Below are 115,343 nucleotides of genomic sequence, written 5' to 3'. Positions count from 1 at the left end.
GTCGGGACGGCTGCGTGATTTCGCGATCCACCGCATCACGTCGGTGGTGTCGACCGAGTCCGGATAATGAGCCTATGACCGACGGACCATTGATCGTGCAGTCCGACAAGACGGTGCTGCTGGAAGTGGACCACGAGCTGGCCGACGCGGCCCGCGCCGCCATTGCGCCGTTCGCCGAGCTCGAGCGCGCGCCCGAACACGTGCACGCCTACCGCGTCACGCCGCTGGCGCTGTGGAACGCCCGCGCTGCAGGCCACGACGCCGAGCATGTCGTCGACGCGCTGGTCAGTTTCTCGCGCTACGCGGTGCCGCAGCCGTTGCTGGTCGACATCGTCGACACCATGGCCCGCTACGGGCGGCTGCAACTGGTCAAGAACCCGGCACACGGCCTGACCCTGGTGAGCCTGGATCGCGCGGTGCTCGAAGAGGTGTTGCGCAACAAGAAGATCGCGCCGATGCTGGGCGCCCGCATCGACGAAGACACCGTCGTCGTGCACGGCAGCGAGCGCGGCCGGGTCAAGCAGATGCTGCTCAAGATCGGTTGGCCCGCAGAGGATCTCGCGGGCTACGTCGATGGCGAGGCGCACCCTATCAGCCTGGAGCCCGACGGCTGGGAGCTCCGCGATTATCAGCGGCTGGCCGCGGACTCGTTCTGGGCCGGCGGCTCCGGGGTAGTGGTGCTTCCATGCGGTGCCGGCAAGACGCTGGTCGGCGCGGCCGCGATGGCCAAAGCCAGTGCGACGACGCTGATCCTGGTCACCAACATCGTTGCCGCCCGGCAATGGAAACGCGAACTCGTCGCCCGCACCTCGCTGACCGAGGACGAAATCGGTGAATATTCGGGCGAGCGCAAGGAAATCCGGCCCGTCACGATCTCGACTTACCAGATGATCACCCGCCGCAGTAAGGGCGAATACCGCCATCTCGAACTCTTCGACAGCCGGGACTGGGGGCTGATCGTCTACGACGAGGTACACCTGCTGCCCGCGCCCGTGTTCCGGATGACCGCCGACCTGCAGTCCAAGCGACGGCTCGGCCTGACCGCCACGCTGATCCGCGAGGACGGCCGTGAGGGCGACGTGTTCTCGCTGATCGGCCCGAAGCGCTATGACGCCCCGTGGAAGGACATCGAGGCGCAGGGCTGGATCGCGCCGGCCGAGTGTGTCGAGGTCCGGGTCACGATGACCGACAACGAGCGAATGATGTACGCCACCGCCGAACCCGAAGAGCGTTACAAGCTGTGCTCGACCGTGCACACCAAAATCGCTGTGGTGAAGTCGATTCTGGCGAAGCACCCCGGCGAGCAGACCCTGGTGATCGGCGCCTATCTTGACCAGCTCGACGAGCTCGGCACCGAGCTGAACGCGCCGGTGATCCAGGGGTCGACGAAAACCAAGGAACGCGAGGCGTTGTTCGAGGCCTTCCGTACCGGCGAGATATCGACGCTGGTGGTGTCCAAGGTCGCCAACTTCTCCATCGATTTGCCCGAAGCCTCAGTGGCGGTGCAGGTTTCGGGTACCTTCGGCTCGCGGCAAGAAGAGGCCCAACGGCTGGGCAGGTTGCTGCGGCCCAAGGCCGACGGTGGTGGCGCCATCTTCTATTCGGTGGTGGCGCGGGACAGCCTGGACGCCGATTACGCCGCGCACCGGCAGCGCTTCCTGGCCGAGCAGGGCTACGGCTACATCATCCGCGACGCGGATGACCTTCTGGGGCCGGCGATTTGACGACCAGCCCGCCAAAGCTCACTGCGCCAGCACCGATTCCGCCGACGAAAGCCTTGGCGGTCTCCTCGGCGCGTTCCGGTAGCGACGTCAGCCACGCGGCGGCGTCGTCGTCGTACACCTGAGTCGGACACGGCATCCAGGTGCCGATGGCGTGGCTCGGTGCCCGAATCCACCGAATGTAACTGACGACAGCACAGCCGTCGAGCAATCGCACATACTTCAACCCGGGTCGCGTATCGGCCCACAGCGCTCCCGCCGTGATGCGCTCGAAGCCCGCCCCGAACTGGTAGAGCAGCCGCATCCGGCCTCCCGCCCGGCCGATACGATCAACCATCGGAGCAAAGACTCGCTCGTAATCTGCCGCCGTCACGGTCCCGACGGCCTCGAGCGCCGGAATGCCGGCGGGCATGCCCGCGAGTTCCTTCAGCACGGCACCCCCCTTCCGGGGGAACATCAATATATGCACTACTGCAACTATTTACTAGTGCTATAGTAGTCGCTAACTCCGTCCGTTGGCAGGGGTGGGCACATGCAGATCGCAATTGTCGGTGCCGGCATCGGCGGCCCTACGCTTGCGTATTGGCTGTCGCACTATGGACACCAGCCGACGCTGATCGAGAAGGCGCCGAGACTCCGCACCGACGGCTATGTCGTGGACTTTTGGGGCGACGGATACACCGTTGCCGAACGGATGGGACTCACCGCAGATTTGCACGCCGCCGGGTACGCGATACGGGAAGTCCGACTCGTGGACCGGAATTCGCGACGAGTGGGAGGGTTTTCGGCCGAGCTGTTCCGGCGCGGCCTCGATGGGCGATTCGTATCCATCCCCCGCGGTGACTTGGCGGCCATCATCTATGGCTCCATCGAGCAGCGCGCCGAAACCCTGTTCAGGGAAAGCGTTTCGGCCGTCGCACAGGACGACTCGGACGTGCGGGTCGCACTTGAGCGCGGTGGGTCACGACGATTCGACCTGCTCATCGGAGCCGGTGGCATCCATTCGCCGGTGCGGGACTTGGTGTTTGGCCCGGAATTCGAATTCGCGAGAGATCTCGGCTACCGGGTCGCGGCATTCGAAGCCGAGGGCTATCGGCCACGTGATGAACTCGTCTACCTTGCCTACACCATGCCGGGGCGCATGGTGTAGGCTTCGCGATGCGCGACGAAAAGACGCTATTCCTCTTCGTTTTCGACGGCGAATACACCGGCGGGCCCGATCTGCGGGATGTGTCGCAAGTCAAGGAGGCCCTGCATCACGTCTTCGGCCACGCCGGCTGGGAATGTCCGGAGATCCTGCGCCGACTCGACGGCGCCTCCGATGTCTAGTTCGACCGCGCCAGCCAAATCGTGATGGACCACTGGTCGAACGGGCGAGTCGCGCTCATCGGCGACGCCGCGGCCGCGGTCTCGCTGCTGGCGGGCGAGGGGGCGGGCCTAGCGATGGTGCAGGCCTACCTCCTGGCGGGCGAACTCCACCGCGCCGACGGCGATTACCGGGATGCGTTTCGGCGCTATGAACGGCAGCTGCGCCCGATCGTCGAGGCCAGACAGCGGTCGGCCCGCGAATTCGCCGCGATGTTCGCGCCTAAAACGGCGTTGGGCCTGTGGACCCGCAATCTGGTATCCAGACTGTTGAACGTTCCGGGGCTGGCTCAGTGGGTTGTCCGCAGCGAATTCCGGGACGACATCGCCTTACCCGAATACGTCGCGTAGCCGAGCGCCAGCAAGGTTGCGGGAGCGGCGATTTCAGAGCGACAGGATGGTTGCCGATGCGGTGCCCGGAGCGCCGTACACCTGCGCCAGACCGACCCGCGGGTTACCCGGCACCTGACGCTCGCCCGCCTCCCCGCGCAGCTGACGCACCAGCTCGTGCATCTGACGCAGTCCCGAGGCGCCGATCGGCTCGCCGTTGGCGATCAACCCGCCGTGGTGTTCACCGGCATCGATCCGTGTATCTCGGTGGCGCCGTCGGCCAGCAACTTCTCCTGCTCACCGTCGGCACACAGACCCGTCTCGGCAATGTGGATGACCTCGTTGCCGGCGTCGGTGGCCTGTAGCTGGGCGACGTCGACGTCCTCGGGCCCGATGCCGGTGGCCTCGTAGGCCGCCTTGGACGCATACACCGTGGGCGAGACGTCCTCGTCGAGCGGTGCGAACGTGGCATGCACTTCGTACGCGCCGAAGGTGCAGGTGCGGATTTCGCACGCGCGCACATATACCGGCTTGTCGGTGTATCTGTGCGCGATGTCGGCGCGGCACATGATGACCGCGGCGGCACCCTCATCGGGAGCGCAGAACATGTACTGCGTCAGCGGGTAGTTGAGCACATTCGAGTTGAGGATCTCTTCGACGGAGATCTCCTTGCGCCGGAAGGCATTCGGGTTCAGTGCGCCATTGCAGAAGTTCTTGTTGGCCACCCGCGCCAGCGTCTCCTGCGAGATGTTGTGGTCGTGCAGGTACGTGTTGGCCTTCATCCCGAAGAACTTGGTGGTGACGAACTGCCCGTTCTGCGCGTACCACTGCGGCAGCGCCAGCTTGGCCGGGTCGTCGGTGAACGCCCCGCGCGGGTGCTTGTCCAACCCGATGGCGATGCCGATGTCGTACTTGCCCAGCCGGATGGTGTCGGCGGTCTGCTGGATGGCGCTGGCCGCGGTGGCGCAGGCGTTGAAGACATTGGTGAACGTGATGCCGGTCAGCCCGACCAGGCGGGTGACCGCATCGGGGTTGGAAACCTCGTGGCTGCCGCCGAAGCCGAACTGGATGTCTTTCCACTCGACGCCGGCGTCGGTCAAAGCGGACTGGATCGCCTCGGCGCCCATCTGCATCGCGGTCTTGTCGAACCGGCCGAAGGGGTGCAGGCGCACCCCGATGATGGCTACGTCGTTCGTCATCTCAGGGCTCCTTGTCACACCGGCTGGAAGGCGAAGGTGATGATCTCGTTGCCGTCCGCGTCGGTGGTGAACGGCACCATGCTGAGCTCGCCCTTTTGGCCGAACTTCAGCTTGGCGGGTCGTTCTCGGTCAGCCGTCCCTCGACCCGGATCACGTCACCCAACTGGACCAGGCCCACGCCGAACGGCACGAAGTCCTTGCCGGTGGGTCCGGCGTACGGGGCCCCGGGCGGGAAGCCCTGGGTCGTCCAGGCCACCACGGTTCCGGTCCGCGGCAACAGCACGTCGCTCATCGCGCGTCGCTGCAGCGCGGGCAGTGCTGCTGCACCGGAAAGGTCGTGGCACCGCAATCCCCGCATCGACTACCAATCAGCTGCGGATTCTCGTCGGGCCAGGTCGAGATTTCGGGAGCGAGTGCCTTCTGCATCGAGGGGTCCTCCGTCATGCGCCAAAAGAACAATGCTGACTGAACCGTATAACGGCCTTCCGAAAAGTGGAAACCGCATTCTCATTTGTCGGAGTAGCCGACGAGACATTGGTCGATCCCGAGTGCTGGCATCACGATTTCGCCTTGCTGTCGCGCCCCGGCAACGACCTGGTGCAACTCAAGCTGTTTCGCGACTACGCCACCAACGCGCCGATGTACCCGCTGGTGCACAAGTACTTTCGCATGAGTCGGGTTCCGCTGCTGGCGGTGTGGGGCCGGGGCGACGAGATCTTCGGCCCCGCCGGTGTCGAAGCCTTCGCCGACGACCTGTCCGACGCGCAGATTCATTTGCTCGACGGCGGGCATTTCCTGTTGGAATCCGCACTCGACGAAGTCGCCGGCCTGATCCGCGACTTCCTCGGGGATCGGGTGCTCGCCTGACCGCGGCCCGCGAGCGGCACGGCCGGGCAATGGGCTGCATATCCCATAATCCGGGCCGTTGGCGGGCTAGCCTGACGCGATGGCCCATCCCGATGTTCTTGACGAACAACGGTTGACCGCCAAGGGGCGTGCCACCCGCGACAGAATTGTGCAGGCCGCCGCCCAGTTGATCGTGACCGGGGGGCTGTCGGCCTTCAACATGGAGAACGTGCGCAAGGCCGCGTCGGTCAGCGGCTCACAGCTGTCCTACTATTTCGCCGACAAGAGGGCCCTTATCCGCGCGGTGATCAGGCACCAGATCGGCGTGGTCCTGGACTTCCACCGTCAGCCGGTACTCGGCGACCTGGACTCGTTCGACGACTTCGAGCGTTGGATCAGTCTGAACATGCGCTACCTCCGCCGCATCGGAACCTCCGGTGGCACACCGACATATCACGCGCTGACCGCGCAGTTGGCCAAGTCCGACGACGCAACGCGCGCCACCTTGGCAGCCGGCTACTGGCAGTGGGTGGAGTTGCTGGAAGCGGCGATCCTGCGGATGAAGAACACCGGACTGCTGATCGCGAGCGCCGATCCGCGACTGTTGGCGCTCGCGATGATCAGCGCCCACCAGGGTGGCGCCACGTTGGCCTTCACCTATCGCGCGGAGTGGCCGCATGCCGATGCCACCCGGTTCGCGGTCAACTACCTGCGAATGTTTGCCGCCGATCCCGACGACCGTACGCCGCGGCCCCCGCGACGTCCCCGCCGGCGGCGCAAAAAGCCAAGGGCGGCAACGTGACTGACGATGCACCACGATTCACCCGCAAGGGACAGGCGACCCGGGCACGCATCATCGAGGCAGCCGCGCGGCTGATGTTCGAGCGAGGCGTGGGCAACACCAGCATCGACGAGGTGCGGAGCACCGCCGGGGTGGGAGGGTCGCAGATCTCGCACTACTTCCGCGGCAAACGCGACCTGACCCGCGAGGTCATCGCCGCGCGCCGCGACGACGTGGTGAAGTTTCACACCCAGCCGCGACTCGGCGCGCTCGACCGGATAGAGGACCTGCAAGCGTGGGCAGACGCCTGCGTCGCCGACATCGACACCGTCTACCGGCGGGGCGGGTGCATCTACGGTTCGCTGGCCGGCGAGTTGATCGACGCCGACGACGAAGTGCGTGACGACCTTGCCCATGGCTATGACCTATGGCTCGAGCTGTTTCACACCGGCCTTGCGGCGATGCGTCAGCGCGGCGACCTGCGCGCCGACGCCGACCCGCGACACCTGGCCGCTTCGCTGGTCATTGCGCATCAGGGTGGCGCGATGATCACACACGCGACCGGTGACGCGGCGCCGCTGCGCGTCGCCGTCAATGCCGCCGTGGACTACGTGCGCTCGTTCACCGCCGGGACCGACGAAAAGCGTGGCAGGCAGTCGCCGCAACGGCGCAAATCCTAACGGCTCAGCCGCCGGCTAGCGAACGTAGTCAGTCAGCGCGTTTCCTAATTGCGGCCTCGCCCGATGCGTTCGGGTGCAGTGGCAGTGCCGGATGCAGCACGGTGTAGCCCTCTATGTATCGGTCGGCCGGCGCCGAGCATACGTCGTGGCCGACGGTTAGGGGTCTGGTGTCGAAGTACTCGATTTTCTTGTCGGCCGCGAGTTGCCTTCGCCGGTCGTCGATCTCGTCAACCTTGGATTGCAGGTAGGCGCCGTCTTGCGGGAGAATTGGCTGCTCGGGAAAGCACCCACCCGGGCGCATATAGGTCCCGTAACCGACCAGGATGATGCGCGCGTTGGGCGCCTTGGCTTTTAAGGCATCGATCATCGCCGTCCACGCTGGCACCTGGGTGTCGATTCGTGCGGAAAGCTGATCGCCTCCGTCACGGTATTGATCGGTGCACGGCGCGGCATCAGGCGAAGATGCCTTGCAGTGCATCACAATCGGCCACATTCCGATATCGGCGCCGCCGATGCTGACTGTGATCAGTGCGGTGTCACTGCTCACCGCATCGATCTGCAATGGCACCGGACCTGCCGGTGTCTGTTCTGCTTGGTGCACGATGTCATTCGTGGTGGCGCCGCCACAGGTTACGTCGATGAAATCGCTGGGCGCCAGCCGGCGCGCCAGAACCGATGGATAGTCATTGGTCGATTTGCCGCAGCCTAGCGGCGGGGCGGGCTCTGGAACCGATGGCGCCGCCGCGTAGGAGTCACCCATGGCGACGTATTTGAGCTGCTTGGGCGCCGGTTGCGCGCTCGCCGATGGCACGGCGGTGCAGGCGATTGTGAGCGCCGCGACCAGTGCCGAGCCGGTCCGCATTAACAATGCTGATGTTAGTTTCATAGTTGGGATGCACCTCCGTCGACTGCGAATTCGGCTCCGGTGGTGTACGTGGCTTCGAAGGCGAGGAAGGCTACCGCCTTGGCGACCTCGTCGGGATGACCGAGATGTTTCATCGGATTATCCTGGGCCATCTGGTATTTCGTCTGCTCCGCGTCCTCGAGTGGCATCGCTTTGGCGAGAATCGTCGTGTCTATGGGACCGGGGCTTACCGCGTTGACGCGAATGCCCCGCGGCAGCAGTTCGACGGCCAGGGTGCGCGCCATCGAGCGCAACGCCGCCTTGCTGGCCGAGTAGGCGCTGACCAGTGGTAGCCCCATTACGTTCACGACCGAGGTGGTCAGCACTATCGCACTGCCCTCGGCCATGAGCGGGACCAATCTCTGCACGGTGAAATATGGCGCCTTCGTGTTGAGGGTCAACAAGTCGTCGTAGACCGCCTCAGTCATATCCTGGAACGGCACGAAGCGGGTCGAACCGGCGTTTACGAACAGTAGGTCGATGCCGCCGAATTCGGCTTTCGCCCGGTCGGCGAGGGCATCGATGTCGAGCGTTGAGGTGGCGTCGCTTTGGATTGCAATCGCATTCGGTCCGAGGGTGTCACGGGCGGAATGCACTGCGGCCTGGGACCGGCCGGTGACTAGGACGCGAGCTCCTTTGTCGAGCAACAGCTTTGCAGTGGCTAACCCCATTCCGCTTGTCCCACCGGTGATCACCACACGCCGCCCGTCATATTGCGTCATCTTCGGCCTTCCTTGAGATCGTTTCGCCGCTTGGAAATATGCGATGACCTGTGAATCCGAGCCGATGATTGGCGGCGGATCGAACTGCCTTAGCCCATCAGGCCTCGATGCTATGTCCGCATCTGACATGACTATATCAGTGATGCCATACACTGTCATCACCGACGTTGACGCTACACCGGTGGTGTTATCGCTAGCGCTGCGCGTCGACGGTGAGGCGACCTATTCAGGCCTGCGAACATCGCTGGGCGCCTGACACCGCAAGCCTGATGCGCGACATAGGAACTCGGCTCTTAGTCATGGAACGGATGCGAAACGGCGGTCAGCGCGATGGCTTCCACCACGCCGAGCTCACCCGCACGCCTTGAGGACCTGACATCATGATGGAGTGATATCAGCCGCTGTCATCAACTAGAGTCGGTAAATATGGGCCGGTGGGAACCCAACGCGCGTGGCCGCCTCGAGCAAGCGGCCTTAGACCTCTACAGCCACCGCGGATTCGACCAGACCACCGTCGCGGAGATTGCTCAGCGCGCAGGGTTGACGGAACGCACGTTTTATCGGCACTTCGCCGACAAGCGCGAGGTATTGTTTGGGGGTGAAGAGGCCCTACGTGACTTGTTCGTGCAAGCCGTTGCCAGCGCCCCAGACCACGCAGCGCCGCTCGACGCCGTCGCTGCCGGGCTGAAGGTTTTCGGCATTTTATCCGAGGGGCGCCCGCGCGAGCAGCCCAGGCAGCGCCAAGCAGTCATTGCCGCCAACACGGCGCTTCAGGAACGCGAATTGATCAAGCTCGCAAAGCTCGCCTCGAGTATGGCCGAGGCGCTCCGTCAGCGAGGCGTCGCAGAACCGGTCGCGAGCCTGGCCGCAGAAGCTGGGGTCGCGGTCTTCAAGATCGCGTTCGACCGCTGGGTCGACGACATCAACGAGCGCACGTTGGCACAGCTGATCGACGAATCGCTCGGCGAACTCAAAGCGCTGGCCGCAGGCCGGACGTCGGCGCCGAGCCGGCACTGACCGCAGCGCGCAAAGCTTTTCCACGTCGGCCTTAGTAATCAGTGATGACAGCCTACGTCGATTGTGTTATTCTGATGTCAGGTTCTGACATCGATGTATGCCCTGGGTGATGTTCTGAGTTGCCCAGACGGTCGATAACAAGCAAGGAGCACCCGAGATGACTCCCGAGAACATGGCGCTGTGGCTGCCCAAGGCCCGAGGCGGATTCGAGGTCGGACCCGCCCCCTACACCGGGCCCACGGCCAATGAGGTGGTCGTGCGCGCACATGCGATTGCAGTGAACCCGATCGACGCGATGCCCGGGTTCGCCTACCGGGTGATCCTGCCGTGGCTGACGTTTCCCGCCGTCGTCGGCTCCGACGTGGCCGGCGAAGTCGTCGAAGTTGGATCCGAAGTGACCCGGCTGCGGCCGGGCAATCGCGTGGTTGGCCACGCGGTAGGGATCGACCGCGACCGTAACCGGGCCGCGGAAGGCGCCTTCCAACTTTACGTCGTGCTCATGCAGCACATGGTTACGCCCATTCCTGACGATCTGCCCTTCGAGCGCGCTGCTGTGCTGCCGATGTCAGTTTCGACCGCGGCATCGGGCATGTTTCAGCGGGATCAGCTCGCGCTGCGGCTGCCCACCACCGATCCCACAGACCGCGGCGAGACAGTCCTGGTATGGGGCGGGTCTACCAGCGTGGGCAGTAACGCGATCCAGTTGGCGCGCCATGCCGGTTACCGCGTCGTTGCCACCTCCTCGCCGCACAACTTCGGCTACCTCCACTCGCTGGGTGCCGACGCGACGGTCGACTACCACAGCCGAACCGCCGCCCGGGAGCTCATCGACAAGATCGGTGACAGTCCGCTGGCCGGCACGCTGGCAATCGGCAACGGTTCTCTGGCACCGACGCTGTCAATTGCGGCGAGCAGGCCGTGAAAATCCTCGACCACGAAGGTTTTCGCAAGGAGCAGCGCGAGGCGCTGGCCCAGGGCCGCTACCTGGGTCTCGGATTCTCGGCGTACATCGAGCCCACGAGCGCGGGCACCGGTCACCTGGGCACCGAGGCCGCCACCATCACGATGGAGCCGACCGGCAAGATCAACGTCTACGTCAACGGTGGATCGAGCGGAAACAGCTTGGAAACCACGGTGATTCAGCTGACCGCCGACGCGCTGGGTGCCGACATCGACGACGTGGCCACCATTCAGGGAGACACCGCGATCACCCCTTACGGCGCCGGGACGCAGGGCGGCCGCAGCGGGCCGATGACCGCCGGGGCGGTCGCGGAAGCCGGCGCGATCCTGCGGCAGAAGATCCTCTCCCTGGCCGCACACCACCTCAAGGTCGCCGAACCCGAAGTGGAACTGGCACATTCAACCGCCACGGTGCGCGGCGACTCGTCGAAGAAAGTGACCTTCGGCGAACTGGCCTACACCGCGTACTACTCGCCACAGCAGCTGCCGGCGGGAACGTCACTGGAGGCCACCGCGCGCTACGTCACCACGGCACCGATCCTGTGGTCCAACGCAACTCATGCCTGCACCTGCGAGGTGGACGTCGAGACCGGCAGGGTCACGCTGCTGCGCTACATCGTCAGCAAGGACGTGGGCCCGATGATCAACCCCGCGGTCGTGGAGGGCCAGATCGCCGGCGGAACCGTGCAGGGCATCGGCGGCGCGCTGACGAAGGACATGGTCTACGACGACGACGGCAACCCGCTGTCAACGACTTTCGTCGACTATCTGCTGCCCACGGCCACCGAGGTCCCGCCGATCGAGTTCGGCCACGTCGAGATCCCCGGGCCGGGGCCGGGCGGATACAAGGGTGCCGGTGAGGGCGGGGCCATCGGCTCGGTGCCCGCGGTGATCAACGCGATCAACGACGCGCTGGCACCGCTGCGCGTGACGATCACCCGGCTGCCGGCCAGCCCGGCGTCGATCGCCGCATTGCTGGCCGAGGCGAACCGATGAAGCCCGCGACGTTCGACTACCACCGCCCCGACACCGTCGAAGACGCGGTGGGACTGCTGGCCGAGCACGGCGACGGGGCGAAGATCCTGGCCGGTGGTCAGAGCCTGATCCCGATGCTGTCGATGCGGCTGGCTTACTTCGACCACCTGATCGACATCGCCCGGCTGCGCGAATTGCAGGGCATCGAACACCGGGGCCAAGAGCTGTGGATCGGCGCCGGGACCACCGAGGCCAAGGTGGGCGCCGATGCCCAAGTCCGCCAAGCGGTTCCGCTGCTGACCCGGGTGACGCCGTTCATCGGCCACTTCCAGATCCGCAACCGCGGCACCCTCGGCGGATCGATCGCACATGCCGACGCGGCCGGCGAATACCCGGCCGTCGCACTGACGCTGGACGCGACGATGGAAGTGCTTTCCCCGCGCGGGCGGCGAGAGATCGCCGCCGCCGACTTCTTCACCGGCGTGTGGGAGACCACGATGGCACCCGACGAGGTCCTGACCGGAGTCCGGTTTCCCGTGTGGAACGACAGGTCCGGTTCTCGATGCACGAGTTTTCGCGCCGCCATGGCGATTTCGCGATCGCCGGCGCGCTGGTCGCGGTGGCGCTCGACGACGATGACCGGGTCTCGCGCTGCGCGATCGGCCTGCTCGGTCTGGGCCCCACACCGCTGCGCGCTGCCGCGGCGGAGGCGGCCGTGACCGGACGGCCGGTCGGCGACGTGACCGCCGACGAGGTAGGCCGGGCCGCGATGACGGGGCTCGACGCGATTCCCACCGATCTGCAGGGGTCGGAGTCGTATCGCCGCCAGGTGGGCGCCGCGATGACCGCGCGTGCCTGGGCCCAAGCCGTCGACCAAGCCTCGGGAGCACCTCATGCATGAGCAATCAGTCCGCTTGTCGGTCAACGGAACTCCGATCGTCGCAACCGTCGAGCCGCGGATGACGCTGGCCGACTTTCTGCGCGACAAGTGCGGGCTGACCGGCACGCATCTCGGTTGCGAACACGGGGTGTGCGGTGCGTGTTCGGTGCTGCTGGACGGCGACGCGGTGCGGTCGTGCTTGATGTTCGCGGTGCAGGCGGACGGAATGGAGGTGACGACCGTCGAGGGCATCGCGGCGCCAGACGGCACGTTGTCACCGGTGCAGTCGGCGCTGCGCGAATGCCATGGCCTGCAATGCGGCTTCTGCACCCCGAGATTCGTGGTGTCGCTGACCGCGTTGTTGCGCGACAACTGCCGGTGCACCGGATATCAGGGCATCGTCGCCGCCGCGCATCGCGCCGCCGAGCTGGCGAGCCACCCGCGGGACGCGCCGGAGCCTGCCACGCGGCGATAACACTTTGATATCGGCGACATTTCGAAAGCGCGTCGCCACGGCACGTTGCGCCCCTTCGTGCGTAATCTACGTCTGATATCTCCGAGCTTCGGGAGCGACGCGTGCGGTTTTCGCAGAATGCCCGGCGGGGCCTGGCGGGTGGTTCGCTGGTGCTCGCGGCCCTGCTGGCTAGTCCCATGCTGGTTTCGGGCTGCAGCACGGTCATCGACGGCAAGCCGGTCGCGGCACCGGGCACCGGCCCCACCGAGCCGAACTTTCCCACGCCGAGGCCAAGCATCACGGCGGCGCCGCCGTCGGGCCCCATCGGTGTGCCGCCGACGACCCCGGCCAATCCGACCGCGCCGGCCGGGGCCATTCCGCTGCCGCCCGACGAGAACGGCTACGTGTTCATCGAGACCAAGTCCGGCATCACGCGCTGCCAGATCAACAAGGACAGCGTCGGATGCGAGGCACCGTTCACCGACTCCCCCATGCAGGATGGTGAGCACGCCAACGGCGTCCACATCACCTCTGCCGGCTCCGTGCAGTGGATCCTGGGCAACCTGGGAGCCATCCCCGCGGTCACGATCGACTACAAGGTCTACGACGCGCAGGGCTGGACAATCGACGCCTCCGAGGCCGGCACCCGGTTCACCAACAGTCACACCGGGCACGGCATGTTCGTCAGTGTGGAGAAGGTCAACACCTTCTAGAGGGCGTCGGCGTCGATCGCAGACTCACGGTCTGATTCTTCGGGATTCCGACGATATCGGAATACCATCTAGCTGCACGGCGATCGTTGTTCAGCAAAGAGGAGCTCGAGCGGATGGATCGCCCGACCAAGGGGATCAGCCGGCGCGGTGTGCTTTTCGCGGTCGCGGGCGCCGTCGCACTCACGGCGGTGAACCAGCCGACGCAGGTTGCGGCGATCACGGTGATGCCGTCTCCCGGTCCGGTGAGCCTCGAGCAGCGGGCGGACCTGGCGGAGCGGGCGGTCATGGAGCGGCACGTGCACACCCTCTGGTGGTCGGGCACCCAACTGGGCACGCTGCACTGGCCGTCGTCCCTGTTCGACCAGTTGTTGCTGGCCCGCTGGTGTTACTGGTGGCAGGCCCACCTGCTGGACTGCGTGGTGGATACCGCCTACCGCGCACGCACCACCGAACGCATCGACCGCATCGGCGCCATCGCGCACGGCATTCACACCCGCAACCTCACCGGCTGGACCAACGCATACTGCGACGACATGTCGTGGCTGGTGCTCGCGCTCGAACGCGCCGACCGGCTGCTCGGCGTCCGGTTCGGCGATGCCGTTCCGAAGCTGCGCGCCGCCCTGCTCGACGGCTGGAACCCGGCCGTCGGCGCGGCGCCATGGAAGATCGGCCACGATTACTACAGCACCTCGGGGATCGGTCCGACCGGCATCGCGATGGCACGGCTGGGCAAACTGTCCCGCGCCAAGCAACTCGCCGATTTCCTGCACACCCGGCTGCGCGACAGCGAAAGCGGCCTCATCTTCGATGGCGTGCACGAACCCAGCGGGCGGATGGACCGCTCGCTGCTGACCTACTGCCAGGGCGTGACCGTCGGCCTGGAAACCGAATTGGCAATGCGCACAAACGATTCCAGTCACCGCGACCGCGCGGCGGCACTCGTCGCCGCGACCGCCGACAGGCTCGCCGACAAAGATGTGATCGTCGGGTGCGCCGGAAACGACTCCGGGCTGTTCATGGGCATCCTCGCCAGGTATCTCGCCCAGACCGCGCTGGCCCTGGGGGACACCACCGCCGCGCGACTCGTGCACGCCTCGGCGCGGGCGGCCTGGGACAACCGCGCCGAGGTGGACGGGCTGCCGCTGTTCGGAGCGCATTGGAACCGTCCGGTCACCCCGCCGCCAGGTCTGGAAACCTTTACCCAGCTCGCCGACACGTCGCACGCGTCGGCGCCGAACCAGAGCCGCGATCTCTCGATCCAGCTGAGTGCGTGGATGCTGCTCGAGGCAGATCACCAGCTCACCTCCGCCGGGCACTGATCCCGGCGACGAGGGCAACGCGTTCTTAGGCCGGTCAGTACGATCGGTGCCGTGGCAGGCCCACCGGACGACTTCAACAATGAGCCGACGCGATACAGAGACGTCGGCAGGGGCGACGGCCCGCCACGCCCGCCCGGCGATGAGCCGCCACGCCCGCCCGGCGATGGCCCGCCGCGGCCCGCGCCCGGCCTTCCGCAAGCGGATCCTTTCGACCAAGAGACCGAGCCCACCCCGTGGTACCGCAAACCGGTGGGGCTGATCGTCTGGGGCCTGTCGGTTCTGATCCTGATCGCCTTGATCGTCTACGGCATCGTCGAGCTCATCGGAGACCAGGGCACCACCGGCAACCCGAAGACCACCACGACGACGCCGCACACCACCACGACCACGACCACAACCACGACCACAACCACGACGACGACCACCGCGACGAGTACGCCGTCAACCACCACTACGACGACGACGGCGCCCCCCACCAGCAGCGCCGTCGAGGAGCCGCAGCCGCAGCCGACGCACCAGCCCACCCGCAGGCATCACTGGCCGTCGTGGCTACCTACGACCATCCCCCAGCTGCCCTAACGAGTTGATTGCGATTAGGTCAACGTTTGACGGCCGATCGGAAGCCGCCCGTGTGGGACCAACCCCGGCCCGACCCGCCCCGCTAGTCTCGGCGACCATGGGAAGGCACGCGCCGGCAGACCACTTCGTCGACGACGACCCGACCGTCTTTATCCACTACGGAGACGACGAGTACGGCGGCGCGCAGCCCGACCCCGACGACCCGATTCCGGGTTGGCGCAAACCAATTGCGTTGGTCGGCTGGGTCGGCCTGATCGCGGTGCTGATCGCGCTGATCGTCTGGGGCATCATCCAGCTCGCGCAGGGCGCCCCGCCGCAGCAACCGGTGACCGGCACCACGACGGCGCCCCGCCCGTCGGCCACCTCGAGTGTGGTCCCTGTGGCACCGCGCGAGCAGACGACCACCCCGACCACCGACGCCCCGACGGCGTCCACCGAGGACACTTTGCCGTCGACCGGCACGACCACACCGACCACGCCGTCGGGCGAGGCGTATCCGTTGCCGCAACTGCCCTCGGTGATCACGCTGCCCCCGCTGCCGGGGTTACCGACCGAGATCACGCTGCCGCCCGGCCTGTGAAAAGGGCTTCCACCTAGACTCCTAGACTCGCGGAAACCCACAGCCACATTTACGACAAAGCACAGGGGTATGCCAGATGTCCGAGTCGCTCGGGTTGTCCGTCGGGATGGCAAACCTCGTCGCGGCCCGCGCGGGTGGCGACGCGGTGACTCGCGAGTCCTTGCTCACCCTCTTCGACCAGCGGGCGTCCGAAGTCGGCCTACCGCAGGAAAGTCCCGACCCGGCCGCAGCCGGCCTGGTGATGCGGGGGTTCGTCGAACGGGTCGGAGACCGAACTCCGCTGGTGGCCGCCGACGGGACGAAGTACCTCGGTGACGCGCTGACGGTCGAAGCACTCGAGGCGATGGCCCGCACCGTCGACTACGGAACGCCGGTCACGATCGCCGTCCCCGCCTATTGGTCACCGGAGCAGTCGGCGGCGCTGCGTGAGGAATTCTTCGCCCAGCCCGACCTGGCGCCCGACGGCGTGCCTCCGGCGTTGATCTCCGATGCCACTGCCGCGCTGACCGCGCTGCGGGCCGACCCAGACTTCCCCACGCACGGCATCGTCGCGTTGTGCGACTTCGGCGCCGGTGGCACCACCGTGACACTGAGCGACGCCGGTTCGGATTTCGCGCAGATCGGCCCGTCGGTCCGCTACCGCGAGTTCTCCGGCGACGCGATCGACCAGCTCATCCTCGACCACATGCGCGACGGCGCTCCGAGCGACAGCTCCGGCGGCCTGGCCAGCACGACGCGAATGGGGTCGCTGATCCGCCTGCTGGACCAATACCGAGCCGCCAAGGAAACTTTGTCGACGGCGACGGTCACCACGGTACCGGCGGTCACCGGCGAGGATGTCGAGCTGTCCCGCACCGAATTCGAGGAGCTGATCTCCGGACCGCTGGACGAATTCGTCACCGGCGTCGAAAACATCTTGCAGCGCAACAACATTGCGGTGACAGATCTGTCCGCCGTGGCCGCCGTAGGCGGCGGTGCCGCCATCCCGCTGCTCGCCACCCGCCTCTCCGAACGCCTCGGGGTGCCGGTCCACAGCGCACCGCAGCCGGCGTTCACCGCGGCCCTGGGTGCGGCCAAATTCGGTCAACAGCACCCCGCGACGCGCGCGATTCCGAGCCCCGTCGTCGAGACCCCGACGCAACTGGCGGCCGCCGCGCCGCCCGACATGACCCAAGTCATGCCGGGCGCCCGCATCGAAGAAGAGCGGCCGCTGGCCTGGTCGGAGGACGACGACGAGGAGGACCCCGTCCCCTACACCGGCCCCGAACACAGCGGCCAATATGTCCGCGACGCAATGGGTTTCGAGGACGCAGACGACGACCCGTACGCGGGGGAACCGCCGCCGTGGTACCGGCGCACCGCCATCGTGCTGAGCCTGGCCGCCGCGGGTGTAGCCATACTGGTAGCCACCATCCTGGCGTTGACGCTCGGCGAGGAGCGCCCCAAGCCGGTGCAGACCCCGCCGAGTCAACCGACCGCCCCGCCGCCCGAGCAGACCGTAACCATCACGGAGTTTCCCCAGTCCCACCCCGACGACGACCGAGGCGCCGCCGCCCCCGACCACGACCACCACTACCGAAGCACCGGTGACGACGACCACGACCGAGGCGCCGCCGCCCACCACGACCTATCAGGCGCCGCCCACCACGACGGTCCCGCCGCCGCCCACCACCTTTACCCCGCCGGTGGAGCCGACGCGTGAGCGGCCGCACTGGCCCTGGCGGCGTTACTGAGCCCGGATGTTGGCGTCGTGCGCGGCGAATTCGGCCACCATCGCCTCGGCGCTGCGCAGCGCGGCACGGCAAGCCCTGGTGGTGAACGGGTCGTTGAGCGGATGCTCGGCCCGGCGCCACCAGCGTTGCGCCGCGGCGAATGCGGCCCGCGGACCCTCGTTGGGGTCGGTGTCCTCAGGGTCCAGACCCAGTCTGCTGGCCGGGCCAGTGCCCGATCCGCCGATCACTCGGCGCAACGATGCGAACTCTTCGGCATTCAAAGAGATTGAGCGAGAAGACAATTGGCTGAGCAACCGCAGCTCCTCGAAAGCGTGGGTGTCGGCCAGCAGCGGGTCGATGTCGGCGATGACATACGGCGTCGCCACGATCGGGAACGCCTCCACGAACCGGCGCAGTGACACCAGCGCGGTGTGCGCCTTGAGCATGTCGGACCGCTGCGCGAATTGCTGATCGATCACCTCGCCTAGCGCCACCAGACCGCTGTGCTCCAGCAGTTCGTCGGCCAGCCCTGCCGCGTCGGCGACACCGGCGGCCAGCACGGCGAGTGCAATCCGCAACCCGAACATGCCGAACCGGTCCAGCAGCTGCGCGCGCGTCGCCGCGTCGACGGGCAGCGAGCTCTCTACGCGCACAAAGCGATCCACGCTCAGCATGGCCTTGCTCAGCTCGGCCCTGTCGGCGGCAGCAAGCTTCTGCAACGCGATGAACTCGCTTTGCCGCAACGTGCGGGCGGTCAGCGCCAGCAGCCCCGACACCGGGACCACCGCTTGGCAGATGCCCGTGTCATTCATCTCCTTGGTGAAGCGCTGCGCCACGTCGGCCGCCGACTGCATCGCGTCGATCCGGCCCGCACCGATCTCGTCGGCGCGCGACGCCACGCCGATGATGCCCAGCGCGCCCGCCGACCCGCCGACGAGTTGCCCAATCTGCTTGAGCAGAGCGATATCTGCGGCGTTGAGGGTGCGCAGCAAGAAGACCACGGCGTCCACCCGCGGCACCCCGTCGGGGGGCACCAGCAGGTGCAGCGTGCGCTCGGAGGCCTCCCGCGTCAGCGACGACGTGCCCGGGGTGTCGGCGATGGTCATGTCGACCAGCTCCTCGGCGGGCCACTGCACATCCAGGTCGGCCACGTCGGCAGCGTCTAGCGCGCGAAAGTCGAACGTCAGCCCCGAGCTGTGGTTGATCGGTACATTGGAATGCCTTCCGCCCCAATGGTTTGCGGTGACCTTCGGGGTGGGCCCGTGCCGGAACCAGGTCACGATGCGGGTGGCCTCGGTCGCGTCGGTCGGGGCGACGTCTTGACCGACCAAAGCGTTGAGCAGAGTGGACTTTCCGGCCTTGAGCGTGCCGGCCAGGGCGATGCGGATGGGCTCGTTCAGCCGCGCGCCGATGCGGTCCAGTTCGTAGAAGACCTCGGGCCGGTTCCGGAACGCCGGCTCCCCACGGTAGGCCTGGATGGTCCCGCCCAAAATCGCACGGACTCGATCACTAGTGCTCACACCCGTCCTACGGTCACCGGCGGCGTCAGTTTGTCCACATTGTCGGTGACCTGGTTGAGGATATTCAACTGCCGCTCGAGTTCACGGATCTTGGTTTCGCGTTCGGCTTCTTCCACGTGCGCCGCGGCGATGGTCGACTGCAGAGACTCGTTGAGCGACCGGGAGATCTCGTTGGCGATGTCGCGGTAATGGTCGCGCAGCGTGCGGTGGATGACCTTGAGCCGGTCGCGAGATTCCTTGCCCACCACGAACGAGGCGTCGTCGACGAACCGTCGCACATTCGTCTTGGCCTCCGCGCGCGCCCGCAGCAGCCGGTTCTCCTTGTCCTCCTTGTAGGCCATCCGACCCAGGATCAACCCGGCGCCCACGGACAACGGGTTGAACAGGCCCAGGCCCGCCACCGAGGACAACATGCCGATCATCACCACGCCGCCGTAGGAGCCGCGCAATCCACTGACCATCTTCTGGCCCCTGCCGGCGGGCTTGGACTCCAGGTCGGACACCGATTTGAGCTGACCGAAGTCTGCACCCATCGCGCGCTGGCTCAGCTCGGGAGTCAGCACCGAGTCCAGCCCCGCCGCGGCGAACGAATTCGCGACGTCGTCGGCCAGTTCCTCGGCGCGTTGATAGGCCCACACGAAGTTGTCCCCGACCGCGGTGGCGACGGCTTCCTCGACGTCGCTGCCGATCTCGGCCCAATGCCGGGTCGGGTCGCACGAATCGATCTGGCGCTCGATGTCCTCGGTGAGCGCACGGAACCGGGCCCGCATGTCGTGGTCGACATCGGTGCTCAGGTCGGTGAATCCGTCGTTGAGCACCTGCTGCCACAGCGCGGTCTGCTCCAGTGCGTCCCAGCGCGTCGCACTTGCGCCGCTCCAGGTCTTCGGCGAGCCGTTCGCGCAACCCGGGATCGTTGACGACCGCGAGTTCGGAACCCGCAGCCATCGTCAATTGTTCTGCGGCAGAACGGATATTGCGAACGACCTCGTCGCGTACCCGGTCGGTCTCGCGGGTGAGCACCCGTTCGCCGAGGAACTTGACGATGGCCGGGAAATTGGACTCCTCGTTGAGTTCGGTGTCGTTGGCCGTCACGGCGTGGCTGCGCAGTAGCGACGAGACGGGCAGGATAGGTGTCGGCACGCCGGCGCGCTGCAGGTGTGCGGTGTTGGCGTCGACGATCTCGCGCCAGTGTGGGTAGAGGTCGGTCTTGGTGGCCGCCAACACCGCGACCGGGCAGATGCGGTGCGCCTGCCGGATGAACCACATCTCCGGTTCGGTCAGCTCTTGGCTGGTGTCGCTGACCATGATCAGCGCATCCGCGTTGGGCAGCAGTCCCAGCGTCGCCGACAGGTGCGGCTGCCCGTGGCCGCCCACGCCCGGGGTGTCGATGAATGTCAGCCCACCTTGCAGCAGCGGGCTGGGCGCGGCGATCTCGACACGCAGCACTTCGCGGTTGCCGGCTTGCGGCGCCCGGCGCAGGTCGGTGTTGATGTCGTCGATCGGGATGTCGACGGGAGTGGATTCGCCGTTAGGTCCGGCGGCCACGATCAGCCGGGCCGACGGTGGGTCGCCGTGGCTGACGACGGTGATGACCACGGTCGCCTCGTCGTCGCCCACCCGCGCGACCGGCAGGTTGAGCAACGAGTTGAGTAGTTGGCTCTTGCCCTGTTTGAGCTGGCCGGCGATTACCACCCGGATCCGCGGATCGGTGATGCGCTCGCGGGCGCGCGCCAGTCGCTGCACGAGGTTATTGCGGTCGTTGAGTTCGGCGATGGCGAGGGTGTGGTCGATCAGCTCGACGATCACGCTGACGCGCGTCGGATCACTGGCCTGAGTCACCGCGGTTCCCACTTTCTCGCATCTGTGATTACGGTATGCGCGCGAATCGGCGGGGATCACCAGATCCCCGCCGTTCAGCTATATCCGCGCGTTACCCGGGCGGGCCCCCGACGTGAGAGGGCGACGGGTGAGGCGCCGGAGCCGGTGCGTGCACCGGGGCCGGAGCGTGCGGAGTGCCTTCGAATACCGACGGGCTGTGCGGCGCCGGAGCATGCTCGACCGGAGCCGGTGAATGCTGAACCGGCGCAGGCGAATGCTGAACCGGTGCCGGCGAGTGTATCGGTGCGGGCGAGTGCTCAATCGGCGAATGTTGTACCTGCGCCGGCGAATGCTGAACCGGAGTCTGCTGCGCCGGCTCGTGGATCACCGGTCCGCCCACGCCGCCGTGGCCGCCGCCCTGGAAGACGGAGCCGGGGTGCGACGGCGGGGTGGCGTGAGCACCGACGCCGTCTGCGGCGCCACCGCCGCCGTGAACCGCCGGGCCTTGTCCAGCGGGCCCGGCTTGGCCGTGAGCGCCGGCGCCACCGCTGCCGGCGAGCGTCGCACCCTCCTGGCCGAGAATTCCGCCGTGAGCGCCGCCACCGGCGCCCGCGTTGAGGCCGCCGTTGAGGCCGCCGCCGGAACCCGCGTTAAAGCCACCATTGAGGCCGCCGCCGGCCGCTCCGCCCGGGAAACCACCGCCCGCGCCGGCGGCACCGCCGGCTCCGGCGTGACCGCCGATCCCTGCGCCGTCGGCTCCGACTTCGGCGTGGCTGCCAAGGCCCGCGCCGCCGGCAACGGCGGCGGATTGCGGCGTCGCGTGGCCCCCCAGCCCGCTCTCACCGCTCAACGTGGCGCTGCCGCGTGCCCCGCCGATACCGAGTCCCGCGCCGCCGGCCGCGGCGGCACCGCCCTGCCCGCCGACGCCGATGTCACCCAGCGGGCCGGCCACGTGAGGAGTAGCGGCGCCGTTCAGCGCGGCGCCCTCGCTAGCGATCAACCCCGCCTGACCGCTGGTGCCCAGCGCCGCATTACCGCCCACGCCGGCGAGTGCACCGGCATTGCCGGCCCCCGCGAGCTGGCTGCCGGCTCCGAAACTTGTCGGGCTCGCCAGTGCCGCCTGTCAGCCGAAGCCGGCTTGGTTGCCGAGATTGGTGCCGCCGGCCAGTCCACCGCCGGCGCCGAATCCCGCCTGGCTCGCCAGAGCCGCTTGACCACCCAGACCGGCCTGACCACCGGCACCGAGCTGGCTACCTCCGCCAACTCCGTTGCCGAGGCCGCCACCGGCCTGGCCACCAAAGCCCGCGCCGGCTTCGCCCCTCAGGTCGACGCCCGCGTGGCTACCCGGGCCGACACCTCCGCCAATGCCGGCGTTGCCGTTGAATCCAGCGCCGACGGCGGCGCGACCGCCCGAACCAGCCTCGCCCCTAAGACCCGCATGGCCACCGAGCGCAACGCCGCCCTCGAGCCCACCGCCCGCCCGCAGCCCAACACTTTCGCCGAACCCGGCACGACCACCGAGACCAGCCTCGCCACCGAGTCCGAGACCCGCGCGACCGCCCAGGGCGACCTCACTGGCCAACCCGAAACCGGTGTGTCCACCCAGGCCCAGACCGGTGTCGCCGCCGAAACCAAGACCGGCGCGGCCGCCGAAACCGGTCGGGGCACCCAAACCGATGCCGGTCAGGCCGCCAAGACCAAAGCCGGTGTGACCGCCGAAACCACCACCAAGGCCCAGCCCGGCGTTGAACCCGACGCCCAGTCCAAACTCGCCACCGAAGCCGGTGCCGTGGCCGAATTCACCAAGGCCGGGCCGGAATCCGCCCCAGCCTGTACCGCCCCAATCGGGACCCCAGCCATGCCCCCAGCCGGGACGTCCGTCGCCCCAACCGTGCCGATCACCCCAACCGTATCCCCAACCAGGCCGATCACTCCAACCGTGCCCCCAGCCCGGGTGCAAACCGCCCCAACCAGGGCCGAAACCGGGACCATATCCGCCCCAGCCGTCCGTCTGGAATCCGAGCCCGCCGTACAGTCCGGCGTCGACAGCACCGAGCAGTCCGCCACCCACGTCGGCGACGATCGCGCTGCCCAGTCCCAGCACCGCGCCGGCGCCGTCGAACCGGGGCAACCGCGTCACCGACCAGGACGCCCGCATCCTGGGCAACCGCACCGACAAGGCCGAGACCGTACCCGTAGCCCGGGTCGTATCCCCCATAGCCGGGGTCATAGCCATAGCCTGAGTCGTAGCCATAGCCCTGGTCGTATCCGCCATATCCCGGGGCAAAGCCGTACTGGTCGGTGAGCACCTGCTGCAACCCGCCGATCGGGTCGCCCGCGCCCAGGGGCAGACCCGGCAACGCGCTGGCCACCGCAGAGGAGAACTCCTCCGGCGCCACGTTGATCAGGCCTGCATCGGTCATGGCCTGCCCAGGGCCCGCGACGAAAGCGCGGGCCGCGTCCGGGTTGGCAAACAAATCCAGGATGTATTGGATCAGCCGGTCCATCATGATTCCCCTTCAATCCCCTGCGCCGGATCGACCGGCGTCCTGCAATCCACGCTATGGATCCCGCCACTGCTCGGAATCGGGGACGGATCCCCCGCCTGCTCGGGACCTCATCGGGATCCGCAGGGCAACTCCGTTAGGGGATTAGGGGATTTCTCGGGACCCTAGGAACAACGCCAGGAATGCCCCTATCGGACGGCACTCGCGCTGTTCAGAACGATAAATGTCAGCCGTGCAGGCCGAAGTCGTGGTGCTGCGGCTCACCGGGGTGAGGGTGGACGACCTGGTGGTCCCACAGACCCGGGTCGTGCGCGGGGAGATCACCGTGATCGGCCGGGGTGTCCGGCGTTTCAGCCGCGGTGAGCTGCACCGATGGGCGGGGAACGTCCAGGCCCAGTGGTCGCACCCCGACCGGTGGTTGATCGGGTGCCGGGGTGGCCGGCGGATGGATTACCCCGGCCGCCGGCCCGTGCGAATCGACCACCCCAGCGGGGATGTGCGGAGTGAACGCGTCGAGCGCCGCCGCGGCCGCGCCGCTTGCCCAGACATTTGCGTGATCGGGGGTCGACACGCCAGAGGCGGGGGAGGCCGGAGCGCCCATCGACAGCGAATCCTTCACCACAGGAATTAGATTGTTCACATCGGCGCTGGTCACATCGGTAAGGTGGGCGTCTGCGATGGACTGCGCGGGGTTGGCCGCGTAGCGCGCCGCGGCATCTGGGTCGCGCACCAGCGAGATCACGAAGTCGAGCAGTGAGTTTGCCATCGGGCGCACCTCCTTGCCGCTCTCCCCCTTGGCGTCGGCATGCGCAGAAGCCGCCCAGCCAATACCACGATGCTATCGGCTCACCCAAGCGGTGTGATCGGTGCACAACCCACTAGCCGCCCCGCCGTATTAGGGGGTGTTACTTTAGGGGAATCGCGGCCCTACAGGGATGGCTACCCGGGTGTGGGGGTTGCTGCAGCTATGGTGGGAAAACCGCTCCTGACCACGAGCGCAGCACCATAGGGGGTACGTCACTTGAGCGACTCCCCCATGGCCGGGCTCGTCCTCCAGGCCCTGGCCGACGCGTCGGCAGTACCGGTGAAGCTCCTGATCAGCGGCGGCATCGGGACCGCCAAGACCACCGCCATCACCGCCGCCCGCGACGCGCTGCAGGGCGCCGGAATAGCGGTGCTCGCCCGCGCACCCCGGGCCGGGGACCCACCTGAGGCCGCCGTGGTGATCGACGACGCCCACCTGCTGAGCAATCCCGACCTATTCAGCCTCATGGAGTGGGTCGACGATCCGCGCACCACGGCAGTGGTGGCCGGCGAGCCGCAGGAGCGCCTGCGGGAGCTGACCGTGGCGATGGAACGAGATCAACCGCGCATATCGCTGGGTCCCCTGCCGGTCGCCGAAGACCTTTTGCCGTACACCGCGGGAATCCCGTTTCTGGTGGACGCAACATCCGAGGACAAGGGCACCCACTCACCAGCCCGGACGGCCACCTTCGCGCTGATCGCACGGTTGCGCCGACTCGACCAACCCGACCTGGACACGCTACTCATCACGTCGCTCAGCCAGGAACTGGGCGCAGCCGATGTGGCTGCAGCACTGGGCATTTCGACCACAGATGCACGCCGTCTGGTTGACCGGGCGCACGCCAGCGGGTTGATCGAGCCGTCGCACGGGCCCGAGTTCCTACAGCTGGTGCACGGCGCGATTGCCCAGGTTGTCGGCAATGCACACCATCGCGATATCGAAACCGCGTTGCTGCGTTCACAACTCGACATGTCGACAGTTTCGCCGGAGTTCGCGTTGTGCCTGGCCGAGCACGGACTCAAAGACGACCGTCTGGCGGCCATCCTTGCCGGGCAAGCCACGGCGGAGCGTTGCGAAAAGACCGGGGCTGCAAGGCTTTACCAGGTAGCGGTCGATGCCGGCGCCAAGGGCCTGACATCTCGGCTCGCCGACGCGCTGGCCCTCAGCGGAGACTGCGCCGCTGCGGCAGCATTGGCCGACACGCTACTCGGCTCATCCGATTCCGCCGAACGTGCTGCGGCGGTTCGGATTTCGGCCAGTGTTGCAACCCACGAGAGCAACGCGCATCAGGCTGCGGAATTGTTCAGTTGGCTGGGCCCACACTCGGACGCGGTGGTCGGAGCGGCCGCCGCGATCGCACTCGTCGCGACCGGAGACCTGCCGATGGCGCGGGCGGCGTTGCGCCTCAAGGATTCCGGTCCACCGACGATGGCGGCGCGTACCGCGCGCAGTCTGGCCGAAGGGCTGCTGCTGACGATCGACCAGCCGTATCCGGTTGCGATGACTAAACTCGGCCAGGCCATCACGGCCGAATACACTGTGCGAGAAGTCGTTCCGGACAGCCCGGCCTCATTGGTGACCTTGGCCGCGATGCACGGCGGCGATCCGGTCCGCGCCCGCAGCGTGATCGGTCGCGCCATACGCCCCGACGCCGACCCGCTGTTTGCGGCTCGACACACGTTGCTGTCCGGCTGGATCAAGATGCAGGACGGGCAGCTGCCATCGGCCAGCGCGGACGTCGCCGCGGTCGGCCCCGCCGGGTTGCGCCGGCGCGACGCGTTGTGGGCGGCGGCGCTGCAGACGGCGATCGCGCGTCGCAGCGGTGACAGCGGAGCGCTGCAAAAGCATTGGTACACAGGTATGGAGGTACTCGCCGAGTACTCCATCGACTTGTTCGCGCTGTTGCCGCTGGGCGAATTGTGGGTGAGCGCCGCCCGGATACGCCAGGTCGAACAGCTGCGCCATGTCCTGGATCAAGCGTTCGCCGTGCTGGAGGCGCTCGGCAACCCGGTGTTGTGGTCGATCCCGCTGCATTGGGCCGGGGTGCACGCGGGAATCCTCGCCAGCGCCCCGGATCTGGTGGCCCCTCATGCGCAGGCCCTCGGTGCGGCGGCCGCAACCAGCATCCTCGCGCACGCCCTGTCGGGCGCCGGGCGCACCTGGCTTCGGGTGCTGGTAAACCAGGTCGACGCCGACGAGGTGACCGCGTCGACCCGGGCGCTGTCGCATGTCGGGCTGACCTCGGACGCGACCCGGCTGGCCGGGCAGGCCGCGCTCCAAACCCCCGACGGCAGGGTGTCCGGAGCGATGCTGCAGCTGGCCCGGGATCTCAAACTGGGCGCGGCCCCGGACGACATTCCCATCGGTACGACCGGCGACGAACCCGAAGATGCGACCCCGGCGCCCACGCATCGGCCGGCGTCGGGATCGCCGCTGTCGCATCGCGAACGCGAAGTCGCCGAGCTCTTGTTGCTGGGGTTGCCGTACCGCGACATCGGCGCGCGACCGTTCATCTCGGCGAAGACGGTTGAGCATCACGTCGCGCGTATTCGCCGCCGGCTCGGCGCCGGCTCACGCTCGGAGATGTTGTCTATGTTACGTGCCATGCTGACTCCCGGGAGCTAAGCCGCAGGTCAAAGGCTTTCGCGGACCTCGGTTAGGGCAACCTTTCTCGCGTCGAAGGCGGCCCGGATGTCAGTATGAGCTAGCAAAGATCGAACGAATTTTCGTTGAGTGACGATGCATTGGGGAGAGACCTGCTGTGACCACGCAGACGCTCATCAGGTTGGTGCTGGGGCTGGGCCTTACCGCGATTGTGGCCGTGTTCGCGCTGAAGCGCGTCTGGTGGCTGTACCGCCTGGTCATGTCCGGCCAGCCGGTGAGCGGCCGGACCGACCACGTCGGCACCCGAATCTGGACTCAAATCGCCGAGGTGTTCGGTCAGCGCAAGCTGCTGAATTGGTCCATTCCCGGCCTCGCCCACTTCTTCACCATGTGGGGATTCTTCATCCTCATCACGGTGTACATCGAGGCCTACGGCACCCTGTTCCAACCGAACTTCCACATCCCGATCATCGGCCGCTGGGATGCGCTGGGCTTCCTGCAGGACTTCATCGCGCTCGCCGTGCTGGCTGGCATCATCACCTTTTCGATCATCCGATTGCGTAGCGAGCCAAAGGAATACGGCCGTCAGTCGCGGTTCTACGGTTCGCACACCGGTGGCGCGTGGCTGATTCTGTTCATGATCTCGCTGGTCATCATCAGCTTCGCGATCTTCCGCGGCGCCTCCGTCGTCACCGGGAACTTCCCGTACGGCCAGGGCGCGTTCTTCTCGCACGCCATGGGCAAGCTGATGCAGCCGCTGGGTGTGACCGCTAACGAATGGATCGAGACGTTCGCGCTGCTGGCGCACATCGCCGTGGCGTTGTTCTTCCTGATCATCGTGCTGCACTCCAAGCACCTGCACATTTTCCTGGCGCCCATCAACGTCACCTTCAAGCGCCTGCCCGACGGCCTGGGCCCGCTGCTGCCGATGGAGTCCGGCGGCAAACCGATCAACTTCGAAGATCCCGGCGAGGACGACGTCTTCGGTCGCGGCAAGATCGAGGACTTCACCTGGAAGGCGAACCTCGACTTCGCCACCTGTACCGAGTGCGGACGCTGCCAATCGCAGTGCCCGGCCTGGAATACCGGAAAACCGTTGTCGCCCAAGCTCGTAATCATGGACCTGCGCGACCATTGGATGGCCAAGGCACCCTACATCCTGGGTGAAAAGACGGCCGAGCCGCTCGAGGGTCTGGATCTCGAGACGGTCAAAGAAGAAGGCCACCATGTGCCGGAGTCCGGCTTCGGCCGCATACCCGGCCACGGACCCGAGCAGGCGGCCCGGCCCCTGGTCGGCACCGCCGAACAGGGCGGCGTGATCGACCCCGACGTGCTGTGGTCGTGCGTGTCCTGCGGCGCCTGCGTCGAGCAGTGCCCCGTGGACATCGAGCACGTCGACCACATCATCGACATGCGCCGCTACCAGGTGATGATGGAATCGGAGTTCCCGTCGGAGCTGTCGGTGCTGTTCAAGAACCTGGAGACCAAGGGCAACCCGTGGGGCCAGAACGCCGGGGACCGGACCAACTGGATCGACGAGGTCGACTTCGACGTCCCGGTCTACGGTGAGGACGTCGAGAGCTTCGACGGCTATGAGTACCTGTTCTGGGTGGGCTGCGCCGGCGCCTATGACGACAAGGCCAAAAAGACCACCAAGGCCGTCGCCGAGCTGCTGGCCATCGCCGGGGTGAAGTTCATGGTGCTGGGCACCGGCGAGACCTGCAACGGCGACTCCGCACGCCGGTCGGGCAACGAGTTCCTGTTCCAGCAGCTGGCGGCCCAGGCCGTCGAAACGCTGGACGGGGTCTTCGAGGGTGTGGAGACCGTCGACCGCAAGATCGTCGTCACCTGCCCGCACTGCTTCAACACGATCGGTAGGGAATACCGTCAGCTGGGCGCCAACTACAGCGTGCTGCACCACTCCCAGCTGCTCAACCGGCTGGTGCGCGACAAGAAGCTGGTTCCGGTAACGCCTGTCTCGCAAGACATTACGTACCACGACCCCTGCTACCTGGGCCGCCACAACAAGGTGTACGAGGCGCCCCGCGAGCTGATCGGCTTCGCCGGCGCCAACCTCACCGAGATGCCGCGCAACTCCGACCGCAGCTTCTGCTGCGGCGCCGGCGGTGCGCGCATGTGGATGGAAGAGCACATCGGCAAGCGCATCAACCACGAGCGTGTCGACGAGGCGCTGGCCACCAACGCCGCGACGATCGCGACCGGCTGCCCGTTCTGCCGGGTGATGGTCACCGACGGTGTCAACGACCGGCAGGAGGAGGCCGGCCGCAGCGGGGTCGAGGTGCTCGACGTCGCCCAGATCCTGCTCGGCTCGCTCGAGTACGACAAGGCGACGCTGCCGGAGAAGGGCACAGCCGCAAAGGAAGCAGAGGAGCGGGCCGCGAAAGCCGAGCCCAAGGCCGCTGCTGCCACCGCGACGGCACCGGCGGAGGAAGCGCCCGCAAAGGCCGAGGAACCCGCAGCCGCCGAGCCCGAGCAGCCCGCCAAGGCCGCAGCGCCGGCGAAGGGGCTGGGTATCGCCGGCGGCGCCAAACGGCCAGGCGCCAAGAAGGCTTCGGCAGCGCAAGCCCCGGCCGCAGAAGCGCCCGCGGAGGCCAAAACCGAAGCCGCGCCCGCCAAGGGGCTGGGCCTGGCCGCCGGCGCCCGCAAGCCCGGCGCCAAGAAAGCTGCCCCGGCCGCCAAGCCGGAGACCGAAGCCAAGCCGCAGCCCGAAGCCAAAGCCGAGGCAGCGCAGCCGACCGCCGAGGCCGCCGAACCCAAGGCCCCGGCCGCGCCGGTCAAGGGCCTGGGCATCGCGGCAGGGGCCAAGCGTCCCGGTGCCAAGAAAGCGGCACCCGCGGCGCCGGCAGCCGAGACGAAAGCAGCGGCCCCGGCAGCCGAGCCGGCGCCCGCCGAGCAAAAGGCTGAGGCCCAACCGGAGCCGACGCCCCAGCCCGCCGAGGAATCTAACGGCGCCGCGGCGCCCCCGGCAACCCCTGTTAAGGGGCTTGGCATCGCCCGCGGCGCCCGTCCACCGGGGAAGCGCTGATCACAGATTGGCCTCTGTCAGCAAAAATCGGTGGACGGCGATGGCACCATTGGTGACGTGACCACTCACCAGGTGCCCGTGCACAGCCCCGGCCACCACCGGCAACGGACCTTCGCACAGTCGTCCAAGCTTCAGGACGTTCTGTACGAAATCCGCGGCCCGGTGCACCAGCATGCTGCGCGGCTGGAGGCCGAGGGCCACCGCATTCTCAAGCTCAATATCGGCAACCCGGCGCCATTCGGCTTCGATGCGCCCGACGTGATCATGCGTGACATGATCCAGGCGCTGCCCTATGCGCAGGGCTACTCGGATTCGCAGGGCATCCTGCCGGCCCGACGCGCGGTGGTTACCCGTTACGAACTGGTCGAGGGCTTCCCGCGGTTCGACGTCGACGACGTCTTCCTCGGCAACGGGGTCTCCGAGCTGATCACGATGACGCTGCAGGCCCTGCTCGACAACGGCGATCAGGTGCTGATTCCCTCCCCCGACTACCCGTTGTGGACGGCGTCGACGTCCCTGGCCGGTGGCACGCCGGTGCACTACCTGTGCGACGAGACGCAGGCATGGCAGCCTGACATCGCCGACCTGGAGTCCAAGATCACCGAGCGCACCAAGGCGCTGGTCGTGATCAACCCGAACAACCCCACCGGCGCCGTCTACAGCCGCGAAATCCTCAGCCCGATAGTCGATCTGGCGCGCAAGCACCAGCTGATGCTGCTCGCCGACGAGATCTACGACAAGATCCTCTACGGCGACGCCAAACACATCAGCCTGGCCACCCTCGCGCCGGACCTGCTGTGCCTGACCTTCAACGGCCTATCCAAGGCCTACCGGGTGGCCGGATACCGGGCCGGCTGGCTCGCGATCACCGGACCCAAGGACCACGCCAGCAGCTTCATCGAGGGCATCAGCCTGCTGGCCAACATGCGGCTGTGCCCGAACGTCCCGGCCCAGCACGCGATCCAGGTCGCCCTCGGCGGTTACCAGAGCATCGACGACCTGGTGCTGCCCGGAGGCCGGCTACTCGAGCAGCGCGACGTCGCCTGGACCAAGCTCAACCAGATACCCGGGGTGTCCTGCGTCAAGCCGGACGGCGCGCTGTACGCGTTCCCGCGACTGGACCCCGAGATGTACGACATCGAAGACGACGAGCAGCTGGTTCTCGACCTGCTGTTGCAGGAGAAGATCCTGGTGGGCCAGGGCACCGGCTTCAACTGGCCGGCCCCCGATCACCTGCGCATCGTGACCCTGCCGTGGGCGCGTGATCTGTCCGCCGCGATCGAACGGCTGGGCAACTTCTTGACCGCCTATCGACAGTAAGCCGCCTCTACGGTGGAATGGGTGACCCACTCGCACTCGCACACCCTGTCGTCAGGACCGTCACCGCTGGGGCCGTTGCCTGCCAAGATCGTGGTGGGGCTGCTGATTGCGATCGGGATCACCGTGATCGCCGGTGCGGCGTTGTTGTGGCCGAGTCGCCAGCATGTCGACATCCCGATGCCGTATCAGAACGCGACGGGCGGGGCGGTGAGTACCGAGCGCGCGCACGTGCTGTCCAGCGGACTGGGCGACTGCGGCAGCCCGTCGGCCAGTCAGGTGCTGACGACGACTCCGCAGCCGGGAACGCCGGGCGCCGGGCGATGCGTCCAGACACTGGTCGCCATCGATTCGGGCCCGAACGCGGGCGCCAAAACGCTGTTGGAGTTCTCGCCCGGCCCCGGCCAGCCGCAGTTCCACGCCGATGACCACATCCGGGTCGTGCGGCAGGTCGACGCCCAGGGCGCCACCACGTATGCGTTCTACGACTTCGAGCGCGGCTGGTCGCTGGTCGGGCTGGCGTTGGCGTTCGCGGTGGTGATCGTCGCGGTAGCCCGCTGGCGTGGTTTGCTGGCGCTGGTCGGCATCGTGGTCGCGTTCGGCGTGCTGGTGGTCTTCTTGTTGCCGGCGCTGCGAGACGGCGCACCCGCGGTTCCGGTGGCCCTGGTGGCGTCGGCGGCGATCCTCTACGTCGTCATCTACCTCGCGCACGGAGTCAATTTGCGCACCAGCGCCGCCCTGCTGGGCACCTTGTCGGCGTTGCTACTGGCCGCCGGATTATCTTGCGGTGCAATCGAACTGGCGCATCCGACCGGGCTTTCGGACGAACAGAACTCCACGGTCAGCGCGTATCTGGGCAGTGTGTCGATCAGGGGACTGCTGCTGGCCGGGTTCATCATCGGATCGCTGGGTGTGCTCAACGATGTGACGGTGACGCAAGCCTCGACCGTCTTCGAGCTCGCTCACGTCGGCGGCGACACCTCCCGGCGGGCGATCTTCCTGAGCGCGATTCGGGTGGGCCGCGATCACATTGCCAGCACCGTCTACACGCTGGTGCTGGCCTACGCCGGCAGCTCGCTGCCGTTGCTGCTGCTCTTCAGCGTCGCCAACCGATCGCTGAGCGACGTGCTGATCAGCGAGAGCGTGGCCATCGAGCTCGTGCGCTCCGCGGTCGGCGGCATAGCGTTGGCGCTGTCGGTGCCGTTGACCACCGCGATCGCCGCGGTGCTGGCCAAACCGACCGCGCTCAGCCCCGCTCCATCAGCTCCAGCAGGTAGCCGCCATACCCGGACTTGATCATCGTGCGGGCACGGGCCGCCATCTGTTCGTCGGTGATCCAGCCCTGCCGCCAAGCGATTTCCTCGGGCACGCCGACCTTGAGACCCTGCCGGCGCTCCAGGGTGCGGACGTAGTCGCTGGCGTCCAACAGTGAGTCGAAGGTGCCGGTGTCCAGCCACGCGGTGCCGCGGGCCAATACCTCGACGGACAGCCGGCCGCGGTTGAGGTAGATCTGGTTGACCTCGGTGATCTCGTACTCGCCGCGATCGGATTTCTTTAAGCCCTTGGCGATTTCGATCACGTCGTTGTCGTAGAAGTACAACCCCGGCACCGCGTACTTGGACTTCGGCGTTTCGGGCTTCTCCTGCAACGACAGCGCCATCCCGTCTTCGCCGAACTCGACGACACCGTAGGCCGACGGGTTCGCCACCCAATACGCGAAAATGGCTCCGCCGCTGACGGATTGGAAGCGGCTCAGGTTGGTACCCAATCCAGGGCCGTAGAAGATGTTGTCCCCCAACACCAAAGCGGCAGAATCATTGCCAATGTGCTTGGCGCCCAGCACGAATGCTTGCGGCAGACCGTCGGGTCTCTCCTGCTCGACATAGCTGAGGTTGATCCCGAATTGGGAGCCGTCGCCGAGCAGCCGCTGAAAGCCGGCAGCGTCGTGCGGGGTGGTGATCACCAAAATGTCGCGGATTCCGGCCATCATCAACGTGGACAACGGGTAGTAGATCATCGGCTTGTCGTAGACGGGCAGCAACTGCTTGCTGATGCCCATCGTGATCGGGTGCAGACGCGTGCCCGATCCGCCGGCCAAGATGATTCCGCGCATGTACGGCTCCTATGCCTTAGGTAACGAGGTCGACCTGGGTGAGCTCGGTCGCTGCCAGCGCCGACGCCAAGTCCTGGTGACGGAACACCGACGTGACGTGGTCGTGGACGACGCGGAACGCCAAGGCGCCGGCGGCGCCGCCCGTTTGTTCGGCGACCACGACGCCGTCGTGCACGTACATCTCACCAAGATCGGTGGTCGCCCGGTTGGCGGAGGCCCACGTGCGCAGCGCCTGATGGCCCTGCGCTGCTCCGTGCGAGTCACCCAATTCGATGTCGTCGCTGGACAAGGCCGCCAACGTCTCGATGTCCGCGCTGGCCAGAGCGTCGTACCACGCGAGCACGGTGGCAATCTCCGATGTGGTCATGGACTAAAAATTACCGTGTACCACTTCTCGGCATGCCGTTTCCCCGACGTTGCTAGCGAGGCGTGCGGTCGAGCCAGTTTTGCCAGACCGTGCCGTCGCCGAACATCTCGATACCGGTGTCGGCGAGCCGCGTTCGACGCGCCATCACCAGCAACAACTCGCAGGCGCCGCCGCGTAACGCCGCACTGCCCTTGCCGTGCTCGTGCGACCAGGCGACGCCGGCGGCCGTGACGCTGATCGTCCATTCACCGGTTTCGCCGAGTCCGGGGTCGGTCGCGTGCAAGTGCAGGGTCTGGCCATCCTCGAGCGGCAGCGGCGCGCCGTTGCTGCCGGCCTGAACCGCGATCCGTTCGAGGAACTCGGTGACGCCGTCGGCGGCGACGGCGGGCTCGAGGGTGAATTCGCGCCCGAGCGCGAGGGCCGCGTCGGCGCGATGCACCGCCGTTTCGTGCAGCCGGCGCCGAATCCACCAGTTCGCCGGGCGCTCACCCAGAAAGGTCCAGACCGTGTCTGGACACCCGACAGCTCAACGGCGTCGAGCAAACGTTGCGCTCCGCCGTGCAGCCAGGAAATCGCGCCGGCCCGATCCGGGGGAGGCTTGCCGCCTTCGACACTGCGGACGTCGGGGGGCTCGTCGAGTCGGTCCCGCACGATTTGCGCCGCCCACCGATCACCTCGGCCGACATGGCGGAACAGCTGCTTGAGACTCCAATCCGGGCAGGTCGGCACTGGGAGCGATTCGTCGACATCGCGGAAAAGCTCCGAAATGCGCGGTTTTCGTCGAGAAAGGCTGCCGCGTAATCCACGCAATCACGCTACTCGCCAGGGTGCGTGTTAGGGACGTCGCGCTCCGAGCCGGAACACCCGCCAGCCCGCCTGTGACCAGCGCTCGACGTCCAGGCAGTTGCGGCCGTCGACGACGACACGGGCCCGCACCCGGTCGGCGAGGTCGTCCGGGTCGAGGTTGATGAACTCCTGCCACTCGGTCAGCACCAAGACCGCATCCGCGCCCGCGCATGCCTCGGTCACCGAAACCGCGTAGTTCAGTGTCGGGAACAGGCGGCGCGCGTTTTCCAGGGCTTTGGGGTCGTAGACGTTTACCGCGGCCCCGTTGAGCTGCAGTTGCCCGGCGACGTTGAGCGCCGGCGAATCCCGGACATCGTCGGACTCGGGCTTGAACGCCGCTCCGAGCACGGCGATGTTGGCGCCCAGCAGCGAACCGCCGCACGCGGTGGCGGCCAGCTCGACCATCTTGGTGCGCCGGCGCATGTTGATGCTGTCCACCTCGCGCAAAAAAGTCAGCGCCTGATTGGCGCCCAGCTCGCCGGCGCGGGCCATGAACGCCCGAATGTCCTTGGGCAGGCAGCCACCACCAAAACCCAAGCCCGCGTTGAGGAATTTGCGCCCGATGCGGGAGTCGTAGCCGAGCGCATCGGCAAGCAGCGTGACGTCGGCACCCGCCGCCTCGCACACCTCGGAGACCGTATTGATGAACGAAATCTTGGTCGCGAGAAAGGCATTGGCCGATACCTTCACCAATTCCGATGTCTGCAAATCGGTTACGAGAAACGGCACACCGGCTTCGAGGATCGGTGCGTACAACTCGCGGATGACTTTCTCTGAGCACACCGAATCCTCTTGAATACCAAGCACAATGCGGTCGGGCTCCAAGGTGTCGTGCACCGCGTGGCCCTCACGCAGGAATTCCGGGTTCCAGGCGATCTCGACGTCGACTCCTGCGGGTGCCAGCGCGGCGGCGCGCTCACCGAGCTCGGCCGCAGTGCCAACGGGCACAGTCGATTTGCCGACCAGCACGGCCGGCCTGGTCAGCTGGGGTACGAGATTGTCGATGACGTCGTTGACGTGGCTCAGATCGGCGCCGTATTCGCCCTTCTTTTGCGGCGTGCCGACACCCAGGAAGTGCACGTCGGCGAAGTCGGCGGCCATGTCGTAATCGGTGGTGAACCGCAATCTGCCGGCGGCCAGGTTTTCGGTCAACAACTCTGGCAAGCCCGGCTCGTAGAAGGGGATGTCACCGGCGGCCAGTTTGGCGATTTTACCCGGGTCGATATCGACCCCGACGACCTCGTGTCCCAGTACCGCCATCCCGACTGCGTGCGTGGCACCCAGGTATCCCGTGCCAAAGACGGTGCATCGCATACAACCGTGTGTAGGTGGCCGCGATGAGCTAACTGCATCGCTCCGCTAAGCGGGAGGCAAACGGGAGGTGACAGCTGGCTCCCGAAGACCTAATGGCGTCCAAACCCGCCGTGGCCGCCGCCGAAACCGCCGTGGCCGCCGCCGAACCACCGTGACCGCCGCCACCGGGGAAACCGGGGAAGCCGCCCCCACCACCGTGGCCGCCACCGGGGAACCCACCACCGTGGCTGCCGCCCGGGAAGCCACCGCCGTGGCCCGGGTTGTTGGGGAATCCACCGCCGCCCGGACCTATCGGCCCGCCCGGCACGCCGATGACCGGAGGTATCGGTAGTGGGATCGGAACGGGAATCGGTGCCACGGGCGCGGGTGCCGGGGCCGGGGCCGGGGTGTCGGGTATTGGCGCGGGCGCATCCGGCACTTGGACCGGGGCCGGCGCCGGAGCCTCGGGAATCGGGGCAGGTGCCTGAGGAACGGGCGCCGGGGCGGGAATCGGGGCCGCCTCAGGCGCCGGGGCGGGTGCAGGGGCTGCGGGTGCCGGAGCCGGAGCCGCCGGTGCCGGCGTGGCCGGGGCGACGATGTTGTGACTCGGAACAGGCTTCACACCGGCCGTGGGCCGGATTGCGACGGCCAGCGAAACGACCAGCGCCGCCACGCCGACGATGAAAATCGCCGCCACCGCGCTGCCTACCAGCCCAAAGGACCTGCGCTCCGAGTAGTCGGTGAGCGCGGTGGCGGCGGTGTGCTCGCCGGTGTAGGCGTCAGCATAGTCCTCGGGAACGGCGCTGTAGGCCAGCGCGCCCTCGCCGGAATCCGGGGTTTCCAGATAGCCGGGGGCAACCGCGAAGGGATCGATGGCACCGGTGCCGGGGTCCTGCGCATAGGCCTGCGCGGCGGTGGAAGAGGCGAACAGCGGCGCGTGCGCCGACGCCAGGGCGGCACCGCGAGCCAGCGCGGTGTCGGGCTCCTCGGGCATGGCCAACGGCAGCGTCGTCGCGGCCTCCAAGGCCGGCTTGATCAGCGGAACATCGACGCCGGAGCCCACGACGAACACGGCACCGGGGCGGGTATCCAGCGACTCGGCCTCGGAGACCATCGTGGCCAGCTGTGCCACGGCGGCGTCGTCGTCCTCCGGCAGGGGCTGACGGTGCACATCGGCGATCGACCCGTCGGCGGTGTCGACGAGCGCCAAGGTCGCGGTGTCGGGTTCGATGAACAGTAGCGCGGTCTGCGCGTAGTTGGTTTGGTTGCCGACCGCTTGCGCCAGCGCCGCCGCGGCCAGGAACGCCGAGACCAACATCACATTCTCGACCTTGTGCGCGGCCAGCGCATCGCGCAGGACCGCTGCTTCGACGGGATCGGTCCAGGTGACACCGGTCGAGGTCAGTTGGTAGCCGCCCTGGGCGGCGCCCTCCTGGGTTCCCAGAATTGCCGAGACCACCTGATCCGCAGCGCTAGTCGTTGCTGCATCGTCGTCGGAAGCGACGTCGAAATTGTCTTCGTCGACGGTGACGCCGTCACCATTTTCGCCTTCGACCAGAACCATCCGGACTGCCGTCGGCGCCATCGACACACCAAGTACGGTGTCCAATGCCCTTCCATTGTCATTTGCTAGACAGTGCCGTGGAGGACGTCGTCACCGCAGGCTCCGGCTACCGCGAGACGGCGTGAATCCCCACCCCGTGAATCCCCACCCTGTATTCCCCTAGCGATCCGACTTTACGCGCGTTCGGCTGCGGTCGCGTGGGCCGAGGCGGCTAGTGATGACCGAATCCGCCGAATCCATGGCCGCCGAATCCATGGCCGCCGCCGAACGGGCCGTGGCCACCGCCGAAGGGCCCGCGGCCACCGAACGGACCATGCCCGCCACCGAAGGGCCCGTGACCGCCGAACGGACCGTGGCCGCCGAACGGGCCACGGGTACCGGGTCCTCCGCCGAAGGGTCCGCGTGGTGCCGGAGGCCGCAGAATCGGCACCCGCGGAACGATCGGAGGAACGATGACCGGAACCGGCGGCGCCACGACGGGCACCCGCGGAGCCGCCGGGACCGGTGCCGGCACGTTCATCGGACGGGGCACCGCGACGGGCGCTGGCGCCGCGACCCTCGGCTTCGGAGCCGGAGCCCGAGGCGGGGCGGGCGCGGAATGCGTTGGAACGACGATGTTTTCGTTGGGGTCAGGCCTCAATGCCACCGTCGGGCGGATGCTGATTGCCAACGCAATCTCAAGTGCCACCACCGCGGCGATGAAGATGACCGCCAAAGTGCTGCCCACCAACAAAATCGATTTGCGACGCTGCGCCGCCTCGTCGAGACCGGTGCCGGTCTGTTCGTCGGCGTCGTCGTCGGGCACGGCGCTGTAGGCGACGTTGGCCCGGCCTCCCCCGATGTCCGCGGGTGAGGGAGCAGCGCGATAGTCCGGCAGATAGCCGGGCAGCAGTCTCGACGTCGGTCCGGCGAGCCCCAACGGGTCGACCTCGCAGGTGCCGGGGTCGAGCGCGTAGGCCAACGCCGCGGTAGACGAGGCGAACAATGGCGCATTCGCTGACGCCAACGCCGCACCCCGGGCCAGCGCCGGTTCGTCAGGTACCGACAGATTGAGCGAAGTGGCGGCTTCCAGAACGGGTTTGATCAGAGGGATGTCGACGCCCGAGCCGACGACAACCACACCCTGCGGCTCGGTTTCCAGTGTTTCGGCGCCGGACACCATCTCGACGAGCTCGCTCACCGCCTGGTCTTCGTCGTCGGCAAAAACTCGGCGATGGACGTCGGTGATCGACCCGTCGGCGGTGTTGACCACGGCCAACGTGGCGGTATACGGCTCGACGAACAGCAGCGCGGTACGCGCGTAGTTGGTGGCGTCGCCGACCGCCTGGGTTAGGGCGGCCGCGGCCATAAAGGCCGAGACGAGCATGACGTTCTCGATCTTGTGTGCGATCAGCGCGTCGCGCAGCAGGGCAGCCTCGATGTGATCGGTCCAGGTCACTCCCGTTGAGAGAAGCTGGAAGCCGCCTTCGACGGCGCCTTCGCGAGTGCCCAAGATCGCCGAGATCACCTCGGCAGGCGCGCTGGAAGGCGCCGCATCAGCGGCAACGTCGAAGTCGTCCTGGTCGACGGTGACGCCGTCGGCGTTTTCCCCCTCGACGAGCACCAAGCGGACCTTCGTTGGCGCCATTGAAACGCCCAGCACGATGCCCACCACCGCGTTTAACTCCCCCGAGTCAGTTCGCTCCCTTGCGGCCAAATCGTCTGCGCAGCAAACGTTTTGACTGCTTACCCGGGTCTCTATCGCCGCAGCAGTGCGAATTCAAAGATCCGGGATTAGCTGGGAGTTATGAAGTTCTGGTTGAAATGAGCGTGGCCAGCTCTTGACCCGCCCAGCCACTTCGACACTACTGCACTGACACTACTGCACTTTCGTTAGGAACGGTAACGACCTGCCGACGGATCGCGCAACGCGCTAGTGGTGGCCGCCGCCACCGCCGCTGTGACCGCCGCCAAAACCGCCGCCGCTACTGTGGCCACCACCAAGACCACCGCCAAAACCGCCACCGCTGTGGCCGCCGCCGCCGATGGGACCGCCACCAATCGGACCGCCACCAATCGGACCGCCACCAATCGGACCGCCACCAATCGGACCGCCACCAATCGGACCGCCACCAATCGGACCGCCACCGAAGGGTCCACCACCGACCGGACCGCCACCACCAATCGGAGCACCACCGACGCCGTGACCGGGGCCACCACCAATGGGTGCACCGCCTTGGCCGCCACCATCAACGCCACCGGAACCAGACCCAGGGGACGGAACATGCCCAGCACCACCAGAACCTGGGACACCGCCCGGAGTGCCGCCGTTAGCTGGACCGGAGCCAGATCCAAGCGGCGGAAGATGCCCACCGCCAGCACCACCAGTACCCGAACCAGGAAGACCGCCCGGGCCGCCGCCATTGGCGCCACCCGAACCGGAACCAGGCGGAGGAACATGGCCGCCAGCAGGACCACCCGGACCATTCGGCTTGGTCGGGCCGGTCTCCGGAGGAGTTTGGTACGGCGGTGACTGCGGCATTGAGTCCGGCGGCTCGGGGATATGCACGGGCGGTGATTGCTGCACCACCACCAGCGGTGGCAACGGCCGCGGTGGCGCCTGGACCACGGGCGGACTCATCAGCCAATTCGGAGCAGGCATGCGGATCTGAGGCACCGGGACCGGAACCACGACCGGAACCGGCACCGCCGGGGCAACTGGTGGAGGAGCCGCGGGAGGTGGTGGCGGAGCCGCGGGGATCGGAGCCGCCGGCGGTGCCGCCAAGGCCGGATGCAACGGCTGGGGCGCCGCCGCGGGCGCGGGCAGGACGATCTTCGGCTTCGCGACCGACGCCTCAGCCGGCGGCGGCGCGGGAGCCGGCTGAGTTGGCACGATGAGGTTTTGGTTCGGGCTGGGCTGCACCGCCACGTTGGTGGTACGGATGCCGATCGCCAGCGCGATCTCGAGTGCGACCACGGCGCTGATCGCGATCACCGCCATCCCGCTGCCGACCAGAAGCACCGGCCTGCGGCGAGGTTGGTCTTCCTCCAAATCGACGAGATCGGGTCGGTCGATGACCACCGTCGGGGCATCGGCATCGTCGTCCGGCACCAGGCTGTAAGCAAGCTCGTCGCGACCGAGCGTCGCGTCTGAAACGTAGGACACGCCAAGGTATTCGGGCCCGACATTCGGATGGACGGCACCGGTACCTGGGTCTTGGGCGTACGCCAGCGCCGCGGTCGACGACGCGAACAGCGGTGCGTTGGCCGACGCCAGGGCCGCGCCGCGGGCCAGCGCGGTCTCGGGCTCTTCCGGCGCGCTCACGGTGAGCGAGGTCGCGGAATCCAGTGACGGTTTGATGGGGCCGACGTCGACACCCGAGCCAACCACGAACACGCCGCCGGGAGGCAGGGCCAGCTCGTCGAGCCAGGACATCATGCCGGTCAGTTGCGCGGTGGCCTCGTCGTAGGTATCGGCGACGATCTGTTCTTTGTAGACGTCGGTGATGGAGCCGTCGGAGGTCTCGACGACGGCCAGCGTCGCGGTGTCAGGCTCGACGAACAGAACCGCGGTGCTGTCGTAACCCATTGCCCCGCCGACGGATTGGCCCAATGCGGCGGCAGCCAGGAACGACGAGACCAGCATCACGTTCTCGAGCTTGTAGGCGGTCAGCGCGTCGCGGAGCACGGAAGCGTGCAGCTGGTCGGTCCACGTCACGCCGATCGAGGACAGCTCCATCCCGGCCTCGGTCGCGCCTTCACGGGTGCCCAGGATGGCGGAGATCGCTCGGTCGGGAACGGCGGCGGGTTGCGTGCCGTCGGCCTCGACGAGGGGGAACTGATCCTCTTCGACCAAGGCGCCGTCGGCGTTCTCGCGTTCAACCAGAACCATCTGGACCGAAGTGAGTGCGATCGAAACACCGAGCACAATATCCAAAACCAACCCCTCCAAAGCTGGTGCCAGCCGGGCTGTGCCCGGGCGGAGGAGAATCACATCGACTATCTAATAATCCCGCAGAAAACGCGTGCGGTCACGCACTCGAAGCTATGTAGATCTTATGAAATTTTCGTAAGACCGCGATGGCGTCGGCCCCCACTGGCCTTGATACTTCGAGCCGACTTGCGAACTGCCATAAGGGTGTTCAGCCGGGCTGGTCAATCGAAGGATGCACAGCTGCCCGATCTTCATGCCGGGCCACAAGGTGATCGGCAGGTTCGCGACATTGGACAGCTCGAGAGTGATGTGGCCGTTAAAGCCGGGATCGATGAAGCCCGCGGTCGAGTGCGTCAGCAGGCCCAGCCGGCCCAGCGAGGACTTCCCTTCCAGACGCCCGGCGAGGTCGTCGGCCAACGCGACCTGCTCCAGGGTCGAGCCGAGCACGAACTCGCCCGGGTGCAAGACGAACGACTCCCCTGCTGCGGGCTCCACCAAGCTGGTCAGTTCCTCCTGCTGCTTGGCCGGGTCGATGTGGGTGTAGCGGGTGTTGTTGAACACTCGGAACATGCTGTCGAGGCGAACGTCGACGCTGGACGGCTGCACCAACGTGTCGTCGAAGGGGTCGATGCCCAACCGGCCGGAGGTGATTTCAGCCCTGAGGTCGCGATCGGAGAGCAGCACTCCGCGAGCCTATCTGTTGCTCAGTCCGGCGTTCAGTCGGCGAGATACATTTCGCCGCTCTTGGGGTAGCCGCCTCCGGTCGTCGTGACGTGAACGTGGTCGTAGTGGCCGAGCCTGCTCGTTTGTGCTCCGGTCGGCGTGTAGTAGACGCCCCGCCAGATCGCGTCATGGATGCCGAATCGATGCGAATTCTTCAGCACATACGCAACGATCTCGTTGCCCAACGCGATCCCCTGCGCGCTCTGGGATTCGGGATCATCACATCCAACGCCAGGCCCAGTGGATGCCAGGGCAGCGAATCCGGTCGGACGCCGCCGATTTCGTGAATCTCGGGGAACGTCACAGTGATCGCGCGAGAAGCCAAGATCGTACGCACCTGGAGGCCCTGCTCCGGCGCGAGCCCGATGGGAAGGAAGCGGGATCGGACGTGATATCTCGATGCGACGGGCTGGCGCTCGGAGGCACCGAGGAGGGTCGCGCCGTGCGGCAAATTCGCCTCCGCCGCGACGATTTCCATACGGCTCGGCGCGACATCACCAATAACGGACTTGGCTTCTGCTGGGACCACAAATGGTCCGACGTCTCCACCCACCGCGAAGAACACTGCAGCCAGGGCCAGCAGCGCTGCCAGGACTGCCGGCGACTTCCGGCGCTTCTTGGCTAATCTGTGCCGACCCACGCAGCGCACATTACGGCATGATAACGAAAGAATAAATGTGAGCATTTTAAATTTGCCGACATAACCACACTGCCGCGTCGGCATTCGGCTGTCGCGGCTGGTCCCGCCGCTAGGTGCTAGCCTTCTTGGGCAACCGCGCCGATGTAGTTCAATGGCAGAACATCAGCTTCCCAAGCTGAATACGCGGGTTCGATTCCCGTCATCGGCTCCACTTTTTCCGGCGACGTCGCGCTATCGCATCCGCCGAAGAAGATCCGTCAGCTGAAACATCGCCGACAAGAGCATGCCCTCGACCTGCAGCTGCTGACCCGGCGGCAGATTGCGTGTCTCCGCCTCGATCCAGCGGGGCCTCCTGTTGCAGGGCCTTCAGCTGCCGATTCCGTTCGTCCGGGCTAAGGGCGTCCCAATTGTCGTGCAGATCGAAGATGTGGGCCTGAAAGTTTTGCACTGCTACCACCGGGTCGGGGTCGACAACGGGACCCGACGGCGGCTGCAGCGGATAGATGTGGGCCTGCGCCGGCGCGGTCGTCGCGGTTGCCTGGGCGATGCTCGCTGTAAGCGGGGTGCTGGCCAGCAGACCGGCAACGGCGATGGCGATAATCCTCATGGAAACTCCCTCGGGTGGCACGATTGCCTCGTCAGCCCACCCTGAGCGGGTCGCTACCGATCCCAACATCGACGCGGCGGGACTCCGCGTTTGTCAGCGGACACGCATAACGCCCACATAGCATCCGCAGGATCTCGACACAGGTTCTCCCGCGACGATCAATTCAGTGAGACCGCGTGGCTGGGAGGCGTGGGCAATGGACATCGTGCTCGGAGTTTCGATAGCGCCGGCCTCGGTTCAAATGGTGATGCTGCAGGGCGAAAACGCCGACGGCCCGACGATCGACGAAAACGAGTTCCCCATCACCGGCGCCGATGACTCGCCCACCGTCAGCGCGTCCGATCGCGTGATTACCGCCATCATGTGCACCCGCGAGGATGCGGCCGGCGCCGGGCTCGAACTGGACTCCATTGGGGTCGCATGTACCGACCAGCTCGAAGCGGCAGTTCTGCGCGATGCGCTGGCGGCCCACACGATCGAGAACGTCATGCTGGTCTCGGCGTTTCTGGCCGCGACCGCACTGACCCAATTTGTCGGCGGCGCAATGGGTTACGAGCGCACCGCAGTCCTTTTCGTGGAGCCCGATACCGCGACGCTGGCTGTTGTCGAGACCTCCGACGGTTCCGTCGACGACGTTCACGAAGAGCGGTTGGAAGCTGGGCCCACGGTCACGGCGGAGCTAATGCAGTTGGTCGCCGGGCTCGAAGAGCTGCCGACGCCGACGGGCGGTGTGTTCGTGGTGGGCGCCGGTGTCGACGTCACCGCGATCAGGCAGCGCTTAGAACAAACGACGTCGCTGACCGTGAACGTCCCCGAGGAGCCGGAGACCGCACTGGCCCGAGGCGCGGCCCTGGCGTCCGCGCACGCACACGCCTCGTCCACTACCGCGCTGGCCTATGCCCAAGATCCCGGCACGGGCGCCGTCGACGTGTCTGCCCTGCCCGAATATTTGAGCGTCGACGACGCCGGGCCCGGCACCGACGACCTCGCCTACAGCGCCGTCGCCGACGATGAGGCCGACGCCGCGACTTCGTTCTAGGCAACTCTGACAGCGAGCCGCGGTCCCGGCCGGCGCTGTTGGTCGGAACCGCGGTGGCAATCGCCGGTTTTAGCGCGGCGTTGGTGCTGGAGATCGCCCTGTCACTCGGCATTCGCACGACAGTCAATTCGTTGCCCGCCCCGATCAAGGGCATCATCACCCCGGTTCAGCAGGCCCTCTTGCCTGCGCCCGACGTGGCCGCGCTGAAGATGGTGGAACCGGCGCCGTTGAGTCCGCCTCCCGTCGCTCCGCGACCGGCAGCGCCTCCGATCCCTGCGGCGCCGCCGGTTGTGGCCCCCGCAGCCCCACCCGTCCCCGCGTCCCCACCACCCGCCGCGCCGGACGTTCCCGTTCCGGTGGTCGTCCCGCCCATCGCGCCGCCGCCGCTTCGGCTACCCGACGCACCGGTGAGCCCGCCCGTGGTCGAGGCGTCGCCGAATCTACGTCCCACCGCCGAAGTTGCCGCCTCACCGACTTCCTCCAGGGCAAAGCCCACCGTCTGACTCGGGCGGTGCTGGTGGGCCGGCGAGCGGCCCGGTCCGTGGTAATCCCGGCGCTGGTGGGCCACACGGCGGCGGACCGGGCGCGGGCGGGCCAACCGGAGGCGGGCCAACCAGCGGCGGACTAACCGGTGGCGGACCCGACGGCAGCGGGCCAACCAGTCGCGGACCAAGCAGTGGCGGTCAGACCCCCAGCGGTAGCGGCCCGGGCGGGGCAGGACCCGTCAACGGCCCGGGCCCCAATCAAGGTGCTCCCGGCGCAGGTCAAACCCCAAGTGATGGTGGCCCTATCAGCGGAGGGGGAAGCCCGAACGCCGGCGGGCCTGCCGCGGGCGGCCCGCCTTCACCCGGTGGCGGTGAAAGCCCCAGTGGTAGTGGGCCTGCTGGCGCTGATGCGCCCTCGGGCAGCAACAGCTCCGGCGGTGGTGAAACCCCGAGCGGCAGCGAGCCTGCTGGCGGCGGTGCCAGCGAAGCCAGCGGTGGCGGCAGCTCTGGCACCAGCGAAAGCAGCAGCGGGAGTTCCACCAGCGGCAGCAGCTCCAGCAGCGATAGCAGCTCGAGTAGCAGCGAAAGCAGCAGCGGCAGCTCGAGCAGTTCTAGCAGTGGCGGCAGCACCAGCAGCAGGTAGCCGGGGCGAAAGATAGCCCACAGCAACCGATTTCATGACACACCGCAGACCTGCAAGCGGCTCCCCTGAAGCCTGCCGGTAGCTTCTACCGGTATGGGTGCTTTGGATGGACGCGTGGCCTTGATCACCGGCGGGGCCCGAGGGCAGGGACGTGCACACGCACTGGCGCTGGCGGCCAAGGGAGTCGATATCGTTCTCGCCGACGCCCCCGATGCGATGGCCGAGCTGACCTACCCCTTGGGCACCGAGGATGACCTACAGGAGACGACCAAGCTTGTAACAGAGCTGGGCCGGCGTTGCGTGCCGCTCACCGTGGACGTGCGCGATGCGGCCGCGGTCGGCGCGGCCGTCACGCAGACCGTCGCCGACCTGGGCAGCCTCGACATCATGGTGGCCAACGCCGGCATCGTCAGCACCGGGCTGCTGCAAGACGTCAGCGACGTGGTCTGGCAACAGCTGATCGACACCAATCTGACCGGCGCGTTTCACACTCTGCGGGCCGCGATCCCGGTGATGCGCCGCCAGCAATTCGGCAGGATCGTCGTGACCTCCTCGATGGGCGGCCGGATGGGCATCCCAGAGTTGGCCGCATACAACGCCACCAAGTGGGGTGTCATCGGCCTGGCGAAGTCCGCCGCGCTGGAGGTCGCCAAAGAGGGCATCACGATCAACGTCGTCTGCCCGACCACCACCCAGACGCCGATGGTGCAGCCCGCCGGCGGCGACGACGTCCCCGACGATCTGGTGCGCCGGATGATGAAAGCCAACCCCATCCCCAAGCCCTGGCTGCAGCCCGAGGACGTCAGTCGCGCAGTGCTGTATCTGGTCACCAACCCCGGGGTCATCACCGGAAGCGTTTTCGAAATCGGCCTCGGCGGCAGCGCCCGCATCCACTGAGATTCGGCGACTCAGGTGGCCGAGTCCGGCGCCTGCTTCGCTCGACACGTTGACGGCGCCGCTACCCTTCGCGCATGGCTAGCAGCAACACCGCGTCGACGCCCCGCCGCTCCGGATTGGCCCAGAGTCGTTCGCGCGATACTCGGCGCAAGGTGATACGCGCTGCCCTGGCCATGTGGAACGAGCAGGGGTTCGACGAGGCGTTCGAGGCGACGACGGTGGCCGACATCGCTCGGGCCGCGGGGGTGAGCAAGGGCACCTTCTATTTCCACTTCGCCAACAAGCAGGAGATTCTACTCGAGGTGGCCTGGGGTACCAGCCGCCGGATGATCGAGGAAGCAGACGCCGGCATTCGCCGCGGTACGCCAATCTTCGAACTGGTCGACCAACTGTTGAAGTCCATGGCACGCCGCGTGTCGCGGGCTCCTAAGGCCCTGGCCTACCGCGCAGTCGGCGAGTGGTCGCGACTGAGTCCTGAGGCGGTGGCCAGGCCGGCCGGCGTGGGCGTGGCGTTCAAGGCGCTCATCCGTCACGGCCAGGCCCAAGGCGACTTGCCGACCGACTTGGACGTTTTCGAACTTGCGGCGCTCTTGCACGCGGCGACACTCGACGCACTGGTCCGATGGTCGTCATCCGCACAAACCACGGCGACCCTACGAAAAAACCTCTGCCGGCGCGCCGACATCGTGCTCAAGGGAGCCGTGGCATCGTACAGCCCATCCTGACCCCATCGCAGGCTTTATTGGCTAGTACCCAAAAATAACAACATACCGAGCAGCGCGTCGCAGATCTGGCTCACCGATGATTCTACGTCGATAGTTGTTCTGCTGTAATACGTTCAGGTTCATCAGGACCCTGCGATTCAGTAACTAAGCATACCAGACAAAATTAGTCACTGTACAAATATGGTTCTATGGTCGAGGCCATGTCGAACACTGCGCACGCCAATACCGAGCAGGCCCTCGCCTTAGTCGTTACGCCGCTCCGACCGCTCGGGCCCCGCCAACAGGAGCTGGATCTGTCGGGAAAGGTGGCGCTCGTAACAGGCGCGAGTTGGGGCATCGGAAAGCACACGGCGCTGGCCCTCGCGCGTCGCGGCGCCAACGTCGTCGTGGCGGCGCGTTCGGTCGACAACGGGGGCGAGTTGGCCGGCACGATCGGTGAGACCGTTGCCGAGGTCGAATCCCTTGGCGCAGAAGCGCTCGCGGTCGCGACCGACCTGTCGAGAGAGGAAGATCTCGTACGACTGGTGCAATCCGCGGAGGATCGGTTCGGTGGCGTCGACATCCTCGTCAACAACGCTGCCGTAACGATCGGTCACAGCTGGGGCGCCCCGATCGGGGACATGCCCCGAGCCGACTGGCTTTATCACTTCGCGGTGAACTTGCATGCACCGTTCACCTTGGTGCAATTAGTCACGCCCCTTATGGAACGGCGCGGCGGCGGGCGAATCCTCAACGTCACCACCGGGAGCGGAGAAGTGTGTTCCGGCAACCCGAGGAACCGCCGGCGCTCGAAGCGGTCGGTGACTTCGACCTGGGATCACCCGCCTACTTTGCGAGCAAGCGCGCACTCGACCGGTTCTCCAACGTCATTGCGCCGCATCTGGCGAGGAAGAACATCTTCGTCATCAGCATGCACCCGGGGTTCGTCGCCACCGAGGTCGCGGTGCATCGTGTCACGGGACTCGTCGACGAGTCGATGATGATCTCACCGCAGATTCCCGCCCGAATGCTGGCCTACTTCGCGGCGTGTGCGGATCCCAAAGAGTATGCGGGACGGATCTTTTGGGCCCAGCGGGAGCTCGCCGAGCTCGGTATCGAGGTGTGAAATCCCGCGTTTCGCGCGTCAGCGTGGGTGAGGCTCAGCGCCTCGAACCGTAAACGCCGCGAATATCGCGCCGTTCACCGCTGCCCCCACGGCGGCGGCACTCAGATCGCGGGCCTTGGCGTGAAAACCCACCGCCAGCGCGAAGTAGATCGTGAGCATCGCAGTCGTCAGTCGCGCCAGCCCGGGTGACCATCGCGCTGAGGACAGACCGATCGCGGCGGCAGCCTTGATGGGTGCGAATATCCATCGATGGCGCGGCGGAAAGTCGATCGCGTCGAGCACCTGTGTCACGAACGGCAGCGGGATGGCATCACCGACCGCACTCGCCGCGAGGTAAGCCGCCAATACATCATAAGCGCGCACAGATGTCATGACTTCCACTATCGCTGATTGTGCTCGCGGTTCAAATGCGGAGATGCGACGGGCGCTCCCGCAGGGCGCAACCGGGGGCGATGGCGTGTCTGAAACGGACACTACGCGACTACGTGCACACCCCACCTGCCGAGCAGGGGCTGCACCAGCACGAAGTAGGTGGTGTTGGGATCACCCGCCAACGAGGTGGACATCACCAGGCCGACCGCCGTCACGGTGCCGTCGCCGTTCTTCACATAGCCCGGACCGCCGCTGTCGCCGGGCTGGGCGAACACGTGCGCCTCGACGACCTCCCCGTCGAGGCTGTTGACGGCGCCACACGTCTCACCGGTCATCGCACCGAACTTACAGAACGGCATCCCCGCCTTGACCTGGGACGCGCTCAACACGCCCCGAACGCGTTGGCCGCCGACGTCACCTGGCGGGGCACCGATGTCGGGATCAAGACGGATGATCGCCGCGTCTTTGAGATCGCCCAACACCTCGCTGGCGGTGATGTGTCCGAGCGGGACGTTCTCGTCGTAGGTGAACGGCGCCCCATGGTCGCAATGCCCGCTGGTGAACAGGTAGTAGCCGCCGTCGTTGCCCTGCGCCGCGAAACCCGTTGAGCACTTGGTGATTCCATCGCTGACCAAGATCCCGGGGGCGGGTGGCGGCGCGGCCTGTGCCGTGCCTCCCGACAGCACCCCGACCATCACCACGGCACCGGCCAGACCGACCCCACGAACCCAACGTGCCGACACACCGGCCTCCTCCGTTGACAACACTGGTGCTCAGACATTCGTCCTGCGTATGACCCACGTTGACAGATCGGCTCGCTGAGGCCAAATCGTGACCGACACTTGATCAATTGCTAACGCGCCCTTACGCTTCCGCAGCTCAGCACCGCTCTACCATTCCTATTGCAACGCTGTCAGTTAACAGGGAAGTGGGGCCATGCGCGCGGGTATTCGGTGTGCCATCGCTGTCATCGGTATCGGCGCGAGCGTGGTCGCGGGATCGGCCGTCGTCAGCCTGCCGGTGCCGGCCGACGTCAGCCTGAAGGCCGCCACCCGGTCCTACCCCTTCCCGATCTCCTCGGTGCTGCCCAGGAGCGACCAGGCGGTCGGAGTGGCGCACCCCGTGATAGTGACATTCCGCGCGCCCGTGACCGACCGGCACGCCGCCGAGCAGTCCCTGAAGATCACGTCATCCCCGCGGATGACGGGCAGGTATGAATGGCTCGACAACAAAGTGGTGCAGTGGATTCCCGACCAATACTGGCCGGCCCACAGCACGATAGCGCTGACCGTGGAAGGCCAGCCCACCGAGATCAAGACGGGCCCCCGGATCATCGGCATTGCCAGCATCTCGGAGCACACTTTCACCGTGAGCATCGACGGAGTCGAGGCGGGACCGCCGTCGTCCCTGCCGTCGCCGCACCACCGCCCGCACTTCGGCCAGGAGGGTGTGCTGCCCGCCTCGTTGGGCAGACCCGAGTACCCAACCCCGATCGGCTCCTACACGGTTCTGTCGAAAGAACGCTCCGTGCAGATGGATTCGAGCAGCGTCGGCATTCCCGTCAACGATCCCGACGGCTATCTCGTCGACGTCGACTACGCCGTACGCATAACCAACCACGGGCTTTTCGTGCACTCGGCTCCCTGGGCCATTAATTCGCTCGGGCTCGAGAACGTGAGCCACGGCTGCATCAGCCTGAGCCCCGAGGACGCTGAGTGGTACTACAACACGGTCAACGTCGGCGATCCGGTAGTCGTACGCGAGGCCACCAACGAGCTGCCCTCGTCGTAGTACGGCCTGCTTCGCGCGCAAGGTCTCGCGACATTAAAACGTCAGCGACGACACGCCGCACAACGTCGCCATGGTTTAAGTCTCGCGCACGCAGCTCGCGCCAGCGCGCGCCCACGGCCTCGCTTCGAAAACGCGACTCCTGCAATGGAAATGACCCGCCGGGCACGTCCGGCGGGTCATTCAGTCGTTGAGGATCAGCCTCCGTGCACCGGCGAGGGACCGGGCGACACCGGCTGACCGGGCACCGGCCCGCCGGTCGGCGCCGGACCGGTCGGCGCGTCCTTCACCCCGGACATGTCGATCAGTGGCGCAACCGGAATGCCATCCGCGACCCCGCCCAGGGCGACGAGCGGAGCCCCCAGCGGAAGCGGCGCAGCGATCGGAACCGGAGGAGCGCCCAACGGCACCGGGGGGACCACCGGCACCGGCGGGATCGGCGGCCCGAGCGCAATCAGCGGAGCACCGGCCGGAACCGGAACGATTCCCGGACCAGGCACCACCATCGGGACCCCAGCCATGTCGGTCAGCGGAGCAGCGCACGGTGCCGCTGCCGCCCCGGCGCCCCCGGCGACCGGTCCCGCTGCCGGCGCGCCGGCCTCGCCAGCCTGACCGTACATGCAGGCACCGCCCCCCGTCATATATGGGACGGCTGCCGCGTCCGGGCTCAACGCTATGGCGGCACTGCACAATCCAGCGCTAGCAGCAACACCGATGTTGAATCGATCGAAGATCGTCATCAACGTCCAACTCCTTCATTCGCGCAGCAGAAGCACACAGCCGTAGCCAAGTCGCCCCTCGACGACCGCCCTCATTGTTGGTGGGCAACACTGATCACGACGCGCGCCGCACCGCGCCGTTTCCAAATGGTGACGTCACGACGCCGTCACAAGTCGGTTGCGTGAATACGGCGCCACGCCAACATAAAAGGACTCAGCTAGCCGATGGCCGGCTGTAGAGCCGGACCAGCGCCATGATTCCGGTGAGCACGATGGTGAACACCGCTGCTGACGCGCAGGATTCGTAGACGTCGGCGATCTGAATGGTCTTGCCGCCGCGTACCACCGAGCCGACGGCCGGATGGATCAGACTGGTGAAGACCTGCGTGGTGGTCGAAAGCCAGAACAAGCATGCCAGCAGCCAGTATCCGCGGCTCTGCGCGACGGTGCGCGCGGGAAACCTCGTTTCGACGAGCGCGACAAGCTGGAAGATCAACCAGCCCGTCAGCAGCCAGCCGAGGAAATTGGTCAGCGGGACACCGAGCGCCCCGGTCGGGTGGTCATAGGAGTACCAGTCGTGCGCCGTCGCCCCGATGGGGTCGTACACCAGGTCATAACCGCCGAGGATGAACGTCGCCACGATGGGCGTCGTGAAGCGTTCGGCGCCACCGACAACCACCGAGGCGAAGGGACGCAAGATCACCCGCGCCAGTGCCCACGCCAGGTAGCCGAACATGATCCAGCCGGCGATGGCCACCGGGGGGACGCCCAGGGGTTTCAGACCGGGCAGATGATGGGTGTAGGAGCCGAACGGGAAGCCGGTCGCGACACCGATTGCTTCCAATGCGAAAGCGACAACGCCGGCGATGACGACGAATGCGGCCATGCCTCGAGCGGAGTAGCCCAGCCACGCGTGGACGATGACGAACACTATGATGACGAACACTATGAGTAACGCCATTTGGGCCGCCCCGGCTTGAGCAGCCAGCGACGGACGCACCGCCATGACCACCGCGGCGAGCAGCGTGAGCGCAAGTAGCACCCAACACATTGCGTTGAGAAGCTTCATATGTGTCGCAACCTCCGTTGGTCAGGACGTTGGTCAGGATATCGGTGGCTGTCCGGCTCCGCGCACTCGCCGCGAGCGGTGTGGTCAGCGTCGCCAGCACGGTCGCCGCACCCCCCACCGAGAACGTGTAGGCGATGGTCAGGACCATATGGGCGAATGCCCCGATAGAAGGCCGTCCAGCCGCCACGAGCATGCGCAATCGCGGGTTGCGTGACAGCATGCGGCGCGCAGCAAAGGCCACGCAGACACTTATGCGGCCGCGACGCTCACCGCGCCCCGTAGTTAAATCTGCCCTATGGGCGAACGCGTCACGTTCCACAGCTCCACCGGCGCGAACCTGGCGGGGGTCATCGAGATTCCGGAAACTCCCGCGCGCGGTTGGGGAGTATTCGCACACGGCTTCACGCTAGGCAAGGATTCCACGGCCGCGGCCCGGATCTGCAAGCAGCTGGCGTCCGACGGCATCGGCATGCTGCGCTTCGACGCGCTGGGTCTGGGCGGGTCGGACGGGAACTGGGGCGACGGATCATTCACCTTCAAGGCCAACGACATCGTCCACGCATGCGAATTCATGGTCAACCGCGGGACGCCGCCCGACCTGCTGGTTGGGCACTCCTGGGGTGGCGCCGCGGTGATCGCCGCGGCGATGCGCGCGCCGGGTGTGCGATCGGTCGTCACGGTGGCGGCACCGTTCGATCCCAGCCATGTCGAAAAGCATTACGACGCAGTGGTCGACCGCTGCTTGGCCGAGGGCAGCGTCGAGTGGCTGGTCGACGGGCGCAAGCTGACCCTCAAGCGCGCATTCGTCGAGGAAGTCCGTGCCGCGCAGCTACACGACAAGATCAAAGCCTTGCGGCTGCCGCTGCTGATTCTGTACTATCCGACCGACAACACCGTCGGCATCGACAGCGCGAGCGAAATCTTCCGCCTGGCCCGCCACCACGTAGCTTCGTCTCGCTCGAGGGCTCCGATCACCTGCTCACGGCCCGCGGTCAAGCGCATCGGGCCGGCCGGATCATCGGTGCCTGGGCCGACGCGTACCCGGGTGTGGACGCGGAAAGCTAAAGGGGACAACGCCGTAACCGGCTCAGGCGCCGATCGCCCAGCTCAGCGAATCGGCCGGAACACCGGCAGAATCCGGTACTTCGCGGTGAAGCTGGCCTCGCGGTACTCGTCGCCGACCTCGCCGTCATGCGCGACGACCGTCGGTGCATCGACAGCGCAGAAACTGAATTCGGGCACCTGCAGCTCGTGGTACAGCGGGCTGCGTTGCAGCCGTCCCAATACCAGCGCGGTCAGGATCCTGGTGGTGGCGAACCGACCGCCAGTTTCGAGGATGCGCACGTCGATCAGGCTGTCGTCCATGCGAGTCCGGCGCGACGGCGCGAATCCCGTTGGCAGATAAAGCGAGTTGCCCAGAAAGAACAGCGATGTCAGCAAGGTCTTGTTGTCGTAGCGGATTCGGACGGGCATCCTTGCCCAGCGTGTGCAGCATCGCGTAGAAACCGGCCAGCTGCTTAGCCGATTCGTTTCTCCAGCTTTTCGCGCTGCTGCACGAACGTCGGATACGCACCGATGCTGGCGGTGTTGATCACCATCCGACTTTCGTTGAGGCACACCAGATCAACGCAGGCCACACTGCCGCGACGGATCGACTCCACGGTCTTGCCGACGGTGTCGCAGCCGATGTCCTTCGCGAAGTGGTTGAACGTGCCGGCAGGGAAGACCGCTAGCGGAAGCCCCGCGTCGACTGCCACCGCCGCGGCGGTGGCCACCGTGCCGTCACCGCCCCCCACCGCTAGCACCTCGGCCCGCGTGGCGGCATCACGCAGCGCCTGCTCGGGGTCATCGTCGGGACCCAGTTCCACGATCTCGGCCTGCGGCAACTCGGCGCGGACCTCGTCGACGACGCGAGCCCCGGTGCCACTGCCCGACGCCGGGTTGACCACCAGCACCACGCCGGCGCCGTCGGGACGTTCCGGCGTTTCGATGCGCAGCGGTTCCGATTGCGGCAGAGCGGTTTCGACGACGGGCGGAACCAGCCGGCCACCCAACACGGCGATCCCGGCGCCGATGCCCAGCCCCGCGATCACATCGCCGGGATAGTGCGCCCCGGTGGCCACCCGCGACAATCCGACCAGCCCGGCCAGCAGCGCCAGCACGAAACCCACCGGCGGACTCTCCAGACCCACGCCGACGACGAACGCGGCCGCGCTGGCCGAGTGTCCCGACGGGAACGAGTTCGACGTGGGGCGGCGGCGAGATCTCCTGACCACCGGCACCGAGTCGTAGAGCGGGCGTGGACGCCGGCGGATGCGCTTGGCGAACTGGTTGGTGAACAAACTCGTGACACCGAGCGTCACGAGCCCCCGAGTGGCACCGCGCTGCGCGGACGCCTTCCGCGACGCGAGCAGCCCGGCGCCGATGACGAACCACAGTTTGCAATGGTCGGCGGCCCGGGTCAGCGGCGGCATGACCGTGTCGAGCAGTGGGGTCGGAGTTTCGGCCACGGCGACGAACAGCACGTGATCCAGCGTGCCCAAACCACGGGTGATCTGCTTGATTGCGCGCGCGTTGCCAGGGCCCCCTGCTCATTCGCTACACCCTAGCGGTGGGACCGATAACAATTGACGGATTATGACCAGGCGGACGACGGCGGACCTGCACCGGAAGTGGTTGGCCAACGCCGAACGCCGGGGCGTTCCGACCGCGGTCACCAGCGTTATCGCCGATCGGCACGCCGTGACGCGCGAGAGCTTTCGGGTGCTAGAAGACATGGCAGAGATCGGCGGCCCGGACGGCAAGTCGTTCTTCCTCATTCCGCCGGGCAGCACCGGCGATCAGGTCCGCGCCGCGACGCTGATGACTTACATCCTCAACGCGGGCACCGGCTACGGCGGCCCGCTCACCGATTTCCCCGAAACCCCGTACACCGCCGACGAGGTGCAGCGGATCATCGACCGTCAGGCGGCGAACAGCTGGAGTTACGACGCAGACGTCGGGTTCGTCGACCGCAACGGCGGTCGCCTCGTCACCACCCCGAACGGCATGCTGATGGGCCTGGGCGGCAACTGGATCCAGCGGCTGTTCAGTCGGCAGGGCGGCACCACGTGGGGCGACATCTTCATGGTCAACGTCTCGATTGACAACGACCCGGACGGCGCTGCCCGACGGCTGCGCCAAATCGTCGAATCCGGCCACGCGTGGTACACCGACCGCACGGGCCGGCCGCGGGAGAGCATGCTGGCGCTGGACCGGGTGCTGCATCACGAGGAGTTGCATTCCCAGCAGTGGGCCGCCAAGGGCCACTCCCGCATGATCACGGAATATCTCTGGGAAGTGCTCCGCGACAGGATCTTTGGCAAGACCAACAGGCTGGAGGCCCAAGCCGGTCTGGCCGACGGCGGCTACCAGTAGCCTATAGTGCACGAATTCCGTTGTGCAGCACCATCAAACCAATCAGCACCAGGATGGCCGCCATCAGCGCGGCGTTGTTCTTGTCCATCCAGTCTCTGACGCGTTCCAAAAAATCGTCCAGGCGATGCCCCGCGGCGACGTAGGCGAGGATGGGGATCGCAACCGTCGACGCGGACACGGCGACGAACACGATTCCGGCCGACAATTTGTCGACGTCGCTCAGGTGGCTGGTACCGATGGCCACCCCGCCCGCCAAGTTCATCAACAGCACCTCGACAGCACCTCGACGCGGATCACCGTCAGCACCAGTCCGGTAACGGCCGCGCGCCGGGGGCGCATCGTGGAGAAGTGGCGCATCCAGGCCGGGGACTCGGTGTGCCGATGCCGGGTCACCCAGCGGTAGATGCCGAACAGGATCAGCGCGGACCCGAGCACCACCCGCAGCCAGGACGCCCACGTCGGCGACGACGACTTGTGCATGTCGCCGAGACCACCGGAGGCCGCGACGAACAACACCGTCTGCGCCACCAGCCCGACCACCCACCCGCCCAGGAAGGCCAGCCCCGCGGGCCGCGGCTGCGGTGCGTGCAGCACCAGGACAGCCGGGATGATCGACAACGGCGCTTGGCGGTAACGAGCGCCAGCGGAATGAGCGTGGGTAACAGCGAACTCCAGCTTCCTGCCACGGGCAGCAATCCTCTCATCGACATCGTCACCGTGCTACCGAACGAGCCGCGCTCGTTGTCCGCGCCGTCGCCCGAACACCCCCGGGTGGTTGTATGTGATTTGCGGCGCGACGGGGAAAACACTAGGGGACGATCACGTGGCTCGGATTCACCTTGGGCACATTTTTCACCTTGCCGGTTCTCCGCTGCTGTCCGAAGCCGCCCATGCACTGGTGTCCATCCCGGAAGGCGCCCTGGTGATTGAGGACGACGGCAAGATCGCGTACTGCGGTGACCGGGCCGACGTCCCGCTCAAGTACCGGTCCACACCCGTGACAGATCATCGACCCGGGTTTCTGCTGCCCGGCTTCGTGGACACCCACGTGCACTTTCCGCAAACCTTCGCCGCCGACTCGTACCACGGCGGGCAACTGCTGGAGTGGTTGAACCACTGCATCTATCCCGCGGAAGCCCGCTTCGCCGATCGGAACTTCGCGCGGCGGGCGGCCGTCGAGTTCTGCGATCGGCGCATTGCGAGCGGAACCACGGCGGCCATGGTGTTCGGATCGCCATTTCCCGACGCTCAGGATGCGTTGTTCACCGAAACGGCGCGCCGCGGGCTGCGCATCGTCAGCGGCCGCGGCATCCAGACCGTCGGACCGCCGGCCGCCCAGCCGCTGATGACGTCGGAAGACGACGCGATCCGGCTGGCCCGCGAAGAGATCAACAAGTGGCACGCGGCCGACACCGGCAACGTGAAGACCGCCCGGCTGCAGGTGGCGCTGGTGCCGCGATTCGCGAACGCGGTGACCGTCGAGACCCTGAAAAGGCTTGGTGAACTGTACGATTCGGTGCGAGATCGGGGCGTGTACTTCCACACACACCTCAACGAGGACAACCGTCCGGACACCGGCGACGTCGACAAGACCAGGCAGACCTATCAGGTCGACACGTGTCTGGACACCTATGACGGCAAGTTTTTGCCCGGCTCGAAGGTCGGCGGCCCGAGCATGCTGGGGCGGCGCAGTGTGATGGCGCACGCGGTGCACTGCCAGGACACCGAGCTGCGGCGGATATCGGAGACGGGCACCTCGATCGCGCACTGCCCGGTGTCCCAACAGTTTCTCGGGTCCGGCACCATGCCGTGGGTGCGCACGGTCGCATCTGGGGTAAACATCGGCGCCGGAACGGATTTCGGCGGTGGGGACGAGTGGCTGATGCCACAGGTGCTGGCGACGGCCTTCAAGGCGCACATCGGTGAGCCGGGCGACGCCGGCGTGCCGATGCATCCGGCCGAGATGCTGTTCATCGGCACGCTCGGCGGTGCCCGCGCGCTGGACATGGAGGACCGGTTCGGCAATTTCGACGTCAGCAAGGAGGCCGACTTCGTCGTCGTCGTCGACCCGAACCGCACGCCGGCGCTGAAGGCCGTGATCACCGAGGGCGTGCGATCGCAGGACCCGGCGATGGCCCGGGACCAGACGCTGTTCGGCTTGCTGATGCGAACCCGGCAGACGTCCATCGCCGGCACCTACGTGCAGGGTCGCCGACTGTAACCCCCACCGGCGCTAACTCTTTCGCCGCAACGTCCAGGCCGGTATCCAGTGCGTCACGGTTTTTTGCTTGGACCCGTACGCAATTGGATAGGTCACCAGTCCCCACCAGTCGCCCTGCTCGCACAGACCCCAGCAGCTCAGCCGCCCTTCGACGACCTTGTGCAGCTGCAGCCCGTTGGGCTGATACCGGCCCGAGCGATGCGGCTCGCGCGGGAAAAGCACGGTCAGGTCGACCAGCACCGCGACGGGCGGGCGTACCACGCGGAACGGATCACGGACCGGCTGGCCGTTGTATCCGATCGATGCGAGCGGCCTCATTATTCGATCATACGTTCGAAAAATGAAGGTCTGGTCAAGTCCGGGCAATTGCCCCTCGGGTGCTGCGGCAAGTCGATCTAGTTCGCCTCGCAACCGGCCGATGGAACTGGGGAGATCCGCATGATCAGGATTATCGCGACGAGCTTACTGGCCCTGGGTGGGTTGCTGACCACTGCGGTGGGCGTGGCGAATGCCGACGAGATTCAGGTGGACGGCGTCTACTCGACCCTGGGTGCGTGCGAAGCCGACGGTTCGCACGTCGAGCTTGCGCACGACGACCAGTTGTGGACGCACTGGGACTGCCGCCAACACACCGACGGCCTGTACTACCTGTACCTGACCAACTAGCAGGCCGCGCGCGGGTTTGCTTCTGGCACCATAGCGGTGTGTCAGGGCGTCGCGTGCTGGACCCGCTGATCGTCGGCATACTGGCGACCGCGGTAAGCCTTGTCGGCGCCGGCCGTCCCGCGTTCTGGTACGACGAGGCCGCGACCATCTCGGCCGCCTACAGTCGTTCCCTGGGTCAGCTGTGGCAGATGCTGGGCAATGTCGACGCGGTCCACGGTCTGTACTACCTGCTGATGCACGGCTGGTTCCAGATGTTCGCACCCACCGAGTTCTGGTCTCGCGCGCCCAGCGGTCTGGCCGTCGGGGGTGCCGCTGCCGGACTCGTGGTGCTGGGCAACCAGTTTTCCTCTCGCACGGTGGCGCTGGCCGCCGGCGTCATCTGCGCGGTGCTGCCGCGCTCGACCTGGGCAGGCATCGAAGCTCGTCCGTACGCCCTGTCAATGATGGCCGCGGTGTGGCTGGCCATATTGCTGGTCTACGCCACGCGTCGTCCCAGCGCGTGGATCTGGCTGGCTTACGGTGTTGCCCAAGTGGTTTCGGTGATTCTCGACGTGTACCTGGTGCTGCTGTTGTCGGTGCATCTCGTGTTCGTCTGCGCTTTCGTGCGCCGACGCACGGTACTGACCGCCTTCGTCGTCACCTCGGTGCTGGCCAGCTGCGCCGTGGCGCCGTTTTTGTTCGTGGCCGCGGGGCAGGTGCATCAGATCAGTTGGGTCGCACCGATCGGGCATCGAACGATCGAGGATGTGACGGTTCAGCAGTACTTCGAACGGTGCCCACCGTTCGCGGTGTGGTCGGCGCTGGTGATCGTGGCGGCGCTGGCGGTGTGGCGCTGGACATCGGTGAAACTCGTTGCGGCAGAACGACAATTACTGACGCTGGCAATCGCCTGGCTGTTAATACCGACCGCGCTGATCGTGGCGTGGTCGGCGATGGTGCACCCGATCTACACCCCGCGCTACTTGTGCTTCACCGCGCCGGCGATCGCGCTGGTGCTGGGCGTCTGCGTGGGCGCGCTCGCCGCCAAGCCCTGGGTGGCAACGGTGGTCGTTGCCCTGTTCGCGATCGCGGCGGTACCGAATTACCTACGGGTGCAACATAACCCGTATGCCAAGTACGGCATGGACTACAGCCAGGTGGCCGATCTGATCACCGTGCAGGCCGCGCCGGGTGATTGCCTACTGGTCAACGACACGGTGACGTTCATGCCCGCACCGATGCGGCCCCTGCTGGCGGCACGCCCCGACGCCTACCGGAAGCTGATCGACCTGACCCTGTGGCAACGCGCCACCGACCGCCGAAATATGTTCGACACCAACCTGATCCCGGAGGTCGTCGCCAAACCGCTCGGCGCTTGCCGCGTGGTGTGGATCATCACCCAGGCCGACGAGTCGATGCCCGCCCACCAGCAGGGGGTAGCGCTGCCGCCCGGCCCGCGCTACGGCGCCACGCCGGCCTTCGCGGTCCCACACGACTTGGGCTTCCGGCTGGTCGAGCGCTGGCAGTTCAACCTGGTTCAGGTGTTCAAAGCGACGCGGTAGCTACCAGATGTGGATGTAGTCGACGAGCATGGACGCCGGGAAGACACCCCCGGCGGGATCGCCGGCGCCGACACCGCCGACGGCCAGCGTGAACATGGGCGTCATCCAGTAGCCGGGGTTGTTGAACGGCCACCGCATGTCTTCGGGCGGATTGCCGGCGACGTGAATGGGCTTGTTGGGGACCTTGAAGTACTCGGACCCGTCGCGCGAGAACACGAATCCCTTTTCGCCCCAATACATCCGCCAGGTGTGCCAGTCACTGTCGACCAGACCGGGGATGGACTTGCCTTCCCAGGTCTTCCCGTTGGACGCCGCGTGCACGGTGGTCCCGGGGGCCCATTGGCCGTTGCCGTACCACTCGAAGATGTCGACCTCGCCGTCGGGCAGCGGGTCTTCGTTGACTCCCCAGAACGACGGCCACAAGCCTGGTGTCAGGCAGTCGAGCTTGATCTTGGCTTCCCAGGTCTGGTTGATCATGCTGCGGAAGTTCCCGCGCAGCTTGCCACTGTAGTAGGTGTTGGCCAAAAAATCGTGGGTGGCGCGCAGGACGAGGTTGGAGTGGCCGTCCTGGAACACGTTTTGCGGGTCGGCGCGGTAGATCCCCTCGACCGGCGGGTAGACGTCGTCCTGCCAGGTCTGGATCGTCCATTTGGCCGGATCGGGAAGCGAACCGGCCGGACCGTCGAACTCGTCGGCGAAGATGTACGGCCCGCCCGGCCCGGCAGCCGGTGCGTCCGGCGCCGACGGGGACGCCAGCGCTTCCGGGAGAGGCAGCGTTGCCGCCGCTGCCAACATGCCGAGCCCTGTCGTCAACAAACGGCGACGATCCATACGCACTACCACCCATCGCTACATGCCGGAGCTCCGACTCGGCGCGGTCCCCCCGGCCAACTCCCGCAAACGGTGTTATACAACCATGCGCCGCGTTGGCATGCATCCCGCACCCGGGGCCTAGAAGACGCGCACCCAATCGACCAGCATCTCCGCCGGGTAGGTGCCCGACGCGGGGTCGCCGCCGCTCGAACCGCCGACCGCCAGGTTGAGCATCGGAAACATCGTGTAACCGACGTCGTTGAACGGCCACATCCGGATCGGGTAGTGCAGATCCTCGATGCCGGTCGCCGGGACGCTGAAGTACGGTTGCGCGCCGTCGGCATAGTCTTCCCAGAAGTACATGCCGGCCGGATTCCACGTCACGCGCCAGGTGTGCCATGCGCCGTCGACGGCGACCGGGCGGGTCTCGAATGCGGTGCCGTCCGGGTTCGCGTGCACGGTGGTGCCCGCGGGCCACTGCCCGTTGCCGTACCACTCCATCAGGTCGACTTCTCCGCTGCGACCGGGATCGTCATTGGACAGCCACCAGGCGGGCCAGCAGCCGCCGGTCAGGCAGTTGAGTTTGATGCGCGCTTCCCAGGTGGTGCCGATACCGCCGCGCCAGGTACCGCTCACCAGGCCACCGAAGTAGTTGCCGCCATCTCGGGTGGTACGCAGCACCAGGTTGGACTTGCCGTCGACGAACACGTTTTGCCGACTGTCGCGGTACTGCCCGAAAAACTCGGGGCGGTCGAAGCCGGTCGGGTTTTTGATCGGCGTACGTTGGTTCGCCACAACCCATTTCGACGGATCCGGTGCCGAGCCGGCCGGCCCGTCGAATTCGTCGTGAAACAGGTAGCCACCCGCCCACGCCGATGCGGCGCCGGCACGCGCGGTCGGGATGGCCGCGGCCAGCGCACCTAATCCGGCCAGCATCATCATCCGGCGACGATCCATAGCTGACACCTTTCAAGGGGTGCCCGCAGCATAAAGCAGTTCTTTGAGCTGACTTTGCTGCTCTGCGGCGAGCCGGGCCAGAATTCGCTGTTCGGCCACCGCCACCGAGGCTTCCGCCCGCCTCAGCAACGCTTTGCCGTGCCGGGTCAGGTGGGCTGGCATCGCGCGGCCGGCCGGGGCCGGGGCCGCGCGGCTGAGCGCACCGCGGTCCTCGAGGCCGTGCAGCACCTGATTCATCGCCTGCGCGGAGACGTTGGTGCCGCGAGCCAACACCGCACTGGTGAGCCCGGGGTGCTCGGCCAGGATCCGCATGCACACGAATTCGGGCAGGCCGACCCCCAGCGGCTTGAGCTCTGCGGCGACCTGGGGCCGCAACGCGGCCATCACCCGGTACAGCAGGAAGCCCAACGGCTCGTCATGGGAAGCGCTCATGTCCACATGCTGACAGGTGCCGTCTCGTTGCCACACCTAACCATCAACTTTGTTGACATTGCCGGAGTCGGTGGTATCAAGGAGCTCAATGGTCCGATATGGAAAGGAATGACAAGGATGTCTGGTAACGGATTGTTCGGCGGCCCGGCGCTTTCGGGGGCGGTTTCGGTGGCCCCGGCTTCTGCGGCTTCGGTTTCGGGGGTCCCGGCTTCGGTTTCGGGGGCGGCTGGGGCAAGCACGGTTGGGGTCATGACGGGCCCGGCGGCCCGGGTCTCGGTCCCGGTGGTCGTCCGCCACTCAAGCGCGCGGCGTTTGTGACCGCGGCGCTGTTGCTCGACGGGCCGGCTGATGCCGCGCAAATCGTGCAGCGAGTGTCCGACGCGACCGACGGGGCGCTCACCCCTCCGCAGGAGATCGCGGAGCTGGCCATCGGCCTGCTCGACGGCCGTGGCGTGGTGACCGTCGACAACGGTGTGGCGACGTTGACCGAGTTCGGCCAGAACCTGCTGCAGTGGCGCGGCGTCAGCAGCGAGACCGCCCACGCTTTCCTCAAGCGCGCGGGTCAGTTCGGCGACGTCTTCAAGATTCGTCGCACGCTGTTCGAGATCGCGGGACTGGCCCGCACGATCGCCTGGACGGGCACCGACGAGCAGAAACAACAGCTTGCCGAGACCCGGACTAAGGTGCTGGAAGCCCTGACCGAGGCCAAGAAGACGCTGCACCGCGTTCTCGGCGAGGACTGACACCGGGGCGAGTGTGCGCCCACGGCGCTGTGCGTGCGCGCAGCGCCGTGGGCGCCGGCGAGGCCGCCGTGGGCGCACATTCAAGCCCTGCACGCACAGTCGCCTGATCCGTCGGGCATCAGCGCCTTAGGTCGAGGGCTCGCTGATCTTGACCAACGTCTTGCCGATGTTGGCCCCGGTGAACAACCCGTTGAGGGCGTCGACGCACGACTCGATGCCCTCAAAGATGGTCTGGCAGTGCTTGATCCGGCCTTCGGCTTCCCATTGACGCAGGGAGGCAAAGGTTTCGTCGAAGCGGCCCCATTGGTCGAGTGCGTTGAATCCCTGCATCAGCGCGGTCTTCGACAGCAGGTTCACGTAGTTGGCCGGTCCCGGGTGCTCGCCGGTCAGATAGCTGGAAATGACGCCGCAGAGCACGACGCGGGCGTTGTTGGCGAGCCGGCCGAGCACCGCATCGAGGATCGGCCCGCCGACGTTGTCGAAGTAGACGTCGACGCGCTTCGGGCAATGCTGCTTGAGCGCGGCGGACACGTCCTCGTTCTTGTAGTCGATGCACGCGTCGAAACCGAAGTCCTCGACCACCGCCCGGCACTTTTCCGGCCCGCCCGCGATGCCCACCACCAGGGCGCCGGCGATCTTGGCGATCTGCCCGGCCACCGATCCGGTCGCGCTCGCCGCGGCCGAGACCACCGCCGTCTCACCGGACTTGGGCCTACCGATGTCGGTCATGCCGAAGTAGGCGGTGGCACCGGTCGGGCCGTACACAGACATGATCGCGAGCTGGTCGTCCTCGCCGGGGATGGGCGTGCTGAACACGTCGTCGCGAATGATCACGTATTCCTGGAAACCGGTGAGCGTGGTGATCACGTCGCCGAGCTGCACCGGCGGAAGGTAGCTCGGCTGGTCGTTCAGCCAGGTCCGGACGGCCGCGTCGAACCCGACGTAGGTGGTTCGGACCAGCGCTTCACCGTCGCCGGGCTCGGGCGCCGGCCGGGTGATCAGCTCGGTGTCATCGGGCGCGACCAGCCCGGTCGGGCGACGACGAAGGAGGATCTGGCGATTCGGCATGTCGGGTACGCTGCTGAAACTACCCATTTGACGCCGTCTGATAGGAGCATCTGTCCATGGAATCGCAGGATGACCCGGAAAAAGAATTCGGGACCTGGAGCGGCCCCTGGCGGAGACCGCACGCGCTTCCGAATTGGGAGACAGCCCCGGCTACCCGCCACCGCCCCCTGGCCCCGTGCCGCCGCCGTCCTACGGCTCGGCGCCGCCGCCACCGCCGATGTACGGCTTCGGCGGCCCCTACGGCGGGCCTTCGCCCAAACCGTCGGGCAACCGCACCTGGTGGATTGTGGGCACCATCATCGTCATCGCCGTGCTGGTGCTCGCGGGTGTCATCGCAGCCTTTGCCGCACACCAACTTTCCACTGTCCGGTCGATCATCTCCTCGGAGGTCACGACCACGCCGGTGACGAAGCCACCGCGCCACTACGCGCAGTCCGCGGCCCTCGACCAGCGCGACGAGTTCGACCTCCAGTTCGGCTCCCTCGACGTCGGCCATGCCGCCGCAGGGCGCGCCGCTCGACGTATCCGGCATCGACGAGAACAAGACGATCACGTGCAACGACAACGACGTCACCGTCAGCGGGATCAACAACACGATCGTGATCACCGGCCACTGCGCGAGCCTGACAGTGACCGGCATGAAGAACTCGGTCACCGTCGATGCCGCCGACACCATCGAAGCATCGGGGATGAACAACCGGGTGACGTTTCACTCGGGCGCACCGAAGATCTCCAACTCCGGCGTCGACAACGTGATCGCGCAGGGCTGACGCGTCAGTCGGCGTCCATCGCGTCGGCAAGCGCCACGTAGCCTTCGAATCCGACGTCTTGCGCCCTGGCCCGAAAGCGTTGCAGGAACTGCCGATAGCCGGACTCGTCGCCATGGACTCGGGCCAGTAGCGCCCGCAACCGCAGCACCGGGAGTTCGTGGAGCACGAATCCCGGCTCGGTCGGGACGTCTGCCAGCCTGTCGATCGCACGCTCGGCGGCCTCGACATCGCCGGGGGCGCCGCGGGCCAGCAGTGTCTCGACCAGCACGGTGGTGGCGGGGGCCCGGAACATCATCGTCCCGGCGTCGAACTGCGCGTTGAGAATCCGGGTAACCAGGTCGATGGCGCCGTCCAAGTCGCCGGATCTGGCACGCCCGCGGGCGATTTCGGCGTCGGTCATGCGGCGGATCGCGACGATCAGCTTCTCGTCGACGAGCATCTCGCGCGCCTTGGCCAGGTATTCGAAGCCCTCCCCCGCCGTTTCGTCGTTGCAGTGGATGAGCGCGTTGGCGCGATTGACCAGCGCGTACGCCAATGCGGCGTTGTCGCCGGAGCGTTGGGCGATCTCCAGCGACTCGGCCGTCTGTGCCACGTCTTCGGCGGTGGGCAGCACCCCGCCGTTCTGCACCGCGGCGGCATATTTGTAGAGCTGCGCGAACGGGTGGGTGGTCGGGTCGAACGAGCGGGCCATCGCGATGCCCTCCTCGAGGTCCCGTCGCCAGCCCGGCCAGCCCAAAAACATTCCGGCCGCGCCCTTCAACGTGATCGCCCAGGCCAGCGGGGAGCCGATTACGAAGTTCCCCATGGTCGGATCGCCGCGGGCGACGTCGATGATCCGTTGGGCCAACTGCAGGCATTCGGTCGCCTCGCCGACCTCCCATTTGGCCTGTGCGGCGGCATAGAACAGACCGGCCGTCATCACCGGGTCGCCGATCGACTCGACGAGGGTGGCGAACTCCATCGCCATCGCGGCGGCTTATCGATGCTTGGAGTTGAACGTCAGCGTGGTGAGGTGGCCCGCCATGCCGACGGCCAACGACCGCTTGTCACCTGCCTGCGTTGTGAGCGTGCGCAATTCGTCGTATCCGGTCTCTTCGGGCGTGCCACCCATCTGAAACACGCTGCCGCACAGCAGGGCTCGCGGCGCGATCCGCATGGCCAGCCGGTCGTGGTGGTCTTCGGGGAGCCGGTCGGCGAAGCGCTGCGCCTGTTGCCAACTTGCCCGGGCGGCGCGGATATCCCGTCCGCCGTACCAAGTACCGGCCTGCATGTACCACTCGTAGGCCTCCCGCAAATCCCCGGCCGCCGCGTACTGCGTGGCGACGATCGAGGCCTCCTGGCCGGTGAACTCGCCGTAGGTGCGCTGCAGCACCGCCGCCACCCGTCGGTGCAATTCGGCTCTGCCGGCCTTCAACTGGGATTCATCGCCTGGATCAGCGGATGGCAGAAGGCGTACGTCTCGTGCGGTGTGAAGCCGACCTGCTCGACCAGCGCCGCCTCGCAGGGTGCGCTTCGCGGTGGCGTTGAGCCGATCGATGCGCGCCCCGATAATGCCCTGAAGCGTTGCCGGAACGTGTATTTCGCGAACTTCGCGCACGCACACGTAGGCGCCGGGCGCACCCTCGAGCTCGCCCCGCTCGGCGAGATCACGCACGATCTCCTCGGCGGCGAACGGCAGGTCGGCCGCCCGGTCTGCGATCACCGTCGGCAATCCGGCCACCGACGGGTCAGCCCCCAGCAGCTCGTTGATCAACTCGGTGATATGCGAATCACACAGGGACTCAAGGGTGAACGCGTGGGCGCCCGAGATATGCGCCAACGGCCCCGAGTATTCGGGTCGATAGACGACGAGCGGCGCCGCGCGCATTCCCGGTATCGCCGCGGCGAATTCGGTGAGCAGCGATTCGCTGACACTGTCGATCCACTGGGCGTCGTCGATGACGTAGACCGCGGAGTCGGGCCGCACCAGCGAAATCGTGTTGATCAGGTCGACCAGCCGGCGACGCCGGGCGTCCGGGGTGATGTCCGGACAGGGCATGTCGGGGTCGCGGATGCCGAGCAGGTCGTCGAGCAGCACCAGATCCTCGTTGCTCGCCGCCGGGATTTCGGCGCGCACCCGGGCCCTCGCCACCTCAAGGGTGAGCCCACCCAGGCCGAAGACCTTGCGCAGCAGCCGGGAGATCACCTGGAACGGAATCTCGCGGATATGGGATTCGCAGTAGGTGACCGACACCTCGAACCCGGCACTGCGGGCGATCGCCAACGATTCACGGACCAGCCGGGTCTTGCCCACGCCCGGGCGGCCGGTCACCGTGATCACGGCTCCGGCACCGCGGCTGGCCTGCTCCAGCAGTTGCGCGACGGCGTCCTTCTCCGACTGCCGGCCGACCAGGCGGGACTGGTGGCGCGCCTTGCGGCGCTCACCGTCGGCGGCTAGCAGTCGCCGGGCCGGCACGGCGGTGGCGAAACCCTTGATGTGCACGGTCTCGGGCTCGCCCAGCACGGCGCGGTCCTCGACGAGCCGCGCGGTGGACTCGCTGAGCATGATGCCGCCCGGCGGCGCCACCGTTTCCATCCGCTGGGCCATGCCGACCTGTTCGCCCACCGCGGTGTAGCCCAGATGAGTCGCGCCGACCTCGCCGGTGATCACCTGGCCGGAGTTCAGCCCGACCCGCAACGGCAGGTCGATCCCGTCCCGGCGGCCCACTTCGACCGCCAGTTCGCGGACCACCTCCTGGATTTCCAGCGCGGCCAAGCAGGCGCGAAAAGCATGTTCTTCCAACGTAATTGGCGCTCCGAATAGCGCCATGATGCCGTCGCCGGTCAACTTGTCGACGGTGCCGCCGTATCGTTGGACCACGGTCGCCGACCGGTCGACGAGCTCGGTCATCACCTCCCGCAGCCGCTCGGGGCCCAACGCCGCGGCGATGTCCATCGACCGCACCACATCCGCGAACAGGACGGTCACCTGCTTGTACTCGGCGGGCTCGGCCGCCGGCGCCAGTGGACTGCCGCAGGCATCGCAGAAACGCGCATCCTGACGCGGCTCGGAGCCGCTCACCTGGCACACCGACGACGCTGGCGTCACATCTGAAACCCTAAGCGGAATCCCTGTTAGTGGGAACGCCCGGCAATCGGCAACCTAGGTTTGCTCTTCCGCATCGTCGTCGAGGACGCTGACCGCAATGCCGTACGGCAGAAAACGCACCTTGCGCTTCGGGTCGACGTTGTTCTTGTTCGCCCGCAGCGCGTCGAGCTCGCTGGCATACACCTGTTCGACATGGGCGCTGCCCGCGGCGTCCACGGTGTAGATCGCCCACACGCCGTCACCGGCCTCACCAGCGGTTTCCGGGCCGGGCCGGGACCGCCGGGACAGGTCGTCGAAGAATGCCGAAAAGCCCGTCCGGCCGCCCGGAGCCGCGGCAAACCGGCCGATCCGCTCGAACAGCTCGCGCAATCCCTCGCTGCCCTCCCGGATCACCCGATCGAACTCCTCGGGATCGAACCCGAATGCACCGTGCTCGCCCACGTGGCCTCCTAGCAGCTCGTAGCGTTAACGCCCAGTGTGCGCCCGCGCGCGAGGATGCGCCACGGAGTTTGCTCCCAGCCGATGCCACCGCTAATAGCCGGGGCCCAGGAACGGGTTCTGCGAGTACCCGCCGCCGCTGGGGGGATAGCCGCCCCCCGGATACTCCCCGGGATATTGTTCGGCCGGGTATTGCGGGGCCGGGTTCGCCGGTGCCTGACTGGCCGGCACCTGGATCGGGATCGGGACCGGCAGCAGTGGAACGTGGATCCATTGCGTGGTCATGGGCACCGTCGTCGAGGTGGTCGGCGGCGGCGTGGTCGTCGACGGCGGCGGCGGCTCGGTAGTCGGGGTCGTCATCGCCGTCGTCGGCGACGGTGTGGGCGGGGTCGTCGGGGTCGTCGTCGGCGGCGGCGGCCGGTGGGTGGTGTGCACCGGCGGAGGCTGAGTGGTCACCACAACGGGGGGCGGCGGAGACGGCGACGGTTCCGGTGCGGGCGGCGGGGGCGGCGCCGTACTCGGCGCCGGCGCGGCAGTGGGCGGCGGCACCGCCGTGGGCGGGACCGGACTGGGCACCAGCGTGCTGACCGGTGGCAACGGGACGGGTGCCACCGACGGCAGCGGCGGCGCCTGGCGGTTCTCGATGCCCGTCAGCGTGTACGCCACGCCGCCGATCGCGGTCATGGCCACCAGCGCGAACATCCCGACGACCAACTGCGACAGCCGTACCCGGCGCCACGCGCGCTCCCGGGGTAGGTCGATGACGTTCAACCGCATCGACCAACCACTGGGGTTGTTGTCTTCGTCAAAGGCCTCGGGGGTGTATGGCACCCGGATGTCACCGGGGTATTCGGTTTGCGACCAGGCCAATTCGCGATCGGTGAGCGCTTCCTCGCCGATCACCAACAGGTCGCCGGCGGGCAGTTCGATGATGTCGGCGCCTGACGAGGCGGCGAGCAAACCGATCGACGTGCGGGTGCGCAAGTCGAGTTCTTCCCCGCGCGCGGCCAACAGCAGCGCGCCGGAGGCGGACGCGAATGCGGGTTTGGCCGGCGACATGACCGGTCGGCGGCTGTGCACCGAAAGCCGTTCGTTGACAAGAGGAATGCTGGCAACACCGCCGACGGTGATCACCGCGGATAGGTCGCTCCAGCTCTTGCGGTGCCGGCACAGCATGTCGTCGAACGCGTAGATGAACCCGGTCAGCCGGTCCTGGATCAAATCGCCCAGCTCGTCGCGGGTGAACTTCATGGTGGCCCGGCGTCCGCCGAGTTCGGCCACGAATTCGGTTGTGCGTTCGGTGGATAACTGTTCTTTGGCGGTGCGACACTGCTCGCGCAGCCGGGCGAGCTGTCCGACCGCGGCGGTGCTGGCCGGGTCGATGCCACTGCCATGCCCCAGCTCCTCGAACACGCACAGCAACAATGCCGCGTCGATCTCGTCGCCTGAAAAATCCGTGTAACGCATTGTGGCGCTCAGCGGTTTGAAATCGCCCGCCAGGTCCACCAGGGTGGCCGAGGTTCCCGAGCCGCCGAAATCGAGCAACCCGACGACTCCGGTCGCGGCAAGGCACAGCTCGGCGTTCGCCGCCGTCAGCGACGCGATCGTATCCGACACCAGCCGCGGCGCCATACCGCTTCGCACGAAGCCCAGATGCGTGCGCAGTCCGTTGCGTAATGCCTGCGCGGTAGCGGGTTTCCAATACGACGGAACGGCGATCGAGATCTCCGAGGACCCCGCGTCCGCACCGGCGGCCAACACCATCGCGTCCAGCGCCTCGACCATCAAAAGGTCGGGATCGTGAGCCGAACCATCGCCGGACACCAGCGCCACCGAATCGCCGACGCGTTCGACGAACCCGCTCATCAACATGCCGGGCTCGGTGAGCTTCGGGTCCTGTTCGGGTAGACCAACTTTCGGTGCGCAGTGCGGGTACAGCGTTAGTACCGCCCGACGTGAAACCGGAGGGCTTCCGTCACGCGCTGCGACCAGGTTGGTGGTTCCGATCGACAACCCAAGTGGGTCGTACATAGAGCGAATACTTTCGTCTATAGGGGTCGGTGGCCAGCGTTAACGATAGCCGCGGACACGCGCAAAGCCGATGCTTCACAACGTCATTGGTATCCGCTCGATGCGGTTGTGTCACCGAAGTGGTACCGCAAACCCCTTGACAAAAAGCCGCGCGTCAGACCGCGGTCAACGGCAGCGAACGCCTCGGCTCGAACTGGAAAGTGGCTCCACCACTGACCCGGACCACCGAAACCTCGGGCAGTTCCTCGGCGTCAGTGTCGGTTTCGATTAGCTCGGCCGTCCAGTCGTCAGCAGTTCCGCTAACTCGGACTCGCAGGCGCGGATCGACCGCCGTGGTGATCGCCTGCACCGGTCCCACGGATTCCGGTGAGCACAACGAGATCCAGGCCCCGTCGTCGTGCGCCGGCGACGGGTACACGTGCAGCCGGTTGCACTCCAGCTCCGCGGCGACATAACCCGCCGGGTTCAGCAGCGGGTGCAACTCCAAGACCTTCAGCACGCCTGCGATCCCGCCGGGGAGTTTCAGCGCACGGTGAAGGCGTTCGGCGGCCAGGCCCGCGATGCCGATGAGGCCCTTGGTGCACACCGAGACAGCCTCGGCCTCGTCGGCAGCGCGTGCGGCCACCGCGATCGCAAAGGACAGATACAGCAGATGCATCTGCAGGCAGACCTCGTCGGCCATCCGGACCAACGCCGAATGGGAGAAGGCGGCAAAGTCGAAATCGGACAGCAGCGGACCCGAGTAATCTGCCTGCCCCTCGTCGGAGGGATCGATGAGATCGAGTTGCCAAGTCGCAGCGCGGGTTTGGCGGACGACGTCCAGCGCGGGAATGCCCTGCACCTCGGGATGAGACTCGTCGATCACGACGGTCCACGCGCAGTGCGGCTGCCGGTCGGCCGGCGTCCGCGGCGGGCGGTGGATCGGGCGCACCTGAGCCTTGGCGTTGGTCGCCACCGCGGTCGCGTCGAACGTCGGGTCCTCGATGGTGCGGCACATCCCGAACACGTACTGTTCACCCATCGGCTCCACGTCGAGCAGCGCGCCGCAGTGGTCCAGGTGGAATTCGCCGTGCCACCGGTCGTGCACGGTGTAGCGGAAATCCATGAATTGCGGCGGGGCGCCGATGTCGAGCTGCAGGCCCTTGAAGATGGTGGGCACGTCGGTGCCCACGTAGTTCAGCGCCTCTTGCATGCGCCGGGTGTAGATCGGGCTGGCACCCGCCCACTCCTCGATCGCGATCTGCACCATCTCCTCGCGGCCGAACGAGGAAATGCACCAGGCCATTCCGGATCGGTCGATCAGTTGCCCGATCAGCAGCAGTTCGGGAACCAGCGCGGCCAGCTCGGCACGGGACAGTTGGGCGTATCGCGAGGGGCTGCTCACGCCCCAAAAATAGACCTGACTATGTTATAAAGTCAACAATGTCCATTGCCACAGGCCAGACACCGGCGCGTTCGGTCAACCCGACCCGGCGCACCAGTGCGCCACGCAAACGTGGCGACGACACCCGGGCCAAGATCATCGACGAGACCGTGCGCTGCATTCAGGAGGAAGGTTTCGCCGCCGCCACCGCCAAGCATGTGGCCGAACGCGCCGGCGTCACGTGGGGCGTCATCCAGTACCACTTCGGCGATCGCAACGGCCTGCTGATGGCGGTCGTCGACGACGGGGTCGACCGGCTGATCGCGAGCTTGTCGTCGGCCGACGTCAGCGAGCTACCGCCGCAACAGCGCATCGAAGTCGTCATCGACACCGCGTGGAGTTGCTACAGCAGCCCGACGTCGATGGCCGCGTTCGAAATCCTGCGGGCAACCCGGGGCAGCCTCGGCGATTCCTCGCGGCGGCACCTGCTCGAAATGAACTCCGCGATCGCCCAGCTCGGCCGGCTGATCACCGCCGATCCCGCGAAAGCGGGTGTGGCCGAGGTGATTTGGGCAACGCTACGCGGTGTGGTGCTGGCCCAGATGGTCACCGGGACGACCATCGATTGGAGCCTGGAGCGACGGGCCCTGATCGACATGGTCACCCGGGTGCTGCAATGACGGGATGAGGCTCCGCGCTCCCGCGACACCTAAACCGTGCACACGACACGCCGTGCGAACTCGCCATGGTTTAAGCCTCGGCGTCGCAACCGGTCCGATAGAGGGTGGCGGAAACCCGTGTGCTGCAATGACGGGATGACCCTCGACGATTTGGCCGATATCGAAGCCATCAAGCAAGTCAAATACCGCTATCTGCGCGCACTGGACACCAAGCATTGGGACGACTTCGCCGAGACCCTGGCCGAGGACATCAAGGCCGACTACGGGCCGTCGATCGGCAACGAGTTGCACTTCACCAACCGTGCCGACTTGGTCGAGTACATGCGGACGTCGTTGCCGGCGAACGTGATCACCGAACATCGGGTGACGCATCCGGACATCGTCGTCGACGGCGACACCGCAACGGGCAGTTGGTATCTGCAGGATCGCGTGATCGTCGCCGACCTCAATTTCATGCTGATCGGCGCGGCCTTCTACCGCGACACCTACCGGCGCACCGACGGCGGCTGGAAGATCTGCGGCACCGGCTACGACCGAACCTACGACGCCACAATGTCGTTGGAGGGCATGAACTTCACGCTCAAGCCGGGCCGCGCAATCGCCGAACTAACTACTTGGTGATCGCGATGACCGCGCCGGGGCGCAGCCATTTCATGATCGACACAAGCTGAGCATCGTCGACCGCGACGCAACCCTCGGTGGGTTGGCCGTCGGTGGTGTGGAAGAAGAACGCGGCGCCACCGCCGGGGGTCTTGTTCTTGTTGACGCCCATCACCACCGCGTGCTTGTACTGCGGGATTTGCAGGTTCTCGCTCTCGGCGGTGTTGAACGGGCACTGTGCCTTCTGGCACACCTGCATGGAGTTGAACGTGGGGCTGTGGTCGTCGCCGCTCCACCAAAAATTGGGACCGGTGACCTGGGTGTAGGGCAGCCCGGTACCGGGATTCGGCGCGGTGCCGAAGGCGGCATCGAGGCTGTAGACCCCGGTCGGGGTGGCGGGCACGCCGCTACGGGCCTGCGGTGCCATCCCTGCCGACCCGACGTGCGTCGGTACGCCGGTCCGCAGCGCCTGCCAGCCGGCAGTGGTGCGTTGGTAGATGTCGATCGTCGCGTTGGAGCCGCCGGTGCTGACGACCGAAACCACTTGTGTGGCATTGCCAACCTGGTTCGCGAACCAGGGCGTACCGGCCAATGGGTTGCCCGTCGGCGCGGCACTTCCCGTCGGCGCGAGCACAAGCGATACCCACGCGCAGCACGCCACAGCACACAGCGAAGCTAGCAATCGGCGCATGCGATCCATCGTCGGGCGCCGCCAACCTCAGGGTCAAGTCAAGCTTTAGTCCCGGTTGGGTCACGGCGCCGTGCTCAACGAAAAGCCCACCGCGGCAGCGGTTTAGGACGAAACACCGCCAGGCACAGCAGCACGTAGAGGTATCCCAGTGCCCAGCCGGCGACCACGTCGGACGGGTAATGCACGTTCAAGGCGACGCGCGAAAACCCCACCAGCACAAGAATCACCGCGCTTACCGCGGCCGCGGCGCGACCCATCGTCGCACTCATTCATCGGAACCACAAAGGCCAGCAGGGCGAGCAGCGAGGCCGTCGTCTCCAGCGCGTGCCCCGACGGAAACGACGTCTGGGCAATGGGCACCAGCATGGTCGACGGTCGCGGCCGATCCGCCAGCGCCTTCGCGGCCTGCGTCACCAATCCGTTGAACAGCCCGCAGGCCGACAGCAGCAGCGCCGCGCGCCCGTTGCGCCACGCCAACGCCGCCACCGCCGCCACCGTGTCCAGCACCCGCAGTGGGACCGGCCCCAGCACGTTCGTCAGCACCTCCCAGAAGCGCAGCCACGCCGGATGCTTGACCGCGGTGTCGTGCGAGGCGTTCAACATCGACCAGTCGAGGCAATGCAGCCAGCCCCAGTCCTGGCGGTACCCCACCCAGATCAGCGCGTAGACCGGCACGGCCGCCAGCGCGGCATAGACATCCATCGACGGCCGTGGGCGAATCACCCCTAAGCGATACCAGGGCGCCCAGCGCGGCGAGCGTGGGGGGACGTCCGCACGTCTCCGCAGGGCCCACACTCGGGCGGCCCGGGGGCAGCGTCCGCGTCATACTGGCGTCATGGCGGTTGTTGTCCGCAGATTGCTCGGCATCGGCAAGCTCCCCGACGATCTGCACGCTCAGATCGAGGCGGAAGGCCTGCTCTACCTCGCCGACTACGTCCCGGTGACCAGGCGGTTCAGCGGCGCCATCCCCGGTGTGCGGTTGCCGCACAGCGTCGCCTACTACACCGGCTCACTGGCACTCATCCGGCATCGCGTGCTCGCGACGCTGTCGATGCTGCCGAAGATGGCCGGCGTCACCGTCGACGCGCCCTGGGATGCCACGCGGACCGGCGCGGCGAAGGGCGAGATCTCGTCGGCGGGGTTGGAGGTCAACGTCGACGTCGCACGGGTCGACGAGAAGTTCACCGGCGAACTGACGCTGCTCTACAAGGCCGCCATTCCGGCCGATGCGCTCAGCAGGCTACCGCGGCGATCGTTGACGTTCGACATGGCACCGGACTGCATAGTCCGCGCGGTCGGCGTCACCTATTCCCCGTGACCGGGCCGGCGCATCGCCGCGTCCTCCACGAGCTTTCTCACCCGTGGTTGCGCGGGCGCTCGACACGGTGTTGACCGCCCGAGACCTGCCGCCCGTACCCGGAGCCAGCGCCCGGCCCCCTAGGTGATCGACCAGAATTCGAGTAGGGTGCGCAGCGTCGCGACCAGCGGGAGCGGTTGATCGAGCATGGGATGATGGCCCGCTTCGGCCAGCTCTACGAAGGGCCCCCTGAGCTGGAAGATGAAGCGTAGCCGCTCGCCCATGGCAGCGGATGCCAATCCGGCTTCACAGCTCAGATACCCAATGCGGCAATGCATTCGGGCGATCATGGTCTCTAACGACTCTTCGTCGGCGGGTTCTGGCTCGAGAAAATCACCGTCGAAAATTGTCGGGTCAAATTTCCAGACCCATTTCTTGCCGGCCTTGCGTATCGACTCGGCGGCGATGTGCTTGGCGACGTAGGGCAGCACCAATTCCTGCGGGGGCACCGGCGCGGGTCGCGCCAGGATTTCCTCGCGCGACCCGTATTCCTTGCGTTTGCAGTTGCGCAGCCGCTCCGCCTCGGGTGCGCGGTCGCGCAGCGGGGAGTCGATCACCACGACGCTGTTGATCTCGTCGCCACTAAGTATCGCCGCGGTCGCCGCCACCCAACCACCCATGCTGTGGCCGACGATCGTGGGCCGGCCCGAGACCCCGGCGGCCGGCAAGATCTCCATCACTTCGGTTGCCCAGGTTTCCAGGTCGTACCCGGTGCGGGTGCCGCTGTCACCGTGTCCGGACAGATCCGGCGCGATCACCCGATGGGTACGGGAAAAACGGCGCGATGTGGTCCCACCAGCCCGAGTGCGCAGCGCCACCGTGGACGAACACCACCGGCGGTTGTTCGGGATCGCCCCAGGTGCGCAGGTAGATGCGGCAGCCGTCGACGTCGACATCAGAATGATCGGGCCTTTGACCGAGCGCATGGCTGAACCAAGACGGCTCCGCCGGCGCCAGGTGAGAGCGGGAAAACAAGTTCGTGCCCTTCGGTGTCCACGAGGAAAGTCAGCCCAGTCGACGTCTCACATTAGCGGCGCGGAACCGAATGCCACGTTAGCAACGATTACTACACAATGTAGTACTTTGGCCATTGCCCCCTCGGTTGCGGCATTGCCGCGCCGAAATATGTTGGCGGAACAGAACTCCGCAGGCCGACGTCACCGTTCCCAGGTAAACGTCATCAGCGGCCACGGCGGCTGCCGCAGCACCGCCAGGCTGCCGATGACCGCCGCGAGCAGGCCGGTGATCACGCCGATCAGCGCGACCCGGTTGGCGTCGACGGCAGGCACCCAGGACGCCTTGCCCTCGCGGATGACGAAGACGCCCACGGGTTTATCGACCAGGATTACGGTGGCACCGTCGCTGGTCTCGAACGGCTGGCCGCGGACACGCCGACCGTCAGCGTCGGTGGGCAGCTGGTCGAGCACGTCGGAGTACTTCATTGCACGCTCCCTTGGTCGTGTTGTGGGACTGCGCGATACATTGACGCTAATGCCATTGTCCCCGGACGAGCAGTCCGACAACGCTGTGAGCGAACACGCGTTCAGCTCACAGGATCGTCGCGTCGTGTACCGGGTGATCGCCGAACGGCGAGACATGCGCCGGTTCGTGCCCGGTGCCGTGGTGCCCGAAAAAGTACTGGCCCGCCTGTTGCAGGCCGCGCACGCCGCGCCCAGCGTCGGGCTGATGCAGCCGTGGCGCTTCATCCGGATCACCGACGACGCGCTGCGCCGCGACATCCACGCCCTGGTCGACGAGGAACGCCCGCGCACCGCCGAGGCGCTGGGGCCACGGGGCGCGGAATTTCTGCGGCTCAAGGTCGAGGGCATCCTCGAGTGCGCCGAGCTGCTGGTGGTGGCACTGGCCGACAAGCGCGACGTGCACGTCTTCGGCCGGCGCACACTGCCGCAGATGGATCTGGCGTCGGTGTCCTGCGCGATCCAGAACCTGTGGCTGGCCGCGCGGGCCGAGGGCCTCGGGGTCGGCTGGGTCTCGCTGTTCGACCCTCAGCCGCTGGCCGAGCTGCTGGGAATGCCCGCCGATGCCGAGCCGGTGGCCATCCTGTGCGTCGGCCCGGTGCCCGAGTTTCCGGATCGGCCGGCCCTCGAGCTCGACGGCTGGACCCATGCCCGACCGCTGTCGGAGTTCGTCTCCGAGAACCAGTGGGGTAAGCCGCCCGGTCAGCCCGTGCCGGCCCCGTCGGTGTGACGCCCGCAGCGGTCGCCGGCAACGTCGGCGTGCCAGGCGCCGAACGTGTTCTGGTGGCGAAAAAATCGCCGAAATCCCAGCCTCAGAGCACGTTCGGCGAAGCGGAGGCACGCCGCTGCGGGTATCGTCGCCGGTCGCAAGGCAAGGTGAGAGGACGCAGATGACCCGCGACAACGTACTGATCGTGCACTGGCACGACCTCGGGCGCTATCTCGGTGCTTACGGCCACGACGACGTCAGCAGCCCGCGCCTGGACCAACTTGCCGGCCAGAGCATCCTGTTCACCCGCGCCCACGCCACTGTGCACACCGTCGCGGGGGTCGGTGTTCACCGGCCGCTATCCGCAAAGCAACGGCCTCGTCGACTTGGCCCACCACGGCTGGGAATACCGCGCCGGCGTCCAGACCCTACCCCAGATTCTCTCCGAATCAGGCTGGTATTCAGCGCTTTTCGGTATGCAGCACGAGACGTCTTACCCGAAACGGCTGGGGTTCGACGAGTTCGACGTGTCGAACTCCTACTGCGACTACGTGGTGGAGAAGGTCCAGGAGTGGCTGCGCAACGAGGCCACGGCGCGGGGTGGACGACCGTTCCTGCTGACGGCGGGATTCTTCGAAACCCACCGGCCCTACCCGCGGGACCGCTACCAGCCGGCCGACAGCACGACGGTCGAGCTGCCCGACTACCTGCCGGACGTCCCGGAAGTGCGCGGCGATCTCGCGGACTTCTACGGCGCGATCGCCACCGCCGACGCCGCGGTGGGGCGGATGCTGGACACGCTGGCCAAGACGGGTCTGGATGCCAGCACCTGGGTGGTGTTCTTCACCGATCACGGCCCGGCCTTCCCACGCGCGAAATCCACCCTGTACGATGCCGGGACCGGCATCGCCTTGCTCATCCGCCCGCCCACCGGGCGGGCGGCGGCGCCTCGGGTGTACGAGGAGCTGTTCAGCGGTGTCGACCTGGTCCCGACGTTGCTCGAGCTGCTCGGCCTCGAGGTGCCCGGCGAGATCGAAGGCGTCTCGCACGCGCATGCCCTGCTGGCGCCCGAGACCCCGGCCGATCCGGTCCGTGAGCAGGTGTACACGATGAAGACCTACCACGACTCGTTCGATCCGATTCGGGCAATCCGCACAAAGGAATACAGCTACATCGAGAACTACGTGCCGCGCCCGCTACTGGACCTGCCGTGGGATATCGAGGAGAGTCCCTCGGGCGTGGTGGTGGCGCCGTTCGTCAAATTTCCGCGTCCGGAGCGCGAACTCTACGACCTGCGAACCGATCCCACTGAGACCACGAATCTGCTGGCCGACGGCGATCCGGGAATGGATGCGATCGCCGCCGATTTGGCGGTGCGACTTAATGATTGGCGCCAGCGCACCGGGGACGTCATCCCGTCGGACTTCGCCGGCACCCGCATCGCGACGCGCTACACCGAAACGTATCTGCAGATCCACCAGACCACCCCGACCAGTCGCTCGGCGATCGCCGCCGACCGCGGCGTCGAAGAGTAGCGCTAACCGCGGGCGGCGCCGCCGACCTGGGCGACGATGAACACCCGCCGGAACGGGAAGATCGTCGTGCCGTCGGCCCGGGGCGGGTAGGCGTCGTCCAGCAGCGGGATGAGCTCGTCACGGAACTGCTTTAAGCCCGCGTCGTCCAGCCGCTCGCGCACCGGGACCAGCGCCGTGCCGGTAATCCATTCCAGCACTGGATGTTCCCCGGTCAGCTGGTGCAGGTATGTCGTCTCCCAGGCGTCGACCCGGCAACCGGCATCCATCAGTAGATTGGCGTAGTGCGCCGGCGGCTGCACCACCGCCCCGACCCGGAACGGTATGTCTTTCAACGTCTTTGCATAATGCTCACGGCGTGCGACGGCCCGCACGGCCGCATGCGACGGGGTTTCGAAGTTACCCGGAATCTGGACCGCGATCCACGATCGGTCCGGCAGTTGGCCAGCCCACCGGACCAGCAGGTCCGCGTGCTCGGGAACCCAATGCAGGGCGGCGTTGCTGACCACCACATCGGTATCGGGTTTCGGCTTCCAGTCCCGCAGGTCGCTGACCGAGGCATCGATACCGCGTTCCCGGGCGGCGGCCACCATCTCCGGCGAGGTGTCCATCGCCTCGATGGCCGCGCCGGGCCAGCGCTTCTCGAGGTGCTTCGTCAAGTTGCCGGGTCCGCAGCCGAGGTCCACCACCCGGCGCGCCCGCTCGGCCCCCACTCTCGAGAGCAAGTCGTAAAACGGGCGACTGCGATGGTCCGCAAATGCCAGGTAGACGTCTGGGTCCCACATGTCGGTCCTCCTGATCGACGCCGCGGCTGGTCGGCGCTATAGAAAACCGTATTACCGCATGACGTCCCCGCGCCGCCCCACCGGTCCCGCAATCCGCCGCGAACCCCGCTCGCGCGGGCTAGCATCGGCATTCGTGGGGCCCGACACCGACCCGATCGATCCGCCCGTCCCGGTTCCCGACGTTCCCGGTGCCGACGTGCCGCCCGGCGCGGACGGATTGCCCCCGCTCTCGGCGTTGTCGCCGCACGAACGCAGGGTGGTCGCGGCCTCGGCGGCCGGTGATATCGCGCTGCGCACCTGGGTGTTGTCGCTGTTGGCCGCGACGGCGGCACCGGTCGTGGTAGCCACCGCGTTGCGCCACACCGAGTCCGGCAGCGCACGCGACAACCTGGAGTTCTACGCCGAGTTGGGCGCCGAGCATGATCCGGTGAAGTCGTTTCCGGCGCCCACCGAACTGCCGCGGGTCTCGTCGCGGCCCGCGGGCCGGATCGCGAGGTGGATCGCCCGCGGCACCGTCGAGAACATCTCGTTCCCCAGTAGCTTCTCGGCGATCAACCCCGCGATGCGCGACCGGTGGAATGGCTGGCGGTCCAACAACATCGCGCGGGCCCAGCATTGGCGCCATGACGACGGCCCGCGTCCGACGCTGTGCGTGATCCACGCCTTCATGGGATCGTCGTATCTGGCCAACGGCCGCTTCTTCTCGAAGCCGTGGTATTACCGGTCCGGCTACGACGTGCTGCTGTACACCTTGCCGTTCCACGGTCAGCGTGCCGAAAAGTGCTTCCCGTTCAGCGGTTTCGGTTTCTTCGCCGGCGGGCTCAGCGGGTTCGCCGAAGCGATGGCCCAGGCCGTGCACGACTTCCGGTCTATCGTGGACTATTTGCGTCACACCGGTGTCGACCGCATTGCGCTGACCGGACTTTCGCTGGGCGGCTATACCAGCGCGCTAGTGGCCTCCGTCGACGACCGATTGGACGCCGTCATTCCCAACTGTCCGGTGGTCACGCCGGCGACGATGTTCGACCAGTGGTTCCCGGCCAACAAGCTGGTCGGACTGGGGCTCGCGATGTCCGGCATCAACCGCGACGAACTAGACGCTGGACTGGCCTACCACTGCCCACTGAACTACCGGCCGCAGCTTCCCCGGGACCGGCGGATGATCATCACCGGCCTCGCCGACCGGATGGCCCCGCCGGGGCAGGAGGTCATGCTTTGGGAGCACTGGGATCGCTGTGCGCTGCACTGGTTTCCGGGCAGTCACGTGCTGCACACCAGCCAGCTGGACTACCTGCGCCGGATGACCAGTTTCCTGAACGGGTTCATGCTGAATTAGCCGCCTCGGTCCGCGCCGCGCGGTGGGCACCGGTGACCGGCGTCGGCCAATCGAGACTCGCCAGCAGGTCGGCGGGCGGGGCGATGTGACCGTCCAGGCGTTGCGTGGACAGCAGATCCAGCGCTGCCAGCGCCGGTGCCTGGTTGCCGCGTTGCGGGATGAGTCCGGCCACCGGCGGGGCGCCGTCCGGCGGCGCGTCCGTGAGGAAGGCGCACGCGGCCGCGACCGTGTGCTGGTCACCCGAGCGCGTCCCGGCGATCTCGAGTGCGGTGCACGTCTCGCGGGCCGGATGCGACCGGATGGCCTCCAGCGTCGCGGGCAGGCCCGCGTCGACGACGATCTGGTATGCGGCGACGAAATCCGAGTTACCCCGTTGCACCGCACGCCAGCTCTCGCGGGCATTGGCAGTCAGCCAACGCGGCACGTCGTCGGCCGCGACAGTGTTTGCCTCCCAACCGATCTCGCGAAGATGGTCGGCGAGCCGGCGCGCGGTGACCCGGGCGGTCTCGTACAGCGGGATGCGCGGAGACCGCGCCTGCAGCGCCGGCAGGTTGTCGGTGGCCGACACCGTGATACCGATCCACGTCTCGCGCCGCGCGGCATCGGATGCGTTGTCCCGGCTGGTGATTCGGACCTTGTCGGCGCGGAGGCCGTACCGATCGAGGTACCGGGCGATCAGCTCCAGCGGCAGCACCGCGCCGTCGGCGCTGGACGGCCCGAGCCGCACCAGCGCGGTCGTCTTCGCGGCGACGACGGATTGCGGGTCGGCCGCGTCGGTCTGGTTGGAACGACGGCTCATGATGGCCAGCCGCCGCCGCAGGATCGTGGTGAAATGTAGTCCGCGCCACCAGCCGAACAACACGATCACCGCCACCACGGCGATGCCGAGCAGCCAGTAGTCGCGCGTCGAGTGCCAGGGATAGGCCAGCGCCGCGGGCACTATCGCCAACGCCGCCAAGGTGATTCGGGCGCTCCCCGGAATCGGGATCGGGCTCACGAGGTGGTCTCCTTCCGTCGACGCGCGGCGGTGATCGCGGTCGCGGCGGCAACCGCCGCCACGATCAATGCCAGCACGGCAGTCCCGGCGAACGCGACGGTCCGGCCGGTGTTGTCTTTCGGCGCCGGCGCCGGGGGCACGGCGACCGGCTTCGCCGGCGTGGCCGGCCCGGTGCTCGGGGGCAGTTCCCAGGTCAGGGCCGCCAGCGGGTCCACACTGCCGGTGCCGACGACGTTGGACGGCGCCCGGGCGCCGTTGTGCGCGGTCGCGGTGATCCGGCGCACCACCTCCGAGGCGGGCAGGGTGGGGTACTTGCTGCGGACCAGTGCCGCGACGCCCGATACGTAACCGGCCGCGTAGCTGGTGCCGCTCAGCGCACTCAGTTGCTCATGTTCGTCGGGCAGGCCGTTGGCGAGACCGCCACCGTCGCGATTGCTCACCGACACGATCTTTTCGCCCGGAGCCGCGACACCCACCCACGGACCGGACATGGTGAATTTCGACGGCTGCCCGTCGGCCGCCAGGGAAGCCACCGACAGCACGTACGGTTGCCAGTACGACGGGATGGACACCGACGTGACGCCGGCCCAGTTCCGCGCATCCTCCGGGCGGCTCAGATCGGTGAGCGGGTTTGCCTCGCAGGACATTCCGCCGCCGACGGATCCGGTAGACCCGGTGTTGCCGGCGGCCGCCACGATCACCGCGTCCTTATCCACCGCGGCAAAGCGGATCGCCGCGCCGAGCGCGGCCTGGTCGACGGGCCGGTCGGCGGCCAGGCAGGTGAACTCGGAGATGTCGATCACCCGGGCGCCGAGATCGGCTGCGTGCACGATCGCTCGCGCCAGCGTCGCGACCGCGAGGGACACCCGCGCGACCATCGGATCGCCGCCCGGCGCGCGTGGCGAAAACTTGCCCGACGCCGTCCGGATCGCCAGCACCCGGGCCGCGGGCGCCACACCCGAGAAGCCGTCGTCACCGGACGGCTGGCCGGCGACGATGCCGGCGACCAGCGTGCCGTGGCCGTCGCAGTCGGTCAGCCCGTCGGTCGTCTCCACGAAATCCCCGCCGGGATCGACATTCGGCAGCCGCGGCCCCGGCCGCACACCGGTGTCCAGCACCGCCACCAGCTGGCCCTCCCCGCGGGAAAACTGCCATGCCGCAGGAAGATTCAGCATCGCCTGACTCGGCGTCACGGCGGCGGGATCGCTCCCGCCGATGACACCCGAGACCGCACACGGACCGCGCTGCTCCATCGGCTGCACCGGTCCCGCGGCCCCGCTGGGTGGCGGCACGCCCGGGTCGACCACCGGCTGGCCGATCGCCGAGGCCCGCGGACAGCCCCACGGCACAATGGCCTGTGAGAGAACCAACGCCGCGGTGAGGCAGGCGAATCCGGCACGAATCATCGATTGAGCACCCAGGCGAACAGACCGACAAGGTAGGCGATGACGGGAATCAGCGAAGCGTCCAGACCGGTCGCAACGAAGCCCAGCAGCCGGCGCAGCGGCAACGAATACGTTTCCGGCGAGGCGATCGCCGGGTTCAACGCCACCACTGCCCAGGCCAGCATCAACACGACCAGCACCGCCGCCGCGATCAGTGCGGCAAGGAAACGGCCGGTCGAGGCGTAGAACACCAGCAGGACGCCGGCCACCAGGAAGGGCTGAGCCAGCAGCCACGCCTTGCACGCGGCCGAGTCCCATACGCGCGCCCGCAACACGGAGGTCGCCGCGGTGGCGGCCAGCAAGTACCAGCCCCACCCGCTCAACGACTCGGGCCGCAGCGCGATGGCCACCGATCCCAGGACACTGAGCAGCACCGCACCGGCGATGAAGCCGCTCTGGTGGGCATCACCGATGCGCACCCGGCGCGGCAGGTCTTCGAGCACCCGCAGTGCGGGCGCCGACGGAGTCGGGTCACCCGGTGCCGGGATAACCGGTAGCGGGAAGCGCGCCCACAGTGCGGAAAGCTGCGCCGCCTCGATGATTACCAGCAGGGCCGCCACGATCAGTCCGGCACCGATGGTCAGTATCGGTGGCCGCCAAAGCAATTCGGCGCCCGCGGCCAACAACACCCCGGCCCCGAGCACCGCGGCGGCGGTGAAGAAACCGACGATGCGCTCCCGCTCGGTGGTCGGGGCCATCAGGACGATCAACGACCACGCGGTCACCCCGGCGGCAGCCAACACCAACTGTGCCGCCCCGAACTTTCCGGGCACCGCCAACGCGAGGGCGGCGGCGATCGGCACCAGCGCCGACATCGACAGCGCCATGCCGGTGCGTTCCGACCGCAGCGTGACGAACAAGCCCGCGATCGCGGTCACCGCGGCGATCACGCTGACCGCCACCAGCCCGCCCAGCGCGCCGGTGGCCACGCGATAGGTCACTCCCAGGCCCGTCGCCAAGAATGCCACCGCGATCGCCGCGAGCAGCGCCCCGCGCTGGATCTGCGCGATGCCCCAGGGCTTGAGCCGGGATGTCGAGAAGATCATCGCGGCGTCGGCGATGTCCTCGACGATGCCGGGCGCGGCCGGGCCGGACGGAACTGGTTGCAGCGCAAGCAGATCCCCGTCGACGACGCCGACGGTGTCCAGGCTGGCGCCCAGACTGAACGGCGCACCCCCGATGGGTGCCAGGCTCAGTTGGGTAACCGCGCCGGTGCGCGGTGCACCGTCGGGGTCACCGCCGTCGCCGTCCTGGGCCGTCGGGACCACCAATCGCTGCACCGCGGGCAGGACTTCGCGCAGCGGCAGCTCGGCGGGCAGGGCAACTTCTGTCAGCCTGCTGTGCGCGAGGATGGCCACGCGAACGATGGGCATGACGGCGCCGGACGTCACCGGACCCTCAAATCAGCCTGGTACATCGTGTTCTCTCTCTATCTCGTTGTGATTTAGGCGTATTGGGTGGACAAGTCTCGGGACAGCCGCTGATTGGGGAACCAGCGGCCGTCGGGCAGGCAGGCGGTCAAGTGCTCGATCGCCACGGCTATCGCGAACGGGGTTCCCGGACCGAACGTCGAGACCCATTCGCCGTCGAACGCGCGGGACGGGCTGACCAGGATCCGGCCCGCGGTGGTGTCGACGATGCTCATTCCGACTTCGGTGGTGGCATGCTGCCCGTCGCGACGGCAGCCGGCGACAACCTCGACGTACGCACGCGGACCGGTGAAAACGGATTCCACCACCGGGCGTGCCGATTGCGGAATACACAGGTAGTCAAGGACTTCGGCCAACGGCGCACCGGCGCGCAGCCGCTCGTCGGCCCGGGCTCCCACGCGCGCCGGCATGCTGAATTCCGCGAATTGCGCGGGCGGACGTTGGCCCAAACCCACACCGAGGACGGGAACCAGTGCCCGGGCATCGTCGATGTTCATGGCGGTAAACGTGACCAGCTGAGCGCTGCGTAACGCGACGACGGTCATCGAAGACCGGCCGGTGGTGCCGGCGCGCCGCGCGACCACTCCGCGCAGCAATTCGCCGGCACCGCTGGCCGAACCCACGTAGCGCAAATCCAGCCATTGGTCGGGAAAACACACCAACTTGATCCAGGCGGCGACCGCCGGATTCACTCGTCCCGTTTCGGACCCGTCGGGCTCGATCAGACCCATCCGGGTCAACTCGTCCTTCTGCTCTTGGAAGAACGCGTCACGTTCCGCGGCGTCACGGTAGGGCGTGGTGATCGCCAAAACCCACGGGAAGCTACCTGCTCCAATGGTTTCGGCGATGAACCACGCGTTTTCGACCGTCAGCTCGACGGCGTTGGGCTCGACACTCATCGAGGGTGGACTAGCCGCCCCACTTGGCGGCTTCGGCCGTGTCGCGGGCAAACATCGCCAGGGTGTTGTTTTCGTGCGTGCTCGCCATCGCCTGGTAAGAGCGCACCAAGGCCTCCATGGCCTGGTTCCACTGGGCCTGCCAGACCTGGTAGGTCATCCCGGTGTCACCCTGCCAGGCGTTCTGCAGTGCCGCCTGCTCGGTGGCGATGTCGGCGCCGAGACCCTGCATGGTGCCGGCGTAGCCCGACATGTCGGCGGCGTGGCTCAGCATCGCCGGGTAGTTGTACATAATCTGCGACATCTCAAGTCCTTTCGCGGTCGGTGGTGGTCAACTCAGAACGAGGTGTAGCCGGACGCGGCCGCGGCATCAGCGGCTACATAGGTGCCCGCGGCGTCGCCGAGATTGGCCTGGGCGATGTCCAACAGGGTGTTAATCCGCGCGGCCATCTCCACGAACCGGGCGTGTGCGGCCTGGAACGCCGCCGAGGACTCGCCCTGGTGGAACGCCTGGGCGGCCATCGCTTCCTGCTCGGCACCCTGGATGGTGCTGCGCATCAGGGCCGCCTTGGCGCTGAACGCCGATTGCGAGGCCACCAACTGCGGAATGTGTGCATCCAGAAGACTCATAGCGTTTCCTTTCTCTTCTGTCCCTTACGATTTCGTCTCTTCTGTCCCTTACGATTTCGATGTTTGGCTGACATATCTAGTTGTCTTTGCCCCTCCCCCCGCTTCATCGTGCTCGCCGTCGCGGTCCCAGGTTCCCGGCACCATCGGCATCCGCGGGCCGCTGCCGTACTCGTCGCCGGCCAGCTCGGCCAATCCCGAGGCGTGCAGATCCGTGTCTTTGCGCGCGGTTCCGGCAAACCCCAACCGCCCGGCTCCACTTCCCGAAGCCATCGCGGCTGCCATCAGCTCCTCTTCGTTGGCACCCCAGTCGGGGTCGACATCGACATTCATGTCGAGGAATTCGTCGCCGTGATCCCGCATGGCGGCGCGTCGGCGCCGCCATGCGGCGGCGGCCCGGCCCGGTACCGCCGCGGCGGCCGCCGGGATGGTGGCGGCCGGCGCCTTGATCCCGCTGCGGCCGCCCAGTGTGGGCCCGAAACCGGTTTCCGGATCGGCGCCCAGGGCCACCGCGTAGCCGAAGGTCCCCGCGGCCGGCGCCGGTGCGGGAGCGGCGGGCGCGCTGGCAGCCGGGGCCGGCGCGGACGAGGGAGCCGAAGCGGACGCCGGCGCCGGTGGGGTCATGACCGCCGCCGTTGGCATCGAGGGATTTTGGGAGGGCAGAACCGGCGGCACCGCCACCGCGCCGGGAACCTCGGGCAGTTCCGCGGGACTCTGCAAGTACAGGTAGGCGCCGATGCCGATGACCAACGGGATCACGAACGGTGCGCTCAAGATCGCGCCCCAGGTGGGCCAGCCAAGCAGGTTGGTGACCAGCTGGTAGGCGAGGAAGAACAGCAGTGGCCCATTGGCCACCAGGAAGCCGGGCAGATCCCGCATCAGGTTCGAGATGAAGTCCTGCAAATTCTGGAAGAGATTCTGGAAGAACTGCTGCAGCTGCCACAGCAAATTGTCGATCCAGTTGCCCAAGGTGGATTCACTCTGCTGGGCCGACGTCGCGAAGTTGTTGGATTCGGCCCCGGTCCGCAGCACGTTGGGAGCGGGGTCGGTCTGCGGCGTCGCGGCCAGCGCCGTATCGGAGACAACCTGATAGGTGCTCATCGTGGTGGCGGCCTGGACCCACATCCGGGCGTAGTCAGCCTCGTTGCCCGCGATCGGACTGGTGTTGATCCCAAAGAAATTCGTCGCGACGAGTACACCGTGGATGGTGTGGTTGGCGGCGAGCTCCGCCAGTGTCGGCATGGCGGCCAGGGCGCCGGTGTAGGCCGCCGCGGCGACCTCGTGCTGGGCGGCCACGCCCGCGCTGTCGGCACTGGCCTGCATCAGCCACGCCAGATATGGGATGTGCGCGGCCGCATACTGCTCGGCGCTGGGCCCTTCCCATGCCCCCGCCTGTACTTCTGCCAGCAGCCCACTGAGTTCGGCTGGCGCCTCGGCGTATTCGGCGCTGAGCGAGGTCCAGGCACCGGCGGCCGCCAGCAGCGGCCCCGGCCCCGGTCTCATGGTCAGCAACGCCGAATGCACCTCCGGCGGAGAAGCCATCCAGATAGGCGCCGTCATACTCAGCCGCCCGCCACTCCGTACGTGGCGGCCGCCGCGGCGTCACCCGCGAGATAGCTTGCCCCGCCTTCGCCCACGCCGACACCGGCGCGGCCCAGCTCCTCGACGCCCTCGGCGGCCACCGCCGTGTGCATCTGGCCCTGGGCGCTGAACCCAGCGGCCGTCGTCAGCGACACCGGGTCCGCGGCGGGCGGCACCACGGCGGTGATCGCCGGAGCAGCCGCCGCGTGTGCGCTTGCCAACCGCGCGGTCAGCGCCTCCACCGCCGCACTGGTGGCCGCCAGGCCTTCAGGTACAACTCGCAACGTCATCGTGACTCCTTTTGTTGCGCTTCACTAATCACCATCAGTGGGCGAAACCTTCGTCGGCTCCTCCTACCACAGATTCGCCAACCAACGGGTTGACCAACTGCACGTACGTCGGGCTTTCGCTGTCTCCCAACAGGATTGCCCGTCCGGCAGGCAACCGGCCAAATCGCTCGCCGCGGATCTTGCCGCTGTCCTGCGGGTTACCCGCCAGCATCAACGTGGTTGCCTGCAAGTCGTTGAAGCGGCGCAGCAACGGGTTTGTCATCAGCGCATGCCCCGACCCCGTGGCCCGCGCCGTCACGATCACCCGCAGCCCCAGATCGGCGGCCTGGCTCAGCTCCGGAATCAGACTGGCCCATGGCCGCTGCCCGATGTACGGGCCACTCATCGCCGGCGTGTCCGGAATCTGGTCGACGTCGTCGATGATCAGGTAGTGGGTGTGGCCCTGGTAGCTCCACCGGGCCAACTCCGCGGCCGACAAACCGGCCGGCGGGCGGCGCGACGCGATGATGTTGGACAGCCCGAGCATCGCGGGGATGATCCGGTCGATGTTGGCGGTGTACTCGTTGTCTGCGAAGAGCGGTTCCTCGACGAGATGCAGCCGCCGGTCCAGCACCGTGAACACCACCTCATCCGACGTGGAGTGGTCGCGGATGGTGCGAATGATGTGGCGCAGCAACGTGGTTTTACCCGCCTTGGCGTCGCCGAACACCATCAGCAAGGGGTTCGCGGCGAAGTCGAGCACGACCGGCGCCAGGTCCTCTTCGCGCTGGCCGATGACGACCTGTTCGGGTCCGCGATACAGCGGCCCGAGCGCATCCGGAGCCAGATTGGTCGGCAGCAGCCGAACCGGCGGTGCGGCCACACCCGGGTAGCGGGCATTGATCGCGGCGATCCGGTCCAGCTCGGGTGCCGCGAACAGGAAGTGCTCGGCGGCCATGGTCAACCCGCGACCCGGCTGGTCGGCCGGCACGGTGTCGGCCGGGCGGCGCAGCGCCCCGACCACCCGCACGTTGCTGTCCCGCGCGTCGTGCAGCTTGAGCTCGAGACGCAGGCCGAGGCCGTCACGCATCGCCAATGGCACCTCCAGCCAGCTCGGGGTGGTGATGATCACGTGGATGCCGTAGGCGAGACCGACGTTGACGAGCTCGGTCACCTTGGCCAGCAACGGGTTACGCGTGTTGAACTGGTCGGTGTTGTCCCGGGCGAAGGCGTACAGGTTGTCGATGACCAGGAACACCTCCCCGAAGCCGTCGTCGTGCGTCAGGCTCTGCTTGTCCCGGAACGCCTCGCGCTGCTGACGAGACAGCAGCAGTTGCTCGAGCTCGCCGAAGGTGCGGCGAATGCGCTCGGGCTCCAGCGGTGAGGCCACACTGCCGACGTGCGCCAGGTCCTCCACCGCACGCAGCTGGCCGCCGCCGTAGTCCAGGCAATAGAAGGTGACGTCACGCGGCGAGTGCAGGCTGGCCGCGGACAAGATAAATGTCTGCAGCGCAGACGATTTGCCGGACTTGGCGCCGCCGTGGATCACCATGTTGCCGGACGCCGAGGTGGCGTCGAACAACAACGGGTCGCGGCGCATCTCGAATGGCTTGTCGATCTCACCGAGCGGCCAGCGCCATTGCCGCTCCGGCACCCCGGCGTGCTCGAGCACCGTGGTCAACGGGATCGGCTCGTCCAGCGGCGGCAGCCACAGCTGCGGTGCCCGCGGCCCGAAGCGCGCCAGTTGCTCGCCGATGGTGGCGATCAGCTTGCGCGGCGGGCCGGCCAACTCGTCCTGATCCGCTCCGGTGATCACCGTGCCCTGATCGGGCTCCACTCGCCCGGCTGTGAACAGCTTGGGCTGCGGAACAGACTGAACCACAAGGGTTTTCGCGGTCCGCGGCGGCTCGTAGATACCGTCGACGTAGGTGCTGCGGAATTTGATCGGGGCGGCACCGGGCGCGGGCACCAGGAAGCCGACGCCCTTGTGCTCCTTGCCCGACTCGATGTGGTACGCGTCGTCGACGCCGATGATCTGGCGAGAAACGCTGGGACTGGCCACCTTCAACCCGATGCGGTAGGACGTGTTCTTGTCGATGTCCTTGATCTTGCCGACATCCAGCGTCTGCGACGCGAACAGGATGTGGATGCGGAACGAGCGGCCCTTACGCGCCACGTAGTCGAACAGCTCCGCGTACTCCGGATAGTCGGCCAGCATCAGCGTGAACTCGTCGGCGACCACGAACAGCGTCGGGATCGGGGGCAGGTCATGCCCAGCGGCTATGGCGTTCTCGTATTCGACCACCGAGTTGAACGCGCTGCCCTGCACCCGGCGGCCGGCCTCGCGCAGCAAGGTCTCACGACGAGCGACCTCGCCACGCAGCGTGTCGGCGAACCGGTCGGCCAGCGACTTCTTCTCGGCCATGTTCGAGATCACCGCGACCACCTGCGGGAAGTCCCGGAAGCTATCGGCGCCGGCCTCACCCTTGAAGTCGGCGTAGATCACGATCAGCCGGTCAGCCGAGTGGGTTGTCAACAGTGACAACAGAATCGACATCAGGGTCTGCGACTTGCCCGACCCGGTCATGCCGATCATCAAGCCGTGCGGACCCATCCCGCCCTCGACTTCGTCCTTGAGGTCGAAGTACAGCGGCTCGCCGGTCGCGGTGACCCCGATCGGCACCCGCAACTCGTCGTCGCGGCGACGCGGCCCCCACAACGTCGGCACGTCCAGCCGCGACGCGTCCGGAATGCCCAGCAGCGTGGTGAAGGTGGGACCCCGGGTAGCCGCCGAACGCAGGCCGGTGTAGGTGGGGTTGGAATCCCAGCGGGACAACTGCCGGGCCAGGTGCGCCGCCTCGTCGGCGCCGAGCGCGTCGGCGTTGTCGATGAAGGGCTGCCAGCCGCCGGTCTGCCAGCGCTGGATGGCCCCGTCGGCGATGCGCAGGATCGGCTTTTCCGGATCCGAATACTGTTCGCGGTGAGGCGATGTCGTGCTGCGATGCACGACGGTCACGCCGGCCCGGCCGATCGCCAGCGCCGAGGCGTTCACGTCGTAGTCGGGGTCGTCGACGACGATCAGCAGGTGCCGCAACGCGTCGGCCGGGCCGCCGGTGAACGCCGGCCGGTCGGCCAGCGCCGGTCCCAGCAGCGCGATCAGTTCATCGACGTTGTTGGACACGAAGCGGGCCGGCCCGACGCCGTCGACCCCGCCGGGAATGTCGATGTGGGGCAACCACTTCAGCCACGACCAGTCACGGTTCTCCGGATCGCGGGTAGCCAGCGCCACCCCCAGCACCGTCGGGTCGTGCCAGGTGACGGCCTGAGCGACCCAGGCGCGCAGCGCACCTTGCACCTCGTCGGTGTCACCGAGGACGGTGACCCGGGAGACCTTGCCCAGGTCGATGCCGGTCGGCACATCGCGCACCGTGCGCTGGGTGTCGAGCAGGCTGCGTAATGCGCTGTGCGACACGGGTTCCAGATCGATTTCGTCGGCGGTGTCGGCGACCCGCACCGCGGTGGCCAGCGGAACCTGGTGACGCCCGCCGCGCAGCACCAAGAAGTCGGGATCGTGCGGGTCGCGTTCCCACTGGCGGCGGGATCCGGGCACCGTTGCCAGTGCCGACGGCTCGGGATGCGACCACTGCGCCGCGGCGCGCTGCTGGGCTGCCTGGGTGCGGATGTTGTCCCGAACCACCGACAGGTAGCGCAGGTAGTCGGCGCGTTCGGCGTCGACCTCCTCGGTGCGCATCTTGTTGTCGTTGCCGCGATAGAGCGCGGTTGCGGCCAGCAGCAACACGAACGGGAAGAACAGCGTCTGCGGCGAGATCACCCGCATCCCGGTGGCGACCAGCGCCACGATCATGCCGACGATCAGGATCACCAGCACGTAGGGCATGGCACGGCGCAGGAACGACGGCGGAATCACCCGGGGCAGCTCGGGGGGCGCCTCGATGGTGATGGTGCCCTGGCGGATGCTCGGCGGCGCCAGGCGTCGGCGGGCTACGAAGATCAGTCGGCTCATCGGGGTCCTCCTTCGGGCCGACACCGGACGTCCGGCTTGCTGTCGGGCGCCAGGCCGTCGTGGGCAAGTAACGCGTCGGCGCGCGAGAGCGTCGGGCCCGTCGCGAACAGCGACAGCATCGACCAGGGAATGGGAACGGGGGGTGGTGTCAAGCCAAGGGCCTCAACAGTTTTGCCGTGTCCGGCGTTCTCGGTTTCGTTGTCGATGCCGTAGCGAACTCCGGTGTCGGACACCCAGAACAGCGCGCCGGCACCCGGCGAGGTGGCGCCGCCACCGACACTCTGGGCGAAGTAGCCGGTGCCCGGTGCCAGGGCGACTCGGGTGGCGATCCCTTGGGTGCCGCCACCGATCAGGTTCACGGTGCGAACCGCGTCCGGCACCGGCAGCGCGGAACCGGCGAGCAGGCTCAACGAGCTGCTCGCGGCCCCGGCCGGCTTGCTCCAGTACGCGCAGGCGACGGGATTCTTGGCCGCGTCGACGAGGGTGACCTGGCGGTCGGGGAAGCGGGTGGTGTCCAGCGTCCGCGACACCGGGAGCTTGGCCACCTCGTCAGCGCCGAGCCGCGGGGGTTGGTCCAGGCCATGGGAATTGGTGTTACGCAAGACCGCGGCAAGCACCGGCGAGATCGGTTGCAGGCCATCCGGCAGCACCGCGTAGTAGCGCAGGTTGCCCGGGTCGACGCCATAGGACGTCACGACCGCGCCGATCGGCGCCGGGACCGGGTAGGCCGCCGGAGCGCCGGCATTCGGGATGGCCGGGGCGGAAAGCGAAGGCGCTTCGGGGATCGCGTTGAACAGCCCGGCAGCGATGGGCCGCGGTGCGGGCACGTCGGCACCCAACCCCAGCGCGTTGGTGATTGCGTGGTTGGCCAGGTCGACCTGGCTGCGCTTGCCGTTCCACAGCAGCCAGGTGCTGGTGCCCTTGTCGCCGGTGAACTCGACGAGGACCGCGTCAGCCGGGGCGATGGCGGCCGCACGTGTACCACCGCTGTCGGGGGTGCCGGCGATCACGGTGACGCCGGTGCTGTGCACGGCGTGCGAACCCTGGGCCGCCTCACTGACGGTGTCGCACACCGTCCAGTTCGCGTCACGAGATGTGTTCTGCACCATGCGTTCTGGTGCGCCCGGAATGCCGATCAGGTTTCCGCGCGGAAAGCGGTCCAGTTCACTGCTTTTCACCGTGGTCGGGTTGACCGGCTTGCCGGCGATCAGCCGGGCCGAGGTCAGGTTGAGCACCGGGTGCAGTTGGTCCCCGATCCGCACATACAGTGCGGCGGTGTCCCAATCGGCGAGCACCGCGTTGTTGCCCGCCTGACCGTTGGACCGGATCAGCGAGAACACGAAGCAACCCGCCAGGCCGGTGATCAGAATCAAGACACCCATCAGCACCGCACGCGACTGGGTGCGCAGCGGGTCGACCAGCATCCTGGTGTCGTGCAAGGCAATTCCGGAGGCGATGCGGCGCATCACGAAGCGCCAGCCGGTCACCTGGTGGCGGGTGACGAACCCGCGGCGGTAGACCACCTGGTCGGGATTGTCGTTCACGGGGGTACGCGAGGAAAACGAACGGCGTTCATCGGCCGGCTCCGGGGTCGTCATGACGGCACCGAGAGCCCCAGGCCGCGCAGCAGCGGCTCTACCGAATTACTGACATCTCGGTCGGTGATCGTCATCAGCTCCTCATCGGTGAACGGACCGGTTCCCGCCTGTTCGGAATGGTCTAACCGGTATTCGCGCTCCTCCTCGGAACGCTCGACGATGTTTCGGACGAAGCGGCCGTTACCCGCGATGTCCAGGCTGCGCCGTTCCACCCCGTTGGAGTCGGGCGTCGTGGCGGTCGCCAATTTCTCGAACAACTCGTCCATGTGGTCGAGCGCGGACTGCTCGAAAACGCTGTCACGCTGTTCGGCCATCTTGCGCGCGATCTCCACCAGCTCATGGGAGTTGTACGACGGGAAGGTGATGTTGCGGGTGAACCGCGACCGCAGACCCTCGTTGGTGTCCAGGAACTTGTCCAGATCCGCCCGGTAACCGGCGATGATCACCACCAGCCGGTCACGATCGTTTTCCATGCGGGCCAGCAGCGTGTCGATGGCCACCAGCCCGAAGTCGTTCTTGGCGCCGGTCGCGACCAGGGCGTAGGCCTCGTCGAGGAACAACACCCCGTCCAGTGCGCTGTCGATGATGGCGTTGGTCTTGGCCTCGGTCTCACCGATGTGCTGCCCGATCAGGTCGGCGCGGTGCACCTCGCGGATGTTTTCCTTCTTCAATAAGCCCAGACCGCAATAGATTTTGGCGACCACGCGCGCGATCGTGGTCTTACCGGTTCCGGGCGGTCCGGCGAACACCAGGTGGTGGGCGCGCTGGGCGACCTGCAGTCCGCGCTGCTTGCGCACCAGCTCCATGGCCACCGAGCTCTTGAGCCGCGAGACCTGGTTCTTCACCTCTTCCAACCCGATGAACTCGGCGAGCTGGCGCTCCGCCTCGTGCAGCAGCACGGACTTGCGTTCGTGGGCGGCGGGATCGACGAAATCCTCGGCGCTGGGCTCGGTTTCCGGATCCCACGGATCGGTGCGGGCCTCGATGCGGGCCGCATTGGTGGTCACGATCCCGAAACTGGTGTCGGTCAGGGCCTGTTCGACCTGCTCGTTCCCGGGATGCGCGGCATACAGGTCCTGCAGCACCTCGCTCGCCGACTCCTCGTCGACGTGCGCCCGCAGCACCAGCCCCTTGGCCAGTGTCCCGTCGACGGTGGCGACCTCGACCGGGCCTTCGGGTTCCTCGAGGTAGGACAGCGCGGGGGCGAACAAGCCCAGCCGGGCCAGCGCGGTGCCGAGGGCGATCCTGGCCGCGTGGGCGTACGCCGCGTCCAGCTCGGCGTCGTTGACGATCGGGGTCAGCAACTTGACGACGTCCGACCACCGCTCGGCGCGGTAGTTGATGACGACGGAGACCCAGCGCGCCTCACGCCAACTCGGGCGGCGCGCGGTGAGCCCGGCGACGATCTCATCGGCCTCGGCAAACCGCCCGGCCGTTGCCAGGGCCGCCGCGAAGGCGAGGTGGAATTCGTCGGGGCTGGCGGCGCGGAACTGTAGATACAGCCCGCTGTCGTAGCGGAAGCCCAGGGCGCCCGGCGCCAAGTCGACCTGTCGCTGCAGCACGCCCGCGGTGGCCGCGGTGCACGAAACCGCCTCGAGCGCGCGCAGCGATACGTCGCCGGCGGCCGCCAGTCCGGTCCATGCGTCGCACTGGTCGTGGGCGACGCGGGTCAACTCGGTGAAACCCGACCGTGCGGCCGGCAGGTCCGCGGGCCGCTTCCGGTCGTAGACCGCGATTCCCAGCGCTCGGCAACAGGTGGCGAACCGGCTCACTATGTCGCCGTCGACCTTGCTACTCCGTCCAGAAATCGTGGGTTGAGCTGCGAGCATGCCCGTATCACCGCGTTCTACGGCCAACTCTTTCCATCTAGGTAGTCTCCCCTAACCTAATTCGCCTGAAGTTAGCATTGCATAAGCTAACTGTCGAGGCGCTCGGCAGCCGTCTCCTCGTGACTTTTGCCCTCGTTCCGGCACCGCGACCGGGAGTCCCTTTGTCGATCATTCGCCCCGAGTTCACCCTTAGGTAGAAGTGCAAGGACATTGGCAGCCCACTGTCAGTGGCCGCTAAGCAGCCAACCTTACTGAAAATCGTTTTCATTAGCAATCCGCGGCGCACACCGGGATCCATCGCACGCCTGGGGACCCCAGCCGCCGCGCCCGTACGCCGCCGCGTGACGGGGTGCGACGCACCAGTCCTACCATGTTTCTGCGGAGGTATCCAGCAAATCCCCGACGGCAGCTGGGCCGGCACCCCACTCCGAACCGGTGCAGTCATGACAGCGACTCCTTCACCGATCGGAATACTCGAGCGACCGCCTGGGCCGGGGCGGCGCAACGAGCAGGCAAGAAGCTAGTCGGCTATTGGGCCGGAAAAGTTCCCGCTCGGGGTTTCGTGGCCGCCCAGGTCCCATCCACGACGGGGTTGGTCGCAAGCTCCGGCAGGGCCGACACGGCCGCCACCGCGCTGTTCGCGCTGGCCCGCATCAACCCGATGGAAAGGCTTTACCGCGTCATGCCCGGACGGCACTCACCAGGGTGTTGCGGGCGATCATCGGGCCGGCCTCGGTCTCCGGCCCGGGGACCGGGCGGCCGACCTGGCGCAGGTAGTCGGCCAACGGGGTACCGACCGCGTTCCAGCCGTGCGCGGCAAGCCATTCGGTGGCCGGGGCGTGTTGCTCGTTGTAGACCAACTGGAAAAACAGCCGCTTGTCGCCCTGGGCCGCGGCCGCACGCTCTTCGGCGACGGCGGCCTCGAATTCGTCGGGCTGCAGTGGTGCGCCGTCTTCGACGGCGACATGGCTACCGTGTCCAGCCAGGCCGTCGATGCCGGTGTACAGCTGCTCCTGCGCGGCGGCGGGTAGATAGATCAGCAAACCCTCGGCAATCCACGCCGACGGCTTGGCGGGGTCGAAGCCGCTGTCGCGCAACGCTTGTGGCCAGTCCTCGCGCAGATCGACGGCGATCTCCCGGCGCTCGGCGCGGGGCTGGTCGCCGTGGTCGGCGAGCACCTCACGCTTGAAATCGAGGACCTGGGGACGGTCCAGCTCGAAGATCGTCGTGGCGGCGGGCCAGTCCAGCCGGTAGGCGCGCGAGTCGAGTCCGGCCGCCAGCAGGACGACCTGCCGCACGCCGGCGTCGGCGGCCCGTAGGAAGTACTCGTCGAAGTACTTCGTGCGGGCGCCCTGGAAGTTGACGAAGTGATCGCCGAATTCGGCGCTCTTGAGCGGGTGGTCGGGTTCCTTTCCGTCCAGCACGTCCGCCGACGAGCCACCCGCGGCCCGGCAGAACATCTCCGCATACGGGTCGACGGCCAGCGGGTCGGGCTTTTGCGCCTCCAACGCCCGAGCGGTCGCTACAAAAAGCGCGGTCGAGCCGACGCTTGTCGTGATGTCCCAGGTGTCACCTTCGCTACGCACTCGACCGACACTACGCCGCCGCGCCGACACACCTTGTCCCCTGGGGCCAACCGATATCGGGCCCGCGCCAACCCCGGTTGCCATCGGTCGACGGCACGGTGAACCGCGGCCAACAGCAGCATTTCGCTAGCCATCGCCGCGGGTCTGGTCACCGGCCTTCCAACTGCCCGGCAGCATCGGCATGCGTGGCCCACCGCCGAATTCGTCCGCGGCCAAGGTGGTCAGACCCGCCGCGGCCGCGGCTTTTCTGCGTGTCGTGTCGGCGAACCCGAGGGTCCCCGCGCCTCGATCCGACGCCTCCGACACACGCCCATCCCAGTCCGGTTCGACGTCGACGTTCATGTCCATGAACTCGTCGCCGTAGTCGCGCTGCCGCGCCCTTCCCCGGCGTCGGGCCCGGGCCTGCTCTCGGGTGGCCGCCTCGGTCGCCGCGGCAGCCGAATCCGGTTCCGGCGCTTTTCTTTTCGCGCCCGCGACGACACTGGCGCTGATCCCGGAACCAAACCCGATGCCCGGTGGCGCGACAAAGTAGGGCGGGGTGAAACCGGGCCCGGCGGGAGGCGCCGCGGCCGGCGCGGCACTGGCCACGGCGCCGGCCGGGGGAGCCGGTGCGGACGCCGGTGCGGGCGCGGAAGCGGGTACCGGGGCCGCGATGGGTGTCGTGCCGAGCACCGCCGGCAGGTCGGGCACCGGCGGGACGGCCGGGGGAGCCGGGACGGCTAGCGGCGTCGGGGCGTGCGCCAGCCCCGCCAGCCCGGCCAAGCCGCCCAGCGCCCCGACCGGGGCGACCGCCAGGAGCAGCGGCACCGCCAGCAAGCCCGGCTGCGACCCTAACCAGCTCGCGATCTCGGCGATGTGAGTCGGCCAGTCCACCGACTCGAGGAACGCGAGGTATTCCCACGCCAGGGCCGGATTTGTCTGCAGGTACTGGCCGAACTGCTCGAAATCCTCCAGAAGTTCCAGCGCTCGAACCACCCAAAAGATCAGCTGTCCCGGGTTCGTGTATTCGTCGTACGGGATCCCGTTCACGGTGGCTTGGCCGGGATTCCAATCGATGCCGAACCACCGCAGGATCTGCGCGAGGAACTGGTTGAACCAGTTGTCGACCGTCGGGTCGGGGAACTCCTCGTCGTCCTCGTCCTGGTGGTCGTGATGGCCGGCGCCCTCGGATCTCAGGATCTGCGGTGCCGGGTCGGGCGGCGGAGTCGCCGCCAGCGCGGCATCGGAGACGGCCTGATAGGACGTCATCGTGGTGGCGGCCTGGACCCACATCCGCGCATAGTCGGCCTCGTTGACGGCGATCAGAATCGTATTGATGCCAAAGAAATTCGTCGCCATCAGCACGCCGTGGACGGCGTGGTTGGTGGCCAGCTCCGCCAGCGTCGGCATGGCCGCCAACGCCGCCGCATAGGCCGTGCCCGCCGTCTCATGCTGGGCCGCTGCGGCGGCGCTGCGTGCGCTGGCCCGCATCAGCCACGCCAGGTATGGGCCGTGCGCCGCCAGATAGCACTCGGCGCTGGGCCCCTGCCATGCGCCGGCGTTCGTCGACGCCAGCACCCCGCTGAGTTCTTCGGCGGCCGAGGCGTATTCGGCGCTCAACGAATCCCACGCCGCCGCGGCGGCAAACAGCGAAGCAGGCCCCGGCCCACTGCTTAGCAACGCCGAGTGGATCTCCGGCGGTGCGGCCATCCAAATCGGGGCGGTCATTGCCGAATATCCCCGCCGGGAATCGACGGGGTGTATGCGGCCTGCAACATCATCACCGGCAGCTCCTGGGCTGGAAACGCTGAAAGGTCGCCGAGGAGCTTACTGAAAATGATTGTCGTTATCAATGGGCGGCGCTGTCCGCGATGCGCGTGCTAGACCAACGGGCGCCCCGTCCGGATCCGGCGGTCCAGGTCCCAGAGCATCAGGTTGAACGGGAACTGCCGGATGATCCGCGGCAGCATGCGGTTCACGACGGCCAGGACCGACATCAGCCGGTCGAAGCGCCGCTGCTTGGCGGCATCCCACGGCAACCGCATCTCGTCGCGAAACCGTTGCGGCAGAAAGCCGGTGGTGATCAGCAGGTTGAAACTCTCCAATGGTTCCCGCACCCACCGCGGTAAGCGCACCCCACGCACCCGGGACATCGCGATCGGGTACAGGAACTCGCGGACGGTGTCATCGATGTGCACCTTGTCCAGCGACTCCTGCCAGTACTTGTCGAAGGCCGCCCGGTCGGCCGGCCACATCTCCGACGGCACCTGCAAGGTGGTACCCAGCGACATGCCTTCGCGATAAAGGCGATCGGCGTCCTCCTCCGGTATCTCGCCGATGAAGGTGCGATAGACGTCGATGCCGCCCTTGTAGATGCAGGCGGCCACCCACAGCTGCAATTCCGGGTCGAATGCGTTGTAGGCCACCGGGTCACCGGGCCTGGAGTAGACCTGGGCGTGCGACCGGTTCACCGCGCGGCGGTAGGCGGCCTGCTGCTCGGCGGTCCCGGCGTTGGCGACCGCGATGTAGGTGAAAGTGGTGCGCGCTCGCTTGATCGGATGGCGGTCGATTCGCCCGCTCTCGACGCGGCTTTCCGCCACGCCATGACCGACACCGGGCCGCGAGAGTTCCATGATCACGTTGGCCGGACCGGCCAGCAGCGCCACGCCCATCAGGCCGTAATCCTCGGCGATCCGACGTCGCCGGCGACTCGGCTGCGGGCGCGGCGGGTCGGAGATCGGACGCTCGACATGCGGAACGCGCTGGTGAACCGTGTCGTGAATCGTCATACGGAACCTCTTCACCGCTGGGTGCGCCAAATATGACAACGTCTGTTTCCTGATATTGTCGCTGCCGCGCGTCGGTGTCAAGATGGTGCTCATGGTGCAGACCCCTAGCGAGCGCCCCTACCGCGGCGTCGAGGCCGCGCGGCGGCTGGCCGAACGCCGGGGTCGATTGCTGGCCGCGGGCCTGGACCTGCTGGGCGCCAACGAGCACGATGTTTCGGCGGTGACGGTTCGGGCGGTCTGCGCCCGGGCCGGCCTGACGCCTCGCTATTTCTACGAAAGCTTCAGCGACCGAGACGGGTTCGTCGGCGCGGTCTTCGACTCGGTGATCGCCGACCTGGCCGCCACCACGCAGGCCGCGGTGACGGCGGTGCCGATATCCGAACAGTCCCGCGCCGGTATGGCCAACATCGTGCGGACCGTCGCCGAGGACCCGCGGGTCGGACGGCTGTTGTTCAGCACCCAACTCGCCGACGCCGTCATCGTGCGCAAACGCGCCGAATCCACCGCACTGTTCGCGATGCTGCTGGGCCAGCACGGCGGCGACATGCTGCGGATGCCGGCCAACGACAGCATGAAGGCCGGCGCGCACTTCGCGGTGGGCGGCGTCGGGCAGATGATCAGCGCCTGGCTGGTCGGCGACGTAGTGCTGGAACCCGACCAGCTCGTCGATCAGCTCGCCGTGCTGCTCGACGAGCTGGCCCGCCCGCGGCTGTACGGCGTCACGGGAACAACGGCAGCTGCCACAGCCGCATCCCGGGATCCAGGAGCCACAGCCGCAACATCGTGAGCCGCATGATGCGCTGCGCGCCGCGGATCATGAAAATCGCCAGCGGCACCTCGATGCCCAGCGCGGTCACCACCGACAGCCAGACATCGTCGCGTCCGGCGGTCATCAGGTCGAACCAGGCGTCGCAGATCAGCAGCACGCCGGAGGTGAAGGCCGCGAACAGCAGGACCTGACGACGGAAGTAACCGAAAACCGCTGTCGCCAGCATGAATCCGACCAGCAAGACGTCAAAGCCCACCCAGGTCGGCACCCAGTTGTGCGCGACGTAACTATCCGGCAGCGTCAGCGCCAGGTAGATGAGCCAGGGAATCATCGCGATGGAGCCGCCGATCATCAGGCCCAACCGGATTCGCCGTATCCGCGCTATCAGCGCCGGGTCGACCACTTCGGACAGCGGCGCCTCCAGCCGCATGATCAGGTCTCGCCGTTGCGCGGGTGTCAACGCCGCGATCTGCTCGTCGGTCAAGATGCCGTCCGTCATCGTGGACCCCCGGCTCGGCCACATTCTTGCCGACTAGGTTACGGCGTGCTCCCGGGGCCGCCGGTCGGCCGCCGTCTTTGGAACGGCCTGGGCATCGCCTTCGCCGAATTCCTTGACCCAGCAAGCGAACTCAAGCGTGATGCCGTCTGGGTCCTGAAAATAGAACGAGCGCACATAGACGCCGGGATGCACCGTCGCGGAAACCTGCATCTCGCTTTCGTCGTGGTTGAGTATCGGACCGACGCGTACGCCCTTGTCCTTGAGCCGCTGCCGGTAGGCGTCGAATTTCTCGGCCGGGACGTGAAAGGCCAGATGGTTCATCGTGCTTACGGCGCTGGTGATGTCCCCGATACCCGGGATGGCACCCGGTGACGAGATACCCGGCACCCGATCGGGTGCGTCGGCGAACCAGAAGAACGCGACACAGTCGCCGTTGCCGGCGTCGAAGAACCGTTGCCGGCGTCGAAGAAGAAGTGCTGTCCGGCACCGTTGGGTAGATCGAGCGATTTGATCAGCGGCATGCCGAGAATGTTGCTGTAGAAGTCCACGGTCCGCGCCATGTCGGAACACACCAGCGCAACATGATTGATCCCGCCAAGTTCGAATTCGCTGTTGGTGTTGTCGGGCTTGATCATGGTGTGGCTCCCCTAGATTCCAGGCGTTGGTCCTGGCCAATCCGTGAAACTGAATCTAACATCAGATTCAGTTCCGATCCAGGGAGGAACAGCAGGTGTCGATCGCGTCGGGAATCCGGCGGCCGGGCAGCCCGGACCACCGAATTCCCGACGCACCGCGGCCGGCGTACGCAGGCAGCGATCGACGCCGCCGCGCGAACAGTCGTGGCGCGCAAGGGAATCCTGGCGACGACGATTGCCGACATCGCCACGGAAGCCGGCCGTTCGGCGGCATCCTTTTACAACTACTACGACTTTTACAACTACTACGACTCGAAAGAGGCGATGGTCCGCCAATGGGCGCTGCGCTTCCGCGACGAAGCCAACGAGCGCGCCCGCTCGGTCACCGGACATGGCCTGTCCAACCGGGAACGCGCCCACGCGGCCGCCGCGGCGCATTGGCATACCTACCGCAATCGGCTCGCCGAGGTGATCAGCGTGTCCCAGCTGGCGATGGTCAACGACGACTTCGCCCAGTACTGGGCCGAGATCTGCGATATTCCAATCTCTTTCATCGCCGAGACAGTCCGGCGCGCCCAGGTTCAGGGGTATTGCCCGGACGACGATGCGCAGCTGATCGCCGAGGCGATCGTCGCGATGTTCAACCAGTTCTGCTACATCCAGCTCCGCCGGTCCGGCGACGACGAACTCGACGAGCAGGCCTGCATCCAAACTTTCGCCAACATCTACTACCGGGCGATCTACGCGAAGGAGGGTCAGTGAATTGACGCGCAGTGGCGGCAGTGCCCGGGTGGTCCGTGAGTTCGTCGGCCTACCGTCGCCCACCGCCGGGCGCGCCGGTGCGGGCGGGCATCCCTGCCAGGGGCTGTATCACCGCGGCGTGGGACGCAAGCCGAAGGTGGCCATGATCGCCACGCACTACCAGATCGACTTCTCGGAGCACTACCTCGCCGACTACATGGCCATTCGGGGCATCGGGTTTCTCGGCTGGAACACCCGGTTCCGCGGTTTCGAAAGCAACTTCCTGCTCGACCACGCGCTGGTCGACATCGGTGTGGGGGTGCGTTGGCTGCGAGAGGTTCAGGGCGTGGCTACCGTTGTGTTGCTGGGCAATTCGGGAGGTGGATCGTTGATGTCGGCCTACCAGTCACAGGCCGTCGACCCGAATGTGACTCCGCTGCCGGGGATGCGGCCGGCGGCCGGCCTGACCGATCTGCTGCCCGCCGATGGCTACGTCGCCACCGCGGCGCATCCCGGCCGCCCGGAGGTGCTGACCTCCTGGATGGACGCCGCCGTCGTCGACGAAAACGACCCGGTCGCCACCGACCCCGAATTCGACCTGTTCAACGAGGTCAACGGCCCGCCGTACCCGCCGGAGTTCCTTGCCCGCTACCGATCCCACCATCGAGCCCACCAAGCGCGCGCCCAACCGGTGTTACGCCGGGGTACCGGTCAAGGCCAACCGTTCCGCCCACGGCATCGCGGCGTCCTGCACGCTGCGCAACTGGTTGGGCATGTGGAGCCTGCGGCTGGCGTAAACCCGGGCCGAGCCGCACCTGGCCCGCATCACCTGCCCCGCCCTGGTGATCAACGCCGAGGCGGACACCGGCGTGTTTCCCTCTGACGCGCAACGCATCTACGACGCACTCGCCGGCACCGACAAGTCGCAGGTCTCGATCGACAGTGACCACTACTTCACCACCCCCGGCGCGCGCAGCGAGCAGGCGGATACCATCGCCAGGTGGATCAGCAAGCGGTGGCGCTGAGAGTTCTCGCCCACTTCGTTCCAGGTAAAAGAGTCCTCGATTTCCTTGCCGCCGAAGCAGATTGGCTCGACATTCGGTGGTGCGCCGACGACGACGGCTTCTACCGCGAATTGCCCGATGCCGAGGTGATTTGGCATGTACTACGTCCGTTGTCAGGCGCCGACCTGCAACGCGGCGAGCGGCTGCGGTTGGTGCACAAGCTCGGCGCCGGGGTGAACACCATCGACGTCGCCACCGCGACGGACCGCGGCATCGCGGTGGCCAACATGCCCGGCGCCAATGCGCCCTCGGTGGCCGAGGGAACCGTGTTGCTGATGCTGGCCGCGCTGCGCAGGCTGCCGGAGCTCGATCGCGCCACCCGGCAAGGGCGTGGCTGGCCGCTGGATCCCGAACTGGGCGAGACGGTCCGCGACATCGGCAGCTGCACCGTCGGCCTGGTGGGCTACGGCAATATCGCCAAGCGGGTGGCAGCCGTCGTCGGCGCCATGGGCGCCACCGTCGTGCACACCAGCACCCGCGACGACGGGCGGCCCGGCTGGCTACCGCTGCCCCAACTGTTGGCCACCAGCGACATCATCTCGCTGCACCTGCCGTTGACGGCGCAGACCCAATCATCTGCTCAACCGGGATGCGATTGCCTCGATGAAGCCGACCGCGGTGCTGGTCAACACGTCGCGCGGGGCGATCGTCGACGAGAACGCCCTGGCCGGTGCGCTGCGCGACGGGCGGCTGGCCGCCGCGGGTCTCGACGTTTTCGAGGCCGAGCCGGCGGCGGCCGACAACCCGCTGTTCGACCTGGACAACGTGGTGGCGACACCGCACGTGACCTGGTAAACCGCCGATACGATGCGGCGCTACCTCGTCGAAGCGGTGGCCAACTGCCGCCGGCTTCGCGACGGCGAGCCCCTGGCCAATATGGTCAACCAACCGACCGGTTATTAGATTGATGAGTGCTTGGCCGAAACGAACCCGAACGCATGGGAAGGCGACCAATGCCGATCGCGATAACTCCTGAGCATCAAGATCTGGCCGATTCGGTGCGATCCCTGGTGGCGCGGGTCGCGCCGTCCGAGGTGTTGCACGAGGCCATGGAGACGCCGCTGGAGAATCCGCCGCCGTACTGGCAGGCGGCCGTCGAGCAGGGCCTGCAGGGTGTGCACCTCTCCGAGACCGTCGGCGGCCAGGGCTTCGGCCTGCTCGAGCTGGCCATCGTGCTGGCCGAATTCGGCTACGGCGCGGTGCCCGGGCCGTTCGCGCCGTCGGCGATCGCCAGCGCGCTCATCGCCGCGCATGACCCGGACGCCAAGGTGCTGGCCGAGCTGGCGTCCGGCGTGGCGATCGCCGCCTACGCCCTGGACTCCGGGCTGGCCGCCACCCGCAAGGGAGAGGTGCTCGTGATCCGCGGCGAGGTGCGTGCGGTTCCGCCGCGGCGCAGGCGTCGGTGCTGGTGCTGCCGGTCGCGATCGACAGCGGCGACGAGTGGGTGGTGCTGCGTGCCGACCAGCTCGACATCGAACCGGTGAAAAGCCTCGACCCGCTGCGCCCGGTCGCGCACGTGCGGGCCGACGCCGTCGCGGTCGGCGACGATGCCCTACTGAGCACGCTGACCATTCCGACCGCCTACGCGCTGATGTCGACGCTGCTGTCCGCCGAGGCGATCGGGGTGGCCCGGTGGGCAACCGACACCGCATCGGAATACGCCAAGATCCGCGAGCAATTCGGCAGGCCGATCGGCCAATTCCAGGCCATCAAGCACAAGTGCGCGGAGATGATCGCCGACACCGAGCGCGCCACCGCGGCGGTGTGGGATGCGGCGCGCGCGATCGACGAGGCCTCGCCGGACGTGGAGTTCGCCGCCGCGGTGGCCGCGACGCTGGCGCCGGCCGCCGCGCAGCGCTGCACGCAGGACTGCATCCAGGTGCACGGCGGCATCGGCTTTACCTGGGAACACGACACCGGCGTGTACTACCGTCGGGCGCTGATGCTGGCCGCCTGCTTCGGCCGCAGCTCGGACTACCCACAGAAGGTGGTCAACACGGCGACCACCACGGGTATGCGCCCGGTCGACATCGACCTGGATCCCCAGACCAAAAAGCTGCGTGAGGAGATCCGCGCCGAGGTCGCCGCGCTCAAGGCCATGGAGCGAGGGCCGCGGACGGTCGCGCTTGCCGAGGGCGGTTGGGTGTTGCCGTACCTGCCCAAGCCGTGGGGCCGCGCCTCCAGCCCGACCGAGCAGATCATCATCGCCCAGGAGTTCACCACCGGACGGGTGCGACGGCCGCAGGTCGGCATCGCCGCGTGGATCATCCCGTCGATCGTCGCGTTCGGCACCGAGGAGCAAAAGCAACGCTTCCTGCCGCCGACCTTCCGCGGCGAGCTGGTCTGGTGCCAGCTGTTCTCCGAGCCGGGCGCCGGATCGGACCTGGCCGGTCTGACCACCAAGGCCACCCGGACCGATTGCGGCTGGCGCATCACCGGCCAGAAGATCTGGACCGCCGCCGCGCAGTACTCGCATTGGGGTGCGCTGCTGGCGAGGACGGACCCGTCCGCGCCCAAACACAACGGGATCACCTACTTCCTGCTGGACATGCGCAGCACTGGTGTGACGGTCAAGCCGCTGCGCGAGCTGACCGGGAACGCGATGTTCAACACCGTCTACATCGACGACGTGTTCGTGCCCGACGAGTGCGTGCTGGGCGAGGTCAATCGCGGTTGGGAGGTCAGCCGCAACACGCTGACCGCCGAGCGGGTGTCGATCGGCAGCAGCGACGCCAATTTCCTGGCGACGCTGCCCCAGTTCGTCGAGTTCGTCCGCGATGGCCAGTTCGACCAGGTCGCCCAGCACCGGGCCGGGCAGTTGATCGCCGAGGGGCACGCCGCCAAGCTGTTGAACCTGCGTTCGACGCTGTTGACGCTGGCCGGCGGCGACGCCATGCCATCCGCGGCGATCTCCAAGTTGTTGGCGATGCGCACCGGCCAGGGCTATGCCGAGTTCGCGGTGTCCTCGTTCGGCACCGACGCCGCGATCGGCGACCCCGATCAGCTGCCCGGCAAGTGGGGCGAGTACCTGTTGGCCAGCCGGGCCACGACGATCTACGGCGGTACGTCGGAAGTGCAGCTCAACATCATCGCCGAGCGTCTGCTGGGCCTGCCCCGCGACCCGTAAACGAAATCCATGCCGATCCGGGGCCGGTCCCGGATCGGCATGGACGCCTATTTGGTTTGGGGCCACGCCGGCCTAGATATCTGGCAGGACGCAGCCGGCCGGCCCCGCGATCTTGGTGGCTCACCACTTGGTCACCACCACGGGCGCCACCAGTTGCCCCAACCCCAGCCAGGGTGTCCCCAACCATGACCCCAGCCGTGGCCGCCGCCGGGTCGCTCGGGAAAAATGCCCGGGGCCAGCGGCGCGCCGCCGTGCGGACCGGTGGTTTGGAATGTCGTAGCGGGTGCGGGCGCCGGGGCGGCGTTGGCCGCGGGCATCCCGCCGAACAGCATCGCGCCGGCCACCGCGCCGGCGCCGGCAGCGCCAGCAGCCGCGCAGCGGATCGATCGCAGTGAATTCCTCATTGTGAGCTCCTTCCGAAGACCCTTTCCCGACATTCGAAATGCTACGCATGAATTGCTGGGCAAACAATAGAAATAGCGTCATTTTAGGCTGTGAATTGCGTAACAATTAATATCGCCTGGGCAATTTAATTACGTATTCACGCATTTCAGATAATGCGTATTTGCGCTGTTCAGCAGTGCCGTAAATACTGAGGTCAGTAGCCACATCGGCCATATAACGACGATAATCGTGGTCTACTGACGTACTGAAGCACGGATTTGCAGATCTTAGCAGATCATTAATTACGCACCGGGTTGGCGGGAGTATTTCGCGCAATATGTTTAGTTTCCATGCTGCCACACGAGTGCGCCGCAGACAAAGCTGACCGGGCACCGACGATTCCGGCCAGCTAATGGCTTCAATTTGAGCTGACGGCGCCGCTGGTGGTGGCCCGGTCGGACCCGCCCCCGCGGCGTTGCGCCGTAACACCCGAACCCGCGCGCCGCGACTTACGCTGGTGTCAGTGAGACAATCAAGCGCGGAAGCACTGATTTACTGATTGTGACCCACGGGAGGGACGGTCGCCCCAGTGAGCTTCAACCCCGGCCACAGCGGGCCCGGCGCCGGCGCGTTCCGCGGGCAGATGTCCGCCACGACACCCGCTGGCGACGGCACGCCGACCGAACGCCTCACCGGTTTCCGGCAGCCACGCCCCCGGCGAATAGCCGGCGAGCGGTCACGGTCCACCGGCGAGACACCCCGCATCCAACGCACGCGCCGCACCGTCGACCCCTGCGCCGCCACCCACCGCGCCCTCGACATCTGGCAGCGGGAAGCCGCCGACCAGCTGGGCGTCGCCCGGGTCACCGGACAAGAGGTGCTGACCGCGCTGATCGACCAGTTGCTGGCCGACCCCAACCTGGCAGCGCAGATCATCCAGGCCATTCAGGACCGGCGCTAAGGTCCGTCCCGCTAGTCGACCTGCATTTCGCGCAGCTCGCGCTTGAGGATCTTGCCCGTCGGGTTGCGCGGCAGTTCCTCGAGGAAGATCACCTCGCGCGGCACCTTGTAGCGAGCCAGGTGGTCGCGCACATACCCCTTGATGGTGTCCTCGTCGACGGCGGCGCCTTCCTTCCGCACCACGAACGCGCGCAGCCGGTGGCCCCACTCCTTGTCTTCCACGCCGATCGCGGTGGCCTCGATCACCTCGGGGTGCCCGCTGATCAGGTCCTCGACCTCGGCGGGGAACACGTTCTCGCCGCCGGAGACGATCATCTCGTCGTCCCGCCCGCTGATGTACAGCAGGCCGTGTTCGTCGAAGTAGCCGACGTCTCCCGAGGACATGAGGCCGTCGATGATCTGCTTGTGCCCGCCGCCGGTGTAGCCCTCGAACGGGAAGGCGTTGCCGACGAAGATCCGCCCGACGTCGCCCCGGGGTACCTCGTTGCCGTTGTCATCGAGGATCTTGACCTTCACGCCCTTGACGACCGGCCCGACCGTCGACGCATTGCGTTGCAGGTCCTCGGGCCGCGCGATCGTCGCGAACGCGATCTCCGTCGAGCCGTACATGTTGTAGACGACCGGACCGATGTCCTTGAGCGCGCGGGTGGCCAGCTCGGCACCCAACTGGGATCCGGACACGAAAATGATCTTCAGGCTGGACAGATCGGGCTTGGGGTCCGTCTTTTCCAGGGTGTCGAGGATGCGCGACAGCATCACCGGCACCACGACCATGGCCGTCACCTTGTGCTTCTCGATGTCCTCCAGCACCAGCGGCGGCTTGAACTTGCGCCGCAGCACCACCGTGGATCCCAGGAACATCGCGATCGTGGCGTGCAGATAGCCGAGCGCGTGGAACATCGGCGCCGGCAGTGAGGTGACCTCGTTCGCCTTGAACGGGACGTGCGACAGGATGCCGCCGACCGGTGCCAGCGTGGGCGGGGTGCTGCGGTTCGCGCCCTTGGGCGTCCCCGTCGTTCCGCTGGTCAGGATGATGATCGACGCGTGCTTGCCGGCCTTGGGTGCGGGTTCATTGCTGCTGCGCGCGATCAGGTCGGCCAGCGTCTCGTCGGTGCTGCCGGACGGCTCGTCGCTGTCCGGGTTGGTCCCGAGCGCGCGCAGCTTGCCCAGCTCGGGCTCGGCCTTGCTGACCGCGTTGGTGTATTCGTCGTCGTAGATGATGATCTTGGCGCCCTCGCGCTCGGACACCTCTTTGATCTGCGGCCCGGAGAATTCACTGTTGAGCAGGATGATGCGGGCGCCGGCCCGGGCCGCGCCGTAGTTGGCGATGACGAACCAGCGGTGGTTGCGGGCCAGGATGGCGACGCCGTCGCCGGCCTTGACGCCCTTGGCGATCAGGCCGTTGGCCACCGCGTGGGCGGCCTCGTCGAGCTCGCGATAGCTGAACTCGCCGTCCTCGTCGATCAGCGCCGCGCGGTCGGGCGTGCGCCGGGCGTTGAGCGAGGGCAACATGCCGAACTCGCCCCACTTCGCGATGTCGGCCGCCATCGCCGCGGTCTTGAGGGGCGACTCCAGATTGAACGCGCCCGCCTCGAAGATCTTCCGCACGTAGTGCAGTTCCGCCGAACCACGTTCGACGTACTGCTGGACCTTGGAAACGGCTTGCCCGGGCAGGCCAGGGAGGTTAAGCATAACCTCACCATATGTGACGCGGGTCGCAACGCGGCCAGAAAATTCTCGCGGAATACGATGAATCCCATGGCCGGTCCGGTGTCATTGGAGGTTGCCGGACACGAAGTCACGATCACCCACCCGGACAAGGTCGTGTTCGAAGCGCGCGCGGAGACAGGGCCTTACACCAAGCTCGACCTGGTGCGCTATTACCTGTCGGTCGCCGACGGAGCGTTGCGGGGCGTGGCCGGCCGATGATCCTGAAGCGCTTCGTCAAGGGCATCGGACAAGAGGCGGTGTTTCAGAAGCGCGCGCCGACGAAGCGCCCGGACTGGGTCGACGTCGCCGAACTCCACTACGCGCGGGGCACGTCGGCTGCCGAGACCGTCATCCACGACGCCGCCGGGCTGGCGTGGGCGTTCAACCTGGGCTGCGTGGACCTCAACCCGCACCCGGTGCTCGCCGACGACCTCGATCACCCCGACGAGCTGCGGGTCGACCTGGACCCGATGCCCGGGGTGGACTGGCGGGGAATCGTCGACGTGGCGCTGGTGGCCCGCGAGGTACTGGAGGACTACGGGCTGACCGCGTGGCCCAAGACGTCGGGATCGCGGGGCTTTCACATCTACGCCCGCATCGCGCGGCGCTGGGAGTTCCGTCAGGTCCGACTGGCCGCCCAGACCGTGGCCCGCGAGGTCGAGCGGCGCATCCCCGAGGCCGCGACCAGCCGGTGGTGGAAGGAGGAGCGCGAGGGCGTCTTCGTCGACTTCAACCAGAACTCGAAGGACCGCACCGTCGCGTCGGCCTACTCGGTGCGGGCCACGCCGGATGCCCGGGTGTCGACGCCGTTGCACTGGGACGAGGTCGCCGGCTGCCGGCCGGAGGCGTTAACCATCGAGACCGTCCCCGAGCGGTTCGCCGAGCTGGGCGACCCGTGGGCGGGGATGGGTGACGCGGTCGGCGACCTGGACCGCCTGCTGATGCTGGCCGAGGAGATGGGCCCGCCGGAGCGGGCGCCCCGCGGCTCGAAGAAAAGCTCCGACGGCCGCCGGCAGTCGTCGATGCCGCTGATCGAGATAGCCCGCACCAAGACCAAGAACGAGGCGATGGCCGCGCTGGACACCTGGCGCGACCGCTACCCCGCCGTCGCCGAACTCTTGCAGTAGGCCGACGTGCTGGTCGACGGCATGCGCGGGCCGAGTTCGATTTGGTACCGGATCCGGATCAACCTGCAGCACGTGCCCACCGACCAGCGCCCGCCGCAGGAGAAGCTGATCGCCGACTACAGCACGTGGAACAAGGAGGGGCAGCGGTAGACATCGCCGGCTTCCCGGCCGGGCACCGCGGGTCCGAAAGAATTGCCCCATGCCTGACCAGCCCCCGGGTTTGCGGGAACGCAAAGCTCAAGCCCCGTCAGGCAATCCGGGCGCGGGCGATCTATCGGGACTTCGTCGTCCCCGGCGATGCCGCTGCGCTGCGCGACAAAACCGTGCGGCGATGCAGGTCAGGGTCAGCGGCGCGATACTCTCACGCGATGCGACAGGGATCGAATCGGCGGGGGTTCTTGCGCCTCGCCGGTGCCGCTGCGGCAGCCGCGGCAGCCGGGGCGGCGGCGGGCTGCTCCGGCCCCAAACCGCCGGCCGGCGCTCCAGGCGCCGAGGGCGTGACGATCACCCATTTATTCGGCAAAACCGTTATCAAGGCGCCACCCAAGCGCGTGGTGAGCGCCGGCTTCACCGAGCAGGACGACCTGCTGGCGCTCGGCGTCGTACCGATCGCGATGACCAACTGGTTCGGTGACCAGCCATTCGCGGTGTGGCCGTGGGCCCAATCCAAACTCGGCGGCGCACAACCCGTCGTGTTGAACCTGGACAACGGGATTCCCGTCGACCAAATCTCCGGCCTCAAGCCCGATTTGATCGTCGCCATCAACGCCGGCTTGGACGCCGACACCTACCAGAAGCTGTCCGCGATCGCGCCGACTGTCGCGCAATCCGACGGCGACGCCTTCTTCGAGCCGTGGAAGGACCAGGCCACCGCGATCGGTCAAGCGGTGTTCCAGCCCGACCAGATGAAGGCGCTGATCGACGGCGTCGACAAGCAGTTCGTCGCCGTCTCCCAGAACCACCCGCAGTGGATAGCCAAGCGCGCCTTGCTGATGCAGGGCAGCCTGTTCCGCGGATCGGTGGTCGCCACGGCGGCGGGCTGGCGAACCGACTTCCTCAACCAGATGGGGCTGGTGATCGCCGACAGCATCAAGCCTTTCGTCAACGGTCACCGCGCGGTCATCCCGCGCGACCAGATCAAGACGGTGCTCGATTCCGCGGACGTGGTGATCTGGACGACCGAGAGTCCCGACGAGCAGAAGGCGGTGCTGGCCGACACCGAGGTGGCGGGCTCGCAGGCGACCGCGCAGAACCGCCACGTCTTCACCACCAAGGACCAGGCCGGTGCGATCGCCTTCGCGTCGCCGCTGAGCTACCCGGTGGTCGCCGATCAGCTGCCCCCGATGATCGGCAAAATCCTCGGATAGCCCAGCCTCTTTGAGCATTCGGTAAGGCCGCTCTGGCAGTGCTCGAAAATCCCGCCTCGGGCCCTTTGCCTGCGCGGATTCCGAAGTTACCGTGCAGTAATGAGCGTGACGGATCTCCCCGCGGACGTGTCGACCGAGTTGGTCGGCAACGTCGTTCTGGACTATGGCGACCAAGCGCTGCTGGTGCAATGTGGCAGCACCGCAGAGGTATTGGCATGGGCGGACACGTTGCGTGCGACGGCACTGCCGGGTGTGCTCGACATCGTGCCCGCCGCCCGCACGGTGCTGGTCAAACTCGACGGCCCGCGCTATCAGGGTGTGGTCCGACAGCGACTACGCAAGCTACGGATCACCGCCGATACCGCGGCTCCGGCCGAGCGCACCGCCGACGCGGTGATCGACGTCGTGTACGACGGTCCCGACCTCGCCGAGGTCGCCAACCACACCGGGCTGACGACCACACAGGTCGTCGACGCTCACACCGAGACGCTGTGGCGAGTCGGATTCAGTGGATTCGCACCGGGTTTCGGGTACCTCGTCGACGGCGACCCGCGCTTGCGGGTGCCGCGCCGCGCCGAGCCACGCACCGCGGTACCGGCCGGCTCCGTCGCACTCGCCGGCGAGTTCAGCGCGATCTATCCACGCCGCTCCCCCGGCGGCTGGCAACTCATCGGCCACACCGACGCGGTGCTGTGGGACCTGACGCGGTCGGATCCGGCGTTGCTGACGCGGGGCATGTGGGTTCAGTTCCGGGCCGCGTAACGCAAGGAGGATGCCGTGCCGACACTCGAAATCCTGCGCACCGGACCGCTGGCCGTCGTCCAGGACCTCGGCCGTACCGGACAGGCCCACCTCGGCGTCGGGCGGTCCGGCGCCGCCGACCGCCGTTCACACAAGCTCGCCAATCGGCTGGTCGCCAACCCCGACGACCGCGCCACCGTCGAAGTGACCTTCGGCGGGTTCGCGGCCCGGGTGCACGGCGGCGACATCGACATCGCGGTGACCGGTGCCGACACCGACCCTTCGGTCAACGGAATCAAGTTCGGCACCAACAGCATTCATCATGTCCGCGATGGCCAAGTGATCTCGCTGGGCACCCCGCGGGCCGGCCTGCGGACCTACCTGGCGGTACGCGGCGGCATCTCGGTGGAGCCGGTGCTAGGCTCGCGCAGCTACGACGTGATGTCGGCGATAGGCCCGGCGCCGCTGTCCCCCGGCGACCAGCTGCCGGTCGGCGCCCACACCGACGAGTACCCCGAACTCGACCAGGCGCCCGTGGCGGCCATCAGCGCCGACACCGTCGAGCTGTTGGCGGTGCCCGGGCCGCGCGACGACTGGTTCGTCGATCCCGACGTCCTGGTCCACACCGACTGGGTGGTGTCCGATCGCAGCGACCGGGTCGGGATGCGGTTGGTCGGCCGTCCGCTGCAGTACCGCTTCCCCGACCGGCAGCTGCCCAGCGAGGGCGCCACCCGGGGCGCAATTCAGGTGCCGCCCAACGGATTACCGGTAATCCTGGGACCCGACCATCCGATCACCGGCGGTTACCCGGTGGTCGGCGTGGTGATCGACGAGCACATCGACAAGGTCGCCCAGGTGCGGGCTGGCCAGGGCGTGCGGCTGCACTGGGCTCGGCCGCGATTGCCGATGGGCAGCCGTTAGACATCGGGTGTTGTCCAGGTACGGGCCCGGCGACAAGGTTGTAGACAGGGAGGGTGCGCACCCAGGTCCACACCGCACGCTTGGTTCACACTGCGGATCTCGACAGCGATACACGGCAGCGCGTCCACCACATGGTCACCGACGCCTTCGCGGGTAATTTCACCGAGAACGACTGGGAGCACGCGCTGGGCGGCATGCACGCCCTGATCTGGCATCACGGCGCCATCATCGCGCACGCCGCGGTGGTCCAGCGCCGGTTGATCTACCAGGGCGACGCGCTGCGCTGCGGCTACGTCGACGGGGTGGCGGTGCGGGAGGACCACCGCGGCCGGGGGCTGGTGCACACGCTGCTGGACGCGGTCGAACAGGTGATGCGCGGCGCCTATCAGCTGGGAGCATTGAGTTCATCCGTGCGGGCCCGCGGCCTGTATGCGGCGCGGGGCTGGTCGCCCTGGACCGGCCCGACCTCGGCGCTGACCCCGAGCGGTCCGATGCGCACGCCCGACGACGACGGAACGATATTCGTCTTCCCGGTCACCGTCGAGCTGGACACCGCCGCGGGGTTGATGTGCGATTGGCGCGGGCGACGTCTGGTAGGTGTGCTCGAAATCGTGCCTACGCCAGCGCATTTCATCACATCGCGGTCGGCTACACTGTGAGCTGTCGTGGCGTCTGAAGGCCCTTTTTGTGGTGCACGCCACACTGTTTGACTGCCTCACACCTGCCGCCGCCGCAAGTGAGCGGAAATTCACGCCCGGATCATTGCGGGCATCGCTCGGGCAACAATGGATTTCTAGCGTTATCGCCATGAAACTCGCCCTGGGCCGTCCACATGTCCTGTCGAACTGGGACCCCGAAGACACGGCGGCCTGGGAGGCCGGCAACGACAAGATCGCCCGCCGCAACCTGATCTGGTCGGTGATCGCGGAGCACATCGGCTTCTCGGTATGGTCGCTCTGGTCGGATGGTGCTGTTCATGCCGGCGTCGGTTTACGGCTTTTCCGCCGGCGACAAATTCCTGCTCGGCGCCACCCGCCACCCTGGTCGGGGCGTGCTTGCGTTTCCCGTACACGTTCGCCACCGCGAAGTTCGGCGGGCGCAACTGGACGGTGTTCTCCGCGCTGGTGCTGTTGATCCCGAGCGTCGGCACGATGGTGCTGCTCGCCCACCCCGGTCTGTCGCTGTGACCGTATCTGGTGTGTGCGGCACTGGCCGGCCTGGGCGGTGGCAACTTCGCGTCGTCGATGACGAACATCAACGCATTCTACCC

Annotated in this window: 86 protein-coding genes, 1 tRNA gene and 27 pseudogenes (2 of these 114 cut by a window edge); 53 read left to right on the top strand and 61 right to left on the bottom strand. The window is 67.1% G+C overall.

What is annotated here, in order from left to right:
- Both T428_RS0111425 and T428_RS0111420 read left to right on the top strand, forming a co-directional pair.
- Positions 1-67, top strand: partial view of a helicase-associated domain-containing protein gene (locus T428_RS0111425; protein ID WP_025736583.1) — the final stretch only. The gene continues 2,186 nt to the left of window position 1, outside the view; 67 of the gene's 2,253 nt are visible here — the last part of the coding sequence; the start codon falls outside the window, past its left edge; its stop codon occupies positions 65-67.
- Positions 68-74: 7 nt separating this feature from the next.
- Complete coding sequence (locus tag T428_RS0111420; RefSeq protein ID WP_036467811.1) at positions 75-1,724, top strand: DNA repair helicase XPB; 1,650 nt, start codon at positions 75-77, stop codon at positions 1,722-1,724.
- Here T428_RS0111420 and T428_RS0111415 read toward each other — a convergent pair.
- Positions 1,684-2,154 (bottom strand): SpoIIAA family protein, encoded by a 471-nt coding sequence (locus tag T428_RS0111415; RefSeq protein ID WP_025736581.1) that lies wholly within the window; start codon positions 2,152-2,154, stop codon positions 1,684-1,686. The genes T428_RS0111420 and T428_RS0111415 overlap by 41 nt on opposite strands.
- A gap of 99 nt (positions 2,155-2,253) precedes the next feature.
- Here T428_RS0111415 and T428_RS36080 point away from each other — a divergent pair.
- Positions 2,254-3,437 (top strand): annotated as a pseudogene (locus tag T428_RS36080) (FAD-binding domain).
- A gap of 33 nt (positions 3,438-3,470) precedes the next feature.
- Here the strand turns inward: T428_RS36080 and T428_RS27380 are convergent.
- Positions 3,471-4,615: pseudogene (locus T428_RS27380) on the bottom strand (thiolase family protein).
- 14 nt (positions 4,616-4,629) lie between these two features.
- Positions 4,630-5,041, bottom strand: a pseudogene (locus T428_RS27375) (Zn-ribbon domain-containing OB-fold protein).
- 90 nt (positions 5,042-5,131) lie between these two features.
- Between T428_RS27375 and T428_RS0111395 the strand changes: the two are divergent.
- The 3 genes and pseudogenes from T428_RS0111395 to T428_RS0111385 all read left to right on the top strand — a co-directional run.
- Positions 5,132-5,482 (top strand): annotated as a pseudogene (locus tag T428_RS0111395) (alpha/beta fold hydrolase); the annotation flags it as partial.
- A gap of 79 nt (positions 5,483-5,561) precedes the next feature.
- On the top strand, positions 5,562-6,263 hold the full coding sequence (locus T428_RS0111390) for a TetR/AcrR family transcriptional regulator (protein ID WP_025736579.1): 702 nt from the start codon (positions 5,562-5,564) through the stop codon (positions 6,261-6,263).
- Positions 6,260-6,922, top strand: a complete 663-nt coding sequence (locus tag T428_RS0111385) for a TetR/AcrR family transcriptional regulator (protein WP_025736578.1) — start codon at positions 6,260-6,262, stop codon at positions 6,920-6,922. The genes T428_RS0111390 and T428_RS0111385 overlap by 4 nt, the downstream gene beginning before the upstream one ends.
- A 28-nt stretch (positions 6,923-6,950) precedes the next feature.
- Here the strand turns inward: T428_RS0111385 and T428_RS27370 are convergent, their stop codons facing one another.
- Positions 6,951-7,808, bottom strand: a complete 858-nt coding sequence (locus T428_RS27370) for an SGNH/GDSL hydrolase family protein (protein WP_084298708.1) — start codon at positions 7,806-7,808, stop codon at positions 6,951-6,953.
- Positions 7,805-8,548, bottom strand: a complete 744-nt coding sequence (locus T428_RS0111375) for an SDR family oxidoreductase (RefSeq protein WP_025736577.1) — start codon at positions 8,546-8,548, stop codon at positions 7,805-7,807. The genes T428_RS27370 and T428_RS0111375 overlap by 4 nt, the downstream gene beginning before the upstream one ends.
- Positions 8,549-8,974: 426 nt before the next feature.
- On the opposite strand from T428_RS0111375, the gene T428_RS0111370 reads away from it, so the two are divergent.
- The 10 genes and pseudogenes from T428_RS0111370 (at position 8,975) to T428_RS27350 (ending at position 17,758) form a co-directional block, all read left to right on the top strand.
- A complete protein-coding gene (locus T428_RS0111370) occupies positions 8,975-9,565 on the top strand; it encodes a TetR family transcriptional regulator (RefSeq protein ID WP_025736576.1) in 591 nt (196 codons plus the stop codon).
- 157 nt (positions 9,566-9,722) lie between these two features.
- Positions 9,723-10,487, top strand: coding sequence for an alcohol dehydrogenase catalytic domain-containing protein (locus T428_RS27365; RefSeq protein WP_051465210.1), 765 nt, complete (start codon positions 9,723-9,725; stop codon positions 10,485-10,487).
- Positions 10,475-11,521 (top strand): annotated as a pseudogene (locus T428_RS27360) (molybdopterin cofactor-binding domain-containing protein); the annotation flags it as partial. The gene T428_RS27365 and the pseudogene T428_RS27360, both read left to right, overlap by 13 nt.
- A pseudogene (locus tag T428_RS27355) lies at positions 11,518-12,401 on the top strand (FAD binding domain-containing protein). The pseudogenes T428_RS27360 and T428_RS27355, both read left to right, overlap by 4 nt.
- Positions 12,394-12,855 carry a (2Fe-2S)-binding protein gene (locus tag T428_RS0111350; RefSeq protein ID WP_025736575.1) on the top strand — a complete coding sequence of 154 codons (462 nt, stop codon included), beginning with the start codon at positions 12,394-12,396 and terminating at the stop codon, positions 12,853-12,855. Before T428_RS27355 ends, T428_RS0111350 begins: the two are co-directional and overlap by 8 nt.
- A 176-nt stretch (positions 12,856-13,031) precedes the next feature.
- Positions 13,032-13,547, top strand: coding sequence for a hypothetical protein (locus T428_RS0111345; protein ID WP_156942945.1), 516 nt, complete (start codon positions 13,032-13,034; stop codon positions 13,545-13,547).
- 113 nt (positions 13,548-13,660) lie between these two features.
- Positions 13,661-14,866: a glycoside hydrolase family 76 protein gene (locus T428_RS0111340; protein ID WP_025736573.1), complete on the top strand. Its 1,206-nt coding sequence runs from the start codon at positions 13,661-13,663 to the stop codon at positions 14,864-14,866.
- A 42-nt stretch (positions 14,867-14,908) separates the two neighbouring features.
- Positions 14,909-15,445, top strand: coding sequence for a hypothetical protein (locus tag T428_RS0111335; RefSeq protein WP_425412029.1), 537 nt, complete (start codon positions 14,909-14,911; stop codon positions 15,443-15,445).
- A 97-nt stretch (positions 15,446-15,542) separates the two neighbouring features.
- A complete protein-coding gene (locus tag T428_RS0111330) occupies positions 15,543-16,025 on the top strand; it encodes a hypothetical protein (RefSeq protein WP_025736571.1) in 483 nt (160 codons plus the stop codon).
- A 76-nt stretch (positions 16,026-16,101) separates the two neighbouring features.
- Positions 16,102-17,758: pseudogene (locus T428_RS27350) on the top strand (Hsp70 family protein).
- Here T428_RS27350 and T428_RS0111320 read toward each other — a convergent pair.
- The 6 genes and pseudogenes from T428_RS0111320 to T428_RS0111305 all read right to left on the bottom strand — a co-directional run bounded on the left by T428_RS0111320 (position 17,752) and on the right by T428_RS0111305 (position 24,348).
- Positions 17,752-19,257 carry a dynamin-like GTPase family protein gene (locus tag T428_RS0111320; RefSeq protein ID WP_025736570.1) on the bottom strand — a complete coding sequence of 502 codons (1,506 nt, stop codon included), beginning with the start codon at positions 19,255-19,257 and terminating at the stop codon, positions 17,752-17,754. The pseudogene T428_RS27350 and the gene T428_RS0111320 overlap by 7 nt on opposite strands.
- Positions 19,254-21,096 (bottom strand): annotated as a pseudogene (locus tag T428_RS27345) (dynamin family protein). The gene T428_RS0111320 and the pseudogene T428_RS27345 overlap by 4 nt, the downstream one beginning before the upstream one ends.
- A gap of 91 nt (positions 21,097-21,187) precedes the next feature.
- A complete protein-coding gene (locus tag T428_RS35390; RefSeq protein ID WP_156942929.1) occupies positions 21,188-22,117 on the bottom strand; it encodes a hypothetical protein in 930 nt (309 codons plus the stop codon).
- Positions 22,118-22,198: 81 nt separating this feature from the next.
- Positions 22,199-23,293, bottom strand: coding sequence for a hypothetical protein (locus T428_RS32755; RefSeq protein ID WP_156942928.1), 1,095 nt, complete (start codon positions 23,291-23,293; stop codon positions 22,199-22,201).
- A gap of 148 nt (positions 23,294-23,441) precedes the next feature.
- Positions 23,442-23,582, bottom strand: a pseudogene (locus T428_RS34435) (IniB N-terminal domain-containing protein); the annotation flags it as partial.
- Positions 23,583-23,808: 226 nt separating this feature from the next.
- Positions 23,809-24,348 carry an Rv0340 family IniB-related protein gene (locus tag T428_RS0111305; RefSeq protein WP_025736568.1) on the bottom strand — a complete coding sequence of 180 codons (540 nt, stop codon included), beginning with the start codon at positions 24,346-24,348 and terminating at the stop codon, positions 23,809-23,811.
- Positions 24,349-24,618: 270 nt separating this feature from the next.
- Here T428_RS0111305 and iniR point away from each other — a divergent pair, with 270 nt between their 5' ends.
- From iniR to T428_RS0111285, 4 genes are all read left to right on the top strand, one after another.
- Positions 24,619-27,012: an isoniazid response ATPase/transcriptional regulator IniR gene (gene iniR, locus T428_RS27340; RefSeq protein WP_036467807.1), complete on the top strand. Its 2,394-nt coding sequence runs from the start codon at positions 24,619-24,621 to the stop codon at positions 27,010-27,012.
- Between the two features lie 136 nt (positions 27,013-27,148).
- Positions 27,149-30,037 carry a (Fe-S)-binding protein gene (locus T428_RS0111295; protein WP_025736567.1) on the top strand — a complete coding sequence of 963 codons (2,889 nt, stop codon included), beginning with the start codon at positions 27,149-27,151 and terminating at the stop codon, positions 30,035-30,037.
- 30 nt (positions 30,038-30,067) lie between these two features.
- A complete protein-coding gene (locus T428_RS0111290; protein ID WP_025736566.1) occupies positions 30,068-31,357 on the top strand; it encodes a pyridoxal phosphate-dependent aminotransferase in 1,290 nt (429 codons plus the stop codon).
- Between the two features lie 21 nt (positions 31,358-31,378).
- Positions 31,379-32,650: a YibE/F family protein gene (locus T428_RS0111285; protein ID WP_025736565.1), complete on the top strand. Its 1,272-nt coding sequence runs from the start codon at positions 31,379-31,381 to the stop codon at positions 32,648-32,650.
- Here the strand turns inward: T428_RS0111285 and rfbA are convergent.
- From rfbA to T428_RS27330, 9 genes and pseudogenes are all read right to left on the bottom strand, one after another.
- Positions 32,601-33,467 carry a glucose-1-phosphate thymidylyltransferase RfbA gene (gene rfbA / locus T428_RS0111280; RefSeq protein ID WP_025736564.1) on the bottom strand — a complete coding sequence of 289 codons (867 nt, stop codon included), beginning with the start codon at positions 33,465-33,467 and terminating at the stop codon, positions 32,601-32,603. The two genes, T428_RS0111285 and rfbA, sit on opposite strands and share 50 nt — an antisense overlap.
- A 16-nt stretch (positions 33,468-33,483) precedes the next feature.
- Positions 33,484-33,834 (bottom strand): nuclear transport factor 2 family protein, encoded by a 351-nt coding sequence (locus T428_RS0111275; protein ID WP_025736563.1) that lies wholly within the window; start codon positions 33,832-33,834, stop codon positions 33,484-33,486.
- Between the two features lie 52 nt (positions 33,835-33,886).
- Positions 33,887-34,640 (bottom strand): annotated as a pseudogene (locus T428_RS27335) (maleylpyruvate isomerase family mycothiol-dependent enzyme).
- 28 nt (positions 34,641-34,668) lie between these two features.
- Positions 34,669-35,994 carry a UDP-glucose dehydrogenase family protein gene (locus T428_RS0111265; RefSeq protein WP_025736562.1) on the bottom strand — a complete coding sequence of 442 codons (1,326 nt, stop codon included), beginning with the start codon at positions 35,992-35,994 and terminating at the stop codon, positions 34,669-34,671.
- Between the two features lie 89 nt (positions 35,995-36,083).
- Positions 36,084-37,582, bottom strand: a pseudogene (locus T428_RS0111260) (DUF7159 family protein).
- A 166-nt stretch (positions 37,583-37,748) separates the two neighbouring features.
- Entirely contained in the window at positions 37,749-39,191 is a 1,443-nt protein-coding gene (locus T428_RS0111255; RefSeq protein WP_025736560.1) for a DUF7159 family protein, read from the bottom strand.
- A gap of 258 nt (positions 39,192-39,449) precedes the next feature.
- The gene (locus T428_RS0111250; RefSeq protein WP_156942927.1) at positions 39,450-41,408 is read right to left on the bottom strand and encodes a DUF7159 family protein; all 1,959 of its coding nucleotides are present in this window, start codon (positions 41,406-41,408) and stop codon (positions 39,450-39,452) included.
- A 153-nt stretch (positions 41,409-41,561) separates the two neighbouring features.
- Positions 41,562-42,134, bottom strand: coding sequence for a dCTP deaminase (gene dcd / locus T428_RS0111245; RefSeq protein WP_025736558.1), 573 nt, complete (start codon positions 42,132-42,134; stop codon positions 41,562-41,564).
- 32 nt (positions 42,135-42,166) lie between these two features.
- Positions 42,167-42,813: pseudogene (locus T428_RS27330) on the bottom strand (VldE C-terminal domain-containing protein).
- Between the two features lie 137 nt (positions 42,814-42,950).
- On the opposite strand from T428_RS27330, the gene T428_RS0111230 reads away from it, so the two are divergent.
- Positions 42,951-43,024: transfer RNA gene (locus T428_RS0111230), tRNA-Gly, on the top strand.
- Here T428_RS0111230 and T428_RS32750 read toward each other — a convergent pair.
- Positions 43,013-43,420, bottom strand: coding sequence for a hypothetical protein (locus tag T428_RS32750; RefSeq protein ID WP_156942926.1), 408 nt, complete (start codon positions 43,418-43,420; stop codon positions 43,013-43,015). The two genes, T428_RS0111230 and T428_RS32750, sit on opposite strands and share 12 nt — an antisense overlap.
- Before the next feature lie 166 nt (positions 43,421-43,586).
- Here T428_RS32750 and T428_RS33275 point away from each other — a divergent pair, with 166 nt between their 5' ends.
- Both T428_RS33275 and T428_RS33270 read left to right on the top strand, forming a co-directional pair.
- A complete protein-coding gene (locus T428_RS33275) occupies positions 43,587-44,459 on the top strand; it encodes a DUF7159 family protein (protein WP_169733649.1) in 873 nt (290 codons plus the stop codon).
- 53 nt (positions 44,460-44,512) lie between these two features.
- On the top strand, positions 44,513-44,962 hold the full coding sequence (locus T428_RS33270; RefSeq protein WP_169733645.1) for a hypothetical protein: 450 nt from the start codon (positions 44,513-44,515) through the stop codon (positions 44,960-44,962).
- A gap of 261 nt (positions 44,963-45,223) precedes the next feature.
- On the opposite strand, the gene T428_RS33570 is transcribed toward T428_RS33270, so the two are convergent.
- Entirely contained in the window at positions 45,224-45,613 is a 390-nt protein-coding gene (locus T428_RS33570) for a hypothetical protein (protein ID WP_211243933.1), read from the bottom strand.
- 67 nt (positions 45,614-45,680) lie between these two features.
- On the opposite strand from T428_RS33570, the gene T428_RS0111220 reads away from it, so the two are divergent.
- The 4 genes and pseudogenes from T428_RS0111220 (at position 45,681) to T428_RS34425 (ending at position 48,314) form a co-directional block, all read left to right on the top strand.
- On the top strand, positions 45,681-46,484 hold the full coding sequence (locus T428_RS0111220) for a mycofactocin-coupled SDR family oxidoreductase (RefSeq protein WP_025736555.1): 804 nt from the start codon (positions 45,681-45,683) through the stop codon (positions 46,482-46,484).
- Positions 46,485-46,558: 74 nt separating this feature from the next.
- Positions 46,559-47,209, top strand: a complete 651-nt coding sequence (locus tag T428_RS0111215) for a TetR/AcrR family transcriptional regulator (RefSeq protein WP_025736554.1) — start codon at positions 46,559-46,561, stop codon at positions 47,207-47,209.
- Between the two features lie 188 nt (positions 47,210-47,397).
- Positions 47,398-47,955: pseudogene (locus T428_RS34430) on the top strand (SDR family NAD(P)-dependent oxidoreductase); the annotation flags it as partial.
- 11 nt (positions 47,956-47,966) lie between these two features.
- Positions 47,967-48,314, top strand: a complete 348-nt coding sequence (locus tag T428_RS34425) for an SDR family NAD(P)-dependent oxidoreductase (protein WP_245604890.1) — start codon at positions 47,967-47,969, stop codon at positions 48,312-48,314.
- Positions 48,315-48,332: 18 nt separating this feature from the next.
- On the opposite strand, the gene T428_RS0111205 is transcribed toward T428_RS34425, so the two are convergent.
- Positions 48,333-48,686, bottom strand: a complete 354-nt coding sequence (locus T428_RS0111205) for a DoxX family protein (protein WP_036467804.1) — start codon at positions 48,684-48,686, stop codon at positions 48,333-48,335.
- A 101-nt stretch (positions 48,687-48,787) separates the two neighbouring features.
- Positions 48,788-49,429, bottom strand: a complete 642-nt coding sequence (locus tag T428_RS0111200) for a S1 family peptidase (protein WP_025736552.1) — start codon at positions 49,427-49,429, stop codon at positions 48,788-48,790.
- A gap of 193 nt (positions 49,430-49,622) precedes the next feature.
- On the opposite strand from T428_RS0111200, the gene T428_RS0111195 reads away from it, so the two are divergent.
- The gene (locus tag T428_RS0111195; RefSeq protein WP_025736551.1) at positions 49,623-50,477 is read left to right on the top strand and encodes a L,D-transpeptidase; all 855 of its coding nucleotides are present in this window, start codon (positions 49,623-49,625) and stop codon (positions 50,475-50,477) included.
- Positions 50,478-50,671: 194 nt separating this feature from the next.
- Here T428_RS0111195 and T428_RS0111190 read toward each other — a convergent pair whose 3' ends face one another.
- Both T428_RS0111190 and T428_RS27315 read right to left on the bottom strand, forming a co-directional pair.
- Entirely contained in the window at positions 50,672-51,214 is a 543-nt protein-coding gene (locus T428_RS0111190) for a hypothetical protein (RefSeq protein WP_025736550.1), read from the bottom strand.
- 193 nt (positions 51,215-51,407) lie between these two features.
- Complete coding sequence (locus tag T428_RS27315) at positions 51,408-52,262, bottom strand: carotenoid biosynthesis protein (RefSeq protein WP_084298704.1); 855 nt, start codon at positions 52,260-52,262, stop codon at positions 51,408-51,410.
- A 295-nt stretch (positions 52,263-52,557) separates the two neighbouring features.
- Here T428_RS27315 and T428_RS27310 point away from each other — a divergent pair.
- A pseudogene (locus tag T428_RS27310) lies at positions 52,558-53,327 on the top strand (alpha/beta hydrolase family protein).
- Between the two features lie 42 nt (positions 53,328-53,369).
- On the opposite strand, the pseudogene T428_RS27305 reads toward T428_RS27310, so the two are convergent.
- Positions 53,370-54,857: pseudogene (locus T428_RS27305) on the bottom strand (diacylglycerol kinase family protein).
- Positions 54,858-54,899: 42 nt separating this feature from the next.
- On the opposite strand from T428_RS27305, the gene T428_RS0111170 reads away from it, so the two are divergent.
- On the top strand, positions 54,900-55,679 hold the full coding sequence (locus tag T428_RS0111170; protein ID WP_084298703.1) for a hypothetical protein: 780 nt from the start codon (positions 54,900-54,902) through the stop codon (positions 55,677-55,679).
- 1 nt (position 55,680) lies between these two features.
- Here the strand turns inward: T428_RS0111170 and T428_RS27300 are convergent.
- A pseudogene (locus T428_RS27300) lies at positions 55,681-56,383 on the bottom strand (GAP family protein).
- 119 nt (positions 56,384-56,502) lie between these two features.
- On the opposite strand from T428_RS27300, the gene T428_RS0111160 reads away from it, so the two are divergent.
- The gene (locus T428_RS0111160; RefSeq protein ID WP_025736548.1) at positions 56,503-57,900 is read left to right on the top strand and encodes an amidohydrolase family protein; all 1,398 of its coding nucleotides are present in this window, start codon (positions 56,503-56,505) and stop codon (positions 57,898-57,900) included.
- A 12-nt stretch (positions 57,901-57,912) separates the two neighbouring features.
- Here T428_RS0111160 and T428_RS0111155 read toward each other — a convergent pair whose 3' ends face one another.
- A complete protein-coding gene (locus T428_RS0111155) occupies positions 57,913-58,218 on the bottom strand; it encodes a hypothetical protein (RefSeq protein ID WP_025736547.1) in 306 nt (101 codons plus the stop codon).
- 120 nt (positions 58,219-58,338) lie between these two features.
- Between T428_RS0111155 and T428_RS0111150 the strand changes: the two genes are divergently transcribed.
- Both T428_RS0111150 and T428_RS0111145 read left to right on the top strand, forming a co-directional pair.
- A complete protein-coding gene (locus tag T428_RS0111150; protein ID WP_025736546.1) occupies positions 58,339-58,566 on the top strand; it encodes a hypothetical protein in 228 nt (75 codons plus the stop codon).
- A 38-nt stretch (positions 58,567-58,604) separates the two neighbouring features.
- The gene (locus T428_RS0111145) at positions 58,605-60,107 is read left to right on the top strand and encodes a glycosyltransferase family 39 protein (protein WP_036467802.1); all 1,503 of its coding nucleotides are present in this window, start codon (positions 58,605-58,607) and stop codon (positions 60,105-60,107) included.
- Here the strand turns inward: T428_RS0111145 and T428_RS0111140 are convergent, their stop codons facing one another.
- The 3 genes from T428_RS0111140 to T428_RS0111130 all read right to left on the bottom strand — a co-directional run bounded on the left by T428_RS0111140 (position 60,108) and on the right by T428_RS0111130 (position 62,309).
- Positions 60,108-60,938 carry a glycoside hydrolase family 16 protein gene (locus T428_RS0111140; protein WP_025736544.1) on the bottom strand — a complete coding sequence of 277 codons (831 nt, stop codon included), beginning with the start codon at positions 60,936-60,938 and terminating at the stop codon, positions 60,108-60,110.
- 120 nt (positions 60,939-61,058) lie between these two features.
- The gene (locus tag T428_RS0111135; protein WP_036467800.1) at positions 61,059-61,877 is read right to left on the bottom strand and encodes a glycoside hydrolase family 16 protein; all 819 of its coding nucleotides are present in this window, start codon (positions 61,875-61,877) and stop codon (positions 61,059-61,061) included.
- Between the two features lie 12 nt (positions 61,878-61,889).
- Positions 61,890-62,309, bottom strand: coding sequence for a MarR family winged helix-turn-helix transcriptional regulator (locus tag T428_RS0111130; RefSeq protein WP_025736542.1), 420 nt, complete (start codon positions 62,307-62,309; stop codon positions 61,890-61,892).
- A gap of 131 nt (positions 62,310-62,440) precedes the next feature.
- On the opposite strand from T428_RS0111130, the gene T428_RS27295 reads away from it, so the two are divergent.
- The gene (locus T428_RS27295; RefSeq protein ID WP_036467794.1) at positions 62,441-63,052 is read left to right on the top strand and encodes a hypothetical protein; all 612 of its coding nucleotides are present in this window, start codon (positions 62,441-62,443) and stop codon (positions 63,050-63,052) included.
- A gap of 126 nt (positions 63,053-63,178) precedes the next feature.
- Here T428_RS27295 and T428_RS0111120 read toward each other — a convergent pair whose 3' ends face one another.
- Complete coding sequence (locus T428_RS0111120) at positions 63,179-64,147, bottom strand: NADP-dependent oxidoreductase (protein ID WP_036467792.1); 969 nt, start codon at positions 64,145-64,147, stop codon at positions 63,179-63,181.
- 29 nt (positions 64,148-64,176) lie between these two features.
- On the opposite strand from T428_RS0111120, the pseudogene T428_RS27290 reads away from it, so the two are divergent.
- Positions 64,177-64,890, top strand: a pseudogene (locus T428_RS27290) (DUF3060 domain-containing protein).
- A gap of 4 nt (positions 64,891-64,894) precedes the next feature.
- On the opposite strand, the gene T428_RS34420 reads toward T428_RS27290, so the two are convergent.
- The 5 genes from T428_RS34420 to T428_RS0111090 form a co-directional block, all read right to left on the bottom strand.
- Positions 64,895-65,857: a hypothetical protein gene (locus T428_RS34420; protein ID WP_025736539.1), complete on the bottom strand. Its 963-nt coding sequence runs from the start codon at positions 65,855-65,857 to the stop codon at positions 64,895-64,897.
- A gap of 9 nt (positions 65,858-65,866) precedes the next feature.
- On the bottom strand, positions 65,867-67,978 hold the full coding sequence (locus T428_RS34415; RefSeq protein WP_245604861.1) for an adenylate/guanylate cyclase domain-containing protein: 2,112 nt from the start codon (positions 67,976-67,978) through the stop codon (positions 65,867-65,869).
- A 54-nt stretch (positions 67,979-68,032) separates the two neighbouring features.
- Positions 68,033-68,419, bottom strand: a complete 387-nt coding sequence (locus T428_RS0111100) for a hypothetical protein (RefSeq protein ID WP_025736538.1) — start codon at positions 68,417-68,419, stop codon at positions 68,033-68,035.
- 90 nt (positions 68,420-68,509) lie between these two features.
- Positions 68,510-70,447 carry an Hsp70 family protein gene (locus T428_RS0111095; RefSeq protein ID WP_025736537.1) on the bottom strand — a complete coding sequence of 646 codons (1,938 nt, stop codon included), beginning with the start codon at positions 70,445-70,447 and terminating at the stop codon, positions 68,510-68,512.
- Between the two features lie 154 nt (positions 70,448-70,601).
- Positions 70,602-71,831 carry a hypothetical protein gene (locus T428_RS0111090; protein WP_025736536.1) on the bottom strand — a complete coding sequence of 410 codons (1,230 nt, stop codon included), beginning with the start codon at positions 71,829-71,831 and terminating at the stop codon, positions 70,602-70,604.
- Between the two features lie 38 nt (positions 71,832-71,869).
- Here T428_RS0111090 and T428_RS0111085 point away from each other — a divergent pair, with 38 nt between their 5' ends.
- Positions 71,870-72,490 (top strand): TetR/AcrR family transcriptional regulator, encoded by a 621-nt coding sequence (locus tag T428_RS0111085; protein WP_025736535.1) that lies wholly within the window; start codon positions 71,870-71,872, stop codon positions 72,488-72,490.
- A gap of 135 nt (positions 72,491-72,625) precedes the next feature.
- Positions 72,626-73,111 carry a nuclear transport factor 2 family protein gene (locus T428_RS0111080; RefSeq protein ID WP_211243932.1) on the top strand — a complete coding sequence of 162 codons (486 nt, stop codon included), beginning with the start codon at positions 72,626-72,628 and terminating at the stop codon, positions 73,109-73,111.
- Here the strand turns inward: T428_RS0111080 and T428_RS0111075 are convergent.
- Positions 73,101-73,781 carry a L,D-transpeptidase family protein gene (locus T428_RS0111075; protein WP_025736533.1) on the bottom strand — a complete coding sequence of 227 codons (681 nt, stop codon included), beginning with the start codon at positions 73,779-73,781 and terminating at the stop codon, positions 73,101-73,103. The genes T428_RS0111080 and T428_RS0111075 overlap by 11 nt on opposite strands.
- A gap of 74 nt (positions 73,782-73,855) precedes the next feature.
- Positions 73,856-74,504: pseudogene (locus T428_RS27280) on the bottom strand (phosphatase PAP2 family protein).
- Positions 74,505-74,616: 112 nt separating this feature from the next.
- On the opposite strand from T428_RS27280, the gene T428_RS0111065 reads away from it, so the two are divergent.
- The gene (locus T428_RS0111065) at positions 74,617-75,099 is read left to right on the top strand and encodes a hypothetical protein (protein WP_025736532.1); all 483 of its coding nucleotides are present in this window, start codon (positions 74,617-74,619) and stop codon (positions 75,097-75,099) included.
- Between the two features lie 119 nt (positions 75,100-75,218).
- Here the strand turns inward: T428_RS0111065 and T428_RS27275 are convergent.
- Together T428_RS27275 and T428_RS0111055 are read right to left on the bottom strand one after the other, a co-directional pair.
- A pseudogene (locus tag T428_RS27275) lies at positions 75,219-76,113 on the bottom strand (alpha/beta fold hydrolase).
- A gap of 182 nt (positions 76,114-76,295) precedes the next feature.
- Complete coding sequence (locus T428_RS0111055; protein ID WP_025736531.1) at positions 76,296-76,580, bottom strand: hypothetical protein; 285 nt, start codon at positions 76,578-76,580, stop codon at positions 76,296-76,298.
- Between the two features lie 49 nt (positions 76,581-76,629).
- On the opposite strand from T428_RS0111055, the gene bluB reads away from it, so the two are divergent.
- Together bluB and T428_RS27270 are read left to right on the top strand one after the other, a co-directional pair.
- On the top strand, positions 76,630-77,346 hold the full coding sequence (bluB, locus tag T428_RS0111050) for a 5,6-dimethylbenzimidazole synthase (protein WP_051465208.1): 717 nt from the start codon (positions 76,630-76,632) through the stop codon (positions 77,344-77,346).
- Positions 77,347-77,506: 160 nt separating this feature from the next.
- Positions 77,507-78,860, top strand: a pseudogene (locus T428_RS27270) (sulfatase family protein).
- A gap of 2 nt (positions 78,861-78,862) precedes the next feature.
- On the opposite strand, the gene T428_RS0111040 reads toward T428_RS27270, so the two are convergent.
- Positions 78,863-79,642: a trans-aconitate 2-methyltransferase gene (locus T428_RS0111040; RefSeq protein ID WP_025736529.1), complete on the bottom strand. Its 780-nt coding sequence runs from the start codon at positions 79,640-79,642 to the stop codon at positions 78,863-78,865.
- 133 nt (positions 79,643-79,775) lie between these two features.
- Here T428_RS0111040 and T428_RS0111035 point away from each other — a divergent pair, with 133 nt between their 5' ends.
- Positions 79,776-80,978: an alpha/beta hydrolase family protein gene (locus T428_RS0111035; RefSeq protein ID WP_025736528.1), complete on the top strand. Its 1,203-nt coding sequence runs from the start codon at positions 79,776-79,778 to the stop codon at positions 80,976-80,978.
- Here T428_RS0111035 and eccE read toward each other — a convergent pair.
- The 14 genes from eccE to T428_RS0110960 form a co-directional block, all read right to left on the bottom strand.
- A complete protein-coding gene (gene eccE, locus T428_RS0111030) occupies positions 80,965-81,975 on the bottom strand; it encodes a type VII secretion protein EccE (protein WP_025736527.1) in 1,011 nt (336 codons plus the stop codon). The genes T428_RS0111035 and eccE overlap by 14 nt on opposite strands.
- Positions 81,972-83,381, bottom strand: coding sequence for a type VII secretion-associated serine protease mycosin (gene mycP, locus T428_RS0111025; RefSeq protein ID WP_025736526.1), 1,410 nt, complete (start codon positions 83,379-83,381; stop codon positions 81,972-81,974). Before mycP ends, eccE begins: the two co-directional genes overlap by 4 nt.
- Entirely contained in the window at positions 83,378-84,793 is a 1,416-nt protein-coding gene (gene eccD / locus T428_RS0111020) for a type VII secretion integral membrane protein EccD (protein ID WP_156942943.1), read from the bottom strand. The genes mycP and eccD overlap by 4 nt, the downstream gene beginning before the upstream one ends.
- 71 nt (positions 84,794-84,864) lie before the next feature.
- Positions 84,865-85,749 carry an ESX secretion-associated protein EspG gene (locus tag T428_RS0111015; RefSeq protein ID WP_025736524.1) on the bottom strand — a complete coding sequence of 295 codons (885 nt, stop codon included), beginning with the start codon at positions 85,747-85,749 and terminating at the stop codon, positions 84,865-84,867.
- A gap of 10 nt (positions 85,750-85,759) precedes the next feature.
- Positions 85,760-86,050 (bottom strand): WXG100 family type VII secretion target, encoded by a 291-nt coding sequence (locus T428_RS0111010; protein WP_025736523.1) that lies wholly within the window; start codon positions 86,048-86,050, stop codon positions 85,760-85,762.
- A gap of 32 nt (positions 86,051-86,082) precedes the next feature.
- Positions 86,083-86,376: a WXG100 family type VII secretion target gene (locus T428_RS0111005; RefSeq protein WP_025736522.1), complete on the bottom strand. Its 294-nt coding sequence runs from the start codon at positions 86,374-86,376 to the stop codon at positions 86,083-86,085.
- Between the two features lie 48 nt (positions 86,377-86,424).
- Positions 86,425-87,933: a PPE family protein gene (locus tag T428_RS0111000; protein ID WP_025736521.1), complete on the bottom strand. Its 1,509-nt coding sequence runs from the start codon at positions 87,931-87,933 to the stop codon at positions 86,425-86,427.
- Between the two features lie 2 nt (positions 87,934-87,935).
- A complete protein-coding gene (locus tag T428_RS0110995) occupies positions 87,936-88,244 on the bottom strand; it encodes a PE family protein (protein ID WP_025736520.1) in 309 nt (102 codons plus the stop codon).
- A gap of 34 nt (positions 88,245-88,278) precedes the next feature.
- Entirely contained in the window at positions 88,279-92,247 is a 3,969-nt protein-coding gene (locus T428_RS0110990; RefSeq protein ID WP_025736519.1) for a type VII secretion protein EccC, read from the bottom strand.
- Positions 92,244-93,845 (bottom strand): type VII secretion protein EccB, encoded by a 1,602-nt coding sequence (gene eccB / locus T428_RS0110985; RefSeq protein WP_025736518.1) that lies wholly within the window; start codon positions 93,843-93,845, stop codon positions 92,244-92,246. The genes T428_RS0110990 and eccB overlap by 4 nt, the downstream gene beginning before the upstream one ends.
- Positions 93,842-95,674 (bottom strand): type VII secretion AAA-ATPase EccA, encoded by a 1,833-nt coding sequence (gene eccA, locus T428_RS0110980; RefSeq protein WP_025736517.1) that lies wholly within the window; start codon positions 95,672-95,674, stop codon positions 93,842-93,844. The genes eccB and eccA overlap by 4 nt, the downstream gene beginning before the upstream one ends.
- A gap of 680 nt (positions 95,675-96,354) precedes the next feature.
- A complete protein-coding gene (locus T428_RS0110975) occupies positions 96,355-97,260 on the bottom strand; it encodes a class I SAM-dependent methyltransferase (RefSeq protein ID WP_025736516.1) in 906 nt (301 codons plus the stop codon).
- Between the two features lie 126 nt (positions 97,261-97,386).
- Positions 97,387-98,967 (bottom strand): PPE family protein, encoded by a 1,581-nt coding sequence (locus T428_RS0110970; RefSeq protein WP_025736515.1) that lies wholly within the window; start codon positions 98,965-98,967, stop codon positions 97,387-97,389.
- A 152-nt stretch (positions 98,968-99,119) separates the two neighbouring features.
- Positions 99,120-100,028, bottom strand: a complete 909-nt coding sequence (locus T428_RS0110960; protein WP_025736514.1) for an oxygenase MpaB family protein — start codon at positions 100,026-100,028, stop codon at positions 99,120-99,122.
- A gap of 82 nt (positions 100,029-100,110) precedes the next feature.
- Here T428_RS0110960 and T428_RS0110955 point away from each other — a divergent pair, with 82 nt between their 5' ends.
- Positions 100,111-100,815: a TetR/AcrR family transcriptional regulator gene (locus tag T428_RS0110955; RefSeq protein ID WP_025736513.1), complete on the top strand. Its 705-nt coding sequence runs from the start codon at positions 100,111-100,113 to the stop codon at positions 100,813-100,815.
- Here the strand turns inward: T428_RS0110955 and T428_RS0110950 are convergent.
- Together T428_RS0110950 and T428_RS27265 are read right to left on the bottom strand one after the other, a co-directional pair.
- On the bottom strand, positions 100,748-101,296 hold the full coding sequence (locus T428_RS0110950) for a hypothetical protein (protein ID WP_025736512.1): 549 nt from the start codon (positions 101,294-101,296) through the stop codon (positions 100,748-100,750). The genes T428_RS0110955 and T428_RS0110950 overlap by 68 nt on opposite strands.
- 33 nt (positions 101,297-101,329) lie before the next feature.
- Positions 101,330-101,931: pseudogene (locus T428_RS27265) on the bottom strand (VOC family protein).
- 180 nt (positions 101,932-102,111) lie between these two features.
- Between T428_RS27265 and T428_RS0110940 the strand changes: the two are divergent.
- The 4 genes and pseudogenes from T428_RS0110940 to T428_RS27250 all read left to right on the top strand — a co-directional run bounded on the left by T428_RS0110940 (position 102,112) and on the right by T428_RS27250 (position 106,863).
- Positions 102,112-102,693 (top strand): TetR/AcrR family transcriptional regulator, encoded by a 582-nt coding sequence (locus T428_RS0110940; RefSeq protein ID WP_051465224.1) that lies wholly within the window; start codon positions 102,112-102,114, stop codon positions 102,691-102,693.
- 1 nt (position 102,694) lies between these two features.
- Positions 102,695-103,697, top strand: a pseudogene (locus tag T428_RS27260) (alpha/beta hydrolase family protein).
- Positions 103,688-104,639 (top strand): annotated as a pseudogene (locus T428_RS27255) (2-hydroxyacid dehydrogenase). Before T428_RS27260 ends, T428_RS27255 begins: the two co-directional pseudogenes overlap by 10 nt.
- Before the next feature lie 50 nt (positions 104,640-104,689).
- Positions 104,690-106,863, top strand: a pseudogene (locus tag T428_RS27250) (acyl-CoA dehydrogenase family protein).
- A gap of 131 nt (positions 106,864-106,994) precedes the next feature.
- Here T428_RS27250 and T428_RS34410 read toward each other — a convergent pair.
- The gene (locus T428_RS34410; protein ID WP_025736507.1) at positions 106,995-107,267 is read right to left on the bottom strand and encodes a hypothetical protein; all 273 of its coding nucleotides are present in this window, start codon (positions 107,265-107,267) and stop codon (positions 106,995-106,997) included.
- A gap of 569 nt (positions 107,268-107,836) precedes the next feature.
- On the opposite strand from T428_RS34410, the gene T428_RS0110905 reads away from it, so the two are divergent.
- Positions 107,837-108,208 (top strand): hypothetical protein, encoded by a 372-nt coding sequence (locus T428_RS0110905; RefSeq protein WP_025736506.1) that lies wholly within the window; start codon positions 107,837-107,839, stop codon positions 108,206-108,208.
- Between the two features lie 11 nt (positions 108,209-108,219).
- On the opposite strand, the gene fadD2 is transcribed toward T428_RS0110905, so the two are convergent.
- Positions 108,220-109,899: a long-chain-fatty-acid--CoA ligase FadD2 gene (fadD2, locus tag T428_RS0110900; protein ID WP_025736505.1), complete on the bottom strand. Its 1,680-nt coding sequence runs from the start codon at positions 109,897-109,899 to the stop codon at positions 108,220-108,222.
- Between the two features lie 57 nt (positions 109,900-109,956).
- On the opposite strand from fadD2, the pseudogene T428_RS27245 reads away from it, so the two are divergent.
- The 6 genes and pseudogenes from T428_RS27245 to T428_RS27235 all read left to right on the top strand — a co-directional run.
- Positions 109,957-111,194, top strand: a pseudogene (locus tag T428_RS27245) (DNA polymerase domain-containing protein).
- Between the two features lie 218 nt (positions 111,195-111,412).
- Complete coding sequence (locus tag T428_RS0110890) at positions 111,413-112,411, top strand: ABC transporter substrate-binding protein (protein WP_025736504.1); 999 nt, start codon at positions 111,413-111,415, stop codon at positions 112,409-112,411.
- Between the two features lie 99 nt (positions 112,412-112,510).
- A complete protein-coding gene (locus T428_RS0110885; protein ID WP_025736503.1) occupies positions 112,511-113,173 on the top strand; it encodes a 5-oxoprolinase subunit B family protein in 663 nt (220 codons plus the stop codon).
- Positions 113,174-113,188: 15 nt separating this feature from the next.
- On the top strand, positions 113,189-114,073 hold the full coding sequence (locus tag T428_RS0110880; protein WP_025736502.1) for a 5-oxoprolinase/urea amidolyase family protein: 885 nt from the start codon (positions 113,189-113,191) through the stop codon (positions 114,071-114,073).
- Between the two features lie 53 nt (positions 114,074-114,126).
- A pseudogene (locus T428_RS27240) lies at positions 114,127-114,670 on the top strand (GNAT family N-acetyltransferase).
- Between the two features lie 222 nt (positions 114,671-114,892).
- Positions 114,893-115,343, top strand: a pseudogene (locus T428_RS27235) (nitrate/nitrite transporter); it runs 958 nt beyond the window's last position.

Source organism: Mycobacterium genavense ATCC 51234 (assembly GCF_000526915.1).
In the GTDB taxonomy this organism is placed as follows: domain Bacteria; phylum Actinomycetota; class Actinomycetes; order Mycobacteriales; family Mycobacteriaceae; genus Mycobacterium; species Mycobacterium genavense.
This window is presented reverse-complemented; position numbering and strand designations above follow the sequence as displayed.

What these genes read in the sequence shown, in the direction of transcription:
- T428_RS0111420 (WP_036467811.1), top strand. Translation starts at nt 75, where the DNA reads ATGACCGACGGACCATTGATCGTGCAGTCCGACAAGACGGTGCTGCTG.
- T428_RS0111390 (WP_025736579.1), top strand. Translation starts at nt 5,562, where the DNA reads ATGGCCCATCCCGATGTTCTTGACGAACAACGGTTGACCGCCAAGGGG.
- T428_RS27370 (WP_084298708.1), bottom strand. Translation starts at nt 7,808, where the DNA reads ATGAAACTAACATCAGCATTGTTAATGCGGACCGGCTCGGCACTGGTC.
- T428_RS0111375 (WP_025736577.1), bottom strand. Translation starts at nt 8,548, where the DNA reads ATGACGCAATATGACGGGCGGCGTGTGGTGATCACCGGTGGGACAAGC.
- T428_RS0111370 (WP_025736576.1), top strand. Translation starts at nt 8,975, where the DNA reads ATGGGCCGGTGGGAACCCAACGCGCGTGGCCGCCTCGAGCAAGCGGCC.
- T428_RS27365 (WP_051465210.1), top strand. Translation starts at nt 9,723, where the DNA reads ATGACTCCCGAGAACATGGCGCTGTGGCTGCCCAAGGCCCGAGGCGGA.
- T428_RS0111350 (WP_025736575.1), top strand. Translation starts at nt 12,394, where the DNA reads ATGCATGAGCAATCAGTCCGCTTGTCGGTCAACGGAACTCCGATCGTC.
- T428_RS0111345 (WP_156942945.1), top strand. Translation starts at nt 13,032, where the DNA reads ATGCTGGTTTCGGGCTGCAGCACGGTCATCGACGGCAAGCCGGTCGCG.
- T428_RS0111340 (WP_025736573.1), top strand. Translation starts at nt 13,661, where the DNA reads ATGGATCGCCCGACCAAGGGGATCAGCCGGCGCGGTGTGCTTTTCGCG.
- T428_RS0111330 (WP_025736571.1), top strand. Translation starts at nt 15,543, where the DNA reads ATGGGAAGGCACGCGCCGGCAGACCACTTCGTCGACGACGACCCGACC.
- T428_RS32755 (WP_156942928.1), bottom strand. Translation starts at nt 23,293, where the DNA reads ATGGGGGATACGACCCGGGCTACGGGTACGGTCTCGGCCTTGTCGGTG.
- T428_RS0111305 (WP_025736568.1), bottom strand. Translation starts at nt 24,348, where the DNA reads ATGGCAAACTCACTGCTCGACTTCGTGATCTCGCTGGTGCGCGACCCA.
- iniR (WP_036467807.1), top strand. Translation starts at nt 24,619, where the DNA reads ATGGCCGGGCTCGTCCTCCAGGCCCTGGCCGACGCGTCGGCAGTACCG.
- rfbA (WP_025736564.1), bottom strand. Translation starts at nt 33,467, where the DNA reads ATGCGCGGAATCATCTTGGCCGGCGGATCGGGCACGCGTCTGCACCCG.
- T428_RS0111275 (WP_025736563.1), bottom strand. Translation starts at nt 33,834, where the DNA reads ATGACCACATCGGAGATTGCCACCGTGCTCGCGTGGTACGACGCTCTG.
- T428_RS0111265 (WP_025736562.1), bottom strand. Translation starts at nt 35,994, where the DNA reads ATGCGATGCACCGTCTTTGGCACGGGATACCTGGGTGCCACGCACGCA.
- T428_RS0111250 (WP_156942927.1), bottom strand. Translation starts at nt 41,408, where the DNA reads ATGGTTCTGGTTGAACGCGAGAACGCCGACGGCGCCTTGGTCGAAGAG.
- T428_RS32750 (WP_156942926.1), bottom strand. Translation starts at nt 43,420, where the DNA reads ATGAGGATTATCGCCATCGCCGTTGCCGGTCTGCTGGCCAGCACCCCG.
- T428_RS0111220 (WP_025736555.1), top strand. Translation starts at nt 45,681, where the DNA reads ATGGGTGCTTTGGATGGACGCGTGGCCTTGATCACCGGCGGGGCCCGA.
- T428_RS0111215 (WP_025736554.1), top strand. Translation starts at nt 46,559, where the DNA reads ATGGCTAGCAGCAACACCGCGTCGACGCCCCGCCGCTCCGGATTGGCC.
- T428_RS0111205 (WP_036467804.1), bottom strand. Translation starts at nt 48,686, where the DNA reads ATGACATCTGTGCGCGCTTATGATGTATTGGCGGCTTACCTCGCGGCG.
- T428_RS0111195 (WP_025736551.1), top strand. Translation starts at nt 49,623, where the DNA reads ATGCGCGCGGGTATTCGGTGTGCCATCGCTGTCATCGGTATCGGCGCG.
- T428_RS0111190 (WP_025736550.1), bottom strand. Translation starts at nt 51,214, where the DNA reads ATGACGATCTTCGATCGATTCAACATCGGTGTTGCTGCTAGCGCTGGA.
- T428_RS27315 (WP_084298704.1), bottom strand. Translation starts at nt 52,262, where the DNA reads ATGAAGCTTCTCAACGCAATGTGTTGGGTGCTACTTGCGCTCACGCTG.
- T428_RS0111170 (WP_084298703.1), top strand. Translation starts at nt 54,900, where the DNA reads ATGACCAGGCGGACGACGGCGGACCTGCACCGGAAGTGGTTGGCCAAC.
- T428_RS0111155 (WP_025736547.1), bottom strand. Translation starts at nt 58,218, where the DNA reads ATGAGGCCGCTCGCATCGATCGGATACAACGGCCAGCCGGTCCGTGAT.
- T428_RS0111150 (WP_025736546.1), top strand. Translation starts at nt 58,339, where the DNA reads ATGATCAGGATTATCGCGACGAGCTTACTGGCCCTGGGTGGGTTGCTG.
- T428_RS0111140 (WP_025736544.1), bottom strand. Translation starts at nt 60,938, where the DNA reads ATGGATCGTCGCCGTTTGTTGACGACAGGGCTCGGCATGTTGGCAGCG.
- T428_RS0111135 (WP_036467800.1), bottom strand. Translation starts at nt 61,877, where the DNA reads ATGGATCGTCGCCGGATGATGATGCTGGCCGGATTAGGTGCGCTGGCC.
- T428_RS0111130 (WP_025736542.1), bottom strand. Translation starts at nt 62,309, where the DNA reads ATGAGCGCTTCCCATGACGAGCCGTTGGGCTTCCTGCTGTACCGGGTG.
- T428_RS0111120 (WP_036467792.1), bottom strand. Translation starts at nt 64,147, where the DNA reads ATGGGTAGTTTCAGCAGCGTACCCGACATGCCGAATCGCCAGATCCTC.
- T428_RS34420 (WP_025736539.1), bottom strand. Translation starts at nt 65,857, where the DNA reads ATGGCGATGGAGTTCGCCACCCTCGTCGAGTCGATCGGCGACCCGGTG.
- T428_RS0111095 (WP_025736537.1), bottom strand. Translation starts at nt 70,447, where the DNA reads ATGTACGACCCACTTGGGTTGTCGATCGGAACCACCAACCTGGTCGCA.
- T428_RS0111085 (WP_025736535.1), top strand. Translation starts at nt 71,870, where the DNA reads ATGTCCATTGCCACAGGCCAGACACCGGCGCGTTCGGTCAACCCGACC.
- T428_RS0111080 (WP_211243932.1), top strand. Translation starts at nt 72,626, where the DNA reads ATGACCCTCGACGATTTGGCCGATATCGAAGCCATCAAGCAAGTCAAA.
- T428_RS0111075 (WP_025736533.1), bottom strand. Translation starts at nt 73,781, where the DNA reads ATGCGCCGATTGCTAGCTTCGCTGTGTGCTGTGGCGTGCTGCGCGTGG.
- T428_RS0111065 (WP_025736532.1), top strand. Translation starts at nt 74,617, where the DNA reads ATGGCGGTTGTTGTCCGCAGATTGCTCGGCATCGGCAAGCTCCCCGAC.
- T428_RS0111055 (WP_025736531.1), bottom strand. Translation starts at nt 76,580, where the DNA reads ATGAAGTACTCCGACGTGCTCGACCAGCTGCCCACCGACGCTGACGGT.
- bluB (WP_051465208.1), top strand. Translation starts at nt 76,630, where the DNA reads ATGCCATTGTCCCCGGACGAGCAGTCCGACAACGCTGTGAGCGAACAC.
- T428_RS0111040 (WP_025736529.1), bottom strand. Translation starts at nt 79,642, where the DNA reads ATGTGGGACCCAGACGTCTACCTGGCATTTGCGGACCATCGCAGTCGC.
- mycP (WP_025736526.1), bottom strand. Translation starts at nt 83,381, where the DNA reads ATGATTCGTGCCGGATTCGCCTGCCTCACCGCGGCGTTGGTTCTCTCA.
- eccD (WP_156942943.1), bottom strand. Translation starts at nt 84,793, where the DNA reads ATGCCCATCGTTCGCGTGGCCATCCTCGCGCACAGCAGGCTGACAGAA.
- T428_RS0111015 (WP_025736524.1), bottom strand. Translation starts at nt 85,749, where the DNA reads ATGAGTGTCGAGCCCAACGCCGTCGAGCTGACGGTCGAAAACGCGTGG.
- T428_RS0111010 (WP_025736523.1), bottom strand. Translation starts at nt 86,050, where the DNA reads ATGTCGCAGATTATGTACAACTACCCGGCGATGCTGAGCCACGCCGCC.
- T428_RS0111005 (WP_025736522.1), bottom strand. Translation starts at nt 86,376, where the DNA reads ATGAGTCTTCTGGATGCACACATTCCGCAGTTGGTGGCCTCGCAATCG.
- T428_RS0111000 (WP_025736521.1), bottom strand. Translation starts at nt 87,933, where the DNA reads ATGACGGCGCCTATCTGGATGGCTTCTCCGCCGGAGGTGCATTCGGCG.
- T428_RS0110995 (WP_025736520.1), bottom strand. Translation starts at nt 88,244, where the DNA reads ATGACGTTGCGAGTTGTACCTGAAGGCCTGGCGGCCACCAGTGCGGCG.
- T428_RS0110990 (WP_025736519.1), bottom strand. Translation starts at nt 92,247, where the DNA reads ATGAGCCGACTGATCTTCGTAGCCCGCCGACGCCTGGCGCCGCCGAGC.
- eccB (WP_025736518.1), bottom strand. Translation starts at nt 93,845, where the DNA reads ATGACGACCCCGGAGCCGGCCGATGAACGCCGTTCGTTTTCCTCGCGT.
- eccA (WP_025736517.1), bottom strand. Translation starts at nt 95,674, where the DNA reads ATGCTCGCAGCTCAACCCACGATTTCTGGACGGAGTAGCAAGGTCGAC.
- T428_RS0110970 (WP_025736515.1), bottom strand. Translation starts at nt 98,967, where the DNA reads ATGACCGCCCCGATTTGGATGGCCGCACCGCCGGAGATCCACTCGGCG.
- T428_RS0110960 (WP_025736514.1), bottom strand. Translation starts at nt 100,028, where the DNA reads ATGACGATTCACGACACGGTTCACCAGCGCGTTCCGCATGTCGAGCGT.
- T428_RS0110955 (WP_025736513.1), top strand. Translation starts at nt 100,111, where the DNA reads ATGGTGCTCATGGTGCAGACCCCTAGCGAGCGCCCCTACCGCGGCGTC.
- T428_RS0110950 (WP_025736512.1), bottom strand. Translation starts at nt 101,296, where the DNA reads ATGACGGACGGCATCTTGACCGACGAGCAGATCGCGGCGTTGACACCC.
- T428_RS34410 (WP_025736507.1), bottom strand. Translation starts at nt 107,267, where the DNA reads ATGAGGAATTCACTGCGATCGATCCGCTGCGCGGCTGCTGGCGCTGCC.
- fadD2 (WP_025736505.1), bottom strand. Translation starts at nt 109,899, where the DNA reads ATGCTTAACCTCCCTGGCCTGCCCGGGCAAGCCGTTTCCAAGGTCCAG.
- T428_RS0110890 (WP_025736504.1), top strand. Translation starts at nt 111,413, where the DNA reads ATGCGACAGGGATCGAATCGGCGGGGGTTCTTGCGCCTCGCCGGTGCC.
- T428_RS0110885 (WP_025736503.1), top strand. Translation starts at nt 112,511, where the DNA reads ATGAGCGTGACGGATCTCCCCGCGGACGTGTCGACCGAGTTGGTCGGC.